Origin of the sequence: Micromonospora sp. NPDC057141, from assembly GCF_042670805.1 — a bacterium.
Classification (GTDB): domain Bacteria; phylum Actinomycetota; class Actinomycetes; order Mycobacteriales; family Micromonosporaceae; genus Micromonospora.
Map to the genome: position 1 here is coordinate 1 of NZ_JBHUVA010000013.1, position 110,404 is coordinate 110,404.

At 73.8% G+C, this 110,404-nt stretch carries 105 protein-coding genes, 1 tRNA gene and 1 pseudogene; 57 read left to right on the plus strand and 50 right to left on the minus strand.

Annotated features, from left to right (window positions below; translation table 11 throughout):
• Nucleotides 1-33: 33 nt before the first annotated feature.
• From ACFT41_RS10530 to ACFT41_RS10540, 3 genes are all read right to left on the minus strand, one after another.
• The gene (locus ACFT41_RS10530) at nt 34-561 is read right to left on the minus strand and encodes a replication initiator (protein ID WP_377613795.1); all 528 of its coding nucleotides are present in this window, start codon (nt 559-561) and stop codon (nt 34-36) included.
• A 251-nt stretch (nt 562-812) separates the two neighbouring features.
• On the minus strand, nt 813-4,214 hold the full coding sequence (car, locus tag ACFT41_RS10535) for a carboxylic acid reductase (RefSeq protein WP_377589125.1): 3,402 nt from the start codon (nt 4,212-4,214) through the stop codon (nt 813-815).
• 44 nt (nt 4,215-4,258) lie between these two features.
• Nucleotides 4,259-5,140, minus strand: coding sequence for a helix-turn-helix transcriptional regulator (locus tag ACFT41_RS10540; protein WP_377589123.1), 882 nt, complete (start codon nt 5,138-5,140; stop codon nt 4,259-4,261).
• A 45-nt stretch (nt 5,141-5,185) separates the two neighbouring features.
• Between ACFT41_RS10540 and ACFT41_RS10545 the strand changes: the two genes are divergently transcribed.
• The 5 genes from ACFT41_RS10545 to ACFT41_RS10565 all read left to right on the plus strand — a co-directional run bounded on the left by ACFT41_RS10545 (nt 5,186) and on the right by ACFT41_RS10565 (nt 11,990).
• Nucleotides 5,186-5,638: a hypothetical protein gene (locus ACFT41_RS10545; protein WP_377589121.1), complete on the plus strand. Its 453-nt coding sequence runs from the start codon at nt 5,186-5,188 to the stop codon at nt 5,636-5,638.
• A gap of 186 nt (nt 5,639-5,824) precedes the next feature.
• Nucleotides 5,825-7,336 (plus strand): MFS transporter, encoded by a 1,512-nt coding sequence (locus ACFT41_RS10550; RefSeq protein WP_377589120.1) that lies wholly within the window; start codon nt 5,825-5,827, stop codon nt 7,334-7,336.
• Between the two features lie 884 nt (nt 7,337-8,220).
• Complete coding sequence (locus ACFT41_RS10555) at nt 8,221-9,408, plus strand: 3-deoxy-7-phosphoheptulonate synthase (protein ID WP_377589119.1); 1,188 nt, start codon at nt 8,221-8,223, stop codon at nt 9,406-9,408.
• A 133-nt stretch (nt 9,409-9,541) separates the two neighbouring features.
• On the plus strand, nt 9,542-10,213 hold the full coding sequence (locus tag ACFT41_RS10560) for an isochorismatase family protein (protein ID WP_377589118.1): 672 nt from the start codon (nt 9,542-9,544) through the stop codon (nt 10,211-10,213).
• A complete protein-coding gene (locus ACFT41_RS10565) occupies nt 10,176-11,990 on the plus strand; it encodes an anthranilate synthase family protein (RefSeq protein WP_377613796.1) in 1,815 nt (604 codons plus the stop codon). The genes ACFT41_RS10560 and ACFT41_RS10565 overlap by 38 nt, the downstream gene beginning before the upstream one ends.
• A 72-nt stretch (nt 11,991-12,062) precedes the next feature.
• Here the strand turns inward: ACFT41_RS10565 and ACFT41_RS10570 are convergent, their stop codons facing one another.
• Together ACFT41_RS10570 and ACFT41_RS10575 are read right to left on the minus strand one after the other, a co-directional pair.
• Nucleotides 12,063-12,740 (minus strand): hypothetical protein, encoded by a 678-nt coding sequence (locus ACFT41_RS10570; RefSeq protein WP_377589116.1) that lies wholly within the window; start codon nt 12,738-12,740, stop codon nt 12,063-12,065.
• A 112-nt stretch (nt 12,741-12,852) separates the two neighbouring features.
• Complete coding sequence (locus ACFT41_RS10575) at nt 12,853-13,071, minus strand: hypothetical protein (RefSeq protein WP_377589115.1); 219 nt, start codon at nt 13,069-13,071, stop codon at nt 12,853-12,855.
• Nucleotides 13,072-13,244: 173 nt separating this feature from the next.
• Here ACFT41_RS10575 and ACFT41_RS10580 point away from each other — a divergent pair, with 173 nt between their 5' ends.
• On the plus strand, nt 13,245-14,111 hold the full coding sequence (locus ACFT41_RS10580) for a helix-turn-helix domain-containing protein (protein ID WP_377589114.1): 867 nt from the start codon (nt 13,245-13,247) through the stop codon (nt 14,109-14,111).
• Between the two features lie 47 nt (nt 14,112-14,158).
• On the opposite strand, the gene ACFT41_RS10585 is transcribed toward ACFT41_RS10580, so the two are convergent.
• Complete coding sequence (locus tag ACFT41_RS10585) at nt 14,159-15,007, minus strand: SDR family oxidoreductase (RefSeq protein WP_377589113.1); 849 nt, start codon at nt 15,005-15,007, stop codon at nt 14,159-14,161.
• A gap of 158 nt (nt 15,008-15,165) precedes the next feature.
• Here ACFT41_RS10585 and ACFT41_RS10590 point away from each other — a divergent pair, with 158 nt between their 5' ends.
• The gene (locus tag ACFT41_RS10590; RefSeq protein ID WP_377589112.1) at nt 15,166-15,522 is read left to right on the plus strand and encodes a winged helix-turn-helix transcriptional regulator; all 357 of its coding nucleotides are present in this window, start codon (nt 15,166-15,168) and stop codon (nt 15,520-15,522) included.
• Between the two features lie 10 nt (nt 15,523-15,532).
• On the opposite strand, the gene ACFT41_RS10595 is transcribed toward ACFT41_RS10590, so the two are convergent.
• Together ACFT41_RS10595 and ACFT41_RS10600 are read right to left on the minus strand one after the other, a co-directional pair.
• A complete protein-coding gene (locus tag ACFT41_RS10595) occupies nt 15,533-16,129 on the minus strand; it encodes a ClpP family protease (RefSeq protein WP_377589111.1) in 597 nt (198 codons plus the stop codon).
• A gap of 138 nt (nt 16,130-16,267) precedes the next feature.
• Nucleotides 16,268-16,915: a helix-turn-helix domain-containing protein gene (locus tag ACFT41_RS10600; RefSeq protein WP_377589110.1), complete on the minus strand. Its 648-nt coding sequence runs from the start codon at nt 16,913-16,915 to the stop codon at nt 16,268-16,270.
• A gap of 210 nt (nt 16,916-17,125) precedes the next feature.
• Between ACFT41_RS10600 and ACFT41_RS10605 the strand changes: the two genes are divergently transcribed.
• The gene (locus ACFT41_RS10605; protein WP_377589108.1) at nt 17,126-18,142 is read left to right on the plus strand and encodes a potassium channel family protein; all 1,017 of its coding nucleotides are present in this window, start codon (nt 17,126-17,128) and stop codon (nt 18,140-18,142) included.
• Between the two features lie 115 nt (nt 18,143-18,257).
• Here the strand turns inward: ACFT41_RS10605 and ACFT41_RS10610 are convergent, their stop codons facing one another.
• The 3 genes from ACFT41_RS10610 to ACFT41_RS10620 all read right to left on the minus strand — a co-directional run bounded on the left by ACFT41_RS10610 (nt 18,258) and on the right by ACFT41_RS10620 (nt 21,764).
• Nucleotides 18,258-19,292 carry a 2-oxoacid:ferredoxin oxidoreductase subunit beta gene (locus tag ACFT41_RS10610; protein ID WP_377582732.1) on the minus strand — a complete coding sequence of 345 codons (1,035 nt, stop codon included), beginning with the start codon at nt 19,290-19,292 and terminating at the stop codon, nt 18,258-18,260.
• Nucleotides 19,285-21,129, minus strand: coding sequence for a 2-oxoacid:acceptor oxidoreductase subunit alpha (locus ACFT41_RS10615; RefSeq protein WP_377582730.1), 1,845 nt, complete (start codon nt 21,127-21,129; stop codon nt 19,285-19,287). Before ACFT41_RS10615 ends, ACFT41_RS10610 begins: the two co-directional genes overlap by 8 nt.
• Before the next feature lie 230 nt (nt 21,130-21,359).
• Nucleotides 21,360-21,764 (minus strand): hypothetical protein, encoded by a 405-nt coding sequence (locus ACFT41_RS10620; protein ID WP_377582728.1) that lies wholly within the window; start codon nt 21,762-21,764, stop codon nt 21,360-21,362.
• A gap of 104 nt (nt 21,765-21,868) precedes the next feature.
• Here ACFT41_RS10620 and ACFT41_RS10625 point away from each other — a divergent pair, with 104 nt between their 5' ends.
• Together ACFT41_RS10625 and ACFT41_RS10630 are read left to right on the plus strand one after the other, a co-directional pair.
• A complete protein-coding gene (locus ACFT41_RS10625; protein WP_377613797.1) occupies nt 21,869-22,102 on the plus strand; it encodes a hypothetical protein in 234 nt (77 codons plus the stop codon).
• 6 nt (nt 22,103-22,108) lie between these two features.
• Nucleotides 22,109-22,486 (plus strand): NADH-quinone oxidoreductase subunit A, encoded by a 378-nt coding sequence (locus ACFT41_RS10630; RefSeq protein WP_377582726.1) that lies wholly within the window; start codon nt 22,109-22,111, stop codon nt 22,484-22,486.
• Between the two features lie 27 nt (nt 22,487-22,513).
• On the opposite strand, the gene folP is transcribed toward ACFT41_RS10630, so the two are convergent.
• Nucleotides 22,514-23,383, minus strand: coding sequence for a dihydropteroate synthase (folP, locus tag ACFT41_RS10635; RefSeq protein WP_377582724.1), 870 nt, complete (start codon nt 23,381-23,383; stop codon nt 22,514-22,516).
• 218 nt (nt 23,384-23,601) lie between these two features.
• On the opposite strand from folP, the gene ACFT41_RS10640 reads away from it, so the two are divergent.
• The 4 genes from ACFT41_RS10640 (at nt 23,602) to ACFT41_RS10655 (ending at nt 26,156) form a co-directional block, all read left to right on the plus strand.
• Nucleotides 23,602-24,174 (plus strand): DivIVA domain-containing protein, encoded by a 573-nt coding sequence (locus ACFT41_RS10640; RefSeq protein WP_377582722.1) that lies wholly within the window; start codon nt 23,602-23,604, stop codon nt 24,172-24,174.
• On the plus strand, nt 24,171-24,668 hold the full coding sequence (locus ACFT41_RS10645) for an SRPBCC family protein (RefSeq protein ID WP_377582720.1): 498 nt from the start codon (nt 24,171-24,173) through the stop codon (nt 24,666-24,668). Before ACFT41_RS10640 ends, ACFT41_RS10645 begins: the two co-directional genes overlap by 4 nt.
• Before the next feature lie 140 nt (nt 24,669-24,808).
• Nucleotides 24,809-25,390, plus strand: coding sequence for a DNA-3-methyladenine glycosylase I (locus ACFT41_RS10650; RefSeq protein ID WP_377582718.1), 582 nt, complete (start codon nt 24,809-24,811; stop codon nt 25,388-25,390).
• 46 nt (nt 25,391-25,436) lie between these two features.
• A complete protein-coding gene (locus tag ACFT41_RS10655; RefSeq protein ID WP_377613801.1) occupies nt 25,437-26,156 on the plus strand; it encodes a hypothetical protein in 720 nt (239 codons plus the stop codon).
• Nucleotides 26,157-26,193: 37 nt separating this feature from the next.
• Here ACFT41_RS10655 and ACFT41_RS10660 read toward each other — a convergent pair whose 3' ends face one another.
• The gene (locus tag ACFT41_RS10660; RefSeq protein WP_377582716.1) at nt 26,194-26,985 is read right to left on the minus strand and encodes an enoyl-CoA hydratase/isomerase family protein; all 792 of its coding nucleotides are present in this window, start codon (nt 26,983-26,985) and stop codon (nt 26,194-26,196) included.
• Nucleotides 26,982-27,800 carry a PaaX family transcriptional regulator C-terminal domain-containing protein gene (locus tag ACFT41_RS10665; RefSeq protein ID WP_377582714.1) on the minus strand — a complete coding sequence of 273 codons (819 nt, stop codon included), beginning with the start codon at nt 27,798-27,800 and terminating at the stop codon, nt 26,982-26,984. The genes ACFT41_RS10660 and ACFT41_RS10665 overlap by 4 nt, the downstream gene beginning before the upstream one ends.
• Before the next feature lie 190 nt (nt 27,801-27,990).
• Here ACFT41_RS10665 and ACFT41_RS10670 point away from each other — a divergent pair, with 190 nt between their 5' ends.
• Nucleotides 27,991-28,158, plus strand: coding sequence for a DUF3117 domain-containing protein (locus tag ACFT41_RS10670; protein ID WP_007455245.1), 168 nt, complete (start codon nt 27,991-27,993; stop codon nt 28,156-28,158).
• A 143-nt stretch (nt 28,159-28,301) separates the two neighbouring features.
• The gene (locus ACFT41_RS10675) at nt 28,302-29,780 is read left to right on the plus strand and encodes a leucyl aminopeptidase family protein (protein WP_377582712.1); all 1,479 of its coding nucleotides are present in this window, start codon (nt 28,302-28,304) and stop codon (nt 29,778-29,780) included.
• Between the two features lie 31 nt (nt 29,781-29,811).
• Here ACFT41_RS10675 and ACFT41_RS10680 read toward each other — a convergent pair whose 3' ends face one another.
• The gene (locus ACFT41_RS10680) at nt 29,812-30,462 is read right to left on the minus strand and encodes an O-methyltransferase (protein WP_377582746.1); all 651 of its coding nucleotides are present in this window, start codon (nt 30,460-30,462) and stop codon (nt 29,812-29,814) included.
• A gap of 240 nt (nt 30,463-30,702) precedes the next feature.
• On the opposite strand from ACFT41_RS10680, the gene ACFT41_RS10685 reads away from it, so the two are divergent.
• Both ACFT41_RS10685 and ACFT41_RS10690 read left to right on the plus strand, forming a co-directional pair.
• On the plus strand, nt 30,703-32,052 hold the full coding sequence (locus tag ACFT41_RS10685; protein WP_377582744.1) for a trypsin-like peptidase domain-containing protein: 1,350 nt from the start codon (nt 30,703-30,705) through the stop codon (nt 32,050-32,052).
• Between the two features lie 73 nt (nt 32,053-32,125).
• Complete coding sequence (locus ACFT41_RS10690) at nt 32,126-32,560, plus strand: preprotein translocase subunit TatB (RefSeq protein WP_377582710.1); 435 nt, start codon at nt 32,126-32,128, stop codon at nt 32,558-32,560.
• A 176-nt stretch (nt 32,561-32,736) separates the two neighbouring features.
• Here ACFT41_RS10690 and ACFT41_RS10695 read toward each other — a convergent pair whose 3' ends face one another.
• From ACFT41_RS10695 to ACFT41_RS10705, 3 genes are all read right to left on the minus strand, one after another.
• A complete protein-coding gene (locus tag ACFT41_RS10695; RefSeq protein ID WP_377582708.1) occupies nt 32,737-33,885 on the minus strand; it encodes an Mrp/NBP35 family ATP-binding protein in 1,149 nt (382 codons plus the stop codon).
• A 127-nt stretch (nt 33,886-34,012) separates the two neighbouring features.
• Nucleotides 34,013-34,648 (minus strand): DUF1003 domain-containing protein, encoded by a 636-nt coding sequence (locus ACFT41_RS10700; protein WP_377582706.1) that lies wholly within the window; start codon nt 34,646-34,648, stop codon nt 34,013-34,015.
• Complete coding sequence (locus ACFT41_RS10705) at nt 34,641-35,927, minus strand: magnesium transporter MgtE N-terminal domain-containing protein (protein WP_377582704.1); 1,287 nt, start codon at nt 35,925-35,927, stop codon at nt 34,641-34,643. Before ACFT41_RS10705 ends, ACFT41_RS10700 begins: the two co-directional genes overlap by 8 nt.
• Before the next feature lie 33 nt (nt 35,928-35,960).
• On the opposite strand from ACFT41_RS10705, the gene ACFT41_RS10710 reads away from it, so the two are divergent.
• Together ACFT41_RS10710 and ACFT41_RS10715 are read left to right on the plus strand one after the other, a co-directional pair.
• Nucleotides 35,961-36,830: a PhzF family phenazine biosynthesis protein gene (locus ACFT41_RS10710; RefSeq protein ID WP_377582702.1), complete on the plus strand. Its 870-nt coding sequence runs from the start codon at nt 35,961-35,963 to the stop codon at nt 36,828-36,830.
• A 65-nt stretch (nt 36,831-36,895) separates the two neighbouring features.
• Nucleotides 36,896-37,429, plus strand: a complete 534-nt coding sequence (locus ACFT41_RS10715; protein WP_377582742.1) for a hypothetical protein — start codon at nt 36,896-36,898, stop codon at nt 37,427-37,429.
• A 46-nt stretch (nt 37,430-37,475) separates the two neighbouring features.
• Here the strand turns inward: ACFT41_RS10715 and ACFT41_RS10720 are convergent, their stop codons facing one another.
• Nucleotides 37,476-38,174 carry an HAD family hydrolase gene (locus ACFT41_RS10720; RefSeq protein WP_377582700.1) on the minus strand — a complete coding sequence of 233 codons (699 nt, stop codon included), beginning with the start codon at nt 38,172-38,174 and terminating at the stop codon, nt 37,476-37,478.
• Between the two features lie 119 nt (nt 38,175-38,293).
• On the opposite strand from ACFT41_RS10720, the gene ACFT41_RS10725 reads away from it, so the two are divergent.
• Complete coding sequence (locus ACFT41_RS10725) at nt 38,294-39,271, plus strand: DMT family transporter (protein WP_377582698.1); 978 nt, start codon at nt 38,294-38,296, stop codon at nt 39,269-39,271.
• A 37-nt stretch (nt 39,272-39,308) separates the two neighbouring features.
• Here ACFT41_RS10725 and ACFT41_RS10730 read toward each other — a convergent pair whose 3' ends face one another.
• On the minus strand, nt 39,309-39,533 hold the full coding sequence (locus tag ACFT41_RS10730; RefSeq protein WP_377582696.1) for a helix-turn-helix transcriptional regulator: 225 nt from the start codon (nt 39,531-39,533) through the stop codon (nt 39,309-39,311).
• A 541-nt stretch (nt 39,534-40,074) separates the two neighbouring features.
• Between ACFT41_RS10730 and ACFT41_RS10735 the strand changes: the two genes are divergently transcribed.
• Nucleotides 40,075-40,329: a hypothetical protein gene (locus ACFT41_RS10735; RefSeq protein WP_377613798.1), complete on the plus strand. Its 255-nt coding sequence runs from the start codon at nt 40,075-40,077 to the stop codon at nt 40,327-40,329.
• Between the two features lie 16 nt (nt 40,330-40,345).
• On the opposite strand, the gene ACFT41_RS10740 is transcribed toward ACFT41_RS10735, so the two are convergent.
• Nucleotides 40,346-41,170, minus strand: coding sequence for an SDR family NAD(P)-dependent oxidoreductase (locus tag ACFT41_RS10740; protein WP_377582692.1), 825 nt, complete (start codon nt 41,168-41,170; stop codon nt 40,346-40,348).
• A gap of 127 nt (nt 41,171-41,297) precedes the next feature.
• Here ACFT41_RS10740 and ACFT41_RS10745 point away from each other — a divergent pair, with 127 nt between their 5' ends.
• Complete coding sequence (locus ACFT41_RS10745) at nt 41,298-42,254, plus strand: HpcH/HpaI aldolase/citrate lyase family protein (RefSeq protein WP_377582690.1); 957 nt, start codon at nt 41,298-41,300, stop codon at nt 42,252-42,254.
• Between the two features lie 65 nt (nt 42,255-42,319).
• On the opposite strand, the gene ACFT41_RS10750 is transcribed toward ACFT41_RS10745, so the two are convergent.
• Nucleotides 42,320-42,841 carry a DUF4190 domain-containing protein gene (locus ACFT41_RS10750; RefSeq protein WP_377582688.1) on the minus strand — a complete coding sequence of 174 codons (522 nt, stop codon included), beginning with the start codon at nt 42,839-42,841 and terminating at the stop codon, nt 42,320-42,322.
• 119 nt (nt 42,842-42,960) lie between these two features.
• On the opposite strand from ACFT41_RS10750, the gene ACFT41_RS10755 reads away from it, so the two are divergent.
• A complete protein-coding gene (locus ACFT41_RS10755; protein ID WP_377582686.1) occupies nt 42,961-43,866 on the plus strand; it encodes an SDR family NAD(P)-dependent oxidoreductase in 906 nt (301 codons plus the stop codon).
• A 22-nt stretch (nt 43,867-43,888) separates the two neighbouring features.
• Here ACFT41_RS10755 and ACFT41_RS10760 read toward each other — a convergent pair whose 3' ends face one another.
• Entirely contained in the window at nt 43,889-44,290 is a 402-nt protein-coding gene (locus ACFT41_RS10760; protein ID WP_377582684.1) for a DUF4190 domain-containing protein, read from the minus strand.
• A 188-nt stretch (nt 44,291-44,478) separates the two neighbouring features.
• On the opposite strand from ACFT41_RS10760, the gene ACFT41_RS10765 reads away from it, so the two are divergent.
• Nucleotides 44,479-45,675, plus strand: coding sequence for an acyl-CoA dehydrogenase family protein (locus ACFT41_RS10765; RefSeq protein ID WP_377582682.1), 1,197 nt, complete (start codon nt 44,479-44,481; stop codon nt 45,673-45,675).
• 31 nt (nt 45,676-45,706) lie between these two features.
• Here the strand turns inward: ACFT41_RS10765 and ACFT41_RS10770 are convergent, their stop codons facing one another.
• The 4 genes from ACFT41_RS10770 to ACFT41_RS10785 form a co-directional block, all read right to left on the minus strand.
• Entirely contained in the window at nt 45,707-46,360 is a 654-nt protein-coding gene (locus ACFT41_RS10770) for a potassium channel family protein (protein ID WP_377582680.1), read from the minus strand.
• Between the two features lie 19 nt (nt 46,361-46,379).
• Complete coding sequence (locus ACFT41_RS10775) at nt 46,380-47,747, minus strand: TrkH family potassium uptake protein (protein WP_377582678.1); 1,368 nt, start codon at nt 47,745-47,747, stop codon at nt 46,380-46,382.
• 329 nt (nt 47,748-48,076) lie between these two features.
• The gene (locus ACFT41_RS10780) at nt 48,077-48,484 is read right to left on the minus strand and encodes a CoA-binding protein (RefSeq protein ID WP_377582676.1); all 408 of its coding nucleotides are present in this window, start codon (nt 48,482-48,484) and stop codon (nt 48,077-48,079) included.
• Nucleotides 48,485-48,540: 56 nt separating this feature from the next.
• Nucleotides 48,541-48,720 (minus strand): hypothetical protein, encoded by a 180-nt coding sequence (locus ACFT41_RS10785; RefSeq protein WP_377582674.1) that lies wholly within the window; start codon nt 48,718-48,720, stop codon nt 48,541-48,543.
• A gap of 82 nt (nt 48,721-48,802) precedes the next feature.
• On the opposite strand from ACFT41_RS10785, the gene ACFT41_RS10790 reads away from it, so the two are divergent.
• Entirely contained in the window at nt 48,803-49,183 is a 381-nt protein-coding gene (locus ACFT41_RS10790; protein ID WP_377582672.1) for a thiol-disulfide oxidoreductase DCC family protein, read from the plus strand.
• A gap of 3 nt (nt 49,184-49,186) precedes the next feature.
• Here ACFT41_RS10790 and ACFT41_RS10795 read toward each other — a convergent pair whose 3' ends face one another.
• Genes ACFT41_RS10795 through ACFT41_RS10805 form a run of 3 tightly spaced genes read right to left on the minus strand, consistent with a single transcriptional unit; the run spans nt 49,187 to nt 54,179 of the window.
• Nucleotides 49,187-50,224: a DUF742 domain-containing protein gene (locus ACFT41_RS10795; protein ID WP_377582670.1), complete on the minus strand. Its 1,038-nt coding sequence runs from the start codon at nt 50,222-50,224 to the stop codon at nt 49,187-49,189.
• On the minus strand, nt 50,221-52,863 hold the full coding sequence (locus tag ACFT41_RS10800) for a LuxR C-terminal-related transcriptional regulator (RefSeq protein ID WP_377613799.1): 2,643 nt from the start codon (nt 52,861-52,863) through the stop codon (nt 50,221-50,223). The genes ACFT41_RS10795 and ACFT41_RS10800 overlap by 4 nt, the downstream gene beginning before the upstream one ends.
• A gap of 2 nt (nt 52,864-52,865) precedes the next feature.
• Complete coding sequence (locus tag ACFT41_RS10805) at nt 52,866-54,179, minus strand: Hsp70 family protein (protein ID WP_377582666.1); 1,314 nt, start codon at nt 54,177-54,179, stop codon at nt 52,866-52,868.
• Nucleotides 54,180-54,504: 325 nt separating this feature from the next.
• Between ACFT41_RS10805 and ACFT41_RS10810 the strand changes: the two genes are divergently transcribed.
• From ACFT41_RS10810 to ACFT41_RS10820, 3 genes are all read left to right on the plus strand, one after another.
• Entirely contained in the window at nt 54,505-55,410 is a 906-nt protein-coding gene (locus ACFT41_RS10810; protein ID WP_377582664.1) for an IniB N-terminal domain-containing protein, read from the plus strand.
• A 106-nt stretch (nt 55,411-55,516) separates the two neighbouring features.
• Entirely contained in the window at nt 55,517-57,424 is a 1,908-nt protein-coding gene (locus ACFT41_RS10815) for a dynamin family protein (RefSeq protein ID WP_377582740.1), read from the plus strand.
• The gene (locus tag ACFT41_RS10820) at nt 57,421-58,905 is read left to right on the plus strand and encodes a hypothetical protein (RefSeq protein ID WP_377582662.1); all 1,485 of its coding nucleotides are present in this window, start codon (nt 57,421-57,423) and stop codon (nt 58,903-58,905) included. The genes ACFT41_RS10815 and ACFT41_RS10820 overlap by 4 nt, the downstream gene beginning before the upstream one ends.
• On the opposite strand, the gene ACFT41_RS10825 is transcribed toward ACFT41_RS10820, so the two are convergent.
• The 3 genes from ACFT41_RS10825 to trxA all read right to left on the minus strand — a co-directional run bounded on the left by ACFT41_RS10825 (nt 58,804) and on the right by trxA (nt 60,704).
• Complete coding sequence (locus tag ACFT41_RS10825) at nt 58,804-59,742, minus strand: MFS transporter permease (RefSeq protein ID WP_377582660.1); 939 nt, start codon at nt 59,740-59,742, stop codon at nt 58,804-58,806. The genes ACFT41_RS10820 and ACFT41_RS10825 overlap by 102 nt on opposite strands.
• Nucleotides 59,739-60,179: a hypothetical protein gene (locus ACFT41_RS10830; RefSeq protein ID WP_377582658.1), complete on the minus strand. Its 441-nt coding sequence runs from the start codon at nt 60,177-60,179 to the stop codon at nt 59,739-59,741. Before ACFT41_RS10830 ends, ACFT41_RS10825 begins: the two co-directional genes overlap by 4 nt.
• 162 nt (nt 60,180-60,341) lie before the next feature.
• Nucleotides 60,342-60,704 carry a thioredoxin gene (gene trxA / locus ACFT41_RS10835; protein ID WP_377582656.1) on the minus strand — a complete coding sequence of 121 codons (363 nt, stop codon included), beginning with the start codon at nt 60,702-60,704 and terminating at the stop codon, nt 60,342-60,344.
• 550 nt (nt 60,705-61,254) lie between these two features.
• Here trxA and ACFT41_RS10840 point away from each other — a divergent pair.
• From ACFT41_RS10840 to ACFT41_RS10890, 11 genes are all read left to right on the plus strand, one after another.
• Nucleotides 61,255-61,770 carry a MaoC family dehydratase gene (locus ACFT41_RS10840; protein ID WP_377582654.1) on the plus strand — a complete coding sequence of 172 codons (516 nt, stop codon included), beginning with the start codon at nt 61,255-61,257 and terminating at the stop codon, nt 61,768-61,770.
• Between the two features lie 101 nt (nt 61,771-61,871).
• Nucleotides 61,872-62,474 carry a hypothetical protein gene (locus ACFT41_RS10845; protein ID WP_377582652.1) on the plus strand — a complete coding sequence of 201 codons (603 nt, stop codon included), beginning with the start codon at nt 61,872-61,874 and terminating at the stop codon, nt 62,472-62,474.
• A 70-nt stretch (nt 62,475-62,544) separates the two neighbouring features.
• Nucleotides 62,545-63,168 carry a TrmH family RNA methyltransferase gene (locus ACFT41_RS10850; protein WP_377582650.1) on the plus strand — a complete coding sequence of 208 codons (624 nt, stop codon included), beginning with the start codon at nt 62,545-62,547 and terminating at the stop codon, nt 63,166-63,168.
• 286 nt (nt 63,169-63,454) lie between these two features.
• Entirely contained in the window at nt 63,455-64,198 is a 744-nt protein-coding gene (locus tag ACFT41_RS10855) for a DUF6758 family protein (RefSeq protein WP_377582648.1), read from the plus strand.
• A gap of 133 nt (nt 64,199-64,331) precedes the next feature.
• A complete protein-coding gene (locus ACFT41_RS10860; protein ID WP_165878125.1) occupies nt 64,332-64,490 on the plus strand; it encodes a hypothetical protein in 159 nt (52 codons plus the stop codon).
• 6 nt (nt 64,491-64,496) lie between these two features.
• Complete coding sequence (locus ACFT41_RS10865; RefSeq protein ID WP_377582646.1) at nt 64,497-65,375, plus strand: PH domain-containing protein; 879 nt, start codon at nt 64,497-64,499, stop codon at nt 65,373-65,375.
• A 106-nt stretch (nt 65,376-65,481) separates the two neighbouring features.
• On the plus strand, nt 65,482-66,204 hold the full coding sequence (locus tag ACFT41_RS10870; protein WP_377582644.1) for a SigE family RNA polymerase sigma factor: 723 nt from the start codon (nt 65,482-65,484) through the stop codon (nt 66,202-66,204).
• Nucleotides 66,205-66,209: 5 nt separating this feature from the next.
• On the plus strand, nt 66,210-67,493 hold the full coding sequence (locus ACFT41_RS10875; protein ID WP_377582642.1) for a hypothetical protein: 1,284 nt from the start codon (nt 66,210-66,212) through the stop codon (nt 67,491-67,493).
• 29 nt (nt 67,494-67,522) lie between these two features.
• Entirely contained in the window at nt 67,523-68,404 is an 882-nt protein-coding gene (locus ACFT41_RS10880) for a PHP domain-containing protein (protein ID WP_377582640.1), read from the plus strand.
• Nucleotides 68,405-68,436: 32 nt separating this feature from the next.
• Nucleotides 68,437-69,051, plus strand: coding sequence for a MarC family protein (locus tag ACFT41_RS10885; RefSeq protein ID WP_377582638.1), 615 nt, complete (start codon nt 68,437-68,439; stop codon nt 69,049-69,051).
• A 222-nt stretch (nt 69,052-69,273) separates the two neighbouring features.
• Entirely contained in the window at nt 69,274-70,095 is an 822-nt protein-coding gene (locus tag ACFT41_RS10890; RefSeq protein WP_377582738.1) for a RecB family exonuclease, read from the plus strand.
• Nucleotides 70,096-70,130: 35 nt separating this feature from the next.
• On the opposite strand, the gene ACFT41_RS10895 is transcribed toward ACFT41_RS10890, so the two are convergent.
• Nucleotides 70,131-70,559, minus strand: a complete 429-nt coding sequence (locus tag ACFT41_RS10895) for a Fur family transcriptional regulator (protein WP_377582636.1) — start codon at nt 70,557-70,559, stop codon at nt 70,131-70,133.
• A 127-nt stretch (nt 70,560-70,686) separates the two neighbouring features.
• Between ACFT41_RS10895 and ACFT41_RS10900 the strand changes: the two genes are divergently transcribed.
• A complete protein-coding gene (locus tag ACFT41_RS10900; protein WP_377582634.1) occupies nt 70,687-71,169 on the plus strand; it encodes a DUF2231 domain-containing protein in 483 nt (160 codons plus the stop codon).
• Between the two features lie 28 nt (nt 71,170-71,197).
• Here ACFT41_RS10900 and ACFT41_RS10905 read toward each other — a convergent pair whose 3' ends face one another.
• Nucleotides 71,198-71,551, minus strand: coding sequence for a hypothetical protein (locus ACFT41_RS10905; protein WP_377582632.1), 354 nt, complete (start codon nt 71,549-71,551; stop codon nt 71,198-71,200).
• A 65-nt stretch (nt 71,552-71,616) separates the two neighbouring features.
• On the opposite strand from ACFT41_RS10905, the gene ACFT41_RS10910 reads away from it, so the two are divergent.
• Nucleotides 71,617-71,802, plus strand: a complete 186-nt coding sequence (locus ACFT41_RS10910) for a hypothetical protein (RefSeq protein ID WP_074477079.1) — start codon at nt 71,617-71,619, stop codon at nt 71,800-71,802.
• An 80-nt stretch (nt 71,803-71,882) separates the two neighbouring features.
• On the opposite strand, the gene ACFT41_RS10915 is transcribed toward ACFT41_RS10910, so the two are convergent.
• The 3 genes from ACFT41_RS10915 to ACFT41_RS10925 all read right to left on the minus strand — a co-directional run bounded on the left by ACFT41_RS10915 (nt 71,883) and on the right by ACFT41_RS10925 (nt 73,672).
• Nucleotides 71,883-72,395, minus strand: coding sequence for a flagellar biosynthesis protein FlgA (locus ACFT41_RS10915; protein WP_377582630.1), 513 nt, complete (start codon nt 72,393-72,395; stop codon nt 71,883-71,885).
• Nucleotides 72,396-72,577: 182 nt separating this feature from the next.
• The gene (locus ACFT41_RS10920) at nt 72,578-72,994 is read right to left on the minus strand and encodes an FmdB family zinc ribbon protein (protein WP_377582628.1); all 417 of its coding nucleotides are present in this window, start codon (nt 72,992-72,994) and stop codon (nt 72,578-72,580) included.
• Nucleotides 72,995-73,012: 18 nt separating this feature from the next.
• The gene (locus tag ACFT41_RS10925) at nt 73,013-73,672 is read right to left on the minus strand and encodes a 5-formyltetrahydrofolate cyclo-ligase (protein WP_377582626.1); all 660 of its coding nucleotides are present in this window, start codon (nt 73,670-73,672) and stop codon (nt 73,013-73,015) included.
• Between the two features lie 110 nt (nt 73,673-73,782).
• On the opposite strand from ACFT41_RS10925, the gene ACFT41_RS10930 reads away from it, so the two are divergent.
• The 6 genes from ACFT41_RS10930 to ACFT41_RS10955 all read left to right on the plus strand — a co-directional run bounded on the left by ACFT41_RS10930 (nt 73,783) and on the right by ACFT41_RS10955 (nt 80,240).
• A complete protein-coding gene (locus tag ACFT41_RS10930) occupies nt 73,783-75,951 on the plus strand; it encodes a diguanylate cyclase (protein WP_377582624.1) in 2,169 nt (722 codons plus the stop codon).
• Between the two features lie 9 nt (nt 75,952-75,960).
• Nucleotides 75,961-76,962: a UTP--glucose-1-phosphate uridylyltransferase gene (locus ACFT41_RS10935; protein ID WP_377582622.1), complete on the plus strand. Its 1,002-nt coding sequence runs from the start codon at nt 75,961-75,963 to the stop codon at nt 76,960-76,962.
• On the plus strand, nt 76,959-78,272 hold the full coding sequence (gene glp, locus ACFT41_RS10940; RefSeq protein ID WP_377582620.1) for a gephyrin-like molybdotransferase Glp: 1,314 nt from the start codon (nt 76,959-76,961) through the stop codon (nt 78,270-78,272). Before ACFT41_RS10935 ends, glp begins: the two co-directional genes overlap by 4 nt.
• A 94-nt stretch (nt 78,273-78,366) precedes the next feature.
• Nucleotides 78,367-78,975 (plus strand): GNAT family N-acetyltransferase, encoded by a 609-nt coding sequence (locus ACFT41_RS10945; RefSeq protein ID WP_377582736.1) that lies wholly within the window; start codon nt 78,367-78,369, stop codon nt 78,973-78,975.
• A 179-nt stretch (nt 78,976-79,154) separates the two neighbouring features.
• Nucleotides 79,155-79,952, plus strand: a complete 798-nt coding sequence (locus ACFT41_RS10950) for a hypothetical protein (RefSeq protein WP_377582618.1) — start codon at nt 79,155-79,157, stop codon at nt 79,950-79,952.
• Nucleotides 79,953-80,166: 214 nt separating this feature from the next.
• Nucleotides 80,167-80,240, plus strand: a tRNA-Ala gene (locus ACFT41_RS10955).
• Nucleotides 80,241-80,420: 180 nt separating this feature from the next.
• Here ACFT41_RS10955 and ACFT41_RS10960 read toward each other — a convergent pair.
• From ACFT41_RS10960 to ACFT41_RS10970, 3 genes are all read right to left on the minus strand, one after another.
• Nucleotides 80,421-80,930, minus strand: coding sequence for a DUF664 domain-containing protein (locus tag ACFT41_RS10960; protein WP_377582616.1), 510 nt, complete (start codon nt 80,928-80,930; stop codon nt 80,421-80,423).
• A gap of 47 nt (nt 80,931-80,977) precedes the next feature.
• Complete coding sequence (locus ACFT41_RS10965; protein WP_377582614.1) at nt 80,978-81,736, minus strand: class I SAM-dependent methyltransferase; 759 nt, start codon at nt 81,734-81,736, stop codon at nt 80,978-80,980.
• 138 nt (nt 81,737-81,874) lie between these two features.
• Entirely contained in the window at nt 81,875-82,198 is a 324-nt protein-coding gene (locus ACFT41_RS10970; protein ID WP_377582612.1) for a hypothetical protein, read from the minus strand.
• Between the two features lie 631 nt (nt 82,199-82,829).
• Between ACFT41_RS10970 and ACFT41_RS10975 the strand changes: the two are divergent.
• Both ACFT41_RS10975 and ACFT41_RS10980 read left to right on the plus strand, forming a co-directional pair.
• Nucleotides 82,830-83,042 (plus strand): annotated as a pseudogene (locus ACFT41_RS10975) (murein hydrolase activator EnvC family protein); the annotation flags it as partial.
• Nucleotides 83,043-83,130: 88 nt separating this feature from the next.
• On the plus strand, nt 83,131-83,406 hold the full coding sequence (locus tag ACFT41_RS10980; RefSeq protein ID WP_377582750.1) for a hypothetical protein: 276 nt from the start codon (nt 83,131-83,133) through the stop codon (nt 83,404-83,406).
• Nucleotides 83,407-83,463: 57 nt separating this feature from the next.
• On the opposite strand, the gene ACFT41_RS10985 is transcribed toward ACFT41_RS10980, so the two are convergent.
• On the minus strand, nt 83,464-84,318 hold the full coding sequence (locus tag ACFT41_RS10985) for a hypothetical protein (protein ID WP_377582610.1): 855 nt from the start codon (nt 84,316-84,318) through the stop codon (nt 83,464-83,466).
• A gap of 187 nt (nt 84,319-84,505) precedes the next feature.
• Here ACFT41_RS10985 and ACFT41_RS10990 point away from each other — a divergent pair, with 187 nt between their 5' ends.
• Entirely contained in the window at nt 84,506-87,460 is a 2,955-nt protein-coding gene (locus ACFT41_RS10990; protein WP_377582608.1) for a BTAD domain-containing putative transcriptional regulator, read from the plus strand.
• On the opposite strand, the gene ACFT41_RS10995 is transcribed toward ACFT41_RS10990, so the two are convergent.
• Nucleotides 87,437-88,810 (minus strand): glycosyltransferase, encoded by a 1,374-nt coding sequence (locus ACFT41_RS10995; protein ID WP_377582606.1) that lies wholly within the window; start codon nt 88,808-88,810, stop codon nt 87,437-87,439. The two genes, ACFT41_RS10990 and ACFT41_RS10995, sit on opposite strands and share 24 nt — an antisense overlap.
• A gap of 11 nt (nt 88,811-88,821) precedes the next feature.
• The gene (locus tag ACFT41_RS11000) at nt 88,822-90,129 is read right to left on the minus strand and encodes a cytochrome P450 (RefSeq protein ID WP_377582604.1); all 1,308 of its coding nucleotides are present in this window, start codon (nt 90,127-90,129) and stop codon (nt 88,822-88,824) included.
• A gap of 305 nt (nt 90,130-90,434) precedes the next feature.
• Between ACFT41_RS11000 and ACFT41_RS11005 the strand changes: the two genes are divergently transcribed.
• From ACFT41_RS11005 to ACFT41_RS11025, 5 genes are read left to right on the plus strand one after another with little or no spacing between them, the layout of a single operon-like run.
• Complete coding sequence (locus tag ACFT41_RS11005) at nt 90,435-97,847, plus strand: amino acid adenylation domain-containing protein (RefSeq protein WP_377613800.1); 7,413 nt, start codon at nt 90,435-90,437, stop codon at nt 97,845-97,847.
• A complete protein-coding gene (locus tag ACFT41_RS11010) occupies nt 97,844-99,043 on the plus strand; it encodes an FAD-dependent monooxygenase (protein WP_377582600.1) in 1,200 nt (399 codons plus the stop codon). Before ACFT41_RS11005 ends, ACFT41_RS11010 begins: the two co-directional genes overlap by 4 nt.
• Entirely contained in the window at nt 99,040-100,545 is a 1,506-nt protein-coding gene (locus tag ACFT41_RS11015; RefSeq protein ID WP_377582598.1) for a hypothetical protein, read from the plus strand. Before ACFT41_RS11010 ends, ACFT41_RS11015 begins: the two co-directional genes overlap by 4 nt.
• Nucleotides 100,542-101,480, plus strand: coding sequence for an SDR family oxidoreductase (locus ACFT41_RS11020; RefSeq protein WP_377582596.1), 939 nt, complete (start codon nt 100,542-100,544; stop codon nt 101,478-101,480). Before ACFT41_RS11015 ends, ACFT41_RS11020 begins: the two co-directional genes overlap by 4 nt.
• Before the next feature lie 5 nt (nt 101,481-101,485).
• Nucleotides 101,486-101,986 carry a nuclear transport factor 2 family protein gene (locus ACFT41_RS11025; protein ID WP_377582594.1) on the plus strand — a complete coding sequence of 167 codons (501 nt, stop codon included), beginning with the start codon at nt 101,486-101,488 and terminating at the stop codon, nt 101,984-101,986.
• Nucleotides 101,987-102,072: 86 nt separating this feature from the next.
• On the opposite strand, the gene ACFT41_RS11030 is transcribed toward ACFT41_RS11025, so the two are convergent.
• The 5 genes from ACFT41_RS11030 to ACFT41_RS11050 all read right to left on the minus strand — a co-directional run bounded on the left by ACFT41_RS11030 (nt 102,073) and on the right by ACFT41_RS11050 (nt 108,251).
• Nucleotides 102,073-103,146 carry a hypothetical protein gene (locus tag ACFT41_RS11030; protein ID WP_377582592.1) on the minus strand — a complete coding sequence of 358 codons (1,074 nt, stop codon included), beginning with the start codon at nt 103,144-103,146 and terminating at the stop codon, nt 102,073-102,075.
• Between the two features lie 81 nt (nt 103,147-103,227).
• Complete coding sequence (locus ACFT41_RS11035) at nt 103,228-103,887, minus strand: 4'-phosphopantetheinyl transferase (protein ID WP_377582590.1); 660 nt, start codon at nt 103,885-103,887, stop codon at nt 103,228-103,230.
• A gap of 140 nt (nt 103,888-104,027) precedes the next feature.
• On the minus strand, nt 104,028-104,813 hold the full coding sequence (locus ACFT41_RS11040) for a peptidase (protein WP_377582588.1): 786 nt from the start codon (nt 104,811-104,813) through the stop codon (nt 104,028-104,030).
• A gap of 2 nt (nt 104,814-104,815) precedes the next feature.
• Nucleotides 104,816-106,147: a VWA domain-containing protein gene (locus ACFT41_RS11045; protein ID WP_377582586.1), complete on the minus strand. Its 1,332-nt coding sequence runs from the start codon at nt 106,145-106,147 to the stop codon at nt 104,816-104,818.
• 367 nt (nt 106,148-106,514) lie between these two features.
• Nucleotides 106,515-108,251: a dolichyl-phosphate-mannose--protein mannosyltransferase gene (locus tag ACFT41_RS11050; RefSeq protein ID WP_377582584.1), complete on the minus strand. Its 1,737-nt coding sequence runs from the start codon at nt 108,249-108,251 to the stop codon at nt 106,515-106,517.
• A gap of 92 nt (nt 108,252-108,343) precedes the next feature.
• Here ACFT41_RS11050 and rsmI point away from each other — a divergent pair, with 92 nt between their 5' ends.
• Nucleotides 108,344-109,183, plus strand: coding sequence for a 16S rRNA (cytidine(1402)-2'-O)-methyltransferase (gene rsmI / locus ACFT41_RS11055; RefSeq protein WP_377582734.1), 840 nt, complete (start codon nt 108,344-108,346; stop codon nt 109,181-109,183).
• Nucleotides 109,184-109,282: 99 nt separating this feature from the next.
• On the opposite strand, the gene ACFT41_RS11060 is transcribed toward rsmI, so the two are convergent.
• The gene (locus tag ACFT41_RS11060) at nt 109,283-110,167 is read right to left on the minus strand and encodes a hypothetical protein (protein WP_377582582.1); all 885 of its coding nucleotides are present in this window, start codon (nt 110,165-110,167) and stop codon (nt 109,283-109,285) included.
• Nucleotides 110,168-110,404 lie beyond the last annotated feature (237 nt).

The window sequence follows — 110,404 nt, forward strand, 5'->3', positions numbered from 1 at the left end:
ACGCCCCGCCGACAACCCGCCGGCGGGGCATCTTCATACCCCTACAGCCGCACCGCCGATGACGGCTACATCCTCATCAAGAATGCCGGGCAACACCGGGTAGACCAGCTCATCGAAGCGTGGCCACCACACCTGGTGGTAGGTGGCCGCCACAATCTGCTTGAGCAGCCGGCGCGGAAGCGTGCCCGGGATGGCGAAGTGCGCGTGTGGGGCGCGCCGACGTTGCAGCTCCACCGCGCCCGCGTATTGGACGTTCCAGCCGGCAGCGCGGCGGACTTTCTGCCACCACCGGTCCAGGACCCGGGCGAAGTGGATCGCATCCAGCGCAGCCCGCCGCCGGTAGTCGTAGCCGGCGGGATCGACGGGGGCGCCGAGGACATCGTCATGTGGGCCGTGTCGCTGCCCGCACTCGCACGGGGCGACGTAGGCGCCCCGGCGTAGGTGGGAGTGGACGGGTCCGTGTGAGCCGAGGGTCAGCGTGACCAGCATCGACGGCCGGTAGGTCTTGCCCGCCCTACCCGAATAGGTGCGGCCGACCATGCGCGGGTCGATCAGAGGCACAGGTCACCATCCCGACCAGGAAGCGCCAGCGTCGAGATGCACCACCGGCAGGACATGCGGCGCAGGTCGAACCGGTGCGGCTTCACCCACGGAAGCAGTACGGGCAGCGGATCGCGCACATCCGCCCGGAAGCCGGCGGGGTGAACGCATCCGCTGGGTGGAGCCGGCCGGCGTACCGGATGCCCTGCCCGCTGGGCCGGGGTGCGGCGGTGGCACACCGTCGGTGCCACCCGGCGGTGTACCGCAGCCCGCTACTCCGTTGTCACCCGGAAAGCGGTGAAGCCGTAGATGAACTCCAGATCATGAACGTACTTCTCGATCAGGTCAGCCGAGAGGCTCGGCACCGCACCGACCCCGTCGAGCGATGCAGCCCGGACCGCCTCTTGGAACAGGTCGGAGGGGACAGGCGAGCCCTTGAGCGAGGGTTCGGGATCGTTGAAGGCGTGTACGAGCGGCAGCGCGGAATGCCTGCGCTCGTGTTCCGGCAGAGTCCGCAGTGCGTGCTCGAATCGCTGACGCCAGTCCTGATAGCTCGCTATGCGTTCGATCGCGTACCCCCGGTCGATCAACCAATCGACGAAGCGGTCCAGGGAGATGCCGTCCTCGTTGGGGTTCACCAGGTTGAAGGTCCGGAACCCGACTTCCTCGTTCTGACCGAGTGCGCCGATCGTCCTGGCGGTGAAGTCGACCGGTAGGCCGTCGTAGTGCGCCGCGGCGGGATCGCCCTGGTAGAAGGATGCGGGCGCGGTCCTGGTCCGGACGATTCCGTGCAGCAGCCTCGAGAAGACGTCGGGAGCATTCAACTGGCCGCGGTAGACGCTGTGCGCCAGGATCATGCTTGATCTGAACACGGTGACCGGCAGGTGGTACTTCTCGTGGGCTTCACGGAGGAGAACCTCCCCAGCCCATTTGCTGGCGGCGTAACCGGCCGCGTACTTCCCCTCGACGGGAAGCTGAGGGAGTCTTGTTCTGATGTCCGAGGCCTCGTCGACGGGGGTCCCGGACGGATCGGCGGTGGCCACGGCGACGCTGGACAGGTACGTGAAGCCCTTGGTCCTGGTGGTGAGCGCAAGTCTGATCAGCTCGGCCGTCCCGACCACGTTCGACTCGAACATGGCAGCGTAGGGCAGGACGTGGTTCACCAGGGCACCGACATGGACGATCAGGTCGACCTCGGCACCGAGCCGACTCCAGACCGCGTCGGAGAGCCCGAGCTGCTGCTCGGCGATGTCGCCCGCGAGCACCTCCAGGTGCTGGGTGGCGAGTTGATCGAAATGGTGACGGAGGAGAGGGTCACTGCTGAGCGAGTCGCGCAGTCTGGCCGTGGCGGCCTCGGCGTCCTCTCCCCGTACCAGGCAGATCAGCTTTCCGTTGCGAGCCGCGAGTCGCTCAAGCCACTCCAGGCAGAGGAAACGGCCGAGGTATCCGCTCGCCCCGGTCAGCAGGACGGTGCGGGGTTCAACCTGACCGGAAAGGGCCGCCGGCTCCAGGGACTCAGTGTCGAAGAATTTGGCGAGTGTGAGATCGGCGGCGCGGACCTCCGTACGGTGGCTCCCGTGGACCGATACCACGCTCGGACGGTGACGGTCGTCGGCGCGCTTGTCGGAGATGTAGCGGGCGATCCTGCCCAGGGCGTAGGAGGGGCTGATGATGACGTCGACAGGCACCCGGACTTGGTAGATCTCCTGGAGCAGGTCGGCGAGGGCGACGGCGCTGAGCGAGTCACCTCCCAGGTCGCGGAACCTCGACCGCGGATCATGGCTCGCCGAGGCGTCCCCGACGACGACACCGACCGCCCGTAGAAGGGTCTCGAGAACAGGTCGGTCGCCGCCGGTCTCCCGGACGTCGCGCAGCAACCTGTCACTGCTTTCGGTGATCGACCGGTAGAGCTCCTCCAGCGCAGCAGAGTATCGCTTCGCGGCCTGTGGTCGAAGTAGTTTCCGGTGATCGGAGAGGAGGCCGTTCTCGATGCTGAAGGGAACGTCCTCCGCCACGATCCCCTTGGGGATCTCGTACGACTTCAGGTGCTCCTTCGCCGCCACCTCCCGGAGGGAGTCCAGTATCGCCTGCTCCAGGTGAGGGCTGGTGATCCCGTACCGCTCGCGAGCATCCTCGGTCGGCACGACTACCCCGACGAGGAACGATTTCTCGCTGTTCGAGTAGAGGAACATCTGATGCACGAGCGGACTACCGGCGGTGTACACCGATTCGAGGGAGGGGAGAGCTACGAACTCGCCCTGGGAGAGTTTGACGACCGCGTTCTTGCGATCGATGATCGTCAGGTTCCCCGGGGCGATCTCGGCGGCGATGTCCCCGGTCCGGTAGTAACCTTGCTGGTCGAAGGCTGCCTGGGTGAGTTCCGGCTGCCGGTAGTAACCGGGCACGGTCGACTCGCTCTTCACCAGCAGCTCGCCCCTGGGGTGCGGTGAGTCCGTCCGGTAGTACCCGAGTTCGGGGACATCGACCAGTCGGTAATCGATCACCGGGGGGCGGAGGAATCTCCCGTCGGCGAGGACACCGCCGATCTCGGTCGTGCCGTAGAGGATGTGCAGCTCGATGCCGAGCAGCTTCTCGATGAACGCCTTCATCTCCTGGGAGACCGGGGCGGAGGTGCAACTGGCCCACGCGATCCGTCCGCCGAGGGTCTCGTTGCGGATCTCCGACAGCACCGCTGACTCGTGTGCCTCAGGGTCCATTCCGGGCCTGACGCGGTGCAGCCTGGCCTGGTAGTGCTGGTAGATCAGCTCGCACACCCGGGGCACGAACGACATCTCGGTCGGTCGCGTGAGCCTGATGTCGTCTAGGAAGGTCGACAAGTCACTGCTGGCGCTGAAGTAGCTGACTCCCCCACGGGCCAGCGTCCCCTTCACTGACGAATGGCCCGCCACATGGCTCATCGGCACGTAGTGCAGGGTCGTCACCGCCTGGTCCTCGGCGAAGAACTCCGACCAGCCGGCACCTCCCCACATTTCACTGACGAGCCGCTCGGTGTACATCGCACCCTTCGGGGTTCCGGTGCTACCCGAGGTGTACATGAGCATGGCGAGCTTCTCGTCCGGGGAGCCGTGCGGGGGGATCTCCCCCACGGTGCGACCGGAACGGTCGTCCAGCGGCTCGACCGGGACACCCCGGGTGGTCGCCAACCGTTCCGCGGCCTGCGTGAACGCCTCGGCGTGTTCGGTGACGCTCTGGCGGTAGTCGAAGACCATGACCCGGGCGACCGACAGGGTCCGCTCCGCGAGCTGCGTCGCCTCGCGGAGGTGCTCGGAACTCACGATGAGGATCGTGGGTTCAGTTTCGTCCAGGATGCTGGCGAGCTGCTCCGTGGAAGCGCTCGTCTGGAGCGGGACGACCACCACGCCGAGATAGTTGCATGCCAGGTCGACCGTGACGTAGTCACAGCTCGCGAATCCCAGGATCGCGGCTCTGTCTCCGGGTGCGACGGGCCTGGAGGAATGGCCCGAGAGCTGAGCCGCCGTCGCCTGTACGCGTTCCCACAGTTGCTGGTAACTGATGGTTTCGTAGCGGGGAAGCGGACGTACGGAGAATATCTTCTTCTCGATGTCGAAATGAATTTCCCTGCTGCGTTCGGCCAGTGCTGGCCGATCGCCGAATTTCTGCAAGGCAGTTGCCATTGTCTCCGCAAGGCGCACGGCTATACTCCAACCGTAGCTCGATTAGGAAAGCAGTGGGATTCTCAGGCGTTTGTCCTGAGCTGGCCGGCGGAGCGCGCGGCGGTGAATCCGCTCGGCAACAGGCGCAGGGCATCCTGGGATTCGACGTCGTTCGGAGTGTAGATCTCAAGTCGGTGGTCGGGTGACTCCGGCTGCACCCAGACTTGGTAATCGACGTTGACCGCACCAAGGGTGGGGTGGTGGAGATCCAGCGTTCCCACGGTGCAATCGGCGACGTCACCGGTGGCCCACATCGTGGCGAATTCGTTGCTGCGGATGGTGAGCTCGCCGATCAGTTCGGCCAGGCGCCCGTCGGTGGGATAGCGCCCGGAGGTCAGCCGTAGGTAGGCGACGTGGATTCGGGCGAGCTCATCCCAGTTTTGATACAGGTCGCGGGTGAGCGAGTCGAGGAAAAAGAGGCGTGGGATCGACGGGCGGTTGTGGATGTCCTGCGGAGCGTCGAAGTCCAGGTGCTCAGCAACCAGTTCGTGCCCGGAGTGGTTCCACGCCAGGACATCCCCGCGACGGCCGAGTATGATCGCCGGAATCGTTTCCCTGAGTGATTTCAAGAGCGCCAGAACCCGGGAGTCCAGTTGTTCGGGTGCCGGCCGGGTGATCTTCGGGGTGGTCGGTTGACGGGCCAGGTTGTGCAGGTGGGCGCTTTCGGCGGCGTCGAGTCGGAGCACCCGGGCAAGGGCGTTCAGGACCTGCTGCGAGGCGGTGCCTGCCTGCCCCTGTTCCAGCCTCGTGTAGTAGCCGACGCTGACCCCCGCGAGCTGGGCGAGTTCCTCCCGGCGTAGGCCAGGGACCCGGCGGGTGGTGAGCGTGGAGCTGAGGTCGACGAGCTCGGGCGTCACCCGGCTCCGTCGAGTCCTGAGGAACGTGCCGAGGCTCTCAGGTGTCATGTGAGCAATGCTAGGTGGGCCAGGTCCCGTGTTCCTATCCCTCTCATGGATACCCTGACTCTGGTCACGGTTGTTCACTGGAAGGTGATCGCCGAGGGGCGACCGGATCGGCAGTTGCGCGTTTCGGCAGTGACGTCGACGAGTGGAGTCTGGTGCAACATCGTCGATGTCGAAGCTGCCGCCGTGGTGGCCGACCGGTCGTTAACCTCGGCCCTGACCGTTGGCTACGTCGAGACGGTGCGTGGCGTGGAGGGCCCCCTGTGCCGCCGTGCCCGTACTCGCGCCGCGTCGAGAACCCGGGATCGGCTGACCGTGCGGGCGCGTCGGCGAAATGTCAATTCCGACAAGGACTCGTCGTTCGCCAGCGACGGGCTGGTTTGGTGTGGTACCGGCCGGTGGCCGCAACTACACGAACATTCGGCCGGCTGCCTGTCTCGGGGAGCGGTGTCGCGGACTCCGGGGGCGACCAGCATCCATCAAGTGAACCGCTGGCAGTAGGGTGGCGGACGAATAGCCAAGATCGTCGCCGGAGGGCTGCGCGGAACAGGGTGGAAGCGAGATCCCGCGAAAGAGCCGACGCACTATAGCACAATCTCGCTACAGCCGGAGCGACTGGCGTATACCTGTTGTGTGTACCCTTCGCCGGGGCTGGTTGTCGGGTCAGATTCGGATGACGATCGCGGGATGAATCAACAGCGCACCTCGCAGCCAGCCGACCGTCGGGCCTGGTTCGGGCTGCTCATTGTTCTTGGACCAGTCCTTCTGGTCGCCATGGACGGATCAGTCCTGTTCTTGGCGATGCCGCGGATTACAGCTGCACTGCAGCCGACGCCGGACCAGTCGCTCTGGATCCTGGACATATACGGCTTCATCGTCGGGTCACTGCTGATTGCCTTCGGGAACTTCGGCGATCGTTACGGGCGTCTCCGGCTTCTGGTGATCGGGGCCCTCGTGTTCGGAGCGGGCTCGGCAGGTGCCGCCTTCGCGCCCAACGCCGAGTTCCTCATCGTGTTCCGGGCACTCATGGGCCTCGGTGGCGCCACTCTGCTCCCCTCCGGCCTGGCCGTCATCAGCGAACTGTTCGCCGACGCCCGCCAACGGGCCAGGGCGATCGGAATCTTCGCCGCGACCTTCGCAGCGGGCTTCGCCATCGGCCCGATCGTGGGCGGGCAGCTACTGAGCTTCTTCTGGTGGGGGTCGGTCTTCCTCATCAACCTCCCCGTCGTCGTCCTGTTCACCGTGTTCGCCCCCATCCTCCTGCGGGAGGTCCGGGCCAGCCGTCCGGGGCGGGTCGACATCCCCAGCGTCGCCCTCTCCGCCGGCGGTCTGCTGTTGTTCGTCTACGGCGTCAAGCATCTCGCGGCCTACGGACTCTCGATCCAGGCCGTGCTCGCGGTGCTCGTGGGTGTCGGCATCCTGGTGTGGTTCATCTGGCGCCAGCGAGCCCTCAGCCAGCCGCTGCTGGAGGTCAAGCTCTTCCGAGAGAGAGTCTTCACCGTCGCCATCATCACGGGGTTGCTCTCCCTGGTCGCATGGTCGGCAACCGCCTACCTGAGCGCCGTCTACCTGCAATCCGTCCTCGAGTACTCGGTGCTGCATGCGGCTCTGTTGACGCTCCCTGGCGCCGCCGTGCTCACGACCACCTGCATCGTCACACCGCACCTGGTCGAACGGATCGGTAAGCGGGCGTCGTTGATCCTGTGCCACCTGTCGATGGCGGGAGGGCTGTTGCTGCTCGTCCCGACCACCGTCACCGGCGGGGCGGCATGGTTCGTCGCCTCGACCATCGTGGCGGGGGTGGGCTACGGCATCTCCTTCAGCCTCGTCGCCGAGACGGCGGTGGGCGCGGTCCCCGAGGAGCGGGCCGGGTCGGCGGGCGCGATCGCGGAGACCAGCAACGAGATCGGCAACGCTCTGGGGATCGCGATCCTGGGTTCCCTCGCCACCTTCGTCTTCCGCCTTCAGAACCCAGGCCCACAGGGAACCCTCAACGAGGTACTCGCCGTGCCGGATCTGGGTCAGGCCGTGATCGACCAGGCCAAGGGGGCCTACCTGACCGGATACCACATCGTCGCGGTCACCGCGAGTGTGCTCTGCCTGGCGCTGGGACTTCTGGCGATCCGGTGGATCCCGAAGGAGTCCGTGCACGGGGTGACCGATGAGGGTGCCCAGACCGAGCACACCCGAAGCCGATAAGGCAGGACCCGCACCCTACGACCAGTCATCGGGTCGCCGACGCCCCTGACGCGGTTGGCCGGCGTCCTGCGGCTCCCGGGCTGCAGGACGCTGCTTGATGGCTCGGATGTCGTCGACCCGATCTCTTCGTGCGCTGTCGACCACGCGGAGGTCCCCACCCATCGGGTGTAGCTGCTCATTGCCGGTGTGGTAGCCGATCCGATCCGAGGGGACCAGTAGTCATGTCTGACGGGAAGATCGTGGACCTGCTGGCTGGGTCCGTGCCGACCGCCGGGTTGTGCTCGGCTTCGTCGCCGACCGGCACCGACACGGAAGGCACCTTCCGCGGTCCGAGCGTCCGGGGTGGAGCACGGGCCCCGGCCACCTGGAGCGGCCGGCCGGTACCGGGGACGGTCCCGGCCGGTCCGGCCTGGGGCAGGTTCGGTCACCGGGTCCGCCGCGAGAGCATCGTCTGCAGGGGGAGGGTCGCGCCCGGCATGGTGACACCTGCCACCGGTGCTGGCACGAGGCTGACGTGGAGTCCCGTCGGCCTCGCCCGCGGCGGTGCCCCGGTGCCGTCTGCGAGGGCACCGCCGTCGCAACGTGTCCGATCGGCGCCGCGCAGAGCCTCGTTGCCGATGCGCCGACAGTCGCCTTCACCCGCCCCAAGGCATCTTCACGTCTCAGTCCCCGCCGCCACGTATGACGGGTCGACACGACTGTGTCTCGCTGCCCGCAGGGCCCGAGTCGTCACCTCGGAGCCCCTGTCGGTGGGCGAGTGATCTCGTGATCTGACCCAGCGGGCCGAAGGTGGGTGCCTCTGGTCCGGAAGCGGGGTCCGTGAAGGACCTTCGGCTGTCCGCACAGCAGCAAGACCAGATGATCGATGACAAGGGGGAGGACTTATGGAAAGTACGCTTGCGAGGGCTGCCGCCTCCAGCCGCGCTCTCGAACAACATTTGCGAGCTTTGCCCGCTGAGCAACAGCCTAACTGGGCCAACCCGGAATTGGCGGCAAACGCCGCCAATGTTCTCCATGAGGAAAGTCCGCTCGTGCGGCCGGCGGAGGTCGAGGCGTTGAGCCAGGCCCTGGCCAAGGTCGCGACCGGTGGAGCGCACCTGGTCCAGGCCGGAGACTGCGCAGAACCCCTCATCGACATGACCACCGAGGTCGTCTCGGCGAAGGTGTCCGCCCTCCATCGACTGGGCGCGGCCGTGACCGAGCGCACCGGTCTGCCGGTGGTGCACATCGGCAGGATCGCCGGTCAGTACGCCAAGCCGCGGAGCGCTCCCTTCGACATCGTGGGAGGGGAGGCATTCCCGGCCTACCGTGGTTGCCTCGTCAACGACGCCCGCGCCGAAGGGCCCCTACGCCAACACGACGCCGCCCGCCTCGTGTGGGCGATGACCGCGGCGAGAAGCATCCAGCGGCAACTCCGAAGACTCCCCGGCCCCCGGGTATGGAGCAGCCACGAGGCACTCGTCCTGGACTATGAGCTGCCCCAGTTGGTGGCCACCCGAACCGGGCGCCACATCCTTGGCTCGGCTCACACGGTCTGGATCGGTGCGCGGACCAACTCGCTGGAGCAGGCCCACGTCGCGCTCGCAGCCGCTGTCGACAATCCCGTCGCCTGCAAGGTGGGGCCGAACGTCAGCACGGACCACATCCGGGAGCTAGCCAACCGCATCGACCCCCACCGTACGCCCGGGCGACTCACCCTCATAGCCCGCATGGGTGCCGCCATAGAGCGACTACCGAGCCTCGTGCGGGTCGTACGCGACGAAGGGCACCCGGCAATCTGGCTCACGGATCCCATGCACGGGAACACGGTCCTCGGCCCCGACGGCCGCAAGACTCGGTACCTGGATCGCATAACCCACGAATTCGTCCGTTTTCAGGAGATTCTGGCGGCCGAATCGGTCCACACCGGCGGGGTCCATCTGGAGACGACCATCGACGCGGTGAACGAGTGCCTGGACAACGATCTCCAGATGCGGTCGCCGTCGGCGCCCTTCACCTCGCTCTGTGACCCTCGGCTGACGACAGAGCAGGCGCTCGCGGTGATCTCTCACTGGGACGGCGGGGAGTCGTGAGCCGCTCACCGTACGGCAGGATGCGTGCCGTCGATCCTGACGGCGCGGTCGGCAGCCCGGCGCAGCGGCGGTCCGGGCATGCCGGGGGCGGTACCGGGACACCGGTCGAGCAGGAGAGGCGGGGGTGCGGGCAATGACGAACACGACGTGGGTGAAGGCACAGGGGATCGCCTACGAGATGCCTGATCCGGAGGCGTTCCCCCGAGCCGTACCGGGCTGGAGGCCCGATGCGACACGGTCGGCCCTCCTGGTGCACGACATGCAGCGCTACTTCATCGACCGATTCGCCTCGGGCCAACAGCCGGTCACCTCGCTCGTGGAGAACGTCGCCAAGCTGGTGGCGGCAGCCCGTCGGTACGCCGTCCCCGTCTTCTACACCGCCCAACCGGGGCGGATGAGCGAGACGGAACGCGGCCTGCTCCGGGACTTCTGGGGGCCGGGCATGAAGACGAGTACGGAGGACCGGAGCATCCTTCCCGAGTGCGGACCCGAGCCGGGGGACGTGGTCCTGACCAAGTGGCGGTACTCCGCGTTCGCCCGCACGGATCTGCACGACCACCTGGTCAGGTCCGGGCGGAACCAGTTGGTCGTGTGCGGCGTGTACGCGCACGTCGGAGTTCAGGGCACCGCCCTGGACTCGTACTCACGGGACATCGAGACTTTCGTCGTCGGTGACGCGGTGGCGGACTTCGACGAGCCCCGCCACCTCCAGTCGCTCGGTTACGTGGCGACGACCTGCGCCCGCGTTGTCGGCACTACTCAGACGGTTGACGAGTGGAGGGCAACTCATGCACGGCCGGAGTAACGAGGCCTCTGCCTGGATCGTGCAAGGACAACAGGCGACACGGTTTCATGGCGAGTACGTGACCTTCACCTCGATCGAGGAGGCCAGCAGCGAAGGGACCGAACTGCTGCTGTCCATTCCCTTCGCGCAGGCCGCGACCGACGGGCGTCCGCTGTCCGCAGTGGAGCGGACGCAGAGCCCGACCATCCACGGCATCCGGATCCACGAGTCGTCGGTGTGCGACCGCGGTCAACTGGTGCAGAGCCTTCCGCACGACCCGGTCACGATCTCCGACGGCGGGTTCGACATCACGGACGACGACTTCCAGAAAATGGTGTCGAACGTGATCGATCAGGAGATCGGAGAAGGTCACGGGTCCAACTTCGTGCTCCATCGGACCTACCGGGGCAAGCTGGCACCCTGCGGGCCGCACACCGTGGAATCGGCGTACCGGAACCTGCTCACCAGCGAGAAGGGTGCCTACTGGACCTTCCTGGTGCAGTTTCCCGGGCACTGTCTGCTGGGAGCCAGCCCGGAGCTGCACCTGCGTGGCGCGGGCGGAACCATCACCATGAATCCGATATCCGGGACCTATCGCTACCCTGCGGGCGGCCCGTACGTCGAGTCCCTCATGGCGTTTCTCAGTGACCCCAAAGAGCGTGACGAGCTCTACATGGTGGTCGACGAGGAGCTGAAGATCATGTCGGAGGTGTGTGAGTCCCGGCCCTGGGTCGAAGGTCCCACCCTCAAGCGGATGTCCCGCCTAGCCCACACCGAGTACTACATCCACGGCCGTACCCGAATGCCCTGGAGTGCCGCGCTGCAACGCTCGCTGGTCGCCCCGACCGTGCTCGGAAGCCCCCTGGATTCGGCGTTCCGGATGGCCGCTCGGCAGGACGTCAGCACACGTGGCCACTTCGGTGGCGTGATCGCCCACGTTCCGGCCGACCGGGGCGGCGACTTCGATTCAGCGATCATGATTCGCACCGCCCGGATCGAGTCCGACGGGACGCTCTCCCTGCCGGTCGGATCCACGATCGTCCGTCACTCGCAACCCGAGCAGGAGGTGGCCGAAACCACGGCGAAGGCCGCTGGACTCCTCGGCGCCTTCTCCCGCCCCGAGAGTGACCCCATCGACGTGGTCGCCAGCGAGGTTCTCGAACGTCGATCGCGTGAGGTGTCTGCTTTCTGGACGCAGAGCAGCTCCGTCGTGCCGGACGTCCGCGAACAGAAGCAGGTCCTGATCGTGGACCACGAGGACCGGTTCACGAGGATGTTAGCCGCCCACCGGTCCGCCCTGGGCCTCCAGGTGACGGTGCTGACAGGGAGCCCCTCGCCGCAGGAACTGGCGACGGCGGACCTGGTGGTGCTCGGCCCGGGTCCCGGGGATCCCGGCGACGTGGCGGACTCCCGGATCGTCGCGGCGCGGAAGCTGACGGCCGAGTTGCTGCGAGCCCGGGAGGTACCGGTGCTCGCGGTCTGCCTGTCGCACCAGATCCTCTGTCTCGAGCTGGGTCTGGAGGTGCGACGCCTGGCCCGGCCGAACCAGGGCCGACAACGCACCATCGACTTCTTCGGACAGCAGGTGCGCGTGGCCTTCTACAACTCGTTCAGCGCGTTCGCCAACGAGCTGACCTGGCCCGAGCTGAAGCTGGCCGTCGATCCCGACACGGGTGAGGTGTTCGGTACCCGGGCACCCAACCTGATGTCCCTTCAGTTCCACCCGGAGTCCATCCTGAGTCTCGACGGGGCGCAGGTTCTGCGGACGGCGGTGGACGAACTCATCGGCCTCCGGTGACCGGTCGCTCACCGCACGGGGGATCCGACACCGCAGTGACTGGCGACGCCGGTCACGCACGGGTGCGGATGGCTAGCGGATCCGGGTGACGGCTGGTCGGCATGGTCGCGCTGGGGCGTCAGTCGTCGCCCTGGTCGGCTGCGGTCCCGGCGGCGTGCCCACGCCGCCGGGACCGGCCTCCGGGCCACCAGCGGCGCAGCCGCGCCCTGGACGGGAACGCGGTGGGGATCCGCCGGCCGGTACGCCCGTCGCAGGGCGCATCGGCCGGGGTGCTGTCGCGGTTGCGGGGGCACGGAGAGCAGGTGGGCCTTCCAGGTCCAGGCGGTGCAACCGATGCAGGACGTTGCCGGCGCCGGTCGCCCGTACGGCGTCGACCAGGTCCTGCATGCCGGCGACCTCGTAGTCGATGCCGGCGTCGTTGTCCAGCACCCCGATCAGCCGCGCCCGGTCCACGCCGACGCTGTCGATCAGGGTCGGAATCTCGGCTGCGATCCGGGAGACGGTCGTCGCGGGCGTGTGGTTGAGCCGGAGCGGGACCCGTCGTTTCCCGCCGGTCGACCAGGCGTGGCCGGTCTCGACGACCTGGCCTTCGTCGACGAGCCTGCGGACGAGGCTGGAGATGGTGGGTGCGGTGAAGCCGGTCACGCTGATCAGGCCCACCCGGCTGATCGTGCCGGCCGCCCGGCTGGCATCCAGCACCGCGGCCTTGCTGCTCGCGTGCGGCAGCTTGTCCGCCCTCGGTCCGCTCACTGCTTCCCGGTCACGCCGTCCGACCCCTCGGCAGAGCAAAGAGCGCTTGCCGTTGCCGCCGTGCCTGCCGGCGAGGCAGGCCCGGCCGCCTGACCCCCAGCCGGGGCGACGCTCAGCGCCGCAGTTCCCGCCAGCCCGAGCTGCCTCCGCGCCAGGCTCCCGCGAGGATGCTCGCGGAGCTGTGGCTGGAGCATTCCAGCACCTCTGAGCGGCCGTGCTCACCACCGATCTGCGCCTGAACTTCCCAGCGCTGACCATCGGTACGGATGTAGACGTCGCGACGGCCTCGTTTGGTCGCGTCCCCGTTCCACCAGTGCTCCTCGACGATCACATCGCGACCGTACCAGCAGGCGCGGGGGGAGCGTCAGTCGCGACGGCGAGTGAATCTCACCAAGGGGGCCGGTCTGGACCCGGTCATCCGTCTCACCGGGTCGGGCACAGGATGTCGGGTGCGCGTGGTCCCGTGGTTCCTAGCGTGGTGGGCGGCAGGGAGGGGAGATCCGGGTGCTGGACCGGCTGAACGAGGCGATGGCGCACGTCGAGCGGCACCTCGACCAACGTATCGAGGTGGGTGAGCTGGCGCGGATCGCGGTCACGTCGGAGTACCACTTCCGGCGGATGTTCTCGGCGCTGGCCGGCATCCCGCTGTCCGAGTACGTGCGGCGTCGGCGGCTCACCGTCGCCGCCGCCGAGGTGCTCGCGGGCGAGCGGACGCTGCTCGACATCGCGGTCCGGTACGGGTACGGATCGGGGGAGGCGTTCGCCCGGGCGTTCCAGGCCGTGCACGGGGTCGGCCCTGGAGAAGCCCGGCGCAGCGGCGCCGTCCTCCGGTCGCAGCCCCGGATGTCCTTCCGTCTCATCGTCGAAGGGAGCACCAGCATGCAGTACCGCGTCACCGAGAAGGACGCCTTCCACCTGGTCGGGCGCAGGGCCCGCGTCCCGCTCGTGCACGAGGGGATGAACCCGGCCATCGTGGCGTTCGTCAAGAGCATCGACGCCGGGACGATCGAGCGGATCGAGGCCCTCGCCGACCAGGAGCCGCGGGGCATCGTCAACGTCGGCGACAAGCTGGGGGACAACCGGGAGGAGGGCGCCGAGCTGGACTACTGGCACGGCGTGGTCACCGGTGCCACCCCGCCGGAGGACCTGGACGCCACACCGGTGCCCGCCGGCACCTGGGCGGTCTTCTCCAGCTCGGGCGAGTTCCCGCAGACCCTCCAGACCATCTGGCGGGACGTCTTCACCGAGTGGTTCCCGGCCAACCCGTACCGCAGCCGTCCGGGTCCGGAGATCCTCCGGGCGTGGGTGTCCGCGGACGGCTCGCGGGCCGACGCCGAGCTGTGGATCCCGGTGGAGCGGGTCTCCGCCTGAGCCGCGTGGCCCCGCCCGCGAACGGCGGGCGGGGCTCGGTGTGTGGCTCAGAGCGCGGCGCGCAGTGCCTCGGCGAGGGTGGTCGGCTCGCGGCCGATGAGCTTCGCCAGGTCGTCACCGTCGACGTGCAGCTCGCCCCGGGACAGGCCCAGGTCGCTGTCGGCGAGGACGGCGGCGAAGCCCTCGGGCAGGCCGGCGGAGACCAGCACCTCGGTGAACTTCCCCGCCGGCAGGTCGGTGTACCCGACGGCGCGTCCGGTCTGCCGGGACACCTCCTCGGCCAGCTCGGTCAGGGTGAAGGCCGCGCCGCCCAGCTCGTACACCCGGTTGGTCTCCGCGGCGCCGGTGAGCGCCGCGGCGGCGGCCTCGGCGAAGTCCGCGCGGGTCGCGGCGCTGACCCGCCCGTCGCCCGCCGCACCGGTCACCCCGAACTGGAGGTACGTCGGGAGCTGGCCGGTGTAGTTCTCCAGGTACCAGCCGTTGCGCAGGATCACGTACGGCAGGCCCGACGCGGTGATCTCCCGCTCGGTGGCGAGGTGTTCCCCGGCGAGGATCATGCCGGAGCGGTCGGCGTTGGCGATGCTGGTGTAGACGACCAGCCCGACGCCGGCCTCGCGGGCGGCGGCGGCGACGTTGTGGTGCTGGGTGACCCGCTGCCCGATCTCACTGCCGGAGACGAACATCAGCTTGTCGGCCCCGGCGAACGCTGTTCGCAGCGACTCGGGGTCCGTGTAGTCGACCTGCCGGGTGGTCACCCCGTGCCCGGCGAGGTCGGCGAGCTTGCCGGTGTCCCGGCCGAGCGCCACGATCTGCCCGGCGGGCACGCCCCGCCGCAGCAGCGAGGCGACGATCAGCTGGCCGAGGTGGCCGGTGGCGCCGGTGACGACGATGGACATGGTGCGCTCCCTCTCGATGTCGGAGACGATTCCCCTGGTCGGGGACGATCTCCGGGTCGGACGATCCGTCGTCCGGTGCAACGGGAAGCTTCTGCCGGCACTTCCCGTTGGAGAGTAGGCACCTTGAAGTAAGCCACTAACTGATGGAGAGTGAACGCATGGAACCCACTCCCTTCGCCCGCGACTGCGGCAGCCGGCAGGTCCTCGACCGGATCGGCGACCGGTGGAGCGTGCTCGTCGTCCTCACCCTCGCCGGCGGCGAGAAGCGCTTCAGCGAGCTGGCCCGGCGCATCGAGGGGGTGAGCCAGAAGATGCTCACCCAGACGCTGCGCGGGCTGGAACGCGACGGCCTGGTCACCCGTACCGCGTACGCGACCGTCCCGCCCCGGGTCGACTACGCGCTGACCGGCCTCGGGCGTAGCCTGCTCGACCTGGTGGGCGGGCTGGAGGTGTGGGCGACGACGCACCTCGGCGAGGTCGAGGCCGCCCGCGCCCGTTTCGACGCCGCCGGCTGACGTCCCCGGATCAGGCCGCCAGCTGGTCGACCCGGGTGAGCACCCGGTCGATCAGGCCGTACTCGCGGGCCTCCTCGGCGGTGAACCAGCGGTCCCGGTCCCAGTCCTGCTGGATCTGCTCCAGGGGTTGCCCGCTGTGCCGGGCGATCAACTCCTGCATGGTGCGCTTGACGTGCAGCATGTTCTCCGCCTGGATGGTGATGTCGGCGACCGTGCCGCCGAACCCGCCCGACGGCTGGTGCATCATGATCCGCGAGTGGGGCAGGGCGTACCGCTTGCCGGCGGTGCCCGCGCAGAGCAGGAACTGACCCATCGAGCCGGCCATGCCGAGCGCGAGGGTGGCCACGTCGTTGCGGACGTACCGCATCGTGTCGTAGACGGCCATCCCGGCGCTGACCGAGCCGCCCGGCGAGTTGATGTAGAGGTAGATGTCCCGCTCGCTGTCCTCGGCCGCCAGCAGCAGAAGCTGCGCGCAGATCTGGTTGGCCGACTCGTCGGTGACCTCCGTGCCGAGGAAGACGATCCGCTCCCGCAGCAACCGCTGGAAGACCTGGTCGCCGAAGGACGGCTGACCGCCGTCCCGCATCCGCACGTCGTACCTGATCATCGCGATCGACCTCCACGTTGCCGGCGGGCGACGGACTACGCCCAGGGGAACCGGTGCCCCCAGCGTCCGCCCGGCCGGGGGCGCGGCCCCAGCGTTTCTGCCGGCGGCAGATCCGCCGTCGGCAGAACCCGGTCGGGCCTAGCGGGCGGTCAGCCGCCGTCGGCCCGCCCGGGCCCGCCGCCGGGCCAGCATCCTCGCGGTACGCGCAGCGGGGCGCCCGGGCGGCGCGGACGCGAACAGCCGGATCGGCAGGACGTGAGCGGCCGAGCCGAGGTGCGCCACGGCCCCGCCCACGGACGCCACGGGCGTGCCGAACCCCGTCCCGCCGACGTGCAACAGCCGGCCGCCCGCGGTCGGGGCGACGCCGCCGAGCCGGAGCACCCGGCCGGCGGCCAGCGGCACCGGGCCCGCCACCCGCGGCGCCCCGCCCTGCTGCGGCGCGGCGGTGTCGGCGTGGAACCCGAGGCGCAGGCGCGGGCCGGTCTCGCCGCCCACCGGCGGCACCGCGTCGAGGCGGGCCAGGGCCGCCCGGGGCGCGGCCGGCACCCGCCGCTCGACCCGACGTAGGTCGTCGCGGGCCTCCTCCAGCAGGTCCGACAGGCCAATGCCGAGGGCGCGGCAGATCGCCGCCAGCACCTCGGAGCTGGCCTCCTTGCGCCCGCGCTCGACCTCGGAGAGGTAGGGCAGGGACACCCCCGCCGCCTCGGCCACCTCGCGCAGGGTGCGACCCTGGCGCTGCCGCACCCGGCGCAGCACGCCGCCGATCACCCGCCGCAGCAACGACATCCGGGCCTCCTCGTGGTGGGCGCTCCCGCCCCCCATCATGCCGGTTCGGCGGGCCGCGCACCGACCCCGCACGCGCCGGCGGCGGTGCCGACGAGTTCCGGCGGCGCGACCGTTCCCGGCCGCTGGTGTCTCCCCGACCTGCCGGGCCGGTCCGGCGCGTACCGGCTATGTTGTGCACGTGCAGGCGACGGCGGCGGAGCAGGTCCCGCGGTGATCCACTTTCCCGCGCAGCGGCGGGGCCCGCTGAGCGCGCTGAGCCTGCGCCTGGCCGCCGCCCTGGGCCTGGTCCTCGCCGTCGTCGCCGCGGTCTACCTCGACCGCGACGGCTACCGCGACGTCAACGAGGACGGCCTCACCCTCCTCGACTGCTTCTACTACGCGGTGGTCTCCCTCTCCACCACGGGGTACGGCGACATCACGCCGGCGGCACCGTCCGCCCGGCTGGTGAACGTCCTGTTCGTCACCCCCGCCCGGGTGCTCTTCCTGATCATCCTGGTCGGCACCACCCTGGAAGTCCTGACCGAGCAGTACCGGACCGGCCGTCGTCTGACGCGGTGGAGGAGAAGCGTGAAGAACCACGTCATCATCTGCGGCTACGGCACCAAGGGCCGCAGCGCGGTCTCGGCGCTGCTGGAGAACGGCCTCGACAAGGCCCGGATCGTGGTGGTCGAGCGCAGCCCGGCGGCGCTGCGGCAGGCCACCTCGGCGGGGCTCGTCGCGATCGAGGGGTCGGCCACCCGCTCCTCGGTGCTCAACGAGGCGCACGTGCGCAACGCCAAGGCGGTGATCATCGCGACCGACAGCGACGACGCGTCGGTGCTGGTGGCGCTCACCGTCCGGCAGCTCACCGCCGGGCAGGTGCGGATCATCGCGGCGGCCCGGGAGGCCGAGAACGCACCGCTGCTCAAGCAGAGCGGCGCCCACCACGTGATCGTCTCCTCCGCCACGGCCGGCCGGCTGCTCGGCCTGTCCACCTCCGCGCCGCCGCTGATCGACGTGGTGGAGGACCTGCTGACCCCCGGTCAGGGCATGGCGCTGGCCATGCGCTCGGCGGAGCGCAGCGAGGTCGGCCGTTCCCCACGCGAGCTGGAAACCCTGGTCATCGCGCTGGTCCGCCGGGGAAAGGTGGTCACGCTCTCCGAGCGGGCCGGCGCCGTCATCGAGACCGGCGACATGCTCGTGCACGTCCGCGACGACCGCCCCCAGCCGGCCGGCACGCCGGGCTGACCGTCGCCGCCCGCGCCCGCCGCCCGCCGCCCTCCGCCCGCAGACGAAGGGGCCCGGCACCTTTCGGTGCCGGGCCCCTGTGCCGTCGTCGCGGGTCGCCGCGTCGCGGGTCGCCTCAGAGAATCGTCCAGGTGTCGCCGCTGCCCAGCAGGCCGGCGAGCTGCTGCTCCGGGGTTTCGGTGACCTGCGCCTTCGCCGCCTCGACCTGAGCCTGGACCACGCTGTCGTAGGACGGGCGGTCGACCGAGCGGAACACGCCGATGGGGGTGTTGCTCAGGTCGAGCCCGGGCAGCCGGGACAGCGCGAACGCGTATGCCGGGTCGGCGACCGTCGCGTCGTGCACGACGATCTCCTCCGGGCGGACCGACGCGGTCTCCCGCACCTCCAGCCCGAAGCCGCCCGGCGGGTGCACCACGCAGAGCCGGCCCTCGGCGCCGAAGGTGATGGGCTGCCCGTGCTCCAGCCGGATCAGGAAGTCGTCCCGGGTGGCGGGCTCCTTGAGCTGGTCGAACGCCCCGTCGTTGAAGATGTTGCAGTTCTGGTAGATCTCCACGAACGCCGAGCCCTGGTGCTCGGCGGCGGCCCGCAGCACCGACTGGAGGTGCTTCCGGTCGGAGTCGATGGTGCGGCCGACGAAGCTCGCCTCCGCGCCGAGGGCCAGCGAGATCGGGTTGAACGGGGCGTCGGCCGAACCGGCTGGCGTCGACTTGGTGATCTTGCCGACCTCGGACGTCGGCGAGTACTGCCCCTTGGTCAGACCGTAGATCCGGTTGTTGAACAGCAGGATCTTCAGGTTGACGTTGCGGCGCAGCGCGTGGATGAGGTGGTTGCCACCGATCGACAGCGCGTCGCCGTCGCCGGTGACGACCCACACGGACAGGTCCGGGCGGGACACCGACAGGCCCGTGGCGATCGCCGGGGCGCGTCCGTGGATCGAGTGCAGCCCGTAGGTGTTCATGTAGTACGGGAACCGGGACGAGCAGCCGATGCCGGAGACGAAGACGATCCGCTCCCGGGGGATGTTCAGCTCCGGCATGAACTGCTGCACGGCGGCGAGGATCGCGTAGTCACCGCAGCCGGGGCACCAGCGCACCTCCTGGTCGGACTTGAAGTCCTTCGCGGTGAGCTTGAGGGCGACGGGCTCAGACATTCTTCAGGACCTCTTCCAGCATCGTCTCCAGCTCGACGGCCGTGAACGGCAGGCCGCGGACCTGGTTGTAGCCGATGGCGTCGACCAGATATTTGCCCCGGATCACCTGGGCGAGCTGGCCGAGGTTCATCTCGGGGACGACCACCCGGTCGTAGGAGCGCAGCACCTCGCCGAGGTTGGCGGGCAGCGGGGCCAGGTGCCGCAGGTGCGCCTGCGCCACGGAGAGACCGCGCTGGCGCAGCCCCCGGCAGGCCGCGCCGATCGGGCCGTACGTCGAGCCCCAGCCCAGCACCAGCACCCGGGCGTCGCCGTCCGGGTCCTCCACCTCGACGTCCGGCACCGGGATCGTCTCGATCCGGGTCGCCCGGGTGCGGACCATGAAGTCGTGGTTCGCCGGGTCGTAGGAGATGTCGCCGGTCTTGTCGGCCTTCTCCAGGCCGCCGATGCGGTGCTCCAGGCCCGGCGTGCCCGGGACGGCCCACGGCCGGGCCAGGGTCTGCGGGTCGCGCAGGTAGGGCAGGAAGGTGCCGTCGTCGCCGTTGGGCGCGGTGGCGAACTCGACCCGCAGGTCGGGCAGGGACTCCACGTCGGGCAGCAGCCACGGCTCGGAGCCGTTGGCGACGTAGTTGTCGGACAGCAGGAGCACCGGGGTGCGGTAGGTCAGCGCGATCCGGGCCGCCTCGATGGCCGCGTGGAAGCAGTCCGACGGGGACTTCGGGGCGATCACCGCGACCGGGGCCTCGCCGTGCCGGCCGTACAGGGCCATGTTGAGGTCGGCCTGCTCGGTCTTGGTGGGCATGCCCGTCGACGGGCCGGCCCGCTGCACGTCCACGATGACCAGCGGCAGCTCCAGTGCCACCGCCAGCGAGATCGTCTCGCTCTTGAGCGCCACGCCGGGGCCGCTGGTGGTGGTGACGCCGAGCGACCCGCCGTACGACGCGCCGAGCGCCGCGCCGACCGCGGCGATCTCGTCCTCGGCCTGCATGGTGACCACGCCGAACCGCTTGTGCTTGCTCAGCTCGTGCAGGATGTCCGACGCCGGGGTGATCGGGTAGGCACCGAGGAACACCGGCAGGCCGGAGCGGACGCCCGCGGCCACCAGGCCGAGGGAGAGCGCCGCGTTGCCGGTGATGTTGCGGTAGGTGCCCGGCACCATCTTCGCCGGCTTCACCTCGTATCGGACCGAGAAGGAGTCGGTGGTCTCGCCGAAGTTCCAGCCGGCCCGGAACGCCGCGATGTTCGCCGCGACGAGCTCGGGGCGCTTGGCGAACTTGCGCTCCAGGAAGCGCAGGGTCGACTCGTAGGGGCGGGAGTACATCCAGGAGAGCAGGCCGAGGGCGAACATGTTCTTGGCCCGCTCGGCGTCCTTCTTGGACACCTGCTGGTCGGCGAGCGCCCCGACGGTCATCGAGGTGAGCGCGACGGGGTGCACCACGTAACCGGCGAGGGAGTCGTCGTCCAGGGGGCTGGCCTGGTAGCCCACCTTGGCGAGGTTGCGCTTGGTGAACTCGTCGGTGTTGACGATGATGTCCGCGCCGCGCGGCAGGTCGGCCAGGTTGGCCTTGAGCGCGGCCGGGTTCATCGCGACCAGCACGTTCGGCGCGTCGCCCGGGGTGAGGATGTCGTAGTCGGCGAAGTGCACCTGGAAACTCGACACGCCCGGCAGGGTCCCGGCGGGGGCCCGGATCTCGGCGGGGAAGTTGGGCAGCGTGGAGATGTCGTTGCCCAGCTGGGCCGTCTCCGAGGTGAACCGGTCACCGGTCAGCTGCATGCCGTCGCCGGAGTCGCCGGCGAACCGGATGACCACCCGGTCGAGTTGACGGATCTGCTTCGTCACGCCTGCCCCTCGCTTCGCTCGGCGCGGTCGCGCGGGCGGCTGAACATGATGGTGACCTCGCCTTGCCCGGCCACATGACCTCCTTGACACAGCGCTGCCCCGCACCGCCCGTGGGTGGTCCGGTCCGGTCTGGGTTGCTACCCGAGAGCCTACGTCGGATGAGATGTCGAACTTGCCCAGTGGTCCGCCGACTGGGAACAGATTCGGGGCGCTTATCTCATGGTTTGTGGCTATTTGCCCCGGCCGCCGTAATCAGAATCACCGGTCGGCGAGCCGGCGGCGCAGCGAGCGGTGGCCAGCGCGAGCGCCAGCACCACCAGCAGCACCGAGATCACGATCAGGGCGACCGCGGTGCGCTGCACCGAGGAGAGCCCGCCGCCGGAGCCGCCGCCGGTCCCGGCGGCGGCGAGCACCCCCTGGGAGCCGGCCGGGGCGGGCGTCGCGATCGGGGTGGCCATCGCGGCCGCCGCCGTGATCCGGAAGCTCATCTGCACCTGCCGGGCCCGCCCGCTGCGCGGATCGAGGCGGCCGACCACGGCGCCGGCCAGCGGCGCGTCGCGCTGCGCCTCGGCGGTCGCGCTGACCGTGAGCCGCAGGGGGCGGCCCCGCCGGCCGGCACCGCGCCGACGTCGCACCTGGTGCGGGTGCGCTCAGCGCGGCACAGCCGGCCGGCGGGGCCGGGATCGTGACGCCGTCGGGCAGGACCACCTCGATCCGGCCGTCCGCGTCGACCTTGCCGGTGTCGCCCAGCCGGACGCCCAGCCCGCTGGCGTTCCCGCTGATGTCGAACGTCACCGCTCACCCGGACCGCGCCGCCGAGCGGCATCCGCCGCCAGGCGCCGCCGTCGACCCGCACCCTGATCAGCGTGCTGAACCGCGCGCCGGCCGCCGTCGTCCACGCGCCGCACAACTGCCCGCCGCCGTGGCCCAGCCGGGCAGCGCCGCCACCGAGGCCAGCGCCCCGGTAGGCTGACCCACCGTGACCGGTTACCTGGGCTCGTACGCGACGCTCGGGCTCCTGCTGCTCGCCGCCGCCCTCTTCTTCGTCACGGCGTTCGCCGCGAACCGGGTGTTGCGTCCGGCCCGTCCGGCGGACCCGCCCGGAAAGCGGGCGGGCTACGAGTGCGGCCTCGACCCGGTGGGCGGTGACTGGGCCCAGATGCAGATCCGCTACTACGTGTACGCGTATCTCTACGTGCTGTTCGCGGTCGAGGCGGTCTTCCTCTTCCCGTGGGCGGTGGTCTTCGACCGGCCCGGGTTCGGGCTGGTCACGGTCACCGAGATGGGCGTCTTCGTGGGCGTGCTGGCGCTGGGCGTCCTCTACGCCTGGCGCAAGAACATCCTCCGCTGGACCTGAGCGCCCGCGCCCCGGCCAGCCGCACAGTCAGGCCAGGCCGCGCCGGGTGACGGCCGGCGGGCGGTCGCCCCGGATCGACGCCACCATGTCCAGCACCCGCCGGGTGGGCCCCACCTGGTGGGCGCGGAACACCTGGGCGCCGAGCCAGGCCGACACCGCGGTCGCCGCCAGGGTCCCCTCCAGCCGCTCGGCCACGGGCAGGTCCAGCGTCTCGCCGATGAAGTCCTTGTTGGACAGGGCCACCAGCAGCGGCCAGCCGGTGGCGGAGAGCTCGTCGAGCCGGCGGGTGATCTCCAGGGAGTGCCGGGTGTTCTTGCCGAAGTCGTGCGCCGGGTCGATGAGGACGCCGTCGGGGCGTACCCCCAGGGCGACCGCGCGCTCGGCGAGGCCGGTGACCGTCGCGACCACGTCGGCCACCACGTCGGCGAAGGCCGCCCGGTGCGGGCGGGTGCGCGGCACCAACCCGCCCGCGTGCGAGCAGACCAGCCCGGCCCCGGTCTCGGCCGCGACCCGGGCGAGCGCCGGGTCCGCCCCCGACCAGGTGTCGTTGAGCAGGTCGGCGCCGGCCGCGACCGCCTCCACCGCCACCTCGGCCCGCCAGGTGTCGATGGAGATGACCACGTCCGGGAAGGTGGCCCGCACGGTGGCGATCGTGTCCACCGTGCGGCGGATCTCCTCGGCCACGTCCACCTCGTCGCCGGGGCCGGCCTTGACCCCGCCGATGTCGATGATCTCCGCGCCCTCGGCCACCGCCCGCTCCACCGCGCGCAGCGCGCTGTCCTGCGCGAAGGTCGCCCCCCGGTCGAAGAACGAGTCGGGCGTGCGGTTGACGATGGCCATCACCACCAGCTCGCCCGGCGCGAAGGTCCGGCTGCCGAGCCGAAGCGCCCCGGCCATGTCGCCTCCCGATCTCCCGTGGCGCGGGTCTCCCGCAGCCGCCGGTCTTCCGTGGCCGCCGGTCTCCCGCAGCCGGCCGGGCGACCCGGCCGCCTCCGACGCTAGCCGGTCGCCCGGTGGCCCATCCGGGCGGTACGACGGCACAGATCCGCACCGATCTGTGGGAGGACCGCCCGGCGGGGTCGCTCCGGGCCCGTTCGCGTGCCACGATCTCTTGCATGGGTCAGGTGCTGCTCATGCTGGTCGTCGCGCTCACGGTCGCGGCAGTGGTCTTCGGGGTGACGGTGCTGGTCACCGGCCGCGATCCCGGCCTCGCGCCGGTCGAGCCGGACGGGCGGGCCGTTCCGCTGCCGGCCAGCCGGCCGCTGCGCGAGTCCGACGTGGGCGAGATTCGTTTCGACACGGCGCCGCGCGGGTACCGGATGTCCCAGGTCGATCAGGCGATGCGCCGGGCGGCCTACGACATCGGGTACAAGTCCGAGCTGATCGGCGTGCTGGAGGCGGAGGTCACCGCGTTGCGCGAGGGACGGGTCGCCGACGCCGACGCGCTGCGGCGCACCCGTGAGCAGGCGGCCGCTGCTGCCGCCGCCGCCGAGGGAGCGGCAGGAGCCGACGCCGTAACCGAGGGTCAGGCCGCCACCGGAGCCGACGCCACCGCCGAGGGCGCCGCCCCGGCCACCGTCCCCGCCACCGGGGCAGACCTCACCGTGACCGCCGCCGCCCCCGAGGCCGGCGACCGCGAGCCCACCGACCCGGCAGGCGGGCGTCGGGTCGGGTCGGAGCCGGCGTGACCGGCTCGGCGGATGCCGAGGGCCTCCGCGAGGCGGCCCAGCCCGGTGCCGGCGAGGTCACCGCCACGGTGATCGTCAACGCGCCGGCCGAGCGGGTGTTCGCCGGCCTGCTGGCCTGGGAACGGCAGTCCGACTGGATCCCGTTCACCACCGTCCGGGTCGTCGAGGGCGACGGCGGCGAGGGCAGCCTCGTGGAGGCGGTCACCTCGCTCGGGCCGGCGGTCCTGCGCGACGAGATGCGGGTGGTCCGGGTCGACGCGCCGTACGAGATCGGCGTGGTGCACTGCGGCCGGCTGCTGCGCGGCCCCGGGGTGCTGCGCTGCACCCAGATCGAGGGCGGTCGCACCCAGGTCGTCTGGCACGAGTGGTTCCACGTGCCGGGTGGCACCGCCGGGCGGGTGGCGTGGCCGGTGCTCTGGCCCGGCTCCAAGGTCAGCCTCACCCAGGCGCTGAAGAAGTTCGGCCGGCTGGTCGAGCAGGGCCGCCTGCCCTGACGGCCCGCCGCCTGCCGTCCGGGTGTGAGCCGGGGCGTTTCGCGCCAGATCGCCGACATGGCGGGGTTGCGAGCGGCCGGATACCGCCACGACGCCGGCACACCTGTGCCCTGCCGGCGGCTCCCGCTAGCGTGTGAGCCGTGACTGACCTGGTGATCGGCGCGGACGGGCTGCCCCGCTGCGCGTGGGGAGCGAGCACCCCGGACTACGTCCCCTACCATGATCGGGAGTGGGGGCGACCCCTGCGCGGCGACGACGCGCTCTACGAGCGGATGACCCTGGAGGCGTTCCAGTCGGGCCTGTCCTGGCTGACCATCCTGCGCAAGCGCCCCGGGTTCCGGCTGGCCTTCGACGACTTCCGCATCGAGGCCGTGGCGGCCTACGGCGAGGCCGACGTGACCCGGCTGCTGGCCGACGCCGGCATCGTGCGCAACCGGGCCAAGATCGAGGCGGCGATCGCCAACGCCCGGGCTGCCCTGGAGCTGCCCGAGGGGCTCTCCGCCCTGCTCTGGTCCTACGCGCCGCCGCCCCGGGCCGCCCGGCTGGCCTCGTTCGCCGAGGTGCCGGCGCTGACCCCGGAGTCGACCGCGCTGGCCAAGGCGCTGAAGAAGCGCGGGTTCCGGTTCGTCGGCCCCACCACGTCGTACGCGCTCATGCAGGCCACCGGCATGGTCGACGACCACCTCGCCGGCTGCCACGTCGCCGGCCCGTCGCCGGCGTGATGGGATTGGCGCCATGACCGACACCGACGACCGCCCCGACGGCAGCATGGTCCCCGAGCGTCCCGACGGCACGGTCCCCGCCCGGTTCGACGGTGGGCGGGGCGCCGCCGCCTGGGCCGTGCTCCTCCCGCCGGGCCGCTACGACGCCGAGCGGCTCGTCCACCACGACACGCTGGAGCTGACGGGGCTGGACGCCGGCACCGGGGCCACGGACTTCGCCGGGGCCAGCGCTCCCGGCGGGGCCAGCGCTCCCGGCGGGGCCAGCGCTCCCGGCGGGGCCAGCGCTCCCGGCGGGCCCCGGCCGGGCGACCCGGTGGCGGTGCTGACCGAGGGCCCGCTGCGGCTGGTGGCGCTGGGTCGGGTCGCCCGGGCCGCCGCCGAGCGTCGGGAGGACCCGGACGACCCGCAGTCCGACCCGGTCTCCGGCGCGTTCGTGGTCGCGTACACCCGGCGGGTCTTCGACGAGCCGGTGCCGGCCGACGGGCTGGCGCTCGACGGGCCGGTCACCGCGCTGCCCGCCGACGCCTACCGGGCGCTGGTCGGGCGGCTCGGCCGGCCGCCGGCCCGCCGGTCCTGGCTGGTCAGCCTGGACCTCCCGATCGAGGCGGCCACCCCGGCGGAGGCTGTTCGGCTGTTCTGGTCGTACGTGCGCGACCTGGGCCCCCGCGAGCTGCCCGCCTTCGTCTCGCCGGCCGGCGACGAGTTGGCGATGCAGGCGTTCGTGCTGGGGGCCGAGGCCAACCAGGACCCGGAGGAGGGCGACTGACCCGGCCCGACGGCCCCCGTCCCACCCGAGCGCGGCTTCAGCGGCCCTCGAAGGTGGGCTTCTGCTTGTTGACGAAGGCCAGGGTGGCGGCCCGGTGGTCGGCGGTGCCTCCGCAGATCGACTGGGCCTGCGCCTCGGCGGCCAGGGCGTCGGCGAGGGTGCCGGCGTCGGCGATGGAGAGCTGCCGCTTGATCGCCCCGTACGCGACGGTCGGGCCGGCGGCGAGCCGGGCGGCCAGCTCCTGCGCGGTCGGCAGCACCTGCTCGTCGTCGTCGACCAGGCGGGTCAGCAGGCCCAGCCGGCTGGCCTCGTCGGCGCCGACCGGCTCGGCGAGCATCAGCAGCTCGACGGCCTTGGCGTGCCCGACCAGCCGGGGCAGGGTCCAGGAGGCGCCGGTGTCGGCGGCGAGGCCCACCCCGGCGAAGGCCATCAGGAACCGGGTCTTCGGCCCGCCGACGCGGAAGTCGGCCAGGAAGGCCAGCGACGCCCCGGCCCCGGCGGCCATCCCCCGCACGGCGGCCACCACCGGCTTCGGCAGGTTGGCCAGCCGGGCGGCGATCGGGTTGTAGTGGGCCCGGACCGTGTCCAGCGGGTTCACCCCGGGCGACTCCAGGGTCCGCACGTGCTCGCGCAGGTCCTGGCCGGCGCTGAACGAGCCGCCCGCCCCGGCGAGCACCACGGCCCGGCAGGACCGGTCGGACTCCAGGTCGGCCAGGGCGTCGCGGAGTGCCTCCTTGAGCGCCACGTCGAGCGCGTTCATCGCGGACGGGCGGTTGAGGGTCAGGGTGACGACGGCATCGGTGCGGTCGACGAGCAGGGGCTCGGTCACGTCTTGACGACCCTTCTTTCGCGGTTGGTGGCGTCGAGGCACTGCTCGACGTACCGGTCGGCGGCCGGCCGCAGCCGGGTGGCGTGCCGGTCGAAGAAGCTGGCCGCGGCGGTGCCGGGCCAGCGCTCGGGCAGCAGCGCCGGGGGGAGCTGCGGGTCCCGGAACAGGAAAGTACGCCACGCGTGCACGAGCCGGAACCGGGCCGCGTACGCCTCCTCGTCGTCGCTGCGCACGGTCACCGCGGCGAGCAGCGGGCGCTGCTCGGCGACGAACCGTTCGTAGGCGTGCCCGATCTCGGTGAGGTCCCAGGCCCGGCGGACCACGCCCATCGCGCCCGGGGTGCCGGCGGCGTGCGCGGCGGTGAACCGCTCGTACCGCACGCCGGCCTCCTCGAGCAGCACGTCGACGTCCTCCGCCGGCCGGGTCGCCACCCAGGTCTGCTCGTCGAGGGCGCCGTAGCCGAGGAAGCTCAGGTTGGCGGCGAGCCGCTGCCGCTCCCGGCGGGAGGCGGGGCTGGCCAGGACGAGCATGTCGAACCGTCCGTCCCAGCTGATCCGGCCGGTCCGGTAGATCCGGGCGGCCGCCTCGTCGAGTCGCCGGGCGGCTTTCGGTGTGATCGCATAGCCCGGCCCCGAGGCCAGTCGGAGCGGGTCGAGCCAGCCCTGGCGGACCATCCGGCTGACCGCCGTGCGCACCGCAGGTGGGGCGATCCCGAGCGGTGCGAGCAACTTGACCAGGGCGGCGACCGGCGCGCGGCCACCCCTGGGTCGGAGGTGGTCGCCGTACAGGTCGAAGAGTGCCGACCGTGCCTGCATGACCGCACATTGTGACAGGCCTTCTCAAGATAAGCTAGGTCCTGTTACATCAATGCCTCTTCGGTTTGGGTCCGGCGGTGTTCATCAGGGAAAATCGTTGGTCGACACCGCCGCGTACGTTGCGGTGGGTGATGGCGAAGAGGCTGTGGGGCAACCCACCGACCCTGTTGCAGGTCTGAGGGGAGACAACATGGCGGCGATGAAGCCGCGGACGGGCGACGGTCCGCTGGAAGTCACCAAGGAGGGCCGGGGCATCGTCATGCGGGTCCCGCTGGAGGGTGGTGGCCGGCTCGTCGTCGAGATGACTCCCGACGAGGCCAACGCGCTCGGTGACGCACTGAAGGCAGCCGCCGGCTGACCGAGGCGCGGTCCGGGCGGCGGTCGTCGTGCGGACGGTTCGCACCGCCCTGAGCCACCGGCGCCGCCGGTGGCTCAGGGCCTTCACCCTGCGCCCGGGCGCGTCCGGGCCCTTCTCCCGACCCTTCTGGAGGTCGTTCCAGCGTGCTTGCCATCCGCCTGATGGGCGGGCCCGAACGGTCCCCCGACGCCCTGGCCCTGCCCATCCGACCCGCCGGGCCGGCCGAGGACGGTACGGTGCGGGCCGCGGTCTGGCCCGGCCTGCCGGCACTCGCCGACGATGTGCTGGTCGAGGCCGCCGCCCTGGCCCCGGCGGCCCGGGCCACCGGGCGGGCCGGCGAGGTGCACGTCCACCTGCGGCCGGGGCGCGTACCGGTGCGGCTGCTGCTGGCCGGGGTCGGCGACGGCGACGAGCCCGGATGGCGGGCGGCGGGGGCCGCGCTGGCGCGGGCCGCGTCCGATGAGACACATCTCACGATCATGATGCCGGTCGATGTCGAGCCCGACGCGGTGCGTGGCCTCGTCGAGGGGCTGCTGCTGGCGTCGTACCGCTTCCGGCTCACCGAGGCCGGCGAGGCCCCGGCGCTGGCCGGCGTCGACCTCGCCGTCGGCGACCCGGCCCCGTACGCGGACGCGGTCGAACGGGCCGAGGTCGCCGCCCGGATGACCAACCTGGCCCGGGACCTGACAAACACCCCGTCCTCGGTGAAGAACCCGCAGTGGTTCGCCGAGCAGGTCGAGGCCGCCGCAGCCGGCCGGCCCGACCTGAGCCTGCGGGTCCGGCAACCCGACGAGCTGGCCGCCGAGGGCTTCGGCGGCATCCTCGCCGTCGGCGGCGGCTCCGCCAGCGGCCCGCGCCTGGTCGAGCTGGACTGGCACCCCGCCGAGGCGCGCACCCACGTCGTCCTGGTCGGCAAAGGGATCACCTTCGACACCGGCGGGATCTCGATCAAGCCGGTGCCCGCGATGAAGCTGATGCGCAAGGACATGGCCGGCGCCGCCGCCGTCGTGGCCGCCACGCTGGGCGCGGCGGCGCTGCGGCTGCCCGTCCGGATCACGACCCTGGCCCCGCTGGCGGAGAACGCGGTCAGCGGGTCGGCTTTCCGCCCCGGCGACGTGATCAACCACTACGGCGGCGTGACCAGCGAGACCACCAACTCCGACGCCGAGGGGCGGCTGGTGCTCGCCGACGCGCTGGCGTACGCCGTCGCCGAGCTCAAGCCCGACCTCCTGATCGACCTGGCGACCCTGACCGGGGCGAACATGGTGGCGCTCGGCAAGCGCACCGGCGCGCTCTACTCCGACGACGACGAACTGGCCGCCGACCTGTTGGCCGCGATCGACGCGGCCGGCGAGTCGGCCTGGCGGATGCCGCTGCCGGTCGACTACGTCGAATACCTGGGCAGCGACGTGGCCGACCTCTACAGCGCCCCGAACCAGGGCGCCGGCTCGGTGCTGGCCGCCCTCTACCTGCGCGAGTTCACCGGCGACCTGCGGCAGCGCTGGCTGCACGTCGACATGTCCGCCCCCTCCTGGGCCGACGGCGACGCCGCCGAGCTGACCCGGGGCGCCACCGGCTGGGGCGTACGCGGCCTGCTGCGCTGGCTGGCCACCCTCGGATGATCCAGCACCTCACGGCGGCGAGCGGCGTGACTCAGCACTTCACGGCGGCGAGCAGGCCGTGACCGACCGGGAGCAGCGCCGGCGTCCAGTCCTCGGACTCCCGGAGCGCCTTGATCGTCTCCCGGGTGGTCACCGTCTCCACGTCCCGGGCCGCCGGGTCGCCGATCCGGCCGTCGGCCAGCGTGCCGTGCAGGGCGAGCACCCCGCCGCGGCGCAGCAGCCGCAGCGCCGCGGCCACGCAGGAGCTGAAGTTGGTGGCCTCGGTGTCGACGAAAACCATGTCGTACGCGCCGTCGGCGAGCCGGGGCAGCACGTCCAACGCCCGGCCGGTGATGATCCGGGTGCGCCCTGAGGGGAAGCCCGCCTCGGCGAAGATCCGGCGGGCGATCCGCTGATGCTCCACCTCGACGTCGATGGTGGTGAGGACGCCGTCGGCGCGCATGCCCCGCAGCAGCCACACGCCGCTCACGCCGGTGCCGGTGCCGATCTCCACCACCGCCCGCGCGCTTCCGGCGGCGGCGAGCAGCCGCAGCGCCGCCCCCGTGCCCGGGGTCACCGCGTCGAGACCCACCTCGTGGGCGAGACTGCGGGCGGTCCGGAGCACGAGGTCCTCGGTGACGTACGACTCGGCGAACTGCGACGCCGGGGTCGTCGAGCTGCCGGAACTGGCGGCCGTGGCGATGGGACACCTCCGTCGGGGGCGGGTTGGCGGTATGAGCCTAGAGGCGGGGGCGAACGGACGCAGCCGCGAGTCCGGTGCCCGACGATCACGGTGGAACCTGCCCGATCGGGCGGTTCCCACGGGGCGGTCACGCACCGCAACCGCTGACTGCACTCGCGGCATTCGTGTAATCCTGGATGCGGTATCCCCGTCGTCGGACCGGCCAGCCCTGCCGGCCCGGGGCGAGGGGGCCGGGGACGACTGGGAGGCACCGACGTGACCGACGGCTGGGACTGGCGCCGGCCCGGGGGAGCTCCGACTCCGGCGGCACCGCCGGGGAGCGGTGCTCCGCCGGCCGGGCCGCCGACGGTACCCGACGGCGTCCACCGGGGCTCCGCGGCGTCGCCCTGGTGGTCCGACGCGCTCGCCGACCCGTGGCGCGACCCGTACGCCCCGGCGGCGGTGGTGGTGCCCGGCCCGGTCGACACCGCGGCGGAGCCGGAGCCGGTCGTCGACCCGGACGCGCCGGGCCGGCCGACGCTGCGTCAGCTGCTGCTCATTCCGCTGATCACCGCGCTGCTCGCCGGGACCCTCGGCGGTGCCCTGGGGTACGCCTTCGCGGTGCGCGGCGGCGCGGCCGGCGGCCCGGTGCTCGGCGCCGGTTCCGCCGAGGCCCCGGCGCTGGCCCAGCGCAAGCCGGAGTCGCTGGCCGGGGTCGCCGAGCGCGTCCTGCCCAGCGTGGTGACCGTCCGGGTGGCCAGCCTGGGCGGGACGAGCGAGGGCTCCGGCTTCATCGTCAGCGCCGACGGTTACGTGATCACCAACGACCACGTCGTCGCCGGGGGCACCGGCAAGGCGTCGGTGGTGTTCAACGACGGCAGCACGGCCGCCGCCAGCGTCGTCGGCCAGGACCCGGAGTCCGACATCGCGGTGATCAAGGTGAACTCCGCCACGGGCCTGCGGCCGGTGGAGTTCGGTGACTCCGACGCCCTCGCGGTCGGCGACCCGGTGCTGGCCATCGGCTCGCCGCTGTCCCTGGCCAACACGGTGACCGCCGGCATCGTGAGCGCCCTGGACCGGACGATGCAGGCCGGCGACCCGGGCGGGCCGACCCGCTACTACGCGGCCATCCAGACCGACGCCGCGGTCAACCACGGCAACTCCGGCGGCCCCCTGGTGGACTCGGCCGGCCGGGTGATCGGGGTGAACTCGACGATCAAGTCGCTGGTGGCCGACGGGCAGGAGGCCGGCAACATCGGGCTCGCCTTCGCCATCCCGATCAACCAGGCCAAGCGGGTCACCCAGGACATCATCGGCACCGGCAAGGCCCGCCGTACGGTGATCGGCGCCCAGGTCGGCGGCACCGGCGCGGCCAGCGGCGGCGCCGGCGGCGTTCGCCTGGCGTCGGTGGAGCCGTCGGGCCCGGCGGCCGGGGCCGGGCTCCGGGCGGGGGACGTGATCCTGCGGCTCGCCGGCCGCCCGATGACCGACCCGACCGACCTGATCGCCCTGGTGCGCAAGTTCGCCCCGGGGTCGGTGGTGACGGTGGAGTACCGGCGCGGGTCGAGCCGGCAGAACGCCTCGGTGACCCTCGCCGCGGACGCCAAGTGAGAGCCGGCCGGCCCCTCCCCGACGGGCCGCCACGTGCGTAGTCTTGGGCTGATGCCGACGAGGAGGCCCAGCAGTGTTCGAGAACCTCAACTGGTGGGAGATCGCCGCGCTGCTGCTCCTGGCGCTGCTGATCTTCGGTGACCGGCTGCCCAACGTGATCAGCGACGGGCTGCGCATGGTCCGCAACCTGCGCGCCATGGCCCGCAACGCGACCGGTGACCTGAGCCGCGAGCTGGGCACCGACATCCAGCTGGAGGACCTGCACCCGAAGGCGTTCATCCGCAAGCACCTGCTCAGCGAGGAGGACGAGCAGGCGATCCGGAAGCCGCTCCAGGGCGTCTACGACAACCTCCGCGCGGACGTCACCGGCGTGCACGACGACCTGAAGGACGTGGCCAGGTCGGTGGACCTGAAGTCGACGGCCTCCGGCGGCGCGGTCACGGCCACCTCCGGCGGCGCGGCGACGGCTCCCGCCCCCCGCACGGCCAGCTACGACGACGCCACCTGACCCCGCGCCCCCCCGCCCCCGCCCCACCCCCGCCCGGTGATCAAGAGGTTTGCGTCACCGTTGAGATCAAACCGGACGCTTTTCTCTTGATCACCGGCCGGCACAGGGCGGGCTAACCGGCTCAACGCGGGCGGCGGCGGGCGGCGGTCAAGGGGCGGCGCTCACCGGCCCAGCGGTCAGCGGCCGGCCGGCTTGAGGCCGAGGGGCTTGCCGAGCAGCGAATCCCGCCGCACCGCGAGCCGGTCGGCGACCTGACCGAGGGCCTTCGCGGCCGGCGAGTCCGGCTCGGCGAGCACGATCGGGTTGCCGGTGTCGCCGGCCTCCCGGACCCGGGTGTCCAGCGGGATCTGCCCGAGCAGCGGCACCTGCGCCCCGATCGTCCGGGTCAGCGAGTCGGCGACGGTCTGACCGCCGCCGGAGCCGAAGACCTCCATCCGGGAGCCGTCCGGCAGCTCCAGCCACGACATGTTCTCGATCACGCCGACCACCCGCTGGTGGGTCTGGAGCGCGATCGCACCGGCCCGCTCGGCCACCTCGGCGGCGGCGGCCTGCGGCGTGGTGACCACCAGGATCTCGGCGTTCGGCAGCAGCTGGGCCAGCGAGATGGCCACGTCACCGGTGCCCGGGGGCAGGTCGAGCAGGAGCACGTCCAGGTCGCCCCAGTAGACGTCGGCGAGGAACTGCTGCAACGCCCGGTGCAGCATCGGGCCGCGCCACACCACGGCCGCGTTGCCCGAGGTGAACATGCCGATCGAGATCACCTTCACGCCGTGCGCCTGCGGCGGCATGATCAGGTCCTCCACCCGGGTCGGGCGGCCGTCCGCGCCGAGCATCCGGGGCACCGAGTGGCCGTAGATGTCCGCGTCGACGACGCCGACGTTCAGGCCCCGGGCGGCCAGCGCTGCGGCCAGGTTCACCGTGACGCTGGACTTGCCCACGCCGCCCTTGCCGCTGGCGACCGCGTACACGCGGGTGCGGGAGCCGGGCTGGGCGAACGGGATCACCGGCTCCTCGGTGGCGGAGCCGCCACGCAGCTTCGCCTGGAGGCCCTGGCGCTGCTCGGGGCTCATCACCCCGAACTCGATCTCCACCCCGGTCACCCCGGGCACCGCGCCGACGGCGGCGGTGATGTCGGCGCGCAGCTTGTCCTTCAGCGGGCAGCCGGCCACGGTGAGCAGCAGCTCGACCCGGACCACGCCGTCGTCGCCGACCTGGGCGGAGCGGACCATGCCGAGGTCGGTGATGGGCCGGCGGATCTCCGGGTCGTCGACGGTGGCCAGGGCGGCCTGGACGGCGTCCTCGACGGTGCTGACGGGTGCTGACATGCCCGCAATGCTACGTCGGGGGCGATAGGTGCCGGCCGTCGGCGGGCCCCGGTGTGAGCGAATCGATGGGCCCGCCCGGCCTGGTCAGCGCGCCGCCCGGCCTGGTCGACTCGCCCGCCCGGCCTGGTCAGCGCGCGCCGGTCGACCCCTCCGGCCGGCCGCCTCGGGCAAAGTCGCCGTCCAGTTCGTCGAGGGGCTCGTCGAGGTGCGCCCCACCTCCGCGGGGAGGCGGGCGCTCCTGCGACGGGCGCTCCTGCTGCCGGCGCTCCAGCTTCTGCCGGCGCTGGGCGGCCTCGTCCAGCTCCTCGGCCAGCCGGGCCAGCTCCGAGCGGAGGAAATCCCGGGTCGCCACCTCGCCCAGCGCGATCCGCAGCGCCGCGACCTCCCGGGCCAGATACTCGGTGTCCGCCTTCTGCATGGCCGCTCGTCGCCGGTCCTCCTCCAGCGCCACCCGGTCCCGGTCGGTCTGCCGGTTCTGCGCGAGCAGGATCAGCGGCGCCGCGTAGGACGCCTGGAGGGAGAGAATCAGGGTCAGGAACGTGAAGGTGTACGGGTCGAAGCGCAGATCCGCCGGGGCCAGGGTGTTCCAGCCGAACCAGGCGGCGATCACCACCGTCATGTAGACGATGAAGTTGGCCGTGCCCATGCCCCGGGCGATCCCCTCGGACCACCGGCCGAACGCCTCCGGGTCGAACCGGGGCAGCTTCACACCCCGGGGCTCGCGTGGCTGGTCCAGCCGCTCGGCCCGCCGCTGCTCACTCATCGGGGCCGTCCAGCACCTCGTGCACAGGTGCCGGGGCGGTCGGGGCGTCCCGGTCCCGCCAGTCGCGCGGCAGCGAGTGGTCCAGCACGTCGTCGACGGTCACCGCGCCGACGAGCCGGTTGTTGCGGTCCACCACCGGCATGGCGACCAGGTCGTACGTGGCCATCCGGCGGGTGATCTCCGGCAGCGGGGTGGTCGGGCGCAGCGGGTCGATGTCGTTGACCACCACCCCGCCGAGCAGGTCGGCCGGGGGTTCCCGGAGCAGCCGTTGGAAGTGCACCATGCCCAGGTAGCGGCCGGTCGGGGTGGTCAGCGGCGCGCGGGTCACGAAGACCTGCGCGGCGACCGCCGGGGAGAGCTGCTCCTCCCGGATCCGGGCCAGCGCCTCGGCGACCGTGGCGTCCGGCGGCAGGATCACCGGCTCCGAGGTCATCACGCTGCCTGCCGTGCCCGACGAGTATTTGAGCAGCTGACGGACCGGGTCGGCCTCGCCCGGCTCCATCAGGTCCAGCAGGACGTCCTGCTCGGTCGGGGGAAGCTCGTTGAGCAGGTCGGCGGCGTCGTCCGGGTCCATCTCCTCCAGCACGTCCGCGGCCCGCTCCCGGTCCAGCGCGGCGAGGATCTCCACCTGGTCGTGCTCGGGCAGCTCGCTGAGCACGTCGGCCAGCCGCTCGTCGTCCAGCGCCGCCGCCACCTCGTTGCGCCGGGCGTCCGGCAGGTCCTGCAGGGCGTTGGCCAGGTCGGCCGGGCGCATGTCCTCCAGGACGGCGAGCAGGTTCGCCGTACCCCGGTTCTCGCCGATGCCGCTGAGGCCGCGCACCCGGTCCCACTCGACCTGGTGCAGGTGGCCGCGGCGGGTGAGCCGACCGGTGTGCTCGCGGACGGCGACGCGGCGCAGTGACCACTCGCCGCCCCGGCTGCACTCCATGGCCACGTCGACCACCGACCCGGGCTGGCCACCCGGGTCGAGCTGCACGCGCCGGTCCAGCAGTTCCTGGAGCACCAGCAGCTCGTTGGGGCGTTTCTCGAACCGGCGCAGGTTGAGCGTGCCGCTGCCGAGCACCACCGCGTCGGCGTCGATGGTGGTGATCCGGTTGATGGACAGGAAGATCCGCCGGCGCATCGGCATCTCGGCGACCAGCCCCACCACCTCCGGCGGCCGCTGGGTGGGCCGGAGCCGGGCCACCGCGTCGCGCACCCGACCCACCTGGTCGCCGTTGGGGTCGAAGACGGCGACTCCGGCGAGTCGGGCGAGGTAGACCCGGTTCGGCGTGCTCACGGGCACCAGCCTAAGCGCCTACTGTTTATCAACATGTCGACCTTGGCCTACGAGATCGTGGACGTCTTCACCGACCGCCCGTTCGCCGGCAACCCCCTTGCCGTGGTGTTCGGTGCCGAAGGGCTGGCCACCGAACAGATGCAGTCGCTCGCGTTGGAGTTCAACCTGTCCGAGACGGTGTTCGTGCTGCCGCCCACGCAGGTCGGGGCCACCTACCGGGCGCGGATCTTCACGCCCACCGACGAGCTGCCGTTCGCCGGCCACCCCAGCGTCGGCGCGGCGGTGACCGCGAGCCGCCGGGGCCTGTTCGGCGTGGGGCAGATCACCCAGGAGTGCGGGGCCGGGGTGCTGCCGATCGAGGTCACCGCGCACGGCGCGACGCTGACCGGCGGCGTGCCGACGCTCGGCCCCGAGCTGGACCTGGAGCCGCTGCTGGAGATGGCCGGTCTCACCGCCGCCGACCACGCCGGCCCGCCGCCCCGGGTCGCCGGGTGCGGGCTGGAGTTTCCCTACCTGCCGGTGCGGCCGGACGCGGTGGCCCGCGCCCGGGTCGATCCGGCGGCGGCGGAGCGGTACGGCATCGAGCATGTCAGCGTCTTCTCCTGGGACGCCGACTCGCAGACCGCGCACGCCCGGGTCTTCGTCCCCGGGCACGGCGTGCCGGAGGACCCGGCGACGGGCTCGGCCGCCCTCGGGCTCGGCGTGTGGCTGGTCGCCAGCGGGCTGCTTCCCGGCGAGGGGCGCTCCTCCTACACCGTCCGGCAGGGCGCCGAGCTGCGCCGGCCGTCCCTGCTCGCCTGCACGGTCACCGCCGCCGCGGGCTCGGCGGTGGGCGCGACCGTGCGCGGCGACGTGATGCCGGTGGCGCGCGGCGAGATCGCCGTCCCACCCTTCGTCGGCTGAGCGGTGGGGGAGCGGTGGGCACGGCGAACGCCGGCGGCGCCGTACGCTCGCGCGGGCCGGCGGGCATGCGGGAGGATGCCGGGGTGACTGACGAGGTGGACGGGCGGGTCGGCACGCCCCTGGTCGACGAGGCGGTGAAGAAGGCCGCCGTCGCCTGGGTGGGCGTCGCGGGCGGGCCGGCGTGGGCGCTGTGGTGCGTACCGTCGGAGGGGTCGCTCCTGGTCGTGAGCGGCCCCGGCGAGCAGGCCGCGCCCGGGCTCGCGGAGGCGGCCGAGGCGCAGGTGACGCTGCGCGGCGACCACGGCGGGCGGATCGTCACGTGGCCGGCCCGGGTGACCCGGCTGGCCCCCGGCACCGAGGAGTGGGCGGCCCTGGCCCCGACGGTCGCCGCCAAGCGGCTCAACGCCCCCGGGCCCGCGGCCGACCTGGTGCAGCGGTGGGCCGCCGACGGCTGCGCCCTGGTGCGGCTCACCCCGGCCGGCGAGCCGGCCGCCGGCGACCGGCTGCCGGACGCCTCGCTCGCCGAGCCGCCCCGGGCGGCCCCGGTGGTCCGGGTCACCCGCCGGCCGTTCCGGCTGCACCGCGTCCGCCGCCGCTGACCAGGCCCGGGGCCGGAGCCGGGCGCTGCACGGTGAGACGGCCCGGTCAGGCCGGCACGGCAACCGGGTCCACCAGGTCCAGGACGTCGTGCAGCGAGCCCAGCTCCGGCCCGTCCCAGGACGGCTCGGCGTTGAAGACCAGGTGCTCGGCGAGGTCCGGGGCGGCCAGCCGTACCGCCGTCATGCCGGTCCGCCGCGCGCCGGTGAGCTCCTGGCTGCCGCCGTCGCCGACGTACAGGCAGTCGCCCGGGGACAGCCCGAGCGGGCCGCACGCCGACAGGTAGAGCGCCGGGTCGGGCTTGCAGCGCCCGAGCTGCACCGAGAAGACCCGCACGTCGAGCAGCGGGGCCACGGCCAGCTGCGGCAGGAACACCGGCAGCTCGTGGGTGCAGTCGCTGACCAGGCCGGTGCGTACGCCCAGCGCGCGCAGCGCCGTCAGCACGGGCACCGCCTCGGCGCGCAGCCGGGTGTCCGCGCGGATCGCCCGCTGCCGGGAGGCGACGGCCGCGCGCAGCGCGCTCTCCGGGGGGTGTACGCCGGCCTGGGTGCACACCCAGCGCAGGGTGGCCGCGGCGTCGCCGAACCGTCCGCTGGCCCGCTGGTAGTAGCTGCGGTCGAGCACGTCGACGAGAGTGTCGACCGGGCAACCGAGCAGCTCGGCGGTGGACCGGTGGGCCGTACTGCGTTGCACGGCACGGGTGAGCGTGCCGAAGAAGTCGAACAGCACGGCGCGAAAGACGGGCATGGGGAAGTGCCTCCGGACGTCGAGGGGGAGGGTCGCCGGCGGAAGTCATGATCGTAATGGAACGCTGACGTTCTGTGGTGACGGGTGGTCGGCGGGTGCCCGTGTGAGGATTGCTTCCCGTGCCCGTACCTCATCCCCGCCGACCGGTGGGCCCGCTGACCGGCGGGGTCCTCGCCCTGGCTGTCCTCGCGGTCTCGTCGTCCGCGCCGCTGGTCGCCTTCGCCGCCGCGCCCGCCCTGGCGATCGCCTTCTGGCGCAACCTGCTCGCGGTCGGCGTGCTGGGCCCGTTCGCGCTGGCCCGGCGGCGCGCGGAGTTCCGGGCCCTGACCGTGGGCGCGGGTCGGCGCGAGGGCTGGTACTGCGTGCTGTCGGGGGTGGCGCTGGCCGCCCACTTCGCCACCTGGATGCCGAGCGTCCAGCTCACCTCGGTCGCCGCCGCCGTCGCCCTGGTCGCCACCCAGCCGGTCTGGCAGGGGCTGATCGCCCGGGGGCAGGGCCGCCGGTTGCCGCAGGCCGTCTGGGTCGGCATCGGGGTGGCGGTCGCTGGTGCGGTGCTCGCCTCCGGGGCCGACTTCGCCGCCTCCGGCCGGGCGTTCGTCGGTGACCTGCTCGCGGTGGCGGGGGGCCTGTTCGCGGCGGTCTACACCGCCCTCGGGGAGCGGGCCCGGGCCACCGTCAGCACCACCACCTACACCACCATCTGCTACGGGGTGTGCGCGCTGATCCTGCTGGCCGTCTGCCTGGTCGGCGGGGTGCCGCTGGGCGGCTACGACACGGGCACCTGGCTGGCGATCCTCGGCCTGGTGGCCGGGGCCCAGCTGCTCGGCCACTCGATGTTCAACCACGCGCTGCGGCGGGTCTCCGCGACCACGGTCAGCATGCTGATCCTGCTGGAGGCGCCCGGGGCGGCCCTGATCGCCTGGGCGTGGCTCGGCCAGCTGCCCCGGGCCGGCGCGCTGCCGGGGCTCGCGCTGATCCTGGCCGGCGTGGCCGTGGTGGTGCTCGGCGGGGCCCGCGCCGGCCGCCGCGCCGTCCCCACCCCGCTCCCGGCCGATGCCATCCCGCTGCCCGGCTCCCCACCCGACCAGCCGGCGTGACGCTTCCCTCCCGCGGGCGGCTGCGGGAGGCCGGCGGCTAGGCCTGCTCGTCCTCGTCCGCCGGTGGGCGGGGTTGGCGGTAGGTCCTGATGTACGCCTCGATGTCTGACCGCAGCCAGACCGAGCCGGCCGACAGCGTCTGGAACGGGCGCGGGAACTTCGGGTGCATGACGAGCTGGCGCAGCCGGGAACGGCCCACGCCGAGCATGTTCATGATCTCGGCCGGACCGACGAGCGGTCCCGGGACCTCCGGTTCACCCATGCGCATGACGGTAGGCACGGCCTCGCCTACCCGACCTGATCCACCCTACTCGGTCCGACTCATTTAGTCCGCACGATCTAGTCTGCCAATATTGACAGGGGGGTGGTCGGTGGGGTGTGATCGACGGGCGGTACCCCCGCCCTGGTGGAGCTGGGCTCGGCGGGGCGGGGTGCCGGCATGAACTCGGCCCCGGCACCCTCTCGGGAGGCACCGATGTTGACCGACGCCCGCCATCTCGCCCTCGTGCGGCTGCGCCAGGACCTGACGTGGAACTCCTGCGTCGTCTGGGTCTGGCGGTGCCGGGATCGGATCGACTCGGCCCGAGCAGCGGGCATGTCCGGTGTCGCCGGGTCGGTCGCACGCCGGAGTCGGAAGAGGGCGAGGTGATCGTCCGGCGGCTGCCGCTGCTGATTCGGGCCGCCTGGCAGGTCCTCGAATGGCACCGGCACCGCCGGTGTTCGGCCTGCTGCCCGAGCGGCTGGTGTCCCCTCGTTCACGTGGCCAGGACCCGGATCACCGCATGGCGTCGGTTCGGCCCCCGATGATCGAGCTGAAGCCCGGCGACGTCCTGCACATAACCCGGGCGTGCAGCGTGCAGTTCCTCAAACCGATCATGTTTCGGCTGATCAAGGTCAGGACCGACCTGCATACCTACCACGGCTGGATTTGGCTGGAGGGTTACGAACTGGACGCCAGGGGCGAGGCGGTCGCCCGGCGCGAACTGTTCGCCATCCGGGAAGGCGTAAGGAGAATGAACCCACCGGCCCGGCCTCGGCTCGCGCCGGTAGCCCGGTAGCCCGGTAGCCCGGAGGTTACGGCTCGATGCCGACCGCCTTCGCGCTGGCCGTCCAGAGCCGGGCGGCGAGCTGCGGGTCGGTGGCCTTGCGCAGCGGTCGGCGGGGTCGACGGTCGGCGTAGTAGCCGCCGTCGACCAGCCGGGCCGGATCCTGGTTGGCCAGCCAGACCAGGGTCTCCGCGCCCTTCTCCGGGCTGCGGAACGGCAGGATCCGCATGCCGAGCGCGACCAGCCGGCTGTCCGCGCCGAACCGGGTCCGCACCACGCCGGGATGGAAGCAGTACGCCGGGATGTCCGGCCAGCGCCGGGCCGCCTCGCCCGTGAACAGGATGTTCGCCTGCTTGCTGGTGCCGTACGCGCGCATCGGCCGGAAGTCGCGCAGGGCGGCGTTGAGGTCGTCGGGGTCGAGGGCGCCGCTGCGGTGCGCGCCGGAGGCGGTCACCACCAGCCGGCCCACCCGGTCCCGCAGCAGGGCGCTGAGCAGGAACGGGGCCAGGTGGTTGGCCTGCACGGACAGCTCGAACCCGTCGACCGTGGTCACCGGGCGCAGCACGATCGCGCCCGCGTTGTTGGCCAGCACGTCGATCCGGTCGTACGCGGCACGCAGCCGCTCGGCCAGCCCCCGTACGTCGTCGAGGACCGCGAAGTCGGCGCGGAACAGCTCGGGCCGCTCGCCGCTGGCCTCCCGCACCCGGTCGCCGGCCGCCTGGAGTCGGGCCGGGTCCCGTCCGACCAGCGCCACCTGGTCGCCCCGGCGGGCCAGGTCCACCGCGGCGGCCAGGCCGATGCCGGAGCTGGCCCCGGTCACCACCACGATCCGCCGCCCAGTGAGATCTTCCACAGGCCCATTCTCCCCGGTCACGGCACGAGGTTACCGTGACGTCACAAGCACCTTTGCGATCGTTAAGTTCTCCGGTTGCCGTACAGGTGGCGTCGGCCTGCCCGCCGCGCCGGAAGGAGCGCCCCCCATGACCGCCGCCGGTCGTCCCCGCCGGTCCTGCCTCGCCGTGCCGGGCTCCAGCGTCAAGATGCTCGGCAAGGCCCAGGGCCTCCCCGCCGACCAGGTCTTCCTCGACCTGGAGGACGCCGTCGCCCCGCTGGCCAAGCCGGACGCGCGCAAGAACATCGTGGCCGTGCTCAACGACGGCGACTGGGCCGGCAAGACCCGGGTGGTCCGCGTCAACGACCTGACCACCCCGTGGACGTACCGGGACGTGATCGACGTCGTGGAGGGTGCCGGCGCGAACCTGGACTGCGTCATGCTGCCCAAGGTGCAGGACGCCGCCCAGGTGCGGTGGCTGGATCTGACGCTCACCCAGTTGGAGAAGACCCTCGGCCTGCCGGTCGGGCGGATCGGCATCGAGGCGCAGATCGAGAACGCGGCCGGGCTGGTCAACGTCGACGCCATCGCCGCCGCCTCGCCCCGGATCGAGACGATCATCTTCGGCCCGGCCGACTTCATGGCCTCGATCAACATGAGGTCGCTGGTGGTCGGCGGGCTCATCCCGGACTACCCGGGCGACCCCTACCACTACATCCTGATGCGCATCCTGATGGCCGCCCGGATGCACGACCTGCAGGCCATCGACGGCCCGTTCCTCCAGATCCGGGACACCGACGCGTTCCGCGAGGTGGCGAAGCGCTCGGCCGCGCTGGGCTTCGACGGCAAGTGGGTGCTGCACCCCGGCCAGATCGACGCCGCCAACGAGGTCTACTCGCCGGCCCAGGCCGACTACGACCACGCCGAGCTGATCCTCGACGCGTACGAGCACTGCACCTCGGAGGCCGGCGGCCGGCTCGGCGCGGTGATGCTCGGCGACGAGATGATCGACGAGGCGTCCCGCAAGATGGCCCTGGTGATCGCCGCCAAGGGCCGGGCGGCCGGCATGGCCCGCACGTCGCGCTTCACGCCGCCCGCCGAGTGAGCTGACGCCCGCCGAGGGCTGCGCCCGGCCCCGGGTGCCGCCCCGGCGGGGCGGCACCGGGAGGGTCAGTAGTCGTAGCTGCTGCCGCTGCCGGTCTCGCCCACGGTGATGGCGAGGACGATCAGCACCACGTAGAAGATGATCACCAGCACCAGCAGGCCGGTGAGGATCCAGCCGACGATGATGGCGGCCTTCGCCATCCCCTCGCCGCCCTCGCCCGTCTCGCGGATCTGCTTGCGGGCCACGTGCCCGAGGATCGCGCCGATCGGCGCGGTGATGCAGGAGGCGAGGCCGACGAGGGAGAGCACCAGCGCCGCGATCGCCATCCCGTTGGTCCTCTGTGGCGGCGCGTACCCGTATCCCGGGTAGCCGGGCGCGGGATAGCCGGCCGGGGCGTAGCCGGGCGCGGCGTATGGGTCGGCGACCGGCACGGCCTGCTCCATCTTCATCCCCGCGTACGGGTCGACCGGCGCGTACGGGTCGCCGCCGGTCGGCTGCCCGCTCACCGGCAGGGTCGGGTCGACCGGCGGCGTGGACGGCTGGGACCAGGGGTCGTTCGGGCCGCCGGCCGGTGGGGGATATGTCATGGCTTCTCTCCGCGTCTCGTCGAGGGTGCGCGGTCAGGGTAGCCAGGACGACCCAAAACGCAGCACCCGTCACCGGGTGCCGCGTTGCCCGGGGCAGGACGAACCGGCAGGATCGCGGCATGGCAATCGACGCGCGCGCCGCGGACCGTTCCGGCAGCCGACCACGACGGGACGTGAGCCGACCGGGCGCGGCCCGGCGCAGCCGCCCCACCGCCGGTGCCGGCCCGACCGACGAGGACGCCCCGGCGGCGCTGCCGGAGCCGGTCACCATGCGGCTCGACGGCCGGGTTGCCCTGGTCACCGGCGCGGGGAGTCCCGACGGCATCGGGTACGCCACCGCCCGCCGGCTGGCGGACCTGGGGGCCCGGGTGGCCATCGTCTCCACCACCCGGCGCATCCACGAGCGGGCCGGCGAACTGGGGGTGACCGGGTTCGTCGCAGACCTCACCGACGAGGCGGAGGTCGGCGCGCTCGCCGACGCGGTGACCGAGCAGCTCGGCGACGTCGAGGTGCTGGTCAACAACGCCGGCCTGGCGAGCCGGGCCAGCCCGGAGGTGCTGCGCCCGGTGGCCCAGCTCAGCTACGACGAGTGGCGCGGCGAGATCGACCGGAACCTGACCACCGCGTTCCTGTGCAGCCGGGCGTTCATCGGCGGGATGGCCGAGCGTGGCTGGGGGCGGATCGTCAACCTCGCGGCCACGGCCGGTCCGGTGAACGCCCTGCCCACCGAGGCGGCGTACGCGGCCGCGAAGGCGGGCGTGGTGGGCCTGACCCGGGCGCTGGCGATGGAGATGATCGCCGACGGGGTGACGGTGAACTCGGTGGCCCCCGGCACGATCCACACCGCCGCCTCCACCGTGGCGGAGATCCGGCAGGGCCTCGGCACGCCGGTGGGCCGCCCCGGCACTCCGGACGAGGTGGCCGCCGCGATCGCCTTCCTCTGCTCGCCGGCCGCGTCGTACATCACGGGGCAGATGCTGGTGGTCGACGGCGGCAACAGCGTCCGGGAGGCGCAGTTCCGCTGACCGCTGCCAGGCTCCGGCGGGATCAGCTGTAGGAGCCGCCCTCCATGGAGCCGCCCCAGATGACCAGCCCGATCCAGCCGCAGCAGGCGATCAGGCCGATCACGGTGAAGACGTAGCCGAGGATCAGCCCCCAGGTGGCGAGCTGGTCGCCGTCCTCGCCGGTGCGCCGGATCTGCCGCTTGGCCACGTGGCCGAGCACGATGCCGGCGGGCGCGAAGACGAACGCGAAGACCAGCGACAGCACGGCGAGGATGTTCGTGCCCCGCCCCTGACCGGGAGGCGGGCCATACTGCCCGTAGCCCGGGGGCGGGCCGTACTGGCCCTGGTCCGGGGGCGGACCGCCGTACTGGCCGGGCGGCGGCTCGTACGGCGGCGGCTCGTACGGCGATGGCGGCTCGTCCGGCTCGCGCGGTGGATAACTCATCCGGCACCTCCCGCTGTCCGTCGTGACCTGGCCTATTGCGGACGCTACCCGCAGCGGTGAACCTTTTCACAGCGGTTGGGTGGACTGGTCACCTTGGCCTCGCCGGCCGGGGAGGTCGATACTTACCGAGCGTTCAGTTACCCATGAGTAATGCGCCGATGCGTGATGCGCCGACCCCGGAGGCTGAGATGGCCAGACTCGCCCAGACACCCGGCCTGACCGACGTGCAGCGGTCGATCCTGGAGACCGTCCGGGAGTTCGCCGACAAGGAGATCGTCCCGCACGCGCAGCGGCTGGAGCACGCCGACGAGTACCCCACGGACATCCTCGACGGGATGCGCGAGATGGGGCTGTTCGGCCTCACCATCGCCGAGGAGCACGGTGGGCTGGGCGAGTCCCTGCTGACGTACGCCCTGGTGGTCGAGGAGCTGTCCCGGGGCTGGATGTCGATCTCCGGCATCGTCAACACGCACTTCATCGTGGCGTACCTGATCTCCCAGCACGGCTCCGCCGAGCAGCAGGACCGGCTGCTGCCCAGGATGGCCACCGGCGAGGTACGCGGCGCGTTCTCCATGTCGGAGCCCGAGTGCGGCTCCGACGTCTCAGCGATCAGGTCGAAGGCCGTGCGCGCCGGCGACAACTACGTGCTCGACGGGCAGAAGATGTGGCTGACCAACGGTGCGTACTCCTCGGTGGTCGCCACCCTGGTCAGGACCGACACCGGCGCCGACTCCGTGTACGGCAACATGAGCACCTTCCTGCTGGAGAAGGAGCCCGGCTTCGGCGAGACCGCGCCCGGCCTCACCATCCCCGGCAAGATCGACAAGATGGGCTACAAGGGGGTGGAGACCACCGAGATGGTGCTCGACGGCGTCACCGTCCCCGCCTCCGCCGTGCTCGGCGGCGAGGAGCAGGTCGGCCGCGGCTTCTACCAGATGATGGACGGCATCGAGGTCGGCCGGGTCAACGTCGCCGCCCGCGCCTGTGGGATCTCCATCCGCGCCTTCGAGTTGGCCGTCGCGTACGCCCAGCAGCGCAGGACATTCGGTCAGCCGCTCGCGAAGCACCAGGCGATCGCGTTCAAGCTCGCCGAGATGGGCACGAAGATCGAGGCCGCGCACGCCCTCATGGTCAACGCGGCCAGGCTCAAGGACGCCGGCCAGCGCAACGACGTCGAGGCCGGGATGGCCAAGCTGCTCGCCTCCGAATACTGCGCGGAGGTCGTCCAGGAGGCGTTCCGCATCCACGGCGGCTACGGCTACTCCAAGGAGTACGAGATCGAGCGGCTGATGCGGGAGGCCCCGTTCCTGCTCATCGGCGAGGGCACCTCGGAGATCCAGAAGACCATCATCTCCCGCGGCCTCCTCAAGCAGTACAAGTTGTGAGCCGGGCTGCCTCGTCTTCGCACCCGTCGGCCTACTCGGCGGCGGCGAAGCGCTCCACGTTGTCCACGGGGCCTACGACGAGGATGAGGTCGCCATAGCTGAGCACGGTGTCGGGGGTGGCGTGGGTGAAGCCCGGTGTGCGACCCCCGGTGGCCGCCTGCGGCTTGACCGCCACCACGGTCACGCCCCATCTGCTGCGTAGCTGCGACTCGCGCAGCGGCATTCCGACGACGTCGCGCGGGGGTTTGGTCTTGATGACGGCGAAGTCCGCGTCGACTTCGACGTAGTCGAGGATGCGCCCGGTGAGCAGGTGGGCGGTGCGTTCGCCCATGTCGTGCTCGGGCGCGATCACGTGATGGGCGCCGACACGGGTAAGGATCTTGCGATGCTGTCCGCTGACGGCCTTGGCCCAGATATCGGAAATGCCCATTTCGGCGAGCAGGGACGTGGTGAGGACGCTGGCCTGGATGTCGGTGCCGATCGCCACGACCGCGCGGTGGAAGTCCCCGACGCCCAACTGGCGCAGTGCCTCGATGTCGGTCGAGTCCGCGGTGATCACGTGCGGGATCTGCCCGACCAGGCTCTGCACCACCTTCGCGCGGTTGTCGACGCCGAGCACCTCTGTTCCCCGCTTGACCAGTTCCAGGGCCAGGGCGGTGCCGAAACGGCCCAGGCCGATCACCACCACCGGCTCGCTGCGGATGTCAGCCAACGATCGTCCTTTCCTCGGGGAGTTCGAAGCGTCGGTTCCGGTCCCGCAGCGCCAATGCCGAGGCCAGAGTCAGAGGCCCGATCCGGCCGGCGAACATCAGCAGCACGAGCAGCATGTCGGCCTGTGGAGACAGGTGAGCGGTGATGCCGGTCGACAACCCCACGGTGCCGAAGGCAGACACCACCTCGAACAGCACCACATCCAGCCGGAACGGAGTGATGGCCAGGAGGACGAAGGTGGCGACGACCACCGCGCTGGCGCTGAGCAGCACGACGGCGAGAGCCTGACGTTGGTTGCTGGCGGGGATCCGGCGGTGGCCGACGTTGACGTCGGTCTCCCCGCGCATCTCCGACCACAGGACGAAGGCCAGCAGCCCGAACGTGGTGACCTTGATGCCGCCGGCAGTGCCGGCGCTGCCTCCGCCGATGAACATCAGCACGTCGCTGGCAAACAGGCTCTCCGGACGCATCGCACCGATGTCGACGCTGTTGAACCCAGCGGTCCGGGTCATCGCCGAGGCGAAGAACCCGGCCAGTAGCTTCTGCGGCCCGCCCAGCGGACCGAACGTTGCCGGATTCGAATACTCGGCGACGGTGAAAACGACCGTGCCGACGGCCAGCAGGGCGACGGTGAGCACGACGGTGATCCTGGTCGTCACCGACCAGAAGGCCGGCCGCCGCCAGGCGCGGGTGAGCTCGAACACGACCGGAAAGCCCAACCCGCCAAGGATGACCGCAATCGCGACCGTGAGGGTGATCCAGGGGTCGGCGGCGTATCCCATCAGGCTGTCGGCCCGAGTGGAGAAGCCGGCGTTGTTGAACGCGGAGATCGAGTGGAACACGCCGTCGTACAGCGCAGACCGGATCGGCTGCCGGTATGCGGTGGCGAACCGGAGCGCAAGCAGGGCGGCGACGACGGCTTCGCTGAGCAGACTGAACACGACGATTCGGCGCACCACGCCGCGCACGTCGCTGAGGTTCAGGCTCTTGGTCTCCGCTTGGGCGAGGAAGCGGGCCCGTAGCCCGAGGCGGCGCGACAGCAGCACGGTGAACAGCGTGGCCAGCGTCATGATCCCGAGGCCGCCGGCCTGGATGAGCAGCAGGATGACCGCCTGCCCGAAAGAGGACCAGTAGCTGCCGGTGTCGACGGTGACCAGGCCCGTGACGCAGACCGCCGAGGTGGCGGTGAAAGCCGCGTCCACCAGTTCGGCCCGTTGGCCGGACCGAGTCGCCACCGGTAGCGAGAGCAGGCCCGTGCCGATCGCGATCGCAGCCGCGAATCCCGCGGTGATGACCTGTGCCGGATGCCGGAAGCGGTCGTTACGCCGCTGCCAAACCGGCCGGCGGGTCAGTAGCCACACGGTTCGTCACCACATGGACGCGAGGTGAACCGCCGATGGGCGGTGGGGTCCGCCGGCCGGAGGGAGGCCCGTGCGACGGGCCGGCAGCCGAGCCCTGGCCGGTGTGGAACGGTCAACACGCCTGCGCATCCTGCCACGTCCACCACCGAAACGGTGGGCGGGCATGGGGATCGCCCAGTTCCCGACGAACGGCTCGTGGTCCGCGTGGTCCGGATCGGGCAGCTGGCCGGCTCCCGGACCACCTGGCCGGGCTCAGGGAAGGGCATCCTCGTCGACGCCTCCGGCGTCGGAAGTGGCCCCTTGCGGGCGGTCGACGCTGGGCAGAACGGTCAGCCGAGGCGCGTCAGGTTGCCGGCGGCCCGCTCGATGATCAGGCACCGGTCCTCGACGTAGTCGAGGCCGGCCTCCTCGGCGATCCGCCGCGCCTCGGGCGAGACGATCCCGAGCTGCAGCCAGACCGCGGGAGCGCCGATCGCCACCGCCTCGCGGACCACCTCGACGGCGTCCCGGGCCGGACGGAACACGTCCACCAGGTCCACCGGGTGCGGGATGTCGGCCAGGGACGCGTACGCCCGCTCGCCGAACAGCTCGTCGACCGTCGGGTTGACCGGGATGATCCGCCAGCCGTACCGCTGCATCTGCGCCGGCACCCGGTGCGCGGGCTTGCCCGGGTCGCGGGACGCGCCCACGACGGCGATCACGGCGGAGTCGGCGAGGATCTGCTGGGCGCTGCGCACCCCGCGACTCTAGCCGGCCGACCGGCTCGGAGCCGACTGCCTCGGAGCCGACCGGCTCAGCGCCGGGTGCGCTGCTCGGCGGGTGGCGGGGCCGGCTCCACACTGGACTGCCGGTGGTCGCCAGGGGCGACCGCGCCGGGCAGCGCCAGCGGCAGGGGTGGAGCCGCCGGCGCTGCCCGCTCGGAACCGGCCTCGTCCGGGGGAGCAGAGAGGTTGTCCCAGCGCATGGACTCCATTCGAACACGCGTACGAACGAAGTGCAAGTGACGTGCCGGACACCGGCGTACGGCGGGCCGGGTGCCGGGGGAGGATGAGGGCATGGAGAGGTCGACCTTCGTCTACGACGGCGACTGCGCGTTCTGCACGAAGTGCGCGGAGTTCATCGAGCGTCGCATCCCCACCCGGGCGCGGGTGCTGCCCTGGCAGTTCGCCGACCTCGACGCGCTGGGCCTGACGGAGGCCGAGTGCGAGGAGGCGGTGCAGTGGGTCGGCGCGGACGGCTCCCGGGCCGCCGGGCCGGACGCGATCGCACGGCTGCTCGGCGACAGCGGGCCCCTCTGGCGGGTCGCCGGGGCCGGGCTGCGCTTCCCGCCCGTCCGCGTGGCGGCCTGGCCCGCGTACCGCTGGGTGGCCCGCAACCGGCACCGGCTGCCGGGCGGCACGGCCGCCTGCGCCGTGCCCTCGGCCCAGCGGGACTGATCCTCACAACGCCCGGAGCGCGGTGAGCAGCCGCTCCAGCACTTCCATCGAGGGCCGCCCGCCGTGGGACGGCAGGTCGCGCACCTCGACCAGCCCCGCCCGGCGCAGCCCGTCGAGCAGCCCGCGGACGGCACCCACCGGCAGGTCCAGGTCGGTGGCGATCTCGGCGACCGACAGCGGATGCCGGCACCGCCGGATGATCCGCGCCTGCTCGGGGGTGAGCCGGGGCAGCCGGCCCGTCCCTGGCCGGGCCAGCACCAGGGAGGCGAGGTCGAGGTGCCGGGATTCGGCCGCGCTGCCGGGCGCGCCCGGGGCCGGCGGGGCGGGCGGCACGACGGCCCTACCGGCCGGCGCGCGGGGGGCCGTCCGGGCCCGGCAGGGCGCGGTGCTCCCGGCCCGGACGGCCGGTCCCGGCCCGACCGGCCCCGGCGTCGGGTGCGCCGGCCCAGGCCCGGGTGGCACGGGCGGTGGCGTCGGGTGCGCCGGACCAGGCCCGGGTGGTACGGGCGGTGGCGTCGGGCGCGCCGGCAGGTGCCGGTCGGCCTCCGTCACGAAGCGCGCCACCTCGCATTCGATGTCGGCCGCCCGGGTCTGCCCGGAGGTGTGCAGGGCCAGGACGACGCCGGTGCGGACGCCGGTGATGTGGAGGAGCACCCCCGCCATCCGGGTGACGATCTGCCGTGCCTCGACGTCGTCGCAGAGTCGGGCTGCGGCCGCGCCGAGCGCCCACAGGCCGGCGACCATGCCGGACACCCGCTCGGCAACCGCCTCCTCGGTGCCCCGGGAAGCGCCGAGCCGGAGCCCGTCGGGCGCGAGCAGCACGGCGACGTGGGCCCCGGGCACCCGGTCGACCAGCGCGTCCAGTGCCCGCATGAGGGCGTCGCTCCCGTCCGCCGCGCCTGCGGATCCGGTGGCGGGGGCGGCCGGTCCGGCGGCACCCGGTCCAGTGGCAGCCAGCCCGGTGGCAGCCAGCCCGGTGGCACCCGATCCGGCGATGGCCGGTCCGTGGCCGGGCGGCGCGGCCGGGCAGGTCGTCGTCATGGGGTCGTCCGTTCCCGCCACGCCCCACCGGCCGCCACGGCCACCCGCTCGGCGACCAGGGTGCGCAGCAGGGCCAACAGTTCGGTGCGGTTGGCGCAGTTCAGCCGCGACCGCATCCGGGCCACGTGATGCTCCACGGTCTTCGCGGAGATGAAGAGCCGGTCGCCGATCTCGCGGTAGGTCAACCCGGCCAGCACCAGCTCGGCCACCTCGTGCTCGCGCTCGCTGAGCTCGCTGCGTGGCACGGCGTCGACCTCGGCGGCGGCCGGCAGGGCCGCCCCGCCCGCCGGGGGCCGCTGCCCGCCCTTCGCGCCGGTGGGCGCGCCTCTCCCCCCGGTGGGCGCGCCCTTCGCTCCCGCGTGCCGGCCCTGGAACACCCGGGCGCAGTCCAGCAGGGCGGTCATCGCCCGCCGGTTCGACGTGCGGATGGCGGCCTGCCCGGCGAGCCGGGCCGCATCCCAGCAGTATCCCGCGTCGTACAGGCCACGGGCGGCGGCCTCGACCCGGGCGGGGTCGATCGTGCCCCGGAGCACGTCCACCCAGCTCGCGGCGGCGGTGGCGGCGACCGCCGCGTACCGGCTGCGGTCTGCGACGGCAGTCAGGGCCGCCACGTGCTGCTCTGCCGCGCCGGGCCGGTCGGCGAGGATCGCGGCATGCAGCTCGCTCCAGTGCAGCGGCGCGCTCCACAATGCGGGGTCGCCGAGCCGGCCCAGCAGCGCCCGGGCCTGGTGCAGGTGCGGCTCGAGCCGATCGAGGTCGCCCAGCCGGGCCGCCGTGATGGCCAACTCGCCGAGGGGCAGCAGGGTGAACAGGTCGACGGGGTGCCGGACCACGGCGTCGAGCGCGTGCCCCCAACCGCGCTGCAGCGCGCCGAGGTCGCTGTTGCGTCGGGCCACCCCCAGCTCCAGCGCCGTGGCGAAGAGCAGGTCGCGGGACTCCAGCGGGCCGCCCGAGGTGGTCGCCGCCGCGGCGGCCCCGGCTGCGGCGGCCGTGCGCCCCCGCAGCATCAGGATCCACGCCCGCAGCAGCAGGTGGCGGCGCGCCAACAAGGGTCCGCCGATCCCGCTGGCGGTGGCCCGGTCGAGCACCCGCTCGGCGATGTCCAGCTCCGCGCAGTGCATCGCGGTCAGCGCGGCCAGTGCGGCGGGGCTGTCGGGCAGGAGCACGGTGCGGCCGTCCGGTTCCAGCAGGGCCGCCGCCTGCACCAGCGTGGACAGCGCGGTGGTGGGCGTACCGTCGATGCTGGCCCGGACCCCCTCGGCCATCAACCGTGCCGCGCCGGCCCCCAGTGTCGGCGGGCCGCCGCCCGACGGGTGCCCGGGCCCGGCGGCGCCGCCGACCGCTGCTGCGGTGGCGAGCGACCCGATCTCGGCGAAGGCCGACGCGGCGGGGGTGCCGGACCACCGGTAGAGCTCCACGCTGCGACCGACCTGGCCACGGTGCGCCAGGGCGGTCGCGGCGACGGCCGCCGCCTCGGCGCGGTCGTCCGGCGCGGCGCCGGTGAGCAGCCGGTCCGCCAGCCGCAGGGCGGTGTCCAGGTCGCCGGCGAGCAGCGCGGCGACGGCCTGGCGGCCGGGTGCGGACCCGCCGCCGGCGGCGGTGGCGGCGGCGAACAGCTCGGCCGCCAGCGCCGGCTGTTCCGCCAGCGCTTCTTCCGCCGCCGCCCGCAGCGCCGGCACCGGGCAGTCGCCGAGGGCGCCGACGGCCCGCAGCGAGGAGATCAGCGGCAGGACCGTGCCGCCCCGGGCCAGCCGCTGGTCGACGAGCCGGTGCCAGACCGCCGTCCGGTCGGTGGGCGGGCTGAGGGCGACGACCGCGTGGCGGACGAGCGGTGCGATCCGGTGGTCGGCGGTGAGCAGACCCGCCGCCCGGGTCGAGGTGACCAGCTCGGCCACCGCGCCGGGCGTCCGGTCGAGCAGCGCGCCGAGCAGGTCGACCGTCAGGGGTACGCCGGCGGCGAGCGCGAGCAGCAGGCACCGGGCGTCCGGCGTCAGCCGGTCCAGGTCCGGCCCGAACTCCACGAGGACCGACTGCGGCGGCTCGTCCGGCGACGCCGGCTCGCCCGGGCCCGGTGTGGCCGGCGGGGTCGAGCCCGACGTGGCGGACAGCCCGCGTACCAGCCGGTCCACGTCCCGGGGCACCCCAGCGGTCTGTGCCTGCACGTGGTCGGCCAGGTCGGCCCGGCCGACCAGCTCCGGCGCGGCGGCGGCGCAGACCGCGGCGGTCTGCGCCGGGGTGAAGGGGACGAGCAGCACGGGCTCCGCCTGCCGGCGCAGGGCGTCGACCAGCTCGACCAGCGGCGCGCACCGCGGCCAGGGGCGGTAGCCCACGACGATCCGGTGCCGGCCGGTGTCCACCAGCGCGCGGAGCGCACCGAGCCGCGCGTCGTCGAGCAGGTGCGCGTCGTCGACCAGCAGCACGCTGCCGGGCTCGGGTGGCTCGGCGGTCGCCGGCACCGTGGTCAGCACGGTCTGCCCGGCCTGCCGGCAGCGGCGCGCCACCTCGCCGAGCAGGGCGGTCTTGCCGTGGCCACCCAGGCCGGTGACGCCGAGCGCGACCGGCGCGGCCGGGTCGGCGGCGAGCCGGTCGAGCAGGGACCGACGCTCCCGGCTGAGCAGCAGCGGGCGCTCGACATTCATGATCATCGTACGCTTCCCTCGCGTCCGCGCCGTCGCAGCGACGCCAGGCGGGACGCTCTCGGCAGTTCCAGTGGGGCGATCCGGACGGGTGGCCGGGGCGGTGGCACGTCCGGAAGCCCCCCGTCGCCATGCCCGTCGCGTCCGCCTCCCGGCCCTGGGGGCACCGCCGCCGCCCCGCTCACCCGCGCGGCGGCCCGCACACCGCCGGCCTCCACCGGCTCGGCCCCGCGTTCCGGGGCCGGTGGGCGGGGCCGGGGGGCGACCACCTGGCAGGCGGCCAGCGCGGCCCCGGCCGCCGCGACCAGCTGCGGGTCCGGGGCGACCGCCACCGGGCCCGGCAGGGCCGCGCCGAGCAGCTCGGCGACCAGCGGGACCCGGGTGGCGCCGCCGGCGAGCAGGACGCCGTCGAGTCGCGCCGGCTCCAGCCCAGCACTGTGGACGGCCCGCAGCAGCAGGTCGACGGTCGCCCGTACGGCCGGTCGGATCATCTCCTCGAACTCGGCGCGGCTCACCGGCACCCGCGCCGGCCCGGTCGGGAGATCCAGCAGCACGTCGGTCTGCGGGGCGACGGACAGCTCGTGCGCGGCCCGTTCGCACGCCGGCGGCAGTGCCCGCGCTGCGGCGTCCGCCTGCTGCCCGTCGAGGGCGGACAGTTCCCGCGCCAGCACGGCCCGGACGTGGTCGGTCAGCTCCGCGACGAACTCGGCCCCGCCGCAGCCGAGCAGGCCCTGCGGCAGGCCGAGGGTCGCGTACGTGCCGTCCGCGTTCCGGCGGACCAGCGCGCCCTCGAAGGTGTCCCCGCCGAGGGCGTACACGGCCGCGAGGTCGCCGGTGAAGCCCTGCGCGGCGTGCCCCTCGGCGACCGTCACCGGGCAGGGCAGCAGCGTCACCCCCGGCACCTCGAACTCCCACAGCGCCCGCCGCAGCAGCTCCCGCCGGTGCGGGCCCCAGCCCGCCGGATGGCTGACCACGACGGCCTCGGCCGGGCCGCCCTCCGCCGCCCGGACCTGCTCCACCACCCAGCCGGCCAGCACCGCCGTCAGGGTCTGCGGCGGGTACGCCTCACCGCCGAGCACCACGGGGACGTCGTCGCCCACGCGGCGGACGAAGCCGCGTACGGTCCGGCCGCCACCGTCGCCGGTGGACCCGCCGACCGTGAGGCCACCGTGGGCGGACAGGCGCAGCGCGGAGGCGACGGTGGCCGACCCGGCGCCCAGCGCGAGGGCCTCGGGCTGCGCCCAGTCGCCGCCCCACCGCCGGGCGACGCTGGCGGCGGTGGTGGTGTTTCCGATGTCTATTCCCAGGACGTACGGCATCGTCTCTTCCTCACCAGGAGTTGGCCGGGCGGCGGCGGTGTCGGGACCGTGCGGTGACCCGGCCCGGCATACCCCGTGGGTTCATACGTTCGTACCAGAGAACGAAGCTGAACCGGGTCCCTAACTTCGGGCTGCCGGATTCCCCCCATCCCCCTAACGGACGGCGGGGGCGGGGCCCCGATCGGGCGGGGGCGGTTTCGGGCCGATCCCCGATGCCCGTCGTCGGCTCCGTCCGTAGCGTCACCGGTCACGGTCGACGTCCGTCGACGCCGGTCACTGTCGACGTCCCGTCGACGCCGGCGACACGTCCGAGGAGAAGCGGCACATGGAACCGAACCAGACCCTGCACGACTTCGTGCTCAACCTGCTGACCGACCCCGATGCCCGGTCGGCCTTCGACCTGGACCCGGAGGGCGCGTTGCAGGCGGCCGGGCTGCACGACATCACCGCCGCCGACGTCCAGGACGTGGTGCCGCTGGTGGTCGACTACGCGCCGGTGCAGGGCCTCACGTCGCTGGCGCCGGTGGCGCAGTTCGGCCTCGACCCGCTGCCGGCCGACGCCACCGACGCGGTGGGCCAGTTGCAGCAGGTGGCCCAGCAGCTCGGCGTCACCGGTTCCTCCGCCGGGGTGGACGTCAAGGCCGGGGTGCTGGGCACCATCGCCGTGGACCCGGCCACGGTCTCGGCCGGGGTAACGGTGCTGCCGGGGGTCGGGCTGGGCGTCGGGCGGAGCGGCCTGGACACCGACCTGACCGGGGTGGGCGACGTGGCCCACACCCTCGACGACGGGGTGGTGCCGGGCGTCGACGCAGGCGTGGATCCGGTGGTCGGGGGCGTCACCGACCAGGTCGGCGGCCTGCTGGGTACGCCGGCCCCGGGCGCCCTCGACGACGCCGGCCTGCTCGACGGGGACCTCGACGGCGTCCTGCCCGGCGTCCACGGTCAGGTCGGCGGCCTCATCGACTCGATCGGCGTCGACGGCGCACTGGGCGGACTGGGCGGGCTGGGCCTGCCGGGCGGGGCGGGCGGAGTGGTACCGCCGGTCGACGTGCCCGGCACCGTGTCGGGGCTGACCGACCACGTGGACGGCACGCTCTCCGGGACGCTGGGTGGTGCGACGGGAGCGGTCGGTGACATCACCGGTGGTGTGACCGGCGGCATCGGCGGCCACGCCGGCGCGCCCGCCGGTGGCGACTCCGGCCTGCTCGGGCTGGGTGACGGGCTGTTCTGAACGGCCTCGGTGGCGGGCGGGGCCGGGGCTCGGGGGGTGCTCCGGCCCGCCCCATCGTTCACATCCTCTTGATAATTTTTCCGCAATCAGCACACTTGGTCCCGTGATGGCGGGAATCTGGCTGGACGTGCTCGACGAGATCGCCCGCACCTGCACCGCCCACGGGCGGGCCGACCTGCTCCGCACGGTCCACCACAAACGGGTCCAGCTGCTCGACCCGGCGCTGCGCGTGCTGGTCGTCGGCGAGCCGGGCCAGGGCAAGAGCCAACTGGTCAACGCCGTCGTCACCGCGCAGGTCTGCCCGGTCGGCGACGGCCGCACCACCGTCCTGCCGACGGTGGTGCGGCACGCCGAGACGGCCTGCGCCGCCGTGGTCCGGCACCCGGTTCAGCGGGAGCGGCCCACCGGGCCGGACGGCACCGTCGCGCCCGCCTCCGCCGGGTCCTCCGTCGCGCCCCTCGCGGCGGCCCCGGCCGTGTCCCCGGCCGCCGAGCGGACGCCGCTGCCGCTGGACCGGCTCGCCGCCGGGGTCGCCGGGACCTTCCCGCCCGGCGGCGGCCCGGCCCACGTCGAGGTGGGCGTGCCCCGGGCGCTGCTCGCCGACGGTCTGGTGCTCGTGGACACCCCGGCAGGCGACGGCACGACCCCCGCCACCGGCACGCCGGAGGCCGCGTTGCACCGGGCCGACCTCGTCCTGCTGGTCTCCGACTCCACCCGGGAGCTCTCCGTCGCCGAGCTGAACATGCTGCTGCACCTCACCCGGTCACACCCGAACGTGGCGGTGGTGCAGACCAAGACGGACCTCGTGCCCGACTGGCGGGCGGTCGCCGAGCGCAACCGGCGGCACCTGCACGAGGCCGGCGTGCCGGCCGCGCTGATCCCGGTCTCGGCGGCGCTGCGGCTGCGGGCGGCGGTCGCCGACGACCACCCGCTCAACGCCGAGTCGGGCTTCCCCGTGCTGATCGCCCGGCTCCGCCGGGACCTGGCCGGCAAGGGCGACGCGCTGGCCCGTACGTCGGTCACCATGCTGGCCCGCACCGTCATCGAGCAGCTCGCCGCCCCGCTGCGCGCCGAGCTGGACAGCCAACAGGTCGAGGAGCAGGCCGGGCCGATCTCCCGGCTGCACGCCGCCCAGCGCGAGGTGGACGAGCTGCGGCGCTGCTCCACCCGCTGGCAGAACACGCTGTCGGACGAGATGACCGACCTGCTCTCCGACATCGAGTACGACCTGCGGGAGCGGACCCGGCAGATCCTGCGCGAGGTCGACACGGCGTTCGACACGGCCGACCCGCTGACCGGCTGGGACGTCTTCGAGTCGTGGCTGGCGCGCAGCCTCGCGGCGGCGGCGCGGGAGAACCACGAGTGGCTGGTCCGCCGCTGCGACTGGACCGCCCGCCGGGTGGCCGCCCACTTCGGACGGTACGGCCACGACGCGCTGCCCCCGTGGTCGATGTCGGTGCCGGAGGACCTCGCCGAGCGGCTGCCGCACTTCGAGCGGCCGGCGATCGACCGGTTCACCGTCACCCAGAAGGTGCTCAGCGGCATGAAGGGCTCGTACGGTGGGATGCTGATGTGCGGGCTCGCGCTGACCCTGGCCGGAATGCCGATGATCAATCCGGTGTCGGTCGGGTTCGGCGCGCTGCTCGGGGGCAAGGCCATCCGCGACGAGAGCCGGCAGCACCTGCGGCACCGCCAGTCGGCGGCGAAGACGGCGGTCCAGCGGCACGTCGACGAGTTCTTCCTCCGCGTGACGAAGGACTGCCGGGACACCGCCCGCCAGGTGCAGCGGCTGCTGCGTAACCACTTCACCGCGCTGACCGAGGAGCTCCAGGAGAGCATCGTCGAGTCGCTGCGCAGCGCGAAGCAGGCCGCCGACACCGACGCCGCGGCCCGTGACCGCCGGCAGCGGGAGATCCGGGCGAGGATGGCCCGGCTGGCCCGGCTGCACGAGCAGGCCCAGGGGCTGACGGCGGGTCGCGGCACCGGCCCGGTGCTGCTGGAGCACCCCGCATGACGTCCGGGCGGGGGCTGGAGGACGCGGTGTGGGCCCTGCTGCACGAGGCCCTGCACCACTACCGGGACCATCCCTGGGCCGTCGACCGGCTGCGGCACGAGCTGGCCAGGCTGGAGGAGCCGCTGCGGGTCGCCGTCGCCGGCGGGTGGCGGTCCGGCAAGTCGACGCTGCTGAACGCGATCATGGGGGAGCAGGTCGCGCCGGTCGCCGGGGTCGACGGCGAGGAGACCTTCACCTGGTACGAGGACGGGCCCGCCCCGGGCGCCACCGCCTGGTCGACCGACGGCGTGCCGCAGGAGCTGGCGGTCACCCGGTCGGCGACCGGCCTGCGGGTGGACGGGGTCGGGTGGCGGCCCGGCGAGCTGCGGGACGTCGTCGTGCGGTGGCCGACCCGGGCCCTGCGGCAGCTCACCCTCATCGACACGCCCGCCGTCACCGACCCGGACGAGCGGGGGCGCACCCCGGTGGTCGAGCGGGCCCTGCGGGACGCGGACGCCCTGCTCTACCTGACCCGCGACGGCCGCGACAGCGACCTGCGGGCGCTGGAGTCCGAGCGGGACGGGATCGTCGGCCAGGCTGCGGCGGTGCACGTGCTCCTGGTGCGCTCGCGGGCCGACGAGACCGGTGGCGGGCGGATCGACGCGCTGCTCACGGCCCGGCAGCTCGTCCGGCGGCAGCAGCGCGACCCCCAGGTGGCCGCGCGCTGCGTGCACGCGCTCGCGTGCAGCGGCACCGTCGGCCTGGCCGGCCGGACGCTGGGCGAGGCGGACTTCGCGGCGCTGGCGGCGCTGGCCCGGGTGCCCCGCCCGGAGCTGGAGGCGCACCTCCTCTCCGCCGACCGGTTCGTCGCGGCCGGGCTGCCCGTACGCCTCGCCGCCGACGCGCGGGCCGCGTTGCTGGAGCGGCTGGGGCTGTTCGGCGTCCGGTTGGCCACCACACTGGTCCGCACCGGCTGCGACAGCCGGGTGAAGCTCTCCACCGAGCTGATCCGGCGCAGCGGCCTCACCGAGCTGCGGGAGTCGGTCAACCGCCTCTTCGTGGACCGGCAGGGCACCCTGAAGGCCCGGTCGGCGCTGATGGCCGTGGAGGAGCTGCTGCGCGCGGAGCCCGGCCCCGGCACCGGCGAGCTGCTCGGCGCCGTCGAGCGGATCGTGGCCGGCGCGCACGGGTTCGCGGAGCTGCGCCTGCTCGCGGCGCTGCGCGCGGGGCGGGTCGGGTTCGACGCCGACTGGGCCGCCGAGGCGCAGCGGCTGGTCGGCGGCGAGGGCGTCGAACCGGCCGCCCGGCTCGGGGCGGAGCACGACGCGACCGTGCGGCAGCTGTGGGAGCTGGCCGTGGACGCGCAGCGGCGGTGGCGGGAACGCGCGGAGGACCCGACCCTACGGCTGGTGCAGCGGCGCGGGGCGGAGGTCGTCGCCCGCAGCTGCGAGGGGCTGATCGTCGAGCTGGCCGGGCCGCCCCGGCGGCCCACCCCCGCGTAGCCGCCCCGCCGGGCCGCCCTGGCCGGCCCGCCGCAGCCAGGCGACCGGGCGTACCCGCTCCAGCGGCAGGAAGCTGGCCATGGCCACCAGGTGCGGGGCGAACGAGATGGTGATCGTCGCCATGGTGACCAGGTGGAACGAGTAGAAGAAGCCGACCGTGGCCAGCCGCCAGCGTGGCGGCAGCACGAAGACCACCGGGCTGAGCAGCTCGAAGGCGAGGATGCCGAACTGCGCCACGAGCAGCAGGTAGGGCACGCCGGCGATCAGGTCGGCCAGGTCGGTGCCGCGCCGGATGATCGCCTTGGCGAGCACCGAGCCGGTGGCCCAGTCGAGACCCCCGAACCGGAACTTCGCGAAGGCGGCCAGGAAGTAGGTGCAGATCACCGCGATCTGGGTGACCCGCAGCGCCCAGCCGCCGGCCTCGGTGCGGGTCGGGTCGCCATGCCGGGCCCGGCCGGCGGTCGGCAGCGCGGCGAGCGCGACGAGCAGGCCGAACCGGTCGTGGTCGACCTTGCCGTAGCTCATCGCGATGATCATCCACTCCAGGTAGAGCGCGAAGACCGACCAGCCGAGCAGGCGGTGGGCCCGGCCGGTCGCGGCGAGCAGGGCGAGGGCCAGCAGCACCCAGAAGATCGCGCCGACCAGCGCCGGGGTGGGGGTCGGCAGCGGGAGCACCCGCCCGACGAGCAGCGGCTGGTAGAGGTCGCCGGGCACGCTCGCGCGGGCGCGTACCCAGGGGGTGAAGAACACCAGGTCGGCGGCGACGAACAGGTAGACCAGGGTGCGGAAGGCGGCCACCCGGCCCCGGGGGACCGCCTCGGTGAGCCAGTGCGTCACCCGTCCGCCCGCCAGCTGACCACGGTCTCGTCCGTCCAGCGCCCGGTCGGCCGGGCGTCGGCGATGCCGTACCAGCGGATCACGATGCGCACCTCGACCAGCGCGGCGGCGTCGGGATGGCGTTCGGCGTACGCGTCGGCGACCCGACGCAGCCGGGCGGGGTCCTCGACGTACCGGCTCTGCTGGCCCTCGATCTCGGCCCGGCGGATGCCGGTGGCGTCCTGCCCCAGGTCGACCACGGCCCCGGTGCGGTCGACGCCCTCGATCCGGGTGTCGGGGGCGGGGGCGTCCGGCGGGTCGGAGGTGGAGTACATCCGGAACGGCCCGAACGGGAAGTCGTCGTCGATGCCCCAGGCGGTGCCGGCCAGCAGCACGGCGAGGCCGAGCGTGGTGGCGGCCAGTCGGGCCCCCCGGCCCCGGCGGGTCAGCGTTTCCATCGGTTTCCGACGGTACGGGATGGAAGGGCCCCTTCGGGTCCCTCCGTCGGACGGCGTGCCCCGGCCGTACCGGTGACGTAGGGCGGTGCCGCCGCGGCGGCCGGGCCCCGGTGTGGGGGCCCGGCCGGCCGGCTGGCGTGGGCTCGGTAGCGCCCGGCGCGCTCAGTGCTTGTGCTCGGCCAGCTTCTTGCGGACGTCGTCCATGTCGAGGCCCTGGACCTGCTCGATGAGGTTCTCCAGGGCCGACTCGGGCAGCGCCCCCGGCTGGGCGAAGACGATCACGCCGTCCCGGATCGCCATGATCGTCGGGATCGAGCGGATGTCGAACTTCGCGCCGAGCTCCTGCTGGGCCTCGGTGTCGACCTTGCCGAAGACGATCTCCGGGTGCTTGCCGGAGGAGCGCTCGTAGACCGGGGCGAACCGCTTGCACGGGCCGCACCACTCGGCCCAGAAGTCGACGAGGACGATGCCGTCGCCGGCCGTCACCTCGTCGAAGTTCGCCGTGGTCAGCTCAACGGTTGCCATGTGGACTCTCCGATCACCGCGGAATCACGTACGCCTCCTGGAACCAGGACGGAGCCCGTCGAATTCCCGGGCGTCCGCCTCCGAAACTCGGCGAGGGTCGGGGACGGGGTGCCATCGTATCGATTCATATCTGTTGCTGGCGTCCTTGCCGGGTGCACATGCATGACGCATTTGCGTGACCGGACGTGATGGGAGCGTTTCCACAGGTGGGCGCCCAGATTGCTGATCAACTTCGATGATCTGATGCCTGACTAGCGCCGATTCGACCTGCGGAGATCGCTCCCACACTTCATGATCGTCACTCTTCGTATTGTTACGAAAGGATAAATGTGACGTCGGTCTCTGTTGGTCGGGCCTCGGCGTGGGGCAGAATCTTCCCCATCAGAGCGTGGGCGGCGGGTGCCGGGGAGGGCCCCGCCGCTCATTGCGTCTCCCCCCGGGTGCGCCGCCGGTGTGACATTTCCTCGGCCGCCCGCGCCCCCGGCGTCGCCTTAACCCTCGATAAGGCATGCTGGCCCGAACTCCGTCGCCCCCCCGTGAAGGGACACCGATGCAGTTCGGCCGCTACTACGAGGAGTTCGAGGTCGGCGCGGTCTACCGGCACTGGCCGGGCAAGACCGTCACCGAGTACGACGACCACCTCTTCTGCCTGCTCACCATGAACCACCACCCCCTGCACCTCGACGCGCACTACGCCGAGTCGGCGAGCCAGTTCGGCCGCAACGTGGTGGTCGGCAACTACGTCTACTCCCTGCTGCTCGGCCTCTCCGTGCCCGACGTCAGCGGCAAGGCCATCGCGAACCTGGAGGTCGAGTCCCTGCGGCACGTCGCCCCGACCTTCCACGGCGACACCATCTACGGCGAGACCACCGTCCTGGACAAGCGCGAGTCCGAGTCGAAGCCCGACCGGGGCGTCGTGTCGGTGGAGACCCGCGGCTACAAGCAGGACGGCACCATGGTCTGCGTCTTCCGCCGCCGGGTCATGGTCCCCAAGCGGGCGTACGCGGCCACGACCGTGCCCGAGGGCGTCGACCCGGAGCGGCCCAGCTTCCCCGAGCCGCGCTGACCCCTCCCGCACGCCGCCGGCCCCCGGCCCCTTGCCGCGCGGTTGCCGGGAAGGGGCCCGACCGCGTCGTACGGGGTCATATGCTGACGCCGGAGGTCCCCATGAGCCACTCCGTCGCCGGAGAGCCGCCCTCTGCCGGCCGCCGCGCCGCACCGCTGACCACCGCCGCCTACTCCGCCGCCGAGTGGGGCCTGCTGACCGGCCTTCCCGGCCGGGTGCTCGTGGCCGCCGCCGCGCCCGCCCCCGGCGACCCGTCCCGGGGCGTCGCCGCCGGGCTGGCCGGCCTCGACGCCGTGGCCGCCGGGCGAGCCTCCGACAGCGACCTGGTCCGCGCCGTGGTCGCCGCCATCTACGCCCGGGACGACGCGACCGGCTACGCCCGGGACGACGCGACCGGCTACGCCCGGGACGACGCGACCGGCTATGCCCGGGACGGCGGGGTCAGCTACGCCCGGGACGGCGGGTCGGCCGACGCGGCCGACCGGTGCACCGGCCCGGTCGACCTGCTGACCGCCTGCCGGGCCACGGTCCGGGTGCTGCACCGGCGGGCCGATCCCGCCGACTCGGCCGCGTACCGGCAGTGGGTGCAGTCGGTGGCGGCCCGGGTCCGCCGGGCCACCGCCGGGGCCCCGGCGGGCGCGGCTGCCACGCCGGACGACCGGAGCTTCCTGGACCGGCTCGGCGGTGCCCTCGACCTGTGTTGACCTGGCCCGACCCGGCGGCTGCCTCCGCGCCGCACCCGGCGGTTCGGGGCGGCCGTATCCTCTGCAGACTGTGACCGGTGATCAGCTCGACGTCGGCGTGGGACCGTGGGCCGGCGACGCCCCGGACGACCCGCGGTACGACCCGGAGCTGCTCGCCGAGGGCGACCGGCGCAACGTCGTGGACCGGTACCGGTACTGGCGGCGGGAGGCCGTGGTGGCCGACCTCGACCGGCGCCGGCACGACTTCCACGTGGCGATCGAGAACTGGCAGCACGACCTCAACATCGGCACCGTGGTCCGCAACGCCAACGCCTTCCTCGCCGCCGAGGTGCACATTGTCGGGCGGCGACGGTGGAACCGGCGGGGCGCCATGGTGACCGACCGGTACCAGCACGTCCGGCACCACGAGACGATCGAGGATTTCGCCGCCTGGGCGGCAGGCCGGGACCTGCCGGTGGTGGGCATCGACAACCTGCCCGGCTCCCGGCCGCTGGAGACGACGAGCCTGCCGCGCCGCTGCGCGCTGATCTTCGGCCAGGAGGGTCCGGGACTGTCCGACGCCGCCCGGGCGGCCTGCGACCAGCTCTACTCGATCGCCCAGTACGGCTCCACCCGGTCGATCAACGCCGGGGTGGCCAGCGGCATCGCCATGCACGCCTGGATCCGCGCCCACGCCGGCCCGCCGCCGTCCTGACCCGCCGCCGTCCTGGCCCGCCCGCCCCGCCAGCGGGCCTGCCCCGCCCGTCTGCCCCGCCCGTCTGCCCCGCCCGGTCGGATCGTGCCGCCATGTCGGCGACATAGCGGTGTCCCGGGCGCCGGATCGCCCGATGTCGGCGACATGGCGGGCCGGTCGGCGGGGTGGCGGGGCCGGTCGGCGGGGTGGCGGGGTCGCCGGCGCACGGCGTGGCGGGGCCGGCCGCCTCCCGAACCAGGTCAGGCGGGCGTGGCGGGGTGCCGGCGCACCGCGACGCGCCGGGGAAATGGCCGCTCCACTTGACTGTGGGTCGAGCCGGGGCGACGGTGGAAACGTGAGTGTCGCGGTGAGTTGCCCCAGGTGTGGTGGATCCGTCCGGGAGCCGGGCCTGATGCACACGGAGTGGCGCTGCCCGCGCTGCAGTCCGGTGCCGCCGCTGCACGTGCCCGAGCACATCGGCGCGGAGATCGTGGCCAGCGTGGTGGGCCGGGTCGCCGCCGCCGGGTCCGCCCAGGGCCCCGCCACGCCGGTCTGGTGTCCGTGGCCGCTGCCGCCCGGCTGGACCCTCACCGGCGTGGCGTACGCCGGGGACGAGCGCAGCGGCGTGCGCGCCACCGCCGTGGCCTTCGCCGGGCCCGAGCCGCTCGGTGGCGGCCCGGCCGACCTGGTGTTCGTGGCCGAGGAGCCGGGCGTCGGGCTGGGCACCCGGTTCGCCGGCATGGCCGGTCCCGACCCGGGCCCGCAACTCGCCGAGGCGCTGGATGATCCGGGCCCCGGGCATCCGGGGCATGTCGGGCAGGCCAGGATCCGTGTCGCCGGCCACCCGACTCCACTATGGCTCGTGAATTCTCCGACGGATCGAAGCGCGTACGCCGGCGAGGCTCGGGGATTGTGGCTTCATGCGATAGCCTGGCCAGCGAGCGCGGGACATCTGCTCGCCGAGGACGTGGAGCTGCACGACCTCACAGAGTGGACGCCGTCCGAGCTCGTGTACGGCGCTCCGTCTCCATACCTGCACGGGAAGGCCTGACGAGCCGACTGGCTTGGAAAGTCTCCCGTTCTGTCGGAGAACGGACGCAGAGATTCACTGTACGACACCTTACTGATACTCTGGGTGCCGCTGCGGTAAACGGACCCGGCGCCGCGCGAGAGGATGGCCCGCCATGGTCAAGAAGGTCCTCACCTGGGCCGGTATCGCATTCTTGATCTTCTTTGTTGCGTACCGGCCGAACTCCGCCGCAGACGTCTTCAAGTCGATCGGCGGCGGCATCATGGACATCGCCCAGGGGTTCGGCGACTTCTTCACCAGCCTCATCGCCTAACCGCCGATGGGCAGCCCCTCCGGTCCGCCGTTCGACCCCGACGACCCCGACCGGGAGCGCCGGGACCGAGACACGGAGCCGATCCCCCGGGTCCGGCCCGACGACGTGCCGGGCCCCGGCCAGGGGCCGGGATTCTCCGACGGCCCGCCCTTCTCCGACGACGCCGGCTACGGCGACGGCCCCTTCGCGGGCCAGGCGCGTTCCGGGCGGGCCTGGGTCCGTGACCCGGAGGCCGACTACCAGCCGCCGCAGATCTCCGAAGAGGAGCTCGCCGGGCTGCGGGTCGACGCCTCCGGGATGCCGCTCGGCCCCCGACGGGTTCTGCCGCTGGAGGACGAGCCCAGCTCACTGGTGGCGCGCTACCTCTTCCCCACCGAGCGCTACCGGGGAGAGTGGAAGCGGCACTGGATCCACCTGACCACGCCGATCCTGGTGGGCATCGGGGCGACCTTCGTCCTCGGCTACCTCTCCGGCTTCCTCGCCGGGCGGGACGTGGGCGCGCTGACCACCATCGCGGTGCTGCTCTGGTTCGCCGTGATGGGCTGGGTGGCCTGGAAGGTCGCCGACTGGTGGTACGACCGGTTCATCCTGACCAACAAGCGGGTCATGGTGGTCAACGGCATCATCACCCGCAAGGTGGCGATGATGCCGCTCGCCCGGGTCACCGACATGAAATACGAGCAGAGCCCCACCGGTCGCGCCCTCAACTACGGCACGTTCGTGCTGGAGTCCGCCGGCCAGGACCAGGCGCTCCGTGAGATCAAGAACCTGCCCAACCCGAACGAGCTCTACCTGCGCGTCGTCGAGGAGATGTACGAGCCGCAGGCGGTCGAGGCCCGGCTGGGCAAGGAGGCGGACGAGGCCAAGGCCGACGACGGGGCGTGACGCTTTCCGTCCGAACATCGGAGAAACGCCGCACCTTCCGCCGTCGCCCCGTCCTGCCCCGGCATGACAACCTGCCTTGCAGGCACGGGGGTGCGGGAGGTGAGTGGTGGCCGCAAGAGACCCGCTGGAGGAGGAGTTCCGCGAGTTCGTCGCGGCCCGCTCCGGTGCGCTGCTGCGCACCGCGTACCTCCTCACCGGAGACTGGGCCACGGCCGAGGACCTGCTCCAGACGGCGCTGACCAAGACGTACCTGGCCTGCAAGCGGCTCGGCGGCATCGAGGCGATCGAGCCGTACGCCCGCCGCGTCATGGTCAACACGTCGACGAGCTGGTGGCGGCGACGCTGGCACGGTGAGCGGCCGACCGAGGTGTTGCCCGAACGGGCCGGGGTCGACGAGATCGAGCAGCAGCTCGACCGGGACGTGCTGTGGCGGCAGCTCAGGGCGCTGCCCAGCCGGCAGCGGGCGGTGCTGGTGCTGCGCTTCTACGAGGACATGTCGGAGGCGCAGACCGCCGCGCTGCTGGAGATATCCCCGGGCACGGTGAAGAGCCAGACCTCCCGGGCGCTGGCCACCCTGCGCCGACGGCTGGGCGCACAGGCGGCCCTCGACCTGACCGACGCTGCGGCGGAGCCGAGGCCCGACGGGCGGGCGGGCAACCGGTCCGACATCCGGGCCCGGCCGCGGCCCGCCGACGCCGCCCGCACCCGGCCCGACCGGCAGGCCGCCCCGGCCGCGCCCCGTCCGGCCCCGGCCGCGCCCCGTCCGGCCCCGGCCGGTGGCGCCCCGCGCGCGGTGCCGGCCGAGGCCATCGGCGCGGAGCGGAGGTGAGTGGGGTGGCCGGTCCCGGTGACAACCGGACGCCCGTTCCCGCGCGTCCAACAGTCGTGACGGCGGACGAGCTGGAGCGCGCGGTCCGGGAGACCCTCTTCCGGCAGGCCGCCGCGCCGCTTCCGTGCACCGTTGACCCGGCCGGCCTGGCCATCCGGCGGGCCACCCGGACCCGCCGTCGCCGGGTCCTCACCGGCACCGCCCTGGCCGGGGTGGCCACGGTGCTGGTCAGCGCCGGCGTGGTGCAGCTCAGCCCGCAGGCGGGCCAGCCCACCACGCCGACCGTGGTGCTCGGCGACCCGCGCGACGCCGCCTGGCCGGCCCCGGAACCGGTGCCGAGCCCGTCGGGCGGATCGCCCCGACCGGCCCTCGGGCCGGCCGGCGGCGCGGTGGACCTGGTCGTCGACGGCACCCTGTACACCACCGGGAACACGAACATCCCTCTCGGGGTGGCCGACGCCGACCGGGCGCAGCGCGTACCGGACAGGGGTGGTTGGCTGGTGGTGGGCGCGCCCACCGTCGCCGGCCGGGCCCTGCTGTCCGTGCACCGCGACGGCAGCACGCGGGTGCTGCTCGCCGGCGCGGAGGCGATCGCCGTCGCCCCCGACGGCGGCCAGGTGGCCTGGCGCGACGGCGACCGGCTCTCCCTCGCCGGGATCGTCGGCGACAAGCTCGTCGCGGTCGCCGGCACGGCGGCACCCGGCGCGGCCGTCCCGGTCGGCTTCGCCGGCAACTCCGTCCTGGTGCGCCGCGATCCGGCCCGATCCGGGTACGCGCTCTGGCACCCGGCCACGGGCGGGCTCCCCACCGACGGCTGGCGCGACGTGCTCGCCGTACACGGGGCGCTGCCGGACGGCCGGCTCGTCGGCCTGGTCACCGCCGGCACGCCCCGACGCCCCTGCCTGGCGTTGCTCGACCCCGCCCGGGCTCTGGCGACGATCCGTACGGCCTGCGGGCCGGCCCTCAGCTCCGACGGGCTCGGCGGGGTCTCCGCCGACGGCCGCTGGCTGCTGCTGAACGGCCGCACCGGCTCGTCCGGCGCCATCGGGGCGCTCCTGGTCGACCTCGCCACCCTCGACGGCACGCCGGTCGCCAGCCCAGCCGGCCCGACGCTGGCCGGCGCGGTGTCCTGGACGCCGGCGGGCACCGCCTGGTATGTGGACGCCCGGGGCGGGCTGGTGCCGGTGCGGCCCGACCGCGTGGTCGCCGGCGAGCAGGCCGCCGCCAGCCCGGTTGCCGGCATCGAGCCGGCCGCCCGGCCGGTCGTCGTCACCGGCCCGGCCCCCTGACCGGCCGACGTCACCGATAGCGTCGGGCGATGACCCCGCCCCCGGTGCCGGCCGCCGCCCGGATCGACCTGCACGCCCACTCGACGGCCAGCGACGGCACCCTCACGCCGGCCGAGCTGGTCCGGGCCGCCGCCGACGCCGGCCTGGACGCGCTGGCGATCACCGACCACGACACCACCGCCGGGTGGGCGCCCGCCGTGGCCGCGCTGCCCCCCGGGCTCACCCTGGTCCGGGGCGCGGAGCTCTCGTGCCGTTGGCACGGCGCGGACCCGCCGGTGGCGCTGCACCTGCTCGCGTACCTCTTCGACCCGGCGGAGCCGGAGCTGGGCGCGGAACTGGCGCGGGTGCGGGCCGCCCGCGAGGTGCGCGGGGAACGGATCGTCGCGCTGCTGCGCGCCGACGGCGTCGAGCTGAGCTGGTCGCAGATTTTGGCCGGGGCGGGCGGGGGGACGGTGGGCCGCCCGCACATCGCCCAGGCGCTGATCCGCGCCGGGCTTGTGGCCACCACCACCGAGGCGTTCGGGCCCCAGTGGCTGGGCGAACGGTACCGGCTGCCGAAGGACGACATCGACGTGTTCCGGGCGGTCCGGCTGGTGCGGGGCGCCGGCGGCGTCCCCGTCTTCGCCCACCCGAAGGCGAGCCGGCGGGGCCGGATCGTGCCCGACGAGCTGATCGTCGAGCTGGCGGCAGCCGGGCTCGCCGGCCTGGAGGCCGACCACGAGGACCACACCCCGGCCGAGCGGGCGCACGTCCGAGCGCTCGCCGCCGAGCTGGGTCTGTTCGTCACCGGCTCGTCGGACTTCCACGGCACGCACAAGACCGTCCGGCTGGGCGCGTTCACCACCTCGCCCGAGGCGTACGGGCGGATCGTGGCCGAGGCCACCGGCGTGACCCCCGTCGCTTCGGCCTGATCCGCCTCCACCTGCGCGGCTACCCTCTCCGGGTGGATCTGAAGCTCTTCGGTGAGGTCTTCGTGACCCTGCTGGTCATCGTCGACCCGCCGGGCATGATGCCGATCTTCCTCGCGCTCACCGGCCCCCTGCCCGCCCGGGACCGCAACCAGGCCGCCTGGCAGGCGGTTGCCCTGGCGCTCGGGGTGATCGTGGTCTTCGCCGTGGCCGGGCAGACCCTGCTCGCGTACCTGCACGTCGACCTGCCGGCGCTCCAGGCGGCCGGCGGGCTGCTGCTGATCCTCGTCGCCCTGGAGCTGCTGACCGGCAAGGCCGACGACCCCACCCAGCAGGCCACCTCCAACATCGCCCTGGTGCCGCTGGGCACCCCGCTGCTGGCCGGGCCGGGCGCGATCGTGGCGACCATGCTCTTCGTCCAGCAGGCCGACCGGGCGCTCGACTACGGCGCCATCGCCGCGGCCATCGTGGCGGTGATGCTCACCGTCTGGGTGGTGCTGCGCTTCTCCGGCGGGATCGTCAAGATCCTGCGCCCGGGCGGGATCGAGGTGCTCACCCGGATCGCCGGCCTGCTGCTCGCCGCGATCGCGGTGCAGCTCATCGCCGACGCCATCGCGGCCTTCGTCACCCAATACACGACCACGACCTGAGCCCCGTGCGCGGGCGCGCCTGATCCGGCGGCGCGACCCGCCGACCGGGTCGGCCCGGCTGTCGTACCGGGGTGGCAGGATCGCGGGGTGCGACCAGCCTCCTCATCCGGCCGGCCCGCCGGTCGACCCGCCGCCGGGGCGGGCCGGGCCCCGCGCCCCCGCGCCGGCCAGCCCGCCCAGTCCCGCCAGGCCGCCCAGCCCGAGCAGCTCGGCTTCGACGGCATGCCGGAGCGGCTGTTCGTCTGCACCCCCAGCAAGCTCGGCGCGTACGCCGACTGCCCCCGCCGCTACCGCTACTCGTACGTGGACCGGCCCGCGCCGCCGAAGGGCCCGCCGTGGGCCCACAACTCGCTCGGTGCGAGTGTGCACAACGCCCTGAAGAACTGGTATGCCCTGCCCGTCGCCCGTCGCCGCGCCGAGGCGCTGGCCGGGCTGCTGCGGGGCACCTGGGTGCGCGACGGGTTCCGCGACGACGAGCAGGAGCGCGACGCGTACCGGCGGGCGCTGGCCTGGCTGGAGTCCTACGTCGAGACGCTGGATCCGCAGGCCGACCCGGTCGGCGTCGAGCGGGTGGTGGCGGTCAGGACGGCGGTGCTGGCGTTCAACGGGCGCACCGACCGCATCGACTCCCGCCAAGGCGAGAGCGGGCCGGAGCTGGTCATCGTCGACTACAAGACCGGCCGCATGGGGCTGGACGCCGACGACGCGCGCGGCTCGCAGGCGCTGGCCCTCTACGCGTACGCCGCCGAGCGGGTGTTCCGCCGGCCGTGCCGCCGGGTCGAGCTGCACCACCTGCCCAGCGGCACGGTCGCGGCCCACGAGCACACCGCCGAGTCGCTGGCCCGGCAGGTCACCCGCGCCGAGGAGACGGCGCGGGACATCATGGCCGCCGAGCGGGCCGTCGCCGACGGGTCGGACCCGGACGACGCCTTCCCGGCCGAGCCCGGGCCGCGCTGCGGCTGGTGCGACTACCGCCGCACCTGCCCGACGGGCTTGCAGACCCCGGGCAAGGACCCCTGGGCGGCGATGGACCGTCGCGACTGACCCTGAGGGCCAGGCGGGCGGCGGGACGGCGGCTGTCAGTCGTCGGCGCGGCGGCGGGCCTGGCAGGCGGGGCAGAGCCCCCAGAAGGTGACCTCCGCCTCGTCCACCTCGAAGCCGTGGGCGATGTTCGGGTCGAGGCAGGGCCGCTCGCCGACCGCGCAGTCGATGTCGGCGATCTCGCCGCAGCCCCGGCAGACCACGTGGTGGTGGTTGTCGCCGGCCCGCGCCTCGTACCGGGCGGGACTGCCGGCCGGCTCGATCCGGCGGGACAACCCGGCGCGGGACAGCGCGCCGAGGACGTCGTACACGGCCTGGGTGGAGACGGAGTCGAGGCGTTCCCGCACCCGCCGGGTGATCTCGTCGACCTCCAGATGGCCGCCGGCGGCGAGGACGTCCAGCACGGCGAGACGCGGCCGGGTGACCCGCAGGCCCCTCGACCGCAGCAGTTCCTCGCCACCGGACATGAGGTCAATGACAGCACGGGGGGCGCCGGCCGACAAGCGAGCGCCTGACCAGGGTGGCCCGGGCCACACCCCCCTGAGGTGGGCGTACGCTGACGCCGCAGGGACCGCGTCCACGTCGGAGGTGTCGGTGTTCAGGGAGATCAACGGGCTGCCAAGCCACATCCTGGTGATTCACGCGGCGGTGGTGTTCGTGCCGCTGCTCGCGCTGCTGGCCAGCGCGTACGGGCTGGTGCCGAGGTGGCGTCCCCGGCTGGGCTGGGCGGTGGCCGGCCTCGCGGTGCTGACCCCGGTCGTCACCTTGGTGTCGGACCAGACGGGCGAGGCCCTGGAGGAGGCGTTCGAGGAGAAGGGCTTCGACCCGGCCCTGCTCGCGCAGATCCATGAGCATTCCGAGTACGCGGAGATGCTGGTCTTGTTCACCGTAGGGCTCGCCGTGGCCACCATCGCCCTGCTGCTGGTGACCCGCAACGGCGACCGGGTCTCCCGGCTGCCGTCCTGGGTGCCCCTGCTGCTGACGGTGGTGGTGGTCGTGCTGGGCGTGGCCTCGCTGGTCTACGTCTTCCTCACCGGCGACTCCGGCGCCGAGGCGGCCTGGGGCAAGGTGCTCTGAGCCGACGCGGCCGGGCGGACGGCGCGGGTCAGCGGAACGCCCGGGAGCAGAGCAGGCAGAGCAGGGCCAGCAGCACCACTCCGGCGACCGCGCCGAGGCCCCAGGTGACGTGCTGGGCCCGCTGCTCGACCGCGTCCAGCCCGGCCATGTCCTGCGGTGGCAGCAGGCGGGGTGGCGCGGCCTGCACGTGCAGCGGGGGACGCCAGCCGGGCGGCGGCGGGGTGGTGGGCGGTGGCCCGCCGTACCTGGTCGACAGGTCGACGCCCACCGGGCCGGGGCCCGGTGGGCGCGGCATCTGGCCGTCGGTCGCGCCGCCGCCGGCCGGGTCCGGCGGGCGGCGCCAGTAGTCGTCCTCGGGGCGGTCACCGCTGGGCGTGGTCACGCCGAACGACGCTACCAACCGTCCGGCCGGGTGGCCGGCCGGACGCGGCCGGAACCCGGGTAGTCTTGCCGCTCGTGAGCATCGACCCGGGGGCGCAGGCGCGCGGCGACGACGACCGCGCCGTCGACCTGAGTGAGGACTTCGTGGTGCTGCCCGAGCAGACGGCCGACGACACGGACCGGGGCTGGGGCGAGACGTCCGGCGGCAACGACGACTGGCTGCTCGCCGAACGCCCGCCGCACTGGAGCTGACCGCCGGCCGCTCGGCCGAGGACTGCCGTTGACCGAGGAGAGGTCCACGCCGTGCTCGCCGGCCACCCGTCCCTGGCCGTTCACCCCCGCACCACGATCGCGAAGCGGCTGCCCTCCGGGAGCCCGACGGCGCGTTGCGCCTGCTCCGGCCGCAGTGCCAGGTAGAGCGCCGAGGAGCCGTCCGTCGTGCCGGCCCCGACCACGTCGAGCACCAACGCGCGGGGTGCCAGCAGGTCGGCCTCGCCGCCCTGCCGGCCGGCAGGCACGGCGAGCAGGTCGACCCGGGCCCCCGGCCGGACGACCGCGAGCGCGGCCGGCTCGGCCAGCCGGATCGGCACCCCGACCGCCCCGTCGGGCAGCGGCAGGGCGGACGGCGGCGCGCCGGGGCCGGGAGTCGCCCCGGTGGGCGGCGCGGCCGGGCCGGGGGAGCGGTGGCCGGCCGGTGGCAGGCAGCCGGACGGCGTCTGCAGGACCGCCGCGGCGAGCCCGAGGAGGACGGCGACCAGCGTGGCGCGCAGCAGCGTCGCCCGCCCCGGCAGGCGGGGCCGGCGCATCGGCCGCAGTGATCCGGTGTCCGCCCCGGCGTTTCCCATCCGGCCCTCCCGCCCGCCCGGCGCCACGGTGGCGCCGGGAACAGCAGGTTAGGCCGCGCGGGGTGCGTCCCGCCCGGGTCGGGGCGGGACCTGTGGACAACCGGGCCGCCTGTGGACAACTCCCGACCGACCCGATGATCTGCTAAGGCGCGCGGTCAGGAGGCGCCTGCCAAGGCGCGCGGTCAGGAGGCGCTGGAACCGCTCGCCGCGGGTGCCTTGGCCGCGCCGCCCGAGGAGGACGTGCCCGAGGAGCCCGACGACCCGGTCGAGCCCGAGGACCCCGACGATGCCGAGGACCCGGCCGACGAACCGCCCGACGTGCTCGACGAGCCGGAGTCGCCGCCGGTGGACGAGTCCGACCCGGCCGGCTTGCTCGAGCCGTTCTTGGCCGCGTCCGAGCCGGAGCGGGAGTCGGTGCGGTAGAAGCCCGAGCCCTTGAAGACGATGCCGACGGAGTTGAACACCTTGCGCAGCCGCCCCGCACACGCCGGGCACTCGGTCAGCGGCTCGTCAGAGAAGGACTGCACCGCCTCGAGCTGCTGGCCGCACTCGGTGCAGGCGTACTGGTACGTGGGCACGGTCTCCTCCGGATCTGGCACGGCCGGTTGGCACTCGACTCATTCGAGTGCCAATGGTGCGTCATCGGACCCGGGTTCGTCCAGCGGAAGTGCCGGGACCGACACGGAGTCGCCCCTCAGCGTACGCAGCCCGCCGGCGGGGCTCACCACCGCGCGGACGGGCCGGTCGTGCGGCTCGGCGGGCAGGCGTGCGACCAACTCGCCGTCGTGCAGCAGGGCCACCGTCAGGGCATCCGGGCCGACCCGGGCCAGCACCCTGTCGTAGCTGCCGCCGCCGCGCCCCAGCCGCCGCCCGCGCCGGTCCACCGCCAGGGCGGGCACCACCACCAGCCGCGCGCCGGCGACCGCCGCCCGGCCGAGCCGGGGACCCGTCGGCTCCCGCAGGCCCCGGCCGGCCGCGACCAGGCAGCCCGGCCCGGTGTACGCCGCCCAGTCCAGGTCGAGGTCGGCGCGGAGCACCGGCAGCAGCAGCTCGCCACCCGGCGGCAGCGCGGCGCGCAGCGCCTCCGGCAGCTCCGGTCCGCCCGGCTCGGAGCCGACAGGGACGTACCCGGTGATCCGGGCAGGGCGCAGCCGGCGTACCAGATCGGTCAGCACGGCCCGGACGCGCGCCGCGGCCTCCGCCCGCGCCGGGGCGGGCAGCGCGCGGCGGCGGGCGAGCAGCTCCACGCGGGCCTGCCGCTTCGCCTCGTGGGTCACTTCCGCTTCATCAGAAAAATCCGGCACGCAACACTCCTGACGCAACGTTTGTCTCACGGTCGCACTGTGTCAGCATCGCTACATCGGGCGCGGAACTTCCGGGGGGAGCGTTGACGCTACGCGGGCGGTTGACGGCGGCCTTCCTCGCGGTGGTGCTCGGCCCGGTCCTGCTCGGGGCGTTCTTCGTCGGCCTGACCATGACGGCCGTCGACCGCAACCGCGCAACCGAGCGGCTCGGCCTGGCCGCCGTGACCGTGCGTACCTCGGTCGACGCCCTCTGCCAGCAGCTGCGCGCGGCGGCCGACGCGGTCGCCTTGGTCCCCGACGCGGCGGGGCGGGCGGGCACGGCCGGGCAGGTCGTCAGCCGGGGCCTCGCCGCCGCGGTGCTGGTCACCGACGTGACCGGCGTCCCGACGTACGCCACCCCGGATGCCCCCGTCCAGCCCTGGCGGGACTGCGGTGCCGCCGATCCGGCCACCGGCCCGGTCGGTGCGCTCGCCGCCCGGGTGGCGCTGCGCGACCGGGCCGGCGGCGACCTGGGCGCGGTCGTCGCCGCCCAGCCGGTCGACCCGGGCCTCGTCGCCCGGCTGGCGGCGGTCACCGGCGTCGCGGTCACCCTCCTCGACGGCGCGTCCGGCTCCGTCGGGGTCGCGCACAGCACCGAGGCCCCGGCCGTACGCGACGGGGTGCTCGCCGCCGCGCGCCGGACCGCCGGCAACGAGGTCACCGGGACCGGCGGCGGCCGGTACGTGCGCCGGATCCTCCCCGCGCCGGGCCAGCCGCTGCCGTTGGTGCTCTCCGTCCCCAGCGAGCAGCCCCCCGATCTGTACGCGGCACTGGTCGGCGCGGTGCTGCTGGCCGGGCTGCTGGCGGTGGCCGCCGCCTGGCGGCTGGCCCGGGTCACCACCCGCCCGCTGGTGGAGCTGGCCGGCGCGGCGGACCGGGTGGCCCACGGCGACCTCGCCACCCGGGTGCCGGTGCGCAGCCGCGACGAGCTGGGCCGGCTGGCCGGCGCGTTCAACCGGATGACCCGGGAGACCGGCATCTACGTGCAGGCGCTCACCAGCAGCCGGGACCAGCTCCGCGGCCACCTCGCCGTGCTCGGCGACACCCTGGCCAGCACCCACGACCTGCAACGCATCCTGCGGGTCATCCTGCACAGCGCGATCGCGGCCACCGGGGCCCGGGCCGGGGCGGTGCTGCTGGCCGACGGGGGCGTGCTGGTCGGCCGGTGCGCCGAGGGACTCGACGGGCGCTGGCCGCCCCACGCCGGGGCGGAGCCGGAGGTCGCCGGCGCGGCCGGCCTGCGGGTGCCGGTCGGCGGCGGGATCGTCGGCGCGGTGGCGGCCACCGGTCAGCCGCTTCGGGGGCGGGCCGACCCGGCGGCGGAGGCGGATGGGGAGCCGCGCTGCGAGACGTACGTCGCGGTGCCCTTCGCCGCCCCCGGCGGACCGGCCGACCCGGCGGCCCGGCCCGGCGCGGACCCGGGCGGCCCCGGCGGCCCGGCGGCGGCGCTCGGCGTGCTGGTGCTCTACGACCGGCTCGGCGGGGACGAGTTCGACGACGCCGACCTGGACACCCTGCGGACCTTCGCCGGGCACGCGGCGGTGGCGGTGGACAACGTGCGGGTGCACGAGGAGGCCCAGCGGTTGTCGCTGACCGACCCGCTGACCGGGCTGTGGAACTACCGCTACCTGCGCGAGTCGATCCGCCGCGAGGTGGAGCGGGCCAGCCGCTTCGGCCGGATGCTGAGCGTCCTCGCCCTGGACCTGGACCGGTTCAAGGAGGTCAACGACACCTGGGGGCACGCCGCCGGGGACGCCGTGCTCGTCGAGTTCGCCCGTCGGGTGCGGGGTGAGATCCGCGAGGTGGACCTGGCCTTCCGCCAGGGCGGGGAGGAGTTCGTGGTGCTGCTGCCGGAGACCGACGCGCGGGGCGCGGCGATCGTCGCCGAGCGGCTCGGCGCGGCGACCCGGGACGCCCCCGTCCCGGTGGACTCGGGCGGCGGGGCGCGCATCCGGGTGACCGTCTCCGTCGGCATCGCCGTCTATCCGGATCACGCGTCCACCGGCCAGCAGGTCCTCGACGCGGCCGACGACGCCCTGTACGCGGCGAAGGCGGCGGGCCGGGACACCTGGCGGCTGGCCGAGGCGCGGCCCTGGCCGCCGGTGGAGGAGCTCGCCGTGCCGGCCGGTTCGGTCAGCCCCGCCGACGGCCTGCCCCGGGCCGGCGGCGCGTCTTCCGGTCCTCACCCGTCGCAGCACGGCCGTGGCCGATAGTCTCGCGACATGTCGGAGCACTCAGCGAACCCCTCAGCGGCCACCGCAACCGGTCGTTCCCGCGCGGTCAAGGCCGTCATCCCGGCCGCCGGCCTGGCCACCCGGTTCCTGCCGGCCACCAAGGCGGTGCCCAAGGAGCTGCTGCCGGTCGTCGACCGGCCGGTCCTGCAGTACATCGTCGAGGAGGCGACCCAGGCCGGCATCGGCGACGTGCTGCTGATCACCGGGCGTGGCAAGACATCGATGGTGGACCACTTCGACCGCCGGCCCGACCTGGAGGCCCGGCTGGAGTCCAAGGGCGACACCGAGCGGCTGGCCGCGGTGCGTGGCCCCAGCGAGCTGGCCGAGATCTACACCTGCCGGCAGCCGGAGCAGCTCGGCCTCGGCCACGCCGTCGGGTACGCCGAGTCGCACGTCGGCGACCAGCCCTTCGCGGTGCTGCTCGGCGACGAGTTCGTCAAGCCGTCCGAGCCGCTGCTGCCGGCGATGCTGGAGCTCCAGGCCCGCACCGGCGGCATCGTGCTGGCCTTCTTCGAGGTCGACCCGGCCGAGACCAAGCGGTACGGCATCGCCTCCGTCGCACCCGCCGAGCCGGAACTGACCGACGTCGGCGAGGTCGTGAAGGTCACCGGCATGGTGGAGAAGCCCAGCCCGGAGGCTGCCCCCAGCAACCTCGCCGTCCTCGGCCGGTACGTGCTGCCGGGGCGGATCTTCGACGCGATCCGGCGCACCGAGCCGGGCAGCGGCGGCGAGATCCAGCTCACCGACGCGATGGAGCTGCTGCGCACCGAGGGCGTGCCGGTGCATGCGATCGTCTACCGGGGCACCCGCTACGACACCGGCATGCCACTGGGCTACCTCCAGACCGTGGTGCAGATCGCCTGCGAACGCGACGACCTCGGCGCGGAGTTCCGCACGTGGCTCACCGAGTTCGTCAACAACGGCGACGAGACCGTCACCGAGGCGATCCTCAACGGCATGCGCGACGGGTCGGGCGGTCCTAATACATGACCGCGACGGCCGACGCCGAGGCGGCCGCGAACGAGTTGACGCCGCTCGCCGACTACCTGGGCAGCGTGCTGCGCAGGTTACGCGCGCTGCCTCCGCTCGACCTCGACCTCACCCAGGCACACGGCAACGTCCTCGCCGAGGACGTCGTCGCGCCGCACTCCTACCCGGCCTTCGACCAGGCGGCCGTCGACGGGTACGCGGCGCGCTGGGACGACCTGTCCGGCGCGGGCCGGGCGGCGGGCGGATACTCCGGTCGCTCCGGCCCGCCCGGGTCCCGCACCGTGCGGCTCAACGTGGTCGGCGACCTCGGCGCGGCGAGCTGGCGGCCGGTCCGGCTCACCCCGGGGGCCTGCTTCTCGGTGGCCGCCGGCGCGCCGCTGCCGATCACCGCCGACGTGGTGGTGCCGGTGGAGTGGACCGACCAGGGCATGGCCGCCGTGGAGATATTCCGCACCCCCAAGCGGGGGTACGGGGTGCGCCGCGCCGGTGAGGAACTGCCGGCCGGCACCCTGCTCGCCCGCGCCGGCACGTACGTCTCCCCGGCCCTGGTCGCCGTCTTCGCCGCCACCGGCATCGGGCACGTGGTGGTGCGGCCCAGCCCTCGGGTGGTCATCGTGGCCACCGGCGACGAGCTGGTGGACGTGGGCCGGGGCAGCCAGCCCGGCCAGGTGGTGGACGCGAACTCGCACGCCCTGACCGCCGCCGCGGCCGAGGTGGGCGCACTGGCGTACCGGGTGGGGATCTGCGACGACGACCCGGAGGGGCTGCGCGGGCTGCTGGAGGACCAGACCCTGCGCGCCGACCTGATCATCACCACCGGCGGCACCGGCACCGGGCCGGGCGACATGGTGCGCCGCATCCTGTCCCGGCGGGAGGGGGGCCGGGCCGGGCCGGTCACCTTCACCGAGGTGGCCCTCCATCCCGGCACCGCTCTCGGGTTCGGTACGGTCGGCGCCGAGGAGGTGCCGGTGGTCTGTCTTCCCGGCGAGCCCGGCGCGGCGCTGATCGGCTTCGAGGTGCTGGCCCGGCCCGCCATCAACCTGCTGGCCGGGGCCGAGCCCGTGTTCCGGCCGAGCGTGCGCGCGCACCTGCTGGAGACCATCACCTCGCCCGGCGGGCTGCGCGAGTTCCGCCCCGCGCACGTCGCCGAGCGGCGCGGCGGCGGCTACACCGTCCAACCGCTGCCAGGCGGGAAGTTCACCCTGTCCGGCCTGGCCGAGGCCAACGGGCTGATGGTGCTCGGCGAGCGGGTCACCACCGCCGCCGCCGGCTCCACCGTGGACGTCCTCCTGCTGGACCGGCGCCGGTGAGCGCGAGGAGTGAGCTTGCGAGCCCCGCAGTCGCGAGCGGAAGGCTGGCCCGGTGACGTCGTTGTGGTCGGGGCGGTCGCCGGGGTGGCCGGTGGTGCTCGCGGACGGCCCGGTGCTGCTGCGGCCGTACCGGCGCTCGGACGCGGCGGCCTGGGCGGAGGTGCGCCGTGCCAATCGGGCCTGGCTGGCCCCGTGGGAGTCGGCGCTGCCCGGCAACTGGGACGAGCTGAACTCCCCGGCGGCGTTCCGCTGGGTCCACAAGGACCAGCGCCGCTCGGCGCGTACCGGCGAGGGGATGCCGTTCGCGGTCTGCCTGCGTGAGCACGGCGGGGAACGGCTGGTCGGGCACCTCAACATCGGCAGCATCGTCCGGCGGGCGTTCTGCTCGGCGTACGCCGGATACTGGGTGGACTCCCGGGTGGCCGGGCAGGGGGTGATCCCCACCGCGCTGGCGCTCGCCGTGGACCACGCGTTCGGCCCGGGCGGGCTGCACCGCATCGAGGTGAACATCCGGCCGGAGAACAAGCCGTCCCGCAGGGTGGTGGAGAAGCTCGGCTTCCGCGAGGAGTCGTACCACGTGCGTTACATGCATATCGACGGTGCGTGGCGCGACCACATCGGATACGCCATGACCAGCGAGGAAGTGGCCGCCGAGGGCGGCCTGCTGGCCCGCTGGCACCGGCTGCGCGCCACCACGGGGTGAACCGACCCACCCCCGCCTGATCGGCGCGGCGCACAATCATGGTGGTCGGCGGCCCGTAACCTCAAGTAACTGCAAGCTGCGGCAAGCGCTGCCCGACCGCATGATCGACTGCCCGGAACGGGGCCCGTCGAAGATCCTGCGGCCGTACGGCGGTTGCCCCGAACTTGGTGACGGGAGGGGTGAGGGTGCCGACCTCGGTGCTCCTCGCCGTCCTCGCCGCCGCCGGTCTGCTCGCCCTCGCGCCGGCGCTGGTTCGCCGGTACGACGCCACCGAGCGGCTGGTGGCGGAGCGGGCGCAGTCGACGGCGCGGGTACTCCAGCGCCGCCGGCGGCGGCGCACTGTCCCGGGTCGCCGACCGGTCAATCCCTCCCGCGTCTTCGTCGTCACCCTCAGTGAAAACGTGAGTACGGGTGGTTTCGCTGCTCCCGTCTCCGCCCCGCCCGTCCCGGCCCGGCGGCGGGGCCGGCTGCGCGCCGTTCCGCCGGCCGCCAAGTCCCGTCGACGGGCCGCGCCCCGCCGCCGGCCGCACACCCCGGCGATCTACCGCAGGCGCCGGGTGCTCGCCGCGCTGCTGCTGCTCAACGTCGTCGAGCTGATCGGGGTGGCCGTCGTCGGGCCCGGCTTCTGGATCAGCTTCTCGGTGACCGCCACGCTCCTGGTGACGTACGTGGTGCACCTGCGCAAGCGGGCGCTCGCCGAGCGGCGCCGTCGGCGCGCCCACGCCCGGGAGGCCGCGTGGCTGGCCGACAGGCAGGCCGAGGTGCGCCGGGAGCAGGCCCGCCGGGCGGCGGCCCGCCGGGAGGCCCAGCGCCGCCTGGCGGCCCAGCGCGAGGCGGTGCGCCGTACGGCGATGGGCCTGGACCGCCCCGCCGACCTGCCGCCGGCGGCCAGCGGTGGCGGCTCGGTGTCGTACCGGCGGGCGGGCGGGCTGCGGGGCCGTCCGTACCAGTCGGGCCGCACCTCCCACCCGGCCTGACCGCCTTCTGATCGACTCCATGTCGGGGACATAGCGGTATCCCGCCCCGTCGGACCCCACCATGTCGCCGACACGGTGGGCGTCGGCAGGACCCGTGAGCAGGCGCGGGCCGGGTCGGCGGGGTGGATTCGCTTGGCGGGCGGGTGTGCTGTTAGTCTTGTCGCCGGCCCGCCTGGTGCAAGCCAGGTGGGACCGAAGCCGGTTCACCGGCGGAGGGGCTGTGGCGCAGACCGGTAGCGCACCTCGTTCGCATCGAGGGGGTCAGGGGTTCAAATCCCCTCAGCTCCACCCAGTTCAAAGGCCGTTCCCGCCAGTCGGAGACGGCCTTTTCAGTCTTGTGCGGCGATCAGGTGCAGCAGCAAACCAGCAGCGCTGTCGGTGCCCGTGGGGGCGGGGTCCGCTGGTGATCACCAATCCATCCCGGATTCCCCGCTTATCGTCAGGACTCGCCGGAGCGAACCGCAGGACCTACTCGCCGGTGGGGCCGCCCGCGAGCTCGGTGACAATGTCGAGGTGCCCGACATGACGGGCGTACTCCTGCAGGAGATGGAACAACACGCGCTCCAGCGACGCCGGTTGTGCGCCATCCCACCTTGGACCAGGAGCTCCAACCGTCATCAGATCGTTGCTCGCGATCACGGCTCCCGTGCGGACACCCTGTGCACACAGCGCCGCCACCAGACCGTCGCGGGTCTCGTCGGACGCTACGTACCACCTGTCCCCGCACCAGTCTCCCCACGGGTCTCGGACCTCGCGTCCCTGGAATCCCCACTCGATCCAGCGCAGCTCGACGTAACGCAGGTGCTTGAGTAGCTCAAGCGGCGTCCACCCCGACGGAATCCTGCTGCGGCGCAGCTCGCTAGCGGGCAGTGCGGAGACCTTCGCCACCACCATCCCTCGGAAGTAGTCGAGGTATCGCAGGAACACCTCGCTTCGACCGGCTGCTGGAGCCGTCGGTTCGGGGAACGCCATCGCCATCCCCACATCGTCCACCACTCCCACGGAGGTGGTTGGGGTGAGCCACGCTAGCGCCGTTCGAGCGTGAGCAGCGGCTCGGACAGCGGGGGCGACGGCGCGTCGGGGTCGGCGGCCACGGTCTCCTCGATGCTGCGGAGGCCGGCTTCCGCCTCGTCGGGGTCGAGCTGGGCGAAGAACGAGAGGGCGCGCAGGCGCAGCCGTTCGAGCATCTCGGCGCGGGTGCCGTCGGACGGCTGGGTGACCGTGCCGAAGCCGGTGACGCGCCACTCGGCCGCCGTGAACATCGCGATGACCTCGTGCAGCGGCTGGAACTGCGCGAGGTCCGCTTCGAGGCCGCGTGGGAAGTGGCCAAGCCACCAGGGCTCGGGGTGGTGGTCGCTGAAGTTGCCGCGCAGCAGCAGCCGCCCGGCCGGCCTGAGGACCCTGGCCAGTTCCCGGGCCGCTCGGGGCTTGTCCTGAACGTGGTGCCAGGACAGGAACATGAGCGCGTAGTCGGCGCTGCTCGACGGCACGGGCAGGTCCTCGGCGGAGCCCGCCAGGTAGCGCACGTCGGGATGCGGGGACTGCGCCTGCGCGACCGCGCGCATGCGGACCGACGGCTCGATCCCGGTGACCGGCCCGAAGGCTCGCGCCAGCGCGGGGGTGAACCTGCCGGTCCCTGACCCGACGTCCAGCCCCACGAGCGGGCGCCGCTCGGGCAGCGCGGCTGCGAAGGCGCTCATCCACGCCCCCAACTGCTGCTCGGTGAGCGCCCGGCCGCGGGCGTAGTGCTGGTGCTGCTCCGTGTCGTAGTCGACCCGCCTCATCCGCCGCTCCCTCACCCGTCGAGCCAGTGTCCGATGTATCGTATCGATATATCGTTAAGATGCTGGGCGCGCACGAGAAGGTCATGCGCAGCAACGGCGGTGAGCGCACCACCTTGACAGCCGATCCCCGATGGGGAATCAGAGGTAGGCGATCTCGCTGAAGGTGAGCGGGATGAAGCTGGTGGGGCCGCCGTAGGTCCAGGTGATGTAGGCGTCCGCGCCGGTCCGGTACTCGCCGGAGACCCGGGGATATTCGGTGTCGGCGCTCGCGGTGGTGGTGCTGTAGCTCGTGTGGGTGTTGTACGTGACCTGGCTGCTGTAGCGGAACAGGGCGACCTCGACCTGGATCGCGTACACGGGCTGGGTGCACCGCACGGTCGCGATGCCTTCCTCGCCGCCGCCGTACGGGCCGCCGTAGTAGACGAAGGGCTTGTACGGGGTCAGCGTGCAGGTGATGTCCAATGCGCCCACCTTTGCCGTCGCGGTGATCGATCCGCGTGCGGCGGTGGATTGCGTCGAATAGGTCGTGGCTCCGGCGGAAAGGGAAGAGGAGCGGCCCGCAGCCTGGCTCGGGCTGGCCGCCGCGAGCAGTGCGGCCGAGACGGCGACCGCTGTCAGGGCGGCGAGGGCTCGGGGCTGCCAGCGTGGACGTACTCTCGTCATTGCACGCGTCCTTTTTGTGCGTCGTGATCGAGCAGGTCGGTTGTTGCTGGATCGAGTAGTCGGCAATTCGCCGAACTCGATTGGTCAGAGTCTCGCAGGGGCCCGACTTCCGCGCAAGATTGCGGTCCTGTCCGTCGATCCGAGTGTCGCAATTCCGTCCGAATGAATTGGCGGAATGTCCGATCGCGTTTGCCGTTCCTGGGAAAAGCTTCGTCGGTATTGCGCGCATTGCAATTCCCGTGGTGCTGCCGGCCGGCATGCGCATGTGATCGACGTCCTTCGACCTCATCGTCCAGTCTGGAGGGAGTCCCCCGATGGCGGGTTCGCTCGCCCGGCTCCTCACGTCGGCCTGCTGGCACTGGCCACCGCCGCCGCCTCGACGCTCGCGTTCGTGGCCACCTACTACGGCCACGACGACTACGACATCGACATGACCTTCACCGGCGGCGCGAGCAGTGGCCGGCCGATCCTCGCCTCCTACGGCGGCACCGTCACGTTCGCCGGCTGGGGGAACAGCGGCGGCTGGTACGTGACGATCGATCACGGTGGCGGTTGGCGGACCGTCTACCTGCACATGATCGAATCGCCCATGGTCGGTGCCGGGCAGTGGGTGTCGACCGGCCAGCGGATCGGCCGGGTCGGCAGCACGGGGTGCCCTCCGGCAGCACCTCCGACGGCAGCCCGTCCACCGGTCCCTGAACGTCTCCGGCCCCGCCTCGCCGGCTCGGAACATGACCAGCCAGAACTGCGGGCAGGTCGCCGCCAACCGTCAGGTGTACGAGTCCGGCAGCCACAGCGGCTGGCAGATGCTCCCGGTCAACAGCATCGCCGGTTCGGCCACCGTGTCGATGGTCGTCAACGGCAACAAGCTGCTCCACCCGGTCAACGACGGCCGGGTGTACGAGGCGTCCAGCGACACCGCCTGGCGCAACCTCAACTCCGGCGTCCGTGGCACGGCCGTCTCGGCGACGGGCCTCGACGGCGTGAAGATCCTCTACACGATCTGACGCCCGCCCCCGCCCGGGCCGACGGCCGGGGCCGCCATCGGCGGCCCCGGCCTCGGGTCAGCTACCGCAGATGCCGTACGCGCTGAGGCTCCAGGTGCCCGCGAAGCCGTCGGCGTCCTCGTCCGCCCGTACCCGCACGGTGGTGCCCGGGACGATGTTGATCCCGGTGAGCAGCACCTGACCGTTGCCGGCGTTGATGTCCGCGCCCGCGCTGTAGAGCGCCTTGCCGGCCGGGCACACCTTCAGGTGGCTGCTGGACGAGTTGCTTGCGCCCGCTCCCGTCAGCACGATCCGCTCCAGCCCGGCGGGCGCGTTGGCGCAGACCGCGATGGCGGTGGCGCTCCAGCCGGCCGGCGAGGTGCCCTGCACCGCGACCGCCCGGACGGTCACCGACGTCAGGTCGGACGACGGCACCACCTGGTCGAGCATGACGTCGCCTAGCCCGCTGTTGATCCGCCCACCCATCCCGATGACCTTCTTCGTCCCGCAGCTCGCCGTGACGTACTGCGTCCCGACCGCCCCGGTCGCCGCCACGACCTGGTAACCGGCCGGCGGGGTGACGCACTGGGCGAGGCCCTGGAGCCCCCAGTCCCCGGCGAAGTTCACCGGACCCGCCTCCCGCATCGTCGCGAAGAATCCGGTGCCGTTCGACAGCGGCTCCAGCCGGTCCAGCCCGACGTGTCCTTCGGCCGACGAGCCGGCGGTGAGGAACCCGCCGCCCCCGGTGACCACCTTGCCGGTCGGGCACGCCGCGAACGCCGACTTGTCCGCGCTGCTCTCGGCCGCCGACTGGGTGACCGTCTCCAGCCCCGCCGGGTCCGCCGAGGCCGGTGCCGCCCAGCCCATGGTGGCCAGCACCGCTGCCGTCGACACGACGGCCGTCAGCGTGCCCCGTCCCCTGGTAACTCGCATGTCGCTCTCCCTGTCCACCGCGCGGTCGGCGCTGTGCCGGCCGGCCTCCCGCCGGACCCGTGGCGCCGACGGCTGAGGAGAGCCTGGGCGGGCCCGCTTGTCGTCCGCTATCCGACGGCTTGCCGCCGGCCGTCCCGCACCCGCCGTCCATAGACTGTGGTCGTCCGATCACGACCGAAGGAAAGCCATGCGGTGGTCCCTCCTCGGCCCCGTCCAGGTGACCGCCGGGGGCCGGGTCCTCGCCATCGACCGTCCTCAGCAACGCGCGGTGCTCGCGCTGCTGCTCCTCAACGCCGACCGGCTGGTCTCCGCCGGGCAGCTCGTGGCGGCGCTCTGGGCCGACGACCCGCCGGCCAGCGCCCGGACCCAGGTGCAGGTCTGCGTCTCCCGGATCCGGGCGGCCCTGCGGGAAGCGGGCGCGGCCGACCTCCTGGCCACCCAGGGCGGAGGCTACCGGCTCACCGTACGCGGGACCGAGCTGGACCTGACCGAGTTCACGGTGGCGGTCGAGCGGGCCCGTGCCGAGGAGGCGAGCGGCCGGCCGGCGGAGGCGGCGCGGCTGCTGCGCGACGGCCTGGCGCTGTGGCGCGGGCCGGCGTTGGCCGGCGCGGCCGGAGCCTTCGTCGACACCGCCGCCGCCGGCCTGGACGAGCAGCGGCTGTTCGCCCACGAGCGGCTGGCGGCCGTGGAGCTCGGCCTCGGCCGGTTCGCCGCGGTCGCGTGCACCCTGCGTCCCCTGGTGACCGAGCATCCGCTGCGGGAGCCGCTGGTGGCCGGGTACCTGCTCGCCCTGGCCGGCTGCGGCCAGCGGGCCGCCGCGCTGCGGTTCTACGCGGATACCCGGCGTCGCCTCGTCGCCGAGCTGGGCGTGGAGCCCGGCCCCGAGCTGAGCGGGGCGCACCTGCGGGTGCTGCGGGGGCAGCCGCCCACCGGGGTCGTTCCCCCGGAACCCGCGTCGCCGCAGGCCGCGACCGGGCCCCCGGAACCCGCGTCGCGGTCCGCCGGGCCATCCCCGGCGCAGCTTCCCGGCGACCCGGCCTGGTTCACCGGCCGGACGGTGGCGCTGCGGCAACTGGACGCGCTGCTGCCCACCAGGACCGCCGAGGACGCCGGGGCCGGCGGCAGAGACACCGGCGGGGGCGGCGGCGGAGATACCGGCGGGGGCGGCGCGGGCCGGGCGGTGGTGATCTCCGCGATCGCCGGCACCGCCGGGGTGGGCAAGACCACGCTGGCGGTGCACTGGGCGCACCGGATCGCGCACCGCTTCCCGGACGGGCAGCTCTACGTCAACCTGCGCGGGTTCGACCTCGACGGCCGGGCCGTGCCGCCGGGCGAGGCGCTGCGCGGCTTCCTGGAGGCGCTGCACGTGCCACCCCAGCGGGTGCCCACCGGCCTGCCCGGGCAGGCCGCCCTGTTCCGGACCCTGCTCGCCGGCCGGCGGGTCCTGGTGCTGCTCGACAACGCCCGCGACGACGAGCAGGTGCGCCCCCTGCTGCCGGGATCGCCGGGCAGCCTGGTCGTGGTGACCAGCCGCAACCGGCTCACCGGCCTGGTGGTCACCGACGGGGCCCACCCGGTGGCGCTGGACCTGCTCCCGCCGGCCGAGGCGCGGGAGCTGCTGAGCCGCCGGCTCGGTCGCGGTCGCGCCGACCGCGAGCCGGCGGCGCGTGACGAGATCGTCCGACGCTGCGCCGGCCTGCCGCTGGCCCTGGCCATCGTGGCGGCCCGGGCCGTCGGGCAGCCCGACGTGCCGCTGGCGGCCCTCGCCGCCGAGCTGCGGGACACCGACCCGGACCGGCTCACCGCGCTGACCACCGGGGACCCCGCGACCGACGTCCGGGCGCTCTTCTCCTGGTCGTACCAGGCGTTGGACGCCACGTCGGCCCGGCTGTTCCGGCTGCTCGGGCTGCACCCGGGTCCCGACGCTGCGCGGCCGGCGGTGGCCAGCCTGACCGGCCTGCCCCTGTCCCGGGTCGGCCCACTGCTGGCCGAGCTGACCCGCGCGCACCTGCTCACCGAGCGAACCCCCGGCCGGTACGCGATGCACGACCTGCTCCGCGCGTACGCCTCGGAGTTGTGCCACGGGCTCGACCCGCAGGCCGAGCGGGAAGCCGCCCGGCGTCGCCTGTTCGACCACTACCTGCACGCCTCGCACGCGGCGGATCACCTGCTCGACCCGTACCGGCTGGCCCGGCCGGCCGCGCTGCCGGAGCCGGAGCCGGGGGTGACGGTGGGCGACCGGCCGGAGCACGGCTGGGCGACCGGTTGGTTCGCCGCCGAGCACCACGTCCTGCTGGCCTGCGTGGAGCAGACGGCGGGCACCGGCCTGGATCGGCACGCGTGGACGCTGGCGGCGGCGCTCACCACGTATCTCGATCGGAGCGGGCACTGGCCCGAGCTGGCCGCCGCGCAGCGGACCGCCCTGGCGGCGGCGCTGCGCCGGGGTGACCTGGCCAGCCAGGCCCTGGCGCACCGGGGCCTGGCCATCGCCTGCACCTGGTCGGGTGACCACGAGGCGGCGCACCGGCACTACCGCCGCGACCTGGAGCTCTACCGGGAGCTGGGCGACGACACCGGCCGGGCGCACACGCACCTCGGGGTGAGCTGGGTGCTCGCGCGGCAGGGCCGGCTGCGGGCCGCCCTGGACGAGACCCGGCTGGCCCTCGACCTGTACCGGGCCGCCGACTACCGGGTCGGGCAGGCCAAGGCGCTCAACAACCTGGGTTGGATGCACGCCAGGCTCGGCGAGCCGGGGCCGGCGCTGCACTGCTGCCGGGCGGCCCTGCGCCTGCACGAGGAGACCGGCGACCGGCACGGCGCGGCGCTGACCTGGGACAGCCTCGGCTACGTCCACCACGGTCGCGGCGACCACGACCGGGCCGCGGACTGCTACCGGCGGGCGCTGGCGCTGCACCGGGAACTCGGCGACCGGTACGACGAGGCGGAGGTGCTGGACAACCTGGGCGACAGCCTGCGGGACGCCGGTGACCTCGCCGCCGCGCGCCGGGCGTGGCGGGAGGCGTTGGCGATCTTCGACGAACTGCGCCATCCGGACGCCGACCGGCCACGGGCCAAGCTCGCCACCCCGGCGGCGTCAGCGGTCACCCCGGCAGGGGCGTCAGCGGGCGGCGGCGAGCTCTAGGACCAGGTCGGCGGCCCGGCCGACCCCGCCGGCCCGGCGGCACTGCTCGCCCCAGTGCCGGCTGCGCTCCCGGAAGCTCTCCTCGGTGAGCAGCCGGCGCAGCTTCCCGGCCACCTCGCCCGCGTCGACGTGCGGTGGGTGGTCGAGCGCCAGCCCGACGCCGGCGTCGACCGCGCGGGCCGCGATGTCGTAGCAGTCCAGCCAGAACGGGGTCATCAGCATCGGCTGCCCGAAGTGGACGCCCTCGTGGAAGCCGTTGGCCCCGCCGTGGCAGACGAACGCCCGGACGTTCGGGTGGGCCAGCACGTCCAGCTGGGAGGGTATCCACTCCTCGACCCGTACGTGCGGCGGCAGCGGACCGGGCAGCAGGTGCCGCTGCGCGGCGGGCAGCTTCCACAGCACCTGGTGCTCGGGCCCGATCGCGCCCAGCGCCTCGGCGAACGCGCGCACCTGCGGGCCGGTGAGCCGGGCCAGGGTGCCCAGGCAGGCGTAGACCACCGAGGTCTGCCGGTCGAGCCAGCTGGTCAACTCGTCGCCCGGCGTCGGTCCGCCCGGTGCGGGTTCGCCCGGCGTGGGTTCGCCCGGCGTGGGTTCGCGTGGCGTGGGTTCGCGTGGTGGCACCATCGGGCCGAAAAGGTGCAGGTGCTCCGGCGCGGGGAAGGGATACTCCAGCCCGAACACCGTGTAGCCGAAGACGGCCGTCGCGGCGGCGCTGTATTTCTCGGGGTCGCCGAAGGCGTTGCCGATCCGCTGGGCGCGGCGGTGCCGGGCCTGCCCGGCGAGCGCGCGCAGCAGCGACAGCCGCAGCTGCGCCCGGAAGGTCAGGTTGGCCCACCGCTGCCGGAGGCCCAGCCGGCGCGGCAGTCCCGAGGTGGGGGTCGGGTAGTCCCACGGCAGCCGGCTCAGGTAGGCGTTGCTGGGCGGGAACGGCAGGCTCAGCACGTACGGCACGCCCCGGGCCAGCGCCGCGTCGAGCGCGCCCAGGTTCAGCACGTCGATCACCATCAACGCGGGCCGGATCTCGTCGATCTGTTCGAGGGTCCGCTCGCGTACCTGGTCGGCCACCGCCGGGGTCCGGACCTTCCGGGCGAGGGCCACCAGGCCGGCGGTGGTCATCGGCCCTCGGGTCATCGCGGTGTACAGCTCGTCGTCGACGCGGAGCAGGGTGTCCCCGGTGGAGCGAAAGCACAGCGGGCTGCCGGTGGCGGTGGCCGCCACCCGGTCCCGCGCGTCCTCCTCGGCGGCGAACCACAGGTCCGGCTCGCCGCGCCGGGACAGCTCCCCGGCGATGGCGAGCAGGGGATTGAGCTGGCCCGGGTGTGCGGGGCTGGCGAAGAGTACGGGGCGCATCGGTGTCCCTCCTACGGCCGCAGTCGTACCGGCAGGTGGTCGTACCCGCGCAGCACCCGGGTCGGGCGTCGGCGCGGCACCGCGGCCAGCGCCGCGTCGGGGTAGCGCTCGAAGAAAGCGGCCAGCCCGAGCTGGCCCTCCAGCCGGGCGAGCGCGGCACCCAGGCAGTAGTGCACCCCGCTGGAGAACGAGAGGTGGTCGCGGGCGTTGGCGCGGGTGACGTCGAAGCGGTCCGGGTCGGCGAAGACTGCCGGGTCCCGGTTCGCGCCGCCCAGCATCGGGACCACGACCTCCCCGGCGCGCACCCGTACGCCGGCCACCTCGGCGTCGGCGCGACAGAACCGGGCGGTGGTCTGGACGGGCGAGTCGTACCGCAGGATCTCCTCCACCGCGTTGGGCCACCCGTCGGGTCGCCCGCGCAGCACCGCGAGTTGGTCGGGGTGCCGGATGAGCAGGTGGATGCCGGTGCCGAGCAGGTTGACGGTGGTCTCGAACCCGGCCGCCAGCAACAGGCCGGCGGTGGCCAGCAGCTCCTCCTCGGTGAGCCGCTCGCCCTCGCCGTCGAGGTGGACGAGGCGGCTGAGCAGGTCGTCGCCGGGTTCGGCGCGCAGCCGGGCGAAGTGCTCGCGCAGCCACCCGTTGAGTTGCCGGATCGCGACCTCGGTGCGGTGGTACGGGCGCAGCGCCAGCCCGAGGTCGAGCGTCGGGGAGGCGGCCTCGCCCCACGCCAGGAACCGCTGTCGCATGTCCTGCGGCACGCCGAGGATCTCGGCGATCACGGTGAGCGGCAGCAGGCTGGCGTAGCGTCCGACGATCTCCACCGTGTCGCCCGGCGCCTGGGGCAGGTCGTCCAGCAGGGCTGCGGCATGCCGCTCGATCCGGGGGCGCAGCTCTTCGATGGCCCGGGGGGTGAAGACCTTGGCGACCAGCCGGCGGTAGCGGGTGTGCGCCGGGGGGTCGACGACCAGCATCGAGGGCGGGTCGGCGGGCCCGATCGGCCGTCCGTTGCGGCCCAGGCGGCGCAGCACCGCGAGCGGGCCGGGGGCCGGCAGCGTGCCGGGGTCGCTGCTGAACGCCTCGCCGCGCAGCACCGCGACGACCGCGTCGTGCCGGGTGGTGCTCCACATGATCCGGCCGCGGACCAGCGCGCCGGCCTCGCGGACCTGCCGGTAGAACGGGTACGGGTCGGCGCGGATGGCCGGGTCGAGGAAGAGCCGGGCCTGCGCGTCGCCCCGGCGGGCGGCGGCGGCGATGCCGAGCCGGGCCAGGCCGTGCCGGTCGAGCCAGCGCAGGAAGGTCCCCGGTCTGGTCAGCTCCACCCGAACCTCCCGCCATCGGCCCCGCCGGACGCCCGTGCAATTCCCATCACTGACATGACACGCGTCAATCCCTATCGGTGTGGGGGATTTGCCGAGGTGATCTCGAAAGGAACTTATACCCCAGCCGTAGACCTCGGCGCAACGACCTCTTTTTTTGCATGAGAATTCCATGTGAAGGTGTCGAACGCGCTGACGTAAACGTCGTTCCTCCGGTACTGTCCAGCGCCATGGCAGTGACGAAAGTCGATCAATTTTGTCATCTGGCGGGGTGTCGGTCGAGGTGGTGCGGTCGTGAGGGGTGAGCAGTGAAGAATGTCGACCGGGCACCGTTGACCACAGTTCAGGCCGACATCTGGGTAGCTGGTCGACTATGTCCGGAGCTGCCCCAGTTCAACGTCGGGGGATACCTGCGGTTCACCGGGCCCCTCGACCTCGACCTCATGCGTACCTGCATGAATCGGGCCGTCCTGCGAAACGACGCGTTACGGCTTCGTTTCGAGGAAGAGAACGGTGAGCCCTACCAGTGGGTCGAGGACGAGGCGCCGGCAATTGCCACCATCGACTTCTCGGCAGACGCCGATCCCCGCGCGGCCTGCCATTCCTGGATGGCCCGGTCATTCGACCGCCCGTTTCCGCTGCGCCGGAGTCGAATGTACGAAATGGCCCTCCTCGTCGAGAGCGAATCGGTCACCTACGCATACCTCAACGCGCACCACCTCGTCACCGACGGCTGGGGCGGGCGGCTGCTGCTGCGGCAGGCCAGCGAGGACTATGCCCGCCTGCTGCGTACCGGGGTGAACGCCGAGGAACCGCCGCCGTCGTACCTGGCCGTGGCCCGTGCCCGGGCCGACCGTCCGCGACCGGCCCCCCGGGAACGGGACCGCGACCACTACCGCGCGGCGCTGTCGAGCATCGCGCCGGCCCTGTTCCCGCGCCGCACCACCGGCAGCCCGGCCACCACCGGCAGCCCGGCCGGCGACAGCAGCCCGGCCGGCAACCGGCCCGTCACCAGCGGGCGGCACAGCTTCGCCATCGACCGGGCCCTGGTCGACCGGATCACCGCCCGGGGCGAGTCCCCGTTCACCGTCGTCGCCTCGGCCCTCGCCACCTACCTCTCCCGGATCCACCGCACCGACCAGGTCGTCCTCGGCGTACCGGTGCTCAACCGCCGGACCCACGTCGAACGCCGCACCGTCGGCCACTTCGCCAACGAACTGCCCCTGCCGGTACGGATCGACGGCGCGCGACCGTTGGCGGACCTCGCCGCCGGGGTGCAGACGACCCTGCGCGCGCTCTGGGCCCACCAGGGCCTGTCCCGGGGCGACCTGCTGCGCGGCGTGGCCCTGCCCGACGGCGGGCGGCAGCTCTACGACGTGACCCTGTCCTGGATGCGCTGGCCGCGCCCGGAGCCGATCCCCGGCGTCGAGCAACAGACGATGGTGCGCAGCCGGCTGCACGACGGGCACGTCCTCGCCGTGCTGGTCAACGACTTCGACGACGGCCCGCTGACCGTGGACCTCGACTACGCCCCGGACGTGTTCGACGCGGACTTCCCGATCGAGGCGCTGGGCCGGCACGTCGTCACGCTGCTCCGCAACGCCCTCGACCGGCCCGACCGGGCGCTCGCGCAGACCCCGATGCTGCCCCCGGCAGAACGGGACCGGCTCACCCGGGGCGTCAACGACACCCGGGTCGACCTGCCCGCCGACCTGACGGTGCACGGCCTGTTCGAGCGGCAGGCCGCCCGCACCCCGGACCGGACCGCGCTGGTCGTCGACGGCACGGACGAGACGGTCAGCTACGCCGACCTCGACGCCCGCGCCAACCAGGTGGCCCGCGCCCTGCGCGACGCCGGGATCGGCCGGGGCGACCGGGTCGCCGTCCTGGCCGACCGGGGACCCGGGCTGCTCACCGCGATCCTGGGCACGCTGAAGGCGGGCGGGGCGTACGTCGCGATCGAGCCCGACCACCCGGAGGCACGCCTGCGGCACCTGCTCGCCGACAGCCGGGCCCGGGTGCTCGTGGTGACCGGGGACACGCCACCGCCGCCCGTCGGCCCCGGGGTCGCCGTGTGCCACCTCAAGGCGATGACCGACCGCCCGACGACACCCGTGGCGCCGGTCGCCGACGGCGCCGACCTCGCGTACGTGTGCTACACGTCCGGCTCCACCGGCCGGCCCAAGGGGGTGCTGATCGAGCACCGCTCGGTGGTCAACCGGCTGGCCTGGATGCAGCGGTGCTACCCGCTGACGGGCGGCGACGTGCTGGTGCAGAAGACGCCCGTCTCGTTCGACGTCTCCGTCTGGGAGCTGTTCTGGTGGGCGCTCGCCGGAGCCCGGGTGGTGCTGCCCGAGCCGGAGGTGCGGCGGGACCCGGCCGCGCTGCTGCGCACGGTCGCCCGGCAGGGCATCAGCGTCGTCCACTTCGTACCGTCGATGTTGGGGCCCTTCCTCGACCTGCTCGCCGACGCGCCCGAGTCCCGCGCGGACGCCGCCGGCCTGCGGCTGGTCTTCGCCAGCGGCGAGGAACTGCCGCCCCGGCACGTCGACCGGTTCCACCGGCTGCTGCCCGCCGGGCCGCCCGCGCCCGCCGGGCCGCCCGGCCCCCGGCTGGTCAACCTGTACGGGCCGACCGAGGCGACCGTCGACGTCTCCCACTTCGAGTGCCGGCCCGACCCGGCCGGGCGGACCGCCCGCGTGCCCATCGGCCGCCCGATCGACAACATTCAGCTCTACGTGCTCGGGCCCGGCGACGAGCCGCAGCCGGTCGGCGCGCCCGGCGAACTCTGCGTCGCCGGGATCGGCGTCGCCCGGGGCTACCTGGGCCGGCCCGAGCTGACCGCCCAGCGGTTCGGCACCGACCCGGTGACCGGCGGCCGGCTCTACCGCACGGGCGACCTCGCCCGCTGGCTCGCCGACGGCACCGTCGAATACCTGGGCCGCCTCGACGACCAGGTGAAGATCCGGGGCAACCGGGTCGAACCCGGCGAGGTCCAGCACGCCCTCGCCGCCGTGGCCGGCGTGCGGGAGGCGGTCGTGGTGGCCCGCGCCACCCCGGCCCGGGGCACCCACCTCGTCGGCTACTACCGGGCGGACGCCGACCTCGACCCGGCGTGGCTGCGCGCCCAGCTCCTGCTCCGGCTGCCGGACTTCATGGTCCCCGCCCTCTTCCACCGGCTCGACCGGATCCCGCTCACCCCCCACGGCAAGCTCGACCCGGCCGCCCTGCCCGATCCGGCCGCCCTGCCTGCCGTGCCTGCCCTGCCCGCCCCCACCTCCGCTGCCGCGTCCGTCGACGGCGGCCCGCCCGACCTTGCCGGCCGTGTCGCCGCCGGGACCGGGCCGGGCCCCCGCGACGAGGTGGAGCGCACCATCGCCGAGATCTGGGCGCGGGTGCTCGGGGTGCCGTCCGTCGGCGTCGGACAGGACTGGTTCGCCATCGGCGGTGACTCCATCCTCGCCCTGCGCGTGGGCGCCGAGGCGGCCCGGCACGGCCTGCACGTCACCGTCGCCGACCTGGTCGCCCGGCCCACCGTGGCGGCGCTGGCCGCCCACGCCCGCGCCGCCGCGCCGCCGACCGGGGAGCAGGACGCCCCGCCGGAGCCGTTCGCGCTGGTGTCGCACCTGGACCGGGCCGCGCTGGGCGACGCGCAGGACGCCTTCCCGGCGACCCGGCTCCAGCTCGGGCTGCTGTTCCACGGCAGCGAACGCGAGGACGCCACCGCGTACCACGACGTGTTCCGGTACTCGCTCCGGCTGCCGTGGGACGAGGTAGCGTTCCGCGCCGCCCACGCCCGGCTCCTCGACCGCCACCCGGCCCTGCGCTCCTCGTTCGACCTGGGCGGCTGCTCCGAGCCGCTCCAGGTCGTCCACGCCCGGGTGACCGGCGGCCTCGACATCGCCGACCTGCGCGGCCACGACGCCGCCACGGCCGACGCCGAGGTGCTGGCCCACATGCGGCAGCGGCGACGCCACCGGTACGCGTTCGACCGCGCGCCGCTGCACCTGATGCGGGTGCACCTGCTGCCGTCCGGGGCCGTGGACCTGGTGTTCAGCTTCCACCACGCGCTCCTCGACGGCTGGAGCGTGGCCACCGTCGTCGGGGACCTGCTGCGGACCTACCTGCACCTGGTGGGCGTCGACATCGACCCGCCCCGGGAGGCCGCGCTGCCCTCCCCGGCGGCGTACGTCGTCGAGGAACGCCGGGCGCTCGACTCCGCCGCCACCCGCGACTTCTGGCAGGCCCGGCTCGACGGCGCGGAACTCACCCAGATCGAGGGCTGCCGCCAGTACGAGCCGCCCGGCGACGAGGGGACGATCATCCGGCACGTCCCGCTGCCCGCCGTGCTGGAGGAGCAGGTACGCGGCTTCGCCGCCGCCCACGGGCTGCCCGTGAAGTCGGTCCTGCTCGCGGCGCACTGCCTGCTGCTGCGGTTGTACTCCGGGGCGGCGGACGTCACCACCGGCCTGGTCACCCACGGCCGGCCGGACCGGCCCGGGGCGGAACTCATCGCGGGGCTCTTCCTCAACACGGTGCCGCTGCGGGTCACCCCCGGCGCCCGTACCTGGCTGGAGCTGGTCCGGCAGGTCAACCGGCAGGAGCGGGAGTGCCACCCGCACCGGCGCTACCCGCTGCACGCCGTCGTGGGCGACCGGGGCGGCGAGCCGATCTTCGAAACGGCCTTCAACTACGTGCACATGCACGTGCTGACCCCGTTGCTGGCGCTGCCCGAGGTCGAGCTGCTCGGCTTCGACACCTGGGAGGAGACCAACTTCACCCTGCTGGTGAACGTGTTCGTCAGCCCCGCCGACCGGCGCGTGTCGCTGCGCGTCGACGCCGACGGGCGCACCCTCACCCCGGCGCAGACCGACCTGCTGATCGACGCCTACCTGCGCATCCTCGCCCGGATCGTGGCCGACCCGCAGGGCGAGCCGGACTTCGGCTTCCTCGCCGCCGCGCCGCAGCCCGCCGCACCGCCCCTGGAGGCCCTCGGCGACGTGGTACGCCGCCTCGCCGAGCACGCCCGGCGCACCCCGACCGCCGTCGCGGTCACCTTCGACGCGCCGAATGCCGACGACCCCGACGAACCCGACGGCCCGCCGCGGCAGTGGACCTACGCGCGGCTCGACGAGACGGTCGACCGGATCGCCGTCGGGCTGCTGCGCGCCGGGGTCCGGCCGGGCCAGCTCGTCGGGATCGCCCTGGACCGGTCGCCGGAGATGATCGCCGCGATCTACGGCGTCGCGCGGGCCGGGGCCGCCTGCGTCCCGCTGGACGTGACGTACCCGGCGGAGCGTATCGCCGCGATGGTCGAGCAGGCCCGGCCGGCGCGGATCGTGGCGCACCGGCGGCACCGGGACCTGGTCGGCGACCCGTCGACCGTCCTCGACGTGGCCGACCTCGTCGCGGCACCGACGGCCGGTGGCGCCGGGGCGGAACCGGCCGTCGACGACTCCGTGGTGCTGCCCCGGATCGGGCCCGACGACCTGCTCTACGTCCTGTTCACCTCCGGATCGACCGGGGTGCCCAAGGGCGTGGCGATGACGCACGGCGCGCTCGACAACTACCAGGCGTGGCAGATCCGGGCGGCCAGCGCGGCGGCCGGCGGCACCACGTTGCAGTACGCGCCGCTCAGCTTCGACGTGTCGTTCCAGGAGATCCTCACCACGATCAGCGCGGGCGGCACCCTGCGGATCATCGACGAGGACCTCCGGCGGGACGTGCCGGCCCTGCTGCGGCTGCTCGACCGCGAGTCCGTCGCGCGGATCTTCCTGCCGTACGTCGCGTTGCAGCAGCTCGCCGAGGCCGCGGAGCTGCTCGGCATCCACCCCCGCGCGTTGCGGGTGGTGATCTCCTCCGGCGAGCAGCTGCGGGTGACCGGCGAGATCCGGCGCTTCCTGGCCGCCCTGCCGGCCGGCGCGGTCCTGGAGAACCAGTACGGGCCGACCGAGACGCACCTGGTCACCGCGTACCCGATGACCGGCGACCCGGCGCGGTGGCCCAACCTGCCGCCGATCGGGCCCGCCATCGACGGCGTCGAGATGCACCTGCTGGACGAGCGGATGCGGCCGGTGCCGACCGGGGTGACCGGCGAGCTGTACTACGGCGGCATCCAGGTCACCCGGGGCTACCACGGCCGGCCGGGCCTCACCGCCGAGCGCTGCGTGCCCAACCCGTTCGGCCCGCCGGGCAGCCGGCTCTACCGCACCGGCGACCTGGCCCGCCACCTGCCCAACGGCGACCTGATCTGGGTGGCCCGCACCGACACCCAGACCAAGATCCGCGGTTTCCGGGTGGAACCCCTGGAGGTGGAGATGGCGATCATGGAGCTGGCCCCGGAGTATCCGGGGATCCGCGAGGCCGCCGTCGTCGCCCGCCGCCGGGAGGGCGTCGACTCCTACCTCGCCGCGTTCCTCGTCGGTGACCCGGACGCCGTCGACCTGGCCGACGTACGCGGCCGGCTGCGCGCCAGCCTCCCCGAGCACCTGGTGCCGGCGCGCTGGCAGTGGCTGCCGGCGATGCCGCTCACCCCCAGCGGCAAGCGCAACGACCGCGCCCTGCGCGAGCTGCCGCTGGAGCTGGCCGAGGCACCCCGCGTCGCCCCCCGCGACCGGTACGAGCGCGTCGTCGCCGAGATCGCCGCCGAGCTGCTGCACCTGCCGGCCGTCGGCGCGCACGACAACCTGTTCGAGCTGGGCGGCACCTCGCTGACGGCGATGCGGCTGGTGGTGATGCTGGAGAAGCGGTTCGGGGTGGCCGTACCCGTCTCGGCGTTCGTCGCCACGCCGACCGTGGCGGGCGTGGCCGGGCTGCTCCGCTCCGGCGGGGCGGACCTCACGTTCGACCCGCTGGTGCCGATCCGGGCCCGGGGCGACCGGCCGCCGCTGTTCCTGGTGCACCCGCTCGGCGGCAACGTGCTCTGCTACGTCCCCCTGGCCCGCCACCTGAACGCCGACCAACCCCTGTACGCGTTGCAGGCCGCCGGGGTGGACGCCGGAACCGAGCCGCTGCGCACCGTGCCCGAGCTGGCCCGTGCCTACCTCGACGCGATCCGCCGGGTCCAGCCCGACGGCCCGTACGCCATCGGCGGCTGGTCGTTCGGCGGGGTGGTCGCCTTCGAGATGGCGCGGCAGCTCCGCGACAGCGGGGCAGCAGTCGACCGGCTGATCCTGCTCGACCCGATCGCCCGCCGGCCCGGCGACCCGGTGCCGGTCGCCGACGACGTCCTGCTCGACTGGTTCTTCTGGGAACTGATGCGGCTCGGCCACGACGGGCCGCCGATGCGCGGCGTGCCGGCCGAGCTGACCACGGCCGAGGCGAAGCTCGACTTCATCGCGAGCCGGGCCGGCGAGAGCGGGGTGCTGCGCCCCGGCAGCCCGCGCGGCTCGGTGCGCCGCCTCTTCGCGGTCTTCCGGGCCAACTGGGAGGCGATCATCTCCTACCGGCCGGAGGTCGTCGACCAGGACATCATCCTGCTGCGGGCCGCCGACCCGCTGCCCGCCGTGCTGAAGCCGATGCACGACCTCGCCGGCACCCTGCACCTCGACCCGCGCAACGGGTGGGGCGAGCTGACCACCGGCCGGATCGACGTGATCGACGTGCCCGGCGACCACCTGGTGCTCATGGACGAGCCGTACGTGGCCGAGGTGGGGAGACGGATCACCGGGCTGCTGGCGGCGGACGCCCCGGCCCGCCGGCCGGTCGGGGACGCGCGATGATCGCCCCCGCCGGTGGTCCGGTGCGCCGCCGGCCGAAGGCGATCGTCGTCGGCGCCGGCATCGGCGGCCTCGCGGCGGCCGGCGCGCTGCGCCGCGTCGGGGTGGACGTGGAGATCCACGAGCAGGCCCGGGAACTCCGGGCGGCCGGCTCGGCGCTCTCCCTGACCGCCAACGCCCGCGTCGCGCTGCGCTGCCTCGGCATCGACCTCGACGTCGAGCGGCGCGGCCAGGTCTACCCCGAGCTGCACTTCCGCACCGCCACCGGACGGCCGATCAGGACCGTACGGTTCGCGCACCTCGGCGACCGGGTAGGCGCGCAGAACGTCGCCATCCACCGCGCCGAACTGCACCGGGCCCTGCTGGCCGAGGCCGGGGACCCGCCGATCCGGCTCGGGTCCGCCGCCCGCCGGTTCCACCGGCACGGCGGCGGCATCCGGGTCGAGTTCGACGACGGGACCAGCGCCGACGGCGACCTGCTGATCGGCGCGGACGGCTTCGGATCGGCGGTACGCCGGCAGCTCGTCGGCCCCGAGCAGCCCCGGGAACCCGGGTACGTGTGCTGGCTGGCGACCGTCGCGTACCGGCACCCCCGGGTCCGCGACGGGTACGCCGCCCACTACTGGGGGCGGGGCCAGCGGTTCGGGCTGGTGCACCTCGGCGGCGACCACGTCTACTGGTGGGGCACCCGCAACATGCCGCCGGAGGCGGCCCGCGACTGGCGCGGCGGACGGGACGAGATCCTCCGCGCGTACGCGGGCTGGGCCGACGAGGTGGTCGCCACCGTGGCCGCCACCGGCGACGCGGCGGTCATCAGCGTTCCCGCCCGGGATCGCCCCGCCCTGCGGCGCTGGGGCGACGGCGCGGTCACCCTGCTCGGCGACGCGGCGCACCCGATGCTGCCGAGCCTCGGCCAGGGCGCGGCGATGGCCGTCGAGGACGCGGTGGTGCTGGCCCGCTGCCTGGCCGGGGCCACCGACCTGCCGGGCGCGTTGCGCCGCTACGAGGCGTCCCGCCGCGACCGGACCCGGCGGATGATCCGCCAGGCGCACTCGCTGAGCCGGATCGAGCAGCTCGCCAGCCCCGCCGGGGACCTGGCCCGCCGCGCCTACCTGCGGTGGCTGCCCGCGCGCCTGGTCGACCGCCGTAACCTGGCGGACCTGACCTTCCCCGACGCCCTGCCGGTGGCCCGGCGGTGAGCGCCGAGCGCGCGGCTCACCGGCCGCTCAGCCCGCTGGAACGCTGGTACTGGATCGCCGACCAGGTCTCCCCGCTCAACGTCATCGCCCGGGTCCGGGTGCGCGGGCACCTGCCGCTGGAGCTGCTGCGGGCGGCGCTGGACGAGCTCCAGGCCCGCCATCCGCTGCTGCGGGTGGCCATCGCCACCCGGCCGGACGGCCGGCGGCCCCGGTTCGTGCCGACGGACCGGCCGATCCCGCTGCGGCGGGTCGCGCCCGGCCCCGGCGGTGCCGGCGGCCGGGTGTCCGGCGCGCCCGCCGACCCGGACGCCGGCTGGCTGCGCGAGGTCAACGATCGGGAGCTGGTCGACGGGGTCGACTGGCGGGCCGGCCCGCTCTGCCGGGCGGTCGTGCTGACCGCGCCCGGTGCCGCGCCGGCCGCCGGGGACGCGCACGACCTGATCCTGACCCTGCCGCACTGCGTGGCCGACGGGACGACGGCGCTGTCGCTGCTGCGCCAGTGGCTCGAACACGCCGACCGGCTGGCCACGGCCGGGCCCGCGCCGGAGCCGGAGCCGGCCCTGCCGCCGGCCGAGCGGATGTTCCCCCGCCGGTACCGGGGCGGCACCGGGGCGCTGCGGCTCGGCGGGCAGCTCCTGCGGGACCTGTACGCGGTGCGCCGGCACCGGCCGGCCCGGGTGGTGCCGAGCCGGTTCGTGCCGTTCACCGACCGCCGGAGCCGGCTGCTGCACCGGACGCTCACCGCCGGGCAGGTCGCCGCGCTGGCCCGGGCGTGCCGCCGGGAACGGACCACGGTGCACGGGGCGCTCGCCGCCGCCATGGTCCTCGCGGTCGCCGCCGATGCTGGCCCGCCCGCCCCGGGGCACGTGGCGATCGGCTCCCCGGTGGACTTCCGGGCCGCGTTGACGCCCCCCGTGCCCGAGCGGGCCGTCGGCGCGTACGTCGCCACCGTCCCCTCGTTCGTGCCCTACCGGCCGGGCGTGTCGCTGTGGCAGGTCGCCCGGTCGATCAGCGGAGACCTCGCGGCCCGGCGCGACCGGGGCAGCCACTTCGCCATGGTCGACCTGGTCCGCCTCTCCTGCCCGCCGTCGGTCGCGACCAGCGGCCGGTTCGTGGCGCTGACCGAACGGACCGGGCCGGTGAACCTCTGCCTGTCCAACCTCGGCCGGTACGACTTCCCCGACCGCATCGGGGCCTGGCGGCTCACCGGCGCCCAGTTCGTCGCCGGGCTCTCGGTCTGCGGCTACTTCGTCGCCACGGCGAACACCAGCCACGGGGAGCTGGCCTGGAACTTCGTGCACGTGCCCGAGGCGGTCCCGGACGCCAGGGCGGCGAGCCTCGTCGCCGCCAGCGTCGACGCCGTGCTGGCCGAGATCGACCGGGAGCTGGCCGGGACCGGGTCGGGGCCGGCCGGGACCGGGTCGGGGCCGGCCCGGGCGGACGGGTTGCCGGCCCAGACCCCGCCGGTGCCGGCCGGAACCGACGGGAGGGCGGAAACATGATCGGGACCGGAGGGCGGATCGACGCGCGCGGCCGGGCGGTGGTGGTCACCGGCGCCTCGTCGGGGCTCGGCCGCGAGGCCGCGCTCCACCTGGAACGGGCCGGCTTCCGGGTCTTCGCCGGGGTGCGCGACCGGGCCGCCGCCGACGACCTGGCCGCCGCCACGGCCGGTCGGCTCACCCCGCTCAGCCTCGACGTCACCCGGGCCGACCAGATCCGGCGGGCGGTCGACGAGGTGACCCGGCAGGTCGGTGCCGGCGGCCTCTGGGGGCTGGTCAACAACGCCGGCATCAGCCTGCCCGGCCCTCTGGAGTGCGTCCCGCCGGAGCAGCTGCGGCGGCAGCTCGACACCAACGTGGTCGGCCAGGTCGCGGTGATCCAGGGATTCCTCCCGCTGCTGCGGGCCGCCCGGGGCCGGATCGTGAACGTCACCTCCGGCCTGGGCCGGGTCGCCCTGCCCTACCTCGGCGCGTACGCGGCGGCCCAGTTCGCCAAGGAGGCGGTCAGCGACAGCCTGCGGCGCGAGCTGCGGCCGTTCGGGATCGCGGTGTCGGTGGTCCAGCCGGGGGCGATCGCGACGCCGATCTGGGACAAGGTCGCCCAGGCCGGGACGGAGACGATGGCCCAGGCGGCGGGGCGGGCCGGTGACCTCTACGCGGAGCCGTTCGGGCGCTTCCTCGCCCGGCTGGCCGCGCAGGCCCGGCGGAGCGGGACCACCCCGGCGGACTTCGCACGGGCGGTCGCCCGGGCGCTGACCGCCGCGCGGCCGAGGACCCGGTATCCGGTCGGCGGCGACGTGCGGTTGGGCAGCCTGGCCGCCCGCCTGCTGCCCGACGCCCTGCTCGACCGCAACTTCGCCCCGCTCGTGCGGCCCCGCCCCGACCAGCAGCCCGCGCCCGGCGACCCGGCCCCCGCCCCGACCAGCAGTGAGGATTGACCAGCATGGACGCCGACCAGCAGGCCCGCACCCAGGCCCAGGCCCTGTTCGCCCGCAACCTGGAGTTGATCTCCGCGGGGCGGATCACCGAGTGGGTGGAGCTCTTCGACCCCGAGGGGGTGCTGGAGTTCCCCTACCCCCTGCCGGGCATCCCCACTCGGTTCACCGGTCACCGGGAGCTGTTTGAGCACATGAAGGACTTCCCGAAGCAGTTCGACGTGCGCTTCTCCGGCTTGACCTTCCACGAGACCACCGATCCCGAGCTGGTGATCGCCGAGTTCGTCGGGGACGGCCGGGGCGTGGTCACCGGCCGGCCGTTCCACCAGGTCTACATCTCGGTGGTCCGGTTCCGGGCCGGGAGGATCGTGCACTTCCGGGACTTCTGGAACCCCCTGGCGACCATCCGGGCCGGGCTGACGATCGGGCACGCCTGGCGCGGCCTGGTCGACCTGCTGAGGCCCGCCGCACGCCGCCGCCCGAAAGGGCCGGGCCCCGGTCGGGGGTGACCGCGGGCCCGCCACCTCCCGGTGGGACGGGCGTGGGGGCCGGCCTGCGGCGGCGGGCCGGCCCCCACGCACGCGAGGTGGTGCGCCTACGGCTTCCAGGAGCCGGCGGTCTCGAACTCGTGCCGGTACTCCAGCGCGCCCTTCTTGTTCGCCACGTCGAAGGTGACGCTGCCGGTGCGCTTGCTGCCCTCCCGCAGGTTGACGCCGGAGTCGAGCAGGTCGCCGCAGCCGGCCAGCGCGCCGGCGATCCCGTTCGCGGTGGTGCCGTCCTCGGCCACCCACTGGAAGTAGAACGGGTTGATCGACATGTTGCCCTTCTTCACCGTCGCGGTGACGTCCGCGATCAGGTATAGGCCCTTGTCGGGATCGGGCGAGTACGACTTGCAGCCCTTCGTCGAGGTGCGGAACCGCAGCACCGTGATCTCCAGGGTGCCCTCGTCGTCGGTGATGACCAGGGTGTCGCCGGCCTTCATGTTGAAGGTCTCACCGTCGGCCGGGGCGGACGACGACGAGGAGGTCGGGCCGGCGCTCGGCAGGCCGCTCGGGGCGGTGGTGACCCGGGGCAGATCCGGCAGCTGCCGCTCGGCCTCCTTCGCCGCCTCGTTGGCCCCGGTGACGAGCGCCGCGATGCCGCCGACGCAGCAGAGCAGCGCGAGCACCACCGCGACGACCACGATGATGACGATCGGCTTCTTGCTGCTCTTCCTGGCCGCCATCGGCGGGCCGGGCGCGTAACCCGGGCCGGGCGCGTAACCCGGGCCGGGCGGGTAGCCGGGGCCGGGCGGGTAGCCGGGGCCGGGCGGGTACGGCGCGCCCGGGGGCGGCGGGTACGGCGAACCCGGCGGCGGCGGGTAGGCCGCCTCCGCGCCCGGGTGGTAGGACGGGTCGGGGGCCGGCGGCGGCGTGAAGCCACCCGGCTGCGGGTACGGCGCACCCGAGGTCGGCTGGTACGGGAAACCCGAGGTCGGCTGGTACGGCGTGCCGGACACCGGCGGCGGTGGGTAGGGCGCACCCGAGACCGGGGGCTGGTGGGTGGTCGGCGGCAGGGGCGGCGGGGCGGTCGGATCGGCCGGCCACTGGGGCATCGGTGCCGTCGGCGGGTCCTGGTTCGGCTGGTAGGGGTCCTGCGGCGGCCCGTAAGGGTCCTGGGGGTGGCTCACCGTACTCCTCGGCACCTCATCGCGATCTCGAACGCCCTGACGGTATCCCCCCTGGCCAAGTCGCGGATCGCCCCGACCGTCTCATCGGGGTAACAGGATGGCGGCGGTGCGGACCACGTCGGCGTCGACCGCGAACCGCCCGGTGACCGTCGCGGGCGGGTCGGGCACCGGGGCCGCGTCCAGCCGGGCGGGGGCGATCCGGGCCGTGAACAGACCGGAGTCCGGGTCCAGTTCGACGCGGGCGTCGTGGAAGTCCAGCCACGTGCCGACGACCGGGTGCCACACCTTGTAGACGGTCTCCTTGGCGCTGAACAGCACGGCCGCCCAGGGGGCGGTGTCGGGAAGCCGGGCGCAGTCGGCCCACTCCTCGGGCAGGCCGACGAGCCGGCGTACCCCCGGGTTGAGCTCCCGGTGCCGCTGCTCCGCGTCCATGCCGACCGACCGGATCTCGTCGGCGCGGGCCACGGCGGCGGCGCAGTAGCCCGGCGTGTGGGTGATGGTGCCGACCACCCCGGGCGGCCAGACCGGGGAGCGGTCCGGCGCGGCGGGCACGGCGACGGCCGGCACGCCGAGCCGGGTGAGGGCCCGCCGGGCGCAGACCCGCCCTGCGGTGAAGTCGCGCCGGCGGCGCTCGACCGCCCGCTCGCCCAGACAGGCCCGCTCGGCGGGCAGCAGCTCGCCGTCCCAGTCGTCCCCGCCGGCGACGACCACCGCGACCTCGGGTGGCAGCAGGTCACGCATCCCGCCCCCGGGCGCCCTCGTCGCGGCCCGCACCGCCCTGATCGCCGCTCATCGCCGTCGAACGTACCGCACCGCCCCCGTGCCGGCAGATCGTGGGATCGGCGAGCAGGATCCCCCGATCCCCCGATCCACGGCAGGGGTCAGGGCCGGCGGGGGCGGCGGGTCAGCGCGAAGCCGACCACGCCGGCCACCGCCGCGAGCACCCCGCCGACCGTGGTCCAGACCCACCGTGACGACAGGTCGGGCAGCCACCCGGCGAGGAGGCTCCCGTCGTCGTCCTCCTCGGCCGGGGTCGCCGCCGGGTTCCCGGTCAGCACCGTCCCGGCCTTCGTGTTGGGCACCAGCGGGGCCTTCAGCTCCCCGTCGTCGGCGGGGGCCTCGCCGTCGCCGACCTCGGCGACCAGCAGGTCCACGTCGACCGGCAGGCCGAGGTCCGGCTCCGGCAGCTCCACGACGGAGAGCCGCACGTGGTACGTGCCGGGCAGCGGGTCGGCCGACCACGGTTCGGCCCACGACCGGACCTGGCGCAGGGTGCAGCCCAGCGCCACGCTGGTCGCCGATGCCCCGACGGTCGGGGTCTGCGCCCCCGCCGTGCACGCCTGCCGGCGGCGCAGTCCGTCGAAGACCTCGACCGTCCAGGTGGAGTCGCCGGTGCGGCCCTTCGGGAAGGTGACTGTCGCGGCGATCTCGTGGACCTGCCCGGCGCGGGCCGGGAACGACCAGTAGAGGTAGTCGCCGGTGGACGCACCGACCCGGACCGGCTGGCCGGCGGTGATCGGCGTGGCGGTCAGGAACGAGGTGCCGGCCTTGGTGACCGTCGTGGCCCCGGGCGAGGGGGTGGGCGCGGCCGACGCGGGGGCGGCCGGGAGCGTCAGCGCGGCGGCGGCGACCAGCGCCGCCGAAGACCGGATCAACGGGGTACGCATTGTCAGTTCTCCCTCCAGGTGGCGACCCACCAGCGGGTGAGCAGCCCGGCGACGAGCCCGGTGACCAGGCCGGCCAGGGTCAGCAGCAGCAACAGCACCCAGCCCCGGCCCAGGTCCGGCCCGCCGGGGTCGGGGGACGAGGCGACCACGTCGACGGTCAGCTCGATCGGCATCCCCGGGCTGGCCCGGGTGCCGGGGCGGGGCGCGAACGCGTTGCTGACCACCAGGCAGACGGTGGTCGGGGCGGCTGCGGTGTCGCCGGCTGCCGGGCCCGGCGTCTCCCCGTCGGCGTCGGTGGCCTCGGCGTCGGCGTCGTCGGCGGCGGCTGACCAGCGCAGGCCTGCGGAGACCACGTCGGTGCGACCGCTGCCGGCGTCCACGCCCCGGACCAGCTCCCGGCCGTCGGGGGCGGTGGCCCGCAGCAGCACCCCGTGGTCCGGGTTGACCGGGCGGTCCAGCGCGATGCTCACCGAGGCCCGCAGCTCCTGCCCCGGGCGCACCGGGACCCGGTACCAACGGTGCTCGGAGAACTGCTCCCGGTCCGTGTAGACGCCGGGGGCGAGCAGCGGCGCGTCCGGGCAACGGGCGGAGCCGCCCACCACGGTCGGGGTGGCGGTGTACGTGTCCCGGGCCCGGTCCACCAGCTGCTTGATCCGGCCGGTCAGCTCGTCGGCGCTCTGCGCGGCCGTGTACGTCCCGCCGGTGGCGCCGGCGATGCAGAGCAGCTGCCGGCGCACCTTCTCGTCGGGGGCGAGCCCGAGGGTGTCCACCACCAGCTTGGTGCCCTGGGCGGCCAGCTCCCGGGCCACCTCGCACGGGTCCGGCGGGGCGCAGGTGTCCTCACCGTCGGTGATCAGCACGATCCGGCGGGCGGTGGCACCGGCGCCGAGGTCGGCGGCGGCCGAGCGGAGCGCCAGCCCGACCGGGGTGAACCCGGTGGGCCGGAGGGTGGCCACGGCCGCCTTGGCCTGGACCCGGTCCACCCGGCCGACCGGCACGATCTGCTGGGTGTCCTGGCACCCCACCTTCTTGTCCTTGCCCTTGTAGGTGGCCCCGAGCACCCGGATGCCGAGCTGGGTCTCCTCGGGCAGCGCGTCCACGACCTCGTTGAACGCCTGCTGCGCCACCGAGATCCGGCTGCGCCCGTCGATGTCCCGGGCCCGCATCGAGCCGCTGACGTCGAGCACCAGCTCGACCCGGGGCGGCTCGGGGGCGGCGCTCTCCCCGTCCGCCCGTGCCGGCGCGGGCCCACCCGACGCGACCGCCGGGCCGAGCAGGACGGCCGTCGCCAGCAGTCCACGGAGGACGGTTGTCCATCGTCTCTTGTTGATCACCGGGGCGAGTGTAGTGAGATCCACTTTGGAGGACCCGGCTGGCCCTGGAGCGCCCGAGGGCGCGGGTGGGTCGACTCGTGGCGCGGCCGGAAGGGGTCCGTGAGGGTTCCGGCCGGATAACGGACGGTTAGCTGCCGCATGTGAACCTCTAGGCTGGTGTTGTTCCGTCGGAAATCTGACCCGAGTCCACCCGTTGTGCCGGTGGTGCCGGGTGGTTAAGCTCCTATTGCGCGCCCCAATCGCCCGCTTCCCCCGTGGCAGGCGATCGGGGCGCGCGTCTTTGCGCCCGAGGGCTGGTTTCCGGGCCCGCGCGCCGACAACCGGGCCCGCCCCGGGACCCGGTTGTCCGATATCCGACGGCGGGGCGTCAGATCCAGCGGCCGTCCAGCCACATCCGGGCCGACCACTCCGCGTACGGCAGCACCCGACCCACGAAGATCGGATAGAAGTACGCGAAGCAGAGCGCCACCAGCAGCACGTACGCGCCCACCACGACGCCGCCCACCAGCCGGCGTTCCGCAGCTTCGTCCTCGCCGTCGGCGGACGCCTCCCCTGCGGCGGCCGGTGCCCGCGCCCCGCCGGTGGCCGGCGAGACGATCGCGCCCAGCACGTAGACGACCGCGAGGACCAGGAACGGCAGGGCCGGCGCGGCGTAGAAGGAGAACATCGTGCGGCCGCCGTCGAGGGCGAACCAGAACCAGGGCAGCAGCCCGGCGGCCGCGCAGAGCAGGATCGCCCCGGCCCGCCAGTCCCGCCGCGCGACGCCGATCCAGGCCGCCCCGAACAGGGCGGGCAGGAACGACCACCACAGCAGCGGCGTGCCCAGCAGCAGGATCTCCGAGGCGCAGCTCGGCGCGCCGCAGGCGCCCTCGCCCGACCAGTGGAACGCCACCGGCCGGCCCAGCAGCAGCCACTGCCAGGGCCAGGACTGGTATTTGTGCGCGTCGTCGAGCTGCTTGTGGAAGCCGTACGCCGCCTTGTGGTATTCCCACAGGTTGTTCAGCGCCCCGACGAACGGGGTGTCGCTCAGGCCCACCACGTGCGGGTACTTGGCGGCGAGGCGGTAGTAGCCGTCGTCGGTCAGCAGCCAGCCCGACCAGGTCGCCACGTAGGCGACGACCATGAGGACGCCGGCCAGCACCAGCCAGGGCAGCTCGTCGAGCAGCGCGTCGCGCCACGGCCGGCGCACCCCGGCGGAGCGGCGGACGCCGACCTCCCACAGCAGGGCCAGCAGCGCGAAGGCCGGCAGGAAGTAGAGCGCGCTCCACTTGACCGCGCAGGCGAGGCCGAGCAGCACCCCGGCGGCCAGCCGCCACCACGGCCAGTTCCGCCAGCCACCGGCGGGCCGGCCGGCCCGCCCGGGCGCGGTGGGGTCGAGGCCGGCGTCCAGCGCCCGGCTCCACCGGCGGCGCCGGGCGTCCCGGTCGATGACCAGGGCGCCGAACGCGGCCAGCACGAACAGCAGCAGGAAGATGTCGAGCAGGGCGGTGCGGGACAGCACCAGGTGGAAACCGTCGAGGGCGAGCAGCAGGCCGGCGGCGCAGCCGAGCGTGGTGGACCGGAACAGCCGGCGGCCGATGCGCACCAGCAGCAGCACCGACACGATGCCGGCCAGGGCCGCGCCGAAGCGCCAGCCGAACTCCGGTGCGGTCGTCATCAGGTGCCCGGGCACGGAGATGTTGTGCTCGGCGTCGGAGTATCCGAACGCCCACTCGCCGAGGCCGATCAGCCACTTGCCCAGCGGCGGATGCACCACGTACGACGGGCCGTTGTCCTTGTAGTTCCACTCGACGGCCTTGTCGACGAGCCCCCAGCCGTCGCGGGCGTAGTAGATCTCGTCGAAGATCTTGCCCTTGGGGCTGCTGAGGCCGACCAGGCGCAGGATCGCGGCGATCGCCACCACGACGGCGGTGGCGAGCCACGAGTTGACGTCCAGCCGGGCGTCGACGGTGGCGAGTCGCCGCCGCACGATCGCGGGGACGCCTCCGCCGCCGGCAGGAGTGGGGGGAACCGCGGACTCCTCGGTCGCGTCGCCGGCGGACCCGGCGTGCTCCGATCCCGCCCGGCCCGCGCTCGCGCTCTGCGCTGTCGACGCACTCGTCACGACGCGATCGTAGGCTGCGGAGGTGCCCGGTGGCGCCCGTCGTCCCCAAAACCGGCACAACTGTCGATGAAGGAGCACACCTCGTGGGTGAAATGTCCGAATCGGGACGCCTGATCCTCCTCGGCGCGCCGCTCGGCAACCCGGCCGACGCGTCCGCCCGGTTCCGAGAGGTGCTCGCCGCCGCCGACGTGGTCGCCGCCGAGGACACCCGGCGGCTCACCCGGCTGACCCGGGACCTCGACGTCACCGTCCCCGGCCGGATCGTCTCCTACTTCGAGGGCAACGAGGAGCGGCGCACCCCCGAACTCGTCGACGTCCTCCGCGAGGGGTACGTCGTCGCCCTGGTCACCGACGGCGGGATGCCCAGCGTCTCCGACCCCGGATACCGGCTGGTCCGGGGCGCCCTGGACGCCGGGGTTCCGGTGACCGCCGCCCCCGGGCCCAGCGCCGTCACCACCGCCCTGGCCCTGTCCGGCCTGCCCAGCGACCGGTTCTGCTTCGAGGGCTTCCTACCCCGCACGGCCGGCGCACGGCGGTCCCGGCTGCGCGCCCTGGCCGGCGAGGAGCGGACCCTGGTCCTCTTCGAGGCCCCGCACCGGATCGCCGGCGCGCTCGCCGACCTGGCCGCCGCGTTCGGCGCCGACCGGGCCGCCGCGCTCTGCCGCGAGCTGACCAAGACGTACGAGGAGGTGGTCCGCCGCCCGCTCGGCGAGCTGGCCGCCTGGGCCGCCGAGCACGAGCCGCGCGGTGAGATCACCCTCGTGGTGGCCGGCGCGCCGCCGGCCGCCGCCCACCGGCCCGACGACGAGACGCTGCGCGCGGCCGTCGCCGCGCGGGAGGCCGCCGGCCTGTCCCGGCGCGACGCGATCACCGAGGTCGCCACCGAGTACGGCCTGCGCCGCCGCGACGTCTACACCACCACCCACGCCTGAGGAGCAGGGAAGGGCCCCTTGTTAACGCATTCTGTATAGGAAGGGCCCCTTCCTAACCGGGCGGGCGAAGCGGGCCGGCGGGCGCCGGGCCGGGCGTTCCTACCAGGCGGCGGCGAGGAAGCCGGCGCTGATCACGAGCGGACCAGCCACCGCGACCGTCACCGCCCAGCGGCGGGCCCGCCGGTCGGCCAGCCGGGCCGCGCCGGTGTACCGGGCGATCCCCGCGCCGCAGGCCAGCACCAGCAGCAGCCCGAGCAGCCAGCGCAGGTGTCGACCGGCGCCGGTGTCGGCGTACGCGGTGTCGCCCGACGGGCCGGTCATCCGGGCGGCCAGGGTGGAGCCGGCGGCGGTACGTGCGGCGGGCACCCCGCTGACGCGTACCCCGAAGGCGATGAACCGCTCGCCCTCGGCCGTGAAGATGCCCCGGCAGCGTTGCGTCAACCCGGCGCCCGTGCAGTCGCCGATCACGACGGTGCCGGTGGTGGCGTGCCCGACGGCGAGCCAGAACGGGCCGGCGCTGACCCAGGAGAAGAAGGCGGCGAGCAGGCTGAGCGCCAGCAGCGCGGAGAGGCCCTGCCACGGGTCCGGCGGGTGGGCGGCCCGCTGGCGGCGGCTGCGTCCTCGGGAGTCCGTGCCGGCGGTGCGCCGCCACCAGCGGCGGCGGCCGTGTTCCTCGCGCAGGGGTGTGCCGTCCCAGTGCACCTCCTCGATCGGGGCCCAGAACAGCCCGTCGTCGTCGCCCGACGCGTCCTCGTCGGGGGCGGGCGCCGGGCGGAGCCGGCCACCGTGCTGCCGGACCGGAACCCGGCGCGGCACCGCGTCGACCGGAGCCCCGGTGGTCGGCTCCACCTCCACCGGCTGGTCCGGGCCGGCCGCCTGTCCCGGCAGCGCAGGCGGGCCCGCCTGCGCGGGCGGGGTGTGCGGGGCGGGCGCTGACCCGCCGGGCGGATCCTCGTGCCCTTGGGCGGCTCGTCTGCCAGTCACGGGTTCATTGGACACCGGCAGGTGAGGGCGATAGGGCAGCTCAGGCCGCGTGTCGGCGACAAATCGGGCGGGAGATTCGCGGTGGACACGGTTGCCGCCGACCCGCCCGGCCTATTGGTTCGCGGTCGCCCTGCGCCGGTCACTAGTGCAGCCCCGCAGAAGTCTTGTCAGGGTTGTATCGGCTTTGGTGGGGTGTTGGCTAGGTGTACTCGGCATGCGCAGTCGAGGATGTCTTGA

Excerpts from the sequence above, each read along its gene's own strand:
- ACFT41_RS10745 (WP_377582690.1), top strand. The coding sequence starts at position 41,298 with ATGACCGCCGCCGGTCGTCCCCGCCGGTCCTGCCTCGCCGTGCCGGGC.
- ACFT41_RS10960 (WP_377582616.1), bottom strand. The coding sequence starts at position 80,930 with ATGGCGATGGCGTTCCCCGAACCGACGGCTCCAGCAGCCGGTCGAAGC.
- ACFT41_RS10935 (WP_377582622.1), top strand. The coding sequence starts at position 75,961 with ATGTCGGAGCACTCAGCGAACCCCTCAGCGGCCACCGCAACCGGTCGT.
- ACFT41_RS10915 (WP_377582630.1), bottom strand. The coding sequence starts at position 72,395 with ATGGGAAACGCCGGGGCGGACACCGGATCACTGCGGCCGATGCGCCGG.
- ACFT41_RS10765 (WP_377582682.1), top strand. The coding sequence starts at position 44,479 with ATGGCCAGACTCGCCCAGACACCCGGCCTGACCGACGTGCAGCGGTCG.
- ACFT41_RS10760 (WP_377582684.1), bottom strand. The coding sequence starts at position 44,290 with ATGAGTTATCCACCGCGCGAGCCGGACGAGCCGCCATCGCCGTACGAG.
- ACFT41_RS10810 (WP_377582664.1), top strand. The coding sequence starts at position 54,505 with ATGGAACCGAACCAGACCCTGCACGACTTCGTGCTCAACCTGCTGACC.
- ACFT41_RS10860 (WP_165878125.1), top strand. The coding sequence starts at position 64,332 with ATGGTCAAGAAGGTCCTCACCTGGGCCGGTATCGCATTCTTGATCTTC.
- ACFT41_RS10585 (WP_377589113.1), bottom strand. The coding sequence starts at position 15,007 with ATGTCCATCGTCGTCACCGGCGCCACCGGCCACCTCGGCCAGCTGATC.
- rsmI (WP_377582734.1), top strand. The coding sequence starts at position 108,344 with ATGTCCGAATCGGGACGCCTGATCCTCCTCGGCGCGCCGCTCGGCAAC.
- ACFT41_RS10790 (WP_377582672.1), top strand. The coding sequence starts at position 48,803 with ATGGAGAGGTCGACCTTCGTCTACGACGGCGACTGCGCGTTCTGCACG.
- ACFT41_RS10965 (WP_377582614.1), bottom strand. The coding sequence starts at position 81,736 with ATGAGGCGGGTCGACTACGACACGGAGCAGCACCAGCACTACGCCCGC.
- ACFT41_RS10795 (WP_377582670.1), bottom strand. The coding sequence starts at position 50,224 with ATGACGACGACCTGCCCGGCCGCGCCGCCCGGCCACGGACCGGCCATC.
- ACFT41_RS10800 (WP_377613799.1), bottom strand. The coding sequence starts at position 52,863 with ATGAATGTCGAGCGCCCGCTGCTGCTCAGCCGGGAGCGTCGGTCCCTG.
- ACFT41_RS10610 (WP_377582732.1), bottom strand. The coding sequence starts at position 19,292 with ATGTCTGAGCCCGTCGCCCTCAAGCTCACCGCGAAGGACTTCAAGTCC.
- ACFT41_RS10540 (WP_377589123.1), bottom strand. The coding sequence starts at position 5,140 with ATGACACCTGAGAGCCTCGGCACGTTCCTCAGGACTCGACGGAGCCGG.
- ACFT41_RS11040 (WP_377582588.1), bottom strand. The coding sequence starts at position 104,813 with ATGCGTACCCCGTTGATCCGGTCTTCGGCGGCGCTGGTCGCCGCCGCC.
- ACFT41_RS10670 (WP_007455245.1), top strand. The coding sequence starts at position 27,991 with ATGGCGGCGATGAAGCCGCGGACGGGCGACGGTCCGCTGGAAGTCACC.
- ACFT41_RS10890 (WP_377582738.1), top strand. The coding sequence starts at position 69,274 with ATGCCGGAGCGGCTGTTCGTCTGCACCCCCAGCAAGCTCGGCGCGTAC.
- ACFT41_RS10990 (WP_377582608.1), top strand. The coding sequence starts at position 84,506 with ATGCGGTGGTCCCTCCTCGGCCCCGTCCAGGTGACCGCCGGGGGCCGG.
- ACFT41_RS10785 (WP_377582674.1), bottom strand. The coding sequence starts at position 48,720 with ATGGAGTCCATGCGCTGGGACAACCTCTCTGCTCCCCCGGACGAGGCC.
- ACFT41_RS10640 (WP_377582722.1), top strand. The coding sequence starts at position 23,602 with ATGGGTCAGGTGCTGCTCATGCTGGTCGTCGCGCTCACGGTCGCGGCA.
- ACFT41_RS10730 (WP_377582696.1), bottom strand. The coding sequence starts at position 39,533 with ATGGGTGAACCGGAGGTCCCGGGACCGCTCGTCGGTCCGGCCGAGATC.
- ACFT41_RS10600 (WP_377589110.1), bottom strand. The coding sequence starts at position 16,915 with ATGTCGTTGCTGCGGCGGGTGATCGGCGGCGTGCTGCGCCGGGTGCGG.
- ACFT41_RS10715 (WP_377582742.1), top strand. The coding sequence starts at position 36,896 with ATGCGGGAGGATGCCGGGGTGACTGACGAGGTGGACGGGCGGGTCGGC.
- ACFT41_RS10700 (WP_377582706.1), bottom strand. The coding sequence starts at position 34,648 with ATGAGTGAGCAGCGGCGGGCCGAGCGGCTGGACCAGCCACGCGAGCCC.
- ACFT41_RS10735 (WP_377613798.1), top strand. The coding sequence starts at position 40,075 with ATGATCGAGCTGAAGCCCGGCGACGTCCTGCACATAACCCGGGCGTGC.
- ACFT41_RS10710 (WP_377582702.1), top strand. The coding sequence starts at position 35,961 with ATGTCGACCTTGGCCTACGAGATCGTGGACGTCTTCACCGACCGCCCG.
- ACFT41_RS10820 (WP_377582662.1), top strand. The coding sequence starts at position 57,421 with ATGACGTCCGGGCGGGGGCTGGAGGACGCGGTGTGGGCCCTGCTGCAC.
- glp (WP_377582620.1), top strand. The coding sequence starts at position 76,959 with ATGACCGCGACGGCCGACGCCGAGGCGGCCGCGAACGAGTTGACGCCG.
- ACFT41_RS11010 (WP_377582600.1), top strand. The coding sequence starts at position 97,844 with ATGATCGCCCCCGCCGGTGGTCCGGTGCGCCGCCGGCCGAAGGCGATC.
- folP (WP_377582724.1), bottom strand. The coding sequence starts at position 23,383 with ATGGCCGGGGCGCTTCGGCTCGGCAGCCGGACCTTCGCGCCGGGCGAG.
- ACFT41_RS10665 (WP_377582714.1), bottom strand. The coding sequence starts at position 27,800 with ATGCAGGCACGGTCGGCACTCTTCGACCTGTACGGCGACCACCTCCGA.
- ACFT41_RS10655 (WP_377613801.1), top strand. The coding sequence starts at position 25,437 with ATGGTCCCCGAGCGTCCCGACGGCACGGTCCCCGCCCGGTTCGACGGT.
- ACFT41_RS10805 (WP_377582666.1), bottom strand. The coding sequence starts at position 54,179 with ATGCCGTACGTCCTGGGAATAGACATCGGAAACACCACCACCGCCGCC.
- ACFT41_RS10880 (WP_377582640.1), top strand. The coding sequence starts at position 67,523 with ATGACCCCGCCCCCGGTGCCGGCCGCCGCCCGGATCGACCTGCACGCC.
- ACFT41_RS10750 (WP_377582688.1), bottom strand. The coding sequence starts at position 42,841 with ATGACATATCCCCCACCGGCCGGCGGCCCGAACGACCCCTGGTCCCAG.
- ACFT41_RS10840 (WP_377582654.1), top strand. The coding sequence starts at position 61,255 with ATGCAGTTCGGCCGCTACTACGAGGAGTTCGAGGTCGGCGCGGTCTAC.
- ACFT41_RS10550 (WP_377589120.1), top strand. The coding sequence starts at position 5,825 with ATGAATCAACAGCGCACCTCGCAGCCAGCCGACCGTCGGGCCTGGTTC.
- ACFT41_RS10855 (WP_377582648.1), top strand. The coding sequence starts at position 63,455 with ATGGCCGCTCCACTTGACTGTGGGTCGAGCCGGGGCGACGGTGGAAAC.
- ACFT41_RS10555 (WP_377589119.1), top strand. The coding sequence starts at position 8,221 with ATGGAAAGTACGCTTGCGAGGGCTGCCGCCTCCAGCCGCGCTCTCGAA.
- ACFT41_RS10815 (WP_377582740.1), top strand. The coding sequence starts at position 55,517 with ATGGCGGGAATCTGGCTGGACGTGCTCGACGAGATCGCCCGCACCTGC.
- ACFT41_RS10560 (WP_377589118.1), top strand. The coding sequence starts at position 9,542 with ATGACGAACACGACGTGGGTGAAGGCACAGGGGATCGCCTACGAGATG.
- ACFT41_RS10755 (WP_377582686.1), top strand. The coding sequence starts at position 42,961 with ATGGCAATCGACGCGCGCGCCGCGGACCGTTCCGGCAGCCGACCACGA.
- ACFT41_RS11025 (WP_377582594.1), top strand. The coding sequence starts at position 101,486 with ATGGACGCCGACCAGCAGGCCCGCACCCAGGCCCAGGCCCTGTTCGCC.
- ACFT41_RS10985 (WP_377582610.1), bottom strand. The coding sequence starts at position 84,318 with ATGCGAGTTACCAGGGGACGGGGCACGCTGACGGCCGTCGTGTCGACG.
- ACFT41_RS10895 (WP_377582636.1), bottom strand. The coding sequence starts at position 70,559 with ATGTCCGGTGGCGAGGAACTGCTGCGGTCGAGGGGCCTGCGGGTCACC.
- ACFT41_RS10590 (WP_377589112.1), top strand. The coding sequence starts at position 15,166 with ATGGAACCCACTCCCTTCGCCCGCGACTGCGGCAGCCGGCAGGTCCTC.
- ACFT41_RS11020 (WP_377582596.1), top strand. The coding sequence starts at position 100,542 with ATGATCGGGACCGGAGGGCGGATCGACGCGCGCGGCCGGGCGGTGGTG.
- ACFT41_RS11035 (WP_377582590.1), bottom strand. The coding sequence starts at position 103,887 with ATGCGTGACCTGCTGCCACCCGAGGTCGCGGTGGTCGTCGCCGGCGGG.
- ACFT41_RS10865 (WP_377582646.1), top strand. The coding sequence starts at position 64,497 with ATGGGCAGCCCCTCCGGTCCGCCGTTCGACCCCGACGACCCCGACCGG.
- trxA (WP_377582656.1), bottom strand. The coding sequence starts at position 60,704 with ATGGCAACCGTTGAGCTGACCACGGCGAACTTCGACGAGGTGACGGCC.
- ACFT41_RS10830 (WP_377582658.1), bottom strand. The coding sequence starts at position 60,179 with ATGGAAACGCTGACCCGCCGGGGCCGGGGGGCCCGACTGGCCGCCACC.
- ACFT41_RS10720 (WP_377582700.1), bottom strand. The coding sequence starts at position 38,174 with ATGCCCGTCTTTCGCGCCGTGCTGTTCGACTTCTTCGGCACGCTCACC.
- ACFT41_RS10995 (WP_377582606.1), bottom strand. The coding sequence starts at position 88,810 with ATGCGCCCCGTACTCTTCGCCAGCCCCGCACACCCGGGCCAGCTCAAT.
- ACFT41_RS10595 (WP_377589111.1), bottom strand. The coding sequence starts at position 16,129 with ATGATCAGGTACGACGTGCGGATGCGGGACGGCGGTCAGCCGTCCTTC.
- ACFT41_RS10845 (WP_377582652.1), top strand. The coding sequence starts at position 61,872 with ATGAGCCACTCCGTCGCCGGAGAGCCGCCCTCTGCCGGCCGCCGCGCC.
- ACFT41_RS10980 (WP_377582750.1), top strand. The coding sequence starts at position 83,131 with ATGACCAGCCAGAACTGCGGGCAGGTCGCCGCCAACCGTCAGGTGTAC.
- ACFT41_RS10545 (WP_377589121.1), top strand. The coding sequence starts at position 5,186 with ATGGATACCCTGACTCTGGTCACGGTTGTTCACTGGAAGGTGATCGCC.
- ACFT41_RS10695 (WP_377582708.1), bottom strand. The coding sequence starts at position 33,885 with ATGTCAGCACCCGTCAGCACCGTCGAGGACGCCGTCCAGGCCGCCCTG.